The sequence below is a fragment of the Salegentibacter salinarum genome, from assembly GCF_900168115.1.
In the GTDB taxonomy this organism is placed as follows: domain Bacteria; phylum Bacteroidota; class Bacteroidia; order Flavobacteriales; family Flavobacteriaceae; genus Salegentibacter; species Salegentibacter salinarum.
On sequence record NZ_FUZC01000011.1, the window covers coordinates 1 to 115,343 of the forward strand.

Below are 115,343 nucleotides of genomic sequence, written 5' to 3' on the forward strand. Positions count from 1 at the left end.
GGCAGATATAAAAAGCCTGCTGAGAAACATAGATCGCTGGTACCGTCGACGTCTAAGGATGTGTATCTGGAAACAATGGAAACGCATCCGCACGAAAGGAAAGATGCTTATCAAGCTTGGCCTGAACAAGTGGAAAGCGTGGGAATATGCCAACACGAGGAAAAGCTACTGGCATACAGCTAACAGCTTTATCCTCAAAAGGACTATTACCATCCACAGACTGAGACAGGCTGGTTACACTTCTCTTCTGGACTATTACCTTAAAGTTAGAACGTAAATTAGGGAACCGCCCAGTACGGAACCGTATGCTGGGTGGTGTGGGAGGACAGGTAGGGAAATAATCCTTACCTTTCTACCCGATCAATTTAAACAACTACCTCTGGAAAAGTGATAGGAGGTATCAAAAATAAACTTTAGCAATTTCGATGTAGTACATCGGAAAATAAAAACCCATTTAATGGGATTTAAAAATAAAGCGATGCCAGATTTCAATAATCTTTATTCAAAACTTCCTGCCGGAAAAACCAGTATATTTTCTGTGATGAGTGGTTTAGCAAGAAAACACAATGCAATAGATCTTTCTCAGGGTTTCCCGAATTTTGAAACCGACAATCATCTAAAAAAATTGGTTTGTAAAGCTATGAAGGACGGGTATAACCAGTATCCTCCAATGAATGGTATTCCCGAATTAAGGGAACAAATAGTTGCTAAAGTTGAAAACCTCTACGGAAAAAAATATAACGAAGCTTCTGAAATTATTTTTACCGCCGGAGCCACCCAGGCTTTGTATTGCGCGATAACCGCATTTGTTCATCCCGGCGACGAAGTAATAGTTTTTAAACCGGCATACGACTCGTACGAACCCGATATTAAACTAGCCGGTGGAAAACCCGTTTTAATTGAATTAAAAGGAAAAGAGTTTAAAATCGATTGGCAGGAAGTTGAAGAGAAAATTACTTCCAAAACCAGGATGATTGTTATCAATACGCCCCACAATCCTACGGGAATAATTCTTTCAAAAAAGGATATGCAGCGGCTTGAAAAGTTATTGAAAGATACCAATATCATTTTATTGAGCGATGAGGTTTATGAGCATCTTATTTTTGATAAAGAAGAACACCAAAGCGCTTCCAAATTTACCGGTTTAGCTGAAAGAGCTATTGTTTGTGCTTCCTTCGGAAAAACTTTTCATAACACCGGTTGGAAAATGGGTTACTGTGTAGCTCCTGAAGTTTTGATGAAAGAGATTATCAAACTCCACCAGGCCACTGTTTTCTGTGTAAATCACCCGATGCAGCGTGCTTTTGCTGAATATTTGAAAAGCCCTGAACACTATTTGCAACTCGGTGATTTTTATCAGGAAAAACGCGATAAATTTCTCAAGCTGATGCAAGGCTCAAATTTTAAAGGCACACCTTCAAAAGGAACTTATTTTCAGGTCATGGATTATTCAGCAATTATCGATGAACACGATGTAGATTTTGCAAAAAGATTAATTACCGAAAAAGGAATTGCCACAATCCCGGTTTCTGTATTTCATAAGGATGGAAAAGATGAGCAACAACTGCGTTTCTGCTTCGCCAAAACCGATGAAACCCTGGAGAAAGCGGCTGAGATTTTGCATAAATTATAAAATAATATCACGTCATTCTGAACTTGTTTCAGAATCTAATATTAAATGAAAACATACTTTTCTTATAAAGAAAAGTGTTTCAAAAAACGTCATTACGAACGAAGTGAAGTAATCTCAAGCTTTAATACTATAGTTTACAGATTACTTCGTGCCTCGCAATGATAAAGCTTTTTTTTGCTCTGAATTCCTATGACTATAAACCTCCAAAATCACACTTTTGAACTCCACCCAAGCGGTGCTGCCTTCTGGAAGGAAGAAGGCATCCTCTTAATTAGTGATGTACATTTAGGGAAAATCTCCCATTTTAGAAAATTTGGAAGCGCCGTGCCCCATAAAGCGATTAATGCCAATTTTTTAAGATTAAGTGAAGTAGTGGGGAAATTTCAGCCAAAAATAATCTGTTTTCTAGGCGATCTTTTCCATAGTGATCTAAATAGTGAATGGAAATTGTTTGAAAACTGGCTCAGTTTTATTGAAGCGGAAGTCATTCTTATCGCAGGGAACCACGATATAATTTCCCCCTTAAAATATGAGGAATTGGGAGTGAAAATTCATTCAGAATGGCAATTGAATGGATTTTTACTGACTCACCATCCCGTAAACAGGGAAGGATTTTTCAATCTTTGCGGGCATATTCATCCGGGTTATCGACTTAACGGGAAGGGAAGACAAAGTCTTAAATTACCTTGTTTTTTTAGAAAAAAAGATCAATTGATTTCTCCTGCTTTTGGGGAATTTACCGGGAATTTTATGATGAAATTAAATGAAAATGAAAATGAAAAAGCATACGCAATTACCCAAAATGAAGTAATTTTAATAGAAAACAGCTAAAATGGAAAAACGTCTCGCAGTTCTGAATTTTATTTCGGTAATATTAATCATTGTCGTGAGCTATATTTCCCAAACCGGCGTAATTAACGGCAACACGATGGGAAGTATTAGCGCCGAATATTATAACCTATTTACACCGGCAGGTTATGCCTTCGCTATTTGGGGAGTTATATTTCTTTCGCTTATTGCTTTCTCCGGGTATCAGCTGTATCAGGCATTTTCGGCAAAAAAGAATTTGGAATTTTTAAGGAAATCGGGCTATTGGTTTTTAATCGCTAACCTGGCCAATGCCGTCTGGGTTTTCACCTGGTTGTATGAACTTACTGGACTTTCAGTTGTATTAATGTTTTTAATCTTATTCTCGCTCATAAAAGTAATCCTGAATACCAATATGGAACGTTGGGATGCACCTGTAAAGATTATTTTTTTAAGTTGGTGGCCTATATGTTTGTATTCCGGTTGGATTGCTGTGGCAACTATCGCCAATGTTTCTGCTTATTTGGCGAAGATTGGATGGACAGCGCCATTTTTTGGCGAAGAGCTTTGGACAGTTATTATGATTGTCGTGGCCGTGTTCCTTAACATTGCTATGATATGGCGTAGAAATATGCGAGAATTTGCAGCGGTTGGAGTTTGGGCATTAATCGCTATCTATTTCAGGCATTTCGCTGAAATTCCACTTATAGCTTATTCCGCATTAATTGGTGCTATTGCTATTTTCTCGAATATCGTTTATCACGGTTGGTTGAATAAGGAAACGAGTCCTGTGGCCAAAGTCATGAATAAATCCTGATTCCATAGAATTATTATTATCTCGATTTTTTACACCATTCCCTTAATATCGCTTGCCCAGCTTGGATAGGTAAAAATCATCTTTTTTAAAGTTTCGCAATCGAGTTCTCCACACATTGCCATCACAAACATATTTATTATTTCTGAAGCTTCCGGTCCCACCAGATGAGCGCCAAGAACGAAGCCGGTTTTTTTATCAACCAGGGTTTTATAAGCGTATATTTTTTCATTAATATGTTTTGCGTTAAACCAATTGGGAACTAATTTATGTTCCAGTGAATAGTCATACCCCTGTTCTTTAGCTTCTTTTTCTGAAAGTCCGACCGAAGCCAATTTAGGTAAGGTAAAAACCACCGTTGGTTGAGGTGGATAATGAGCTTTTTTGGGTTCTTTTTTACTTAGTAAATTTGCTGAAACTACTTTGGCTTCCTGGGAAGAAAGCGGGGTTAAGGGCAGGCCTTCACTATCTGAAACATCCCCGCAGGCATATACATTTTTATTCGTAGTATTTTGAAGAAATTCGTTTACTGTAATTCCTTTTTTAGAAAAAGCCACATTTCCTTGTTCCAGGTCTAAATCTTCAATGGAAGGGACACGACCAGCGGTATTAAAAACAATTTCAGCCTTGGCCGAAATTTCTTTTCCATCCTGATTTGCTTTTACTCTGTAATTCTTTTGAAGTTTCTCAATTTCATTTACTTCCGCATTAAAAATAAATTTTATCCCGAGATCCTCTTCAGAAACCTGCTGGATGTATTTCACCATATCTTCATCAAAGTTAAACAAGGGACGAGGAGCAAAATCCATCATCGTGACTTTTACTCCAAAGCGTGCCGCGATATGGGCAAATTCCATCCCAATATATCCGGCACCTATGAAAATCATTGTTTCTGGTAATTCTTTTAGATCAAGAAAATCTTCGCTAAATAAGGCGTGTTCTTCACCGGGAATTCTCAACGGCATAGGTATACTACCAGTAGCGATCACAATCTTATCAGCGGTCACCGTTTTTCCTTCTACAGAAAGCGTATTTTTATTTAAAAATTTGGGAGATTGATGGTACAATTTAATATTAAGAGCAGCAAGGTCTTTTTCTGTAGCCGCGGGAATAGCATCTACAAAAGTTTCTTTAAAAGCCATTAAATGGCTCCAGTTTACTTCCGGCATTTTGGTGATCCCTTTTCCCTGCATTTTAGTGGCTCGATCTAAAATTTCGGTAAAACCTACCAGTACTTTTTTAGGATCACATCCACGATTGGGACAGGTGCCACCGTACTCTCTGTTATCGGCAATCGCGACTTTTAAGCCTTCGTTGGCAAAATCTTTGGCTACACCTTTCCCGGCGGTTCCGGTTCCTATTACAAATACATCAAAATGCTCAAATGCCATAAAAATTGTTTCTGACAGCAAATTAGGCATCTGTAGTTATTTTTGCTGTTATGGAAATGGTAAATCTTAAAATGAATAAATTTGAAAATTCTAAAAATTAAACTTATAAATTTATTAGTCTAATTATAGAGATTTATGGAAGTGGTAGAACTAAAATAAACGGTGCTAAAATATGTAGATGAAGCCGATGAACGCCTATTGGAAATGATGCTTTCCTTGGCCGAGAATTACGGAGATAAATCATCGTCAGTTCTTACCGAGGAAGATTATCAACAAATGGATCAACGAAGATTAGATCATCAAAACGAAAAAAGCGAATCATATTCCTGAGATGAAGTTCGACGAAAAGCTAAAAATGCTTTGAAAGAATGACTTTTAAATTCATAATAAAAGAAGAAGCCAATTAGAAATAGTTGAAGCTTTTCTATTTTATGAAGAAAAACAAGAAGGTTTAGGCGAGTCCTTTTGGATCACCTGGATTCCTATTTTACGTGGATAAAACACTATCCTTTCCATTTTTCAGAGAAAAGAAAACCATTTAGGGAAGCCGTTATTAAACGTTTCCCATACCTTGTTATTTATGAAGTTTTAGAGAATAAGTGATTGTGTGTTCCTTATTTAACACCTGGCAAAATCAATTAAAGAAAAATAGGTAAACCAACTAACGTTAAAAAATTGTTGGGGAGTTGCGGGGCAAAATTTCTGCAATTATCTTTGCGCCAATGAGTAAAACTATTATCGCCCAAAGCTTTGCACAATCCCCGCAACAGCAGGAATTGAGGGATTCCCTTGCCTATTCTGAAAAAAATCGGACTAAAATTCAACTTAAAGGCCTTATTGGTTCTTCGTTCTCTTTTGTTACTGCTAATGCGTTTAAAGAAGCCGAAAAACCTTTTTTGCTGATTTTTAATGATAAAGAGGAAGCTGCCTATTATTTAAACGATTTGGAGCAACTGGTAGGAGAAAAAAATGTACTTTTTTATCCCGGTAGTTATCGACGTCCCTATCAAATTGAGGAAACCGATAATGCCAATGTGTTATTAAGGGCCGAGGTTTTAAACCGAATCAATTCCCGTAAAAAACCGGCTATAATCGTTACTTATCCCGATGCTTTATTTGAGAAAGTCGTTACCCGAAAAGAGCTGGACCGCAGCACGCTTAAAATTTCTGTGGAAGATGAACTTTCTATAGACTTTGTGAACGAAGTGCTGTTTGAATATAAATTCAAGCGGGTAGATTTTGTAACTGAACCAGGCGAATTTTCAGTGCGTGGGGGGATTATAGATGTCTTTTCCTTTAGTAACGACGAGCCATACCGGATTGAATTTTTTGGCGATGAAGTTGATAGCATTAGAAGTTTTGATGTAGAAACCCAGCTTTCTACAGATAAAGTGAAGAAAATTTCGGTGATGCCGAATGTGGAAAACAAGCACCTGGACGAAATAAGGGAAAGTTTTCTAAGATATATTTCAGAAAAAACGGTGGTTTTTGTGAAAAATCTCGATTTACTCACAGCCCAGGCCGATAAACTTTTCAGTAAAGCCGAAGAAGCTTTTCAGAAACTTTCGGAAGAAGTAAAGCACAGTGAACCTAATGAGCTGTTTTGTAATGGCCAGTTAATTAAAGAGCAGCTAGAGCTTTTTTCAGTGGTTGAATTGAGTAATCAGGCATATCTGGAGCCTGAGAAAAGTATTGCATTCCAAACCAAACCACAACCTTCTTTCAATAAGCAATTCGATTTATTGATTGAAAATTTAATTGAGAACCAGGAAAACGGCTATACCAATTATATTTTTTGTGTTAGCGAACAGCAGGCGAAACGGTTCCACGATATTTTCGACGATCAGGAACAAAAAGTAAAATACCAAACTATAACCTTAGCCCTTTTCCAGGGTTTTATAGATGAAACAGGTAAAAATGTCTGCTATACCGATCACCAGATTTTTGAACGTTATCATAAATTCCACCTGAAAAATGGTTATGCCAAAAAACAGGCGATTACGCTTAAGGAACTTACCAACCTTGTAGTAGGCGATTATGTAACCCATATTGACCACGGAATTGGAAAGTTTGGCGGCCTTCAGAAAATTGATGTGGAAGGTAAGAAACAGGAAGCTATTAAGCTTTTCTATGGAGAACGAGACATCTTATATCTCAGCATTCATTCGCTACATAAAATTTCAAAATACAACGGAAAGGACGGTAAGGAGCCCAAGATATTTAAACTGGGCAGTAACGCCTGGAAAAAATTAAAGCAGAAGACCAAGGCTCGCGTAAAACACATTGCCTATAATTTAATTGAACTTTACGCCAAACGCCGTCTGCAAAAAGGCTTTGCCTTTGGCCCCGATTCTTATCTGCAGCACGAGCTGGAAGCTTCATTTATTTATGAAGACACACCAGACCAAAGTACTGCCACCCAAGCAGTAAAAGAAGATATGGAAAACGAGCGCCCCATGGACCGTTTAGTTTGTGGGGATGTTGGTTTTGGGAAAACCGAAGTCGCGATTCGAGCAGCTTTTAAAGCGGTAGATAACGGAAAACAGGTCGCGGTTTTAGTGCCTACCACAATTTTGGCTTTTCAGCATCACCAAACTTTTACTGAACGTTTGAAGGATTTTCCGGTTACGGTAGATTATCTAAACAGGTTTAGAACTGCGAAAGAACGCCGCGAAACCCTGGCCGACCTAGAAAGCGGAAAAGTAGATATTATTATTGGTACGCATCAATTGGTAAATAAAGCCGTAAAATTTAAAGATTTGGGATTACTGATTGTAGACGAGGAGCAAAAATTTGGAGTTTCGGTTAAAGATAAGCTCAAGACTATAAAAGAGAATGTAGATACGCTTACGCTCACCGCAACGCCTATTCCGAGAACGCTTCAGTTTAGTTTAATGGCCGCGAGGGACCTTTCTACCATTACCACACCGCCGCCAAACCGTTATCCGATTGAAACTAACGTTATCCGTTTTTCCGAAGAAACAATTCGGGATGCGGTTTCATACGAAATCCAGCGTGGCGGGCAGGTTTTCTTTATTCATAATAGGATTGAAAATATTAAGGAAGTCGCCGGTATGATTCAGCGTGTGGTTCCCGATGCAAAAATAGGTGTGGGTCACGGCCAAATGGAAGGGAAGAAACTGGAAAGACTGATGCTAAGCTTTATTAATGGCGAATTTGATGTGCTGGTTTCTACAACAATCGTAGAAAGTGGTCTCGATGTGACCAACGCCAATACTATTTTCATCAATAACGCGAACAATTTTGGGGTTTCCGATTTGCACCAGATGCGCGGAAGGGTAGGGCGAAGTAATAAAAAGGCATTCTGCTATTTTATTACACCGCCATTTTCAGTAATGACTGAAGATGCCCGAAAACGAATTAGCGCCCTGGAACAGTTTTCAGAACTGGGAAGTGGAATAAATATCGCGATGAAAGATTTGGAAATTCGTGGCGCCGGAGATTTACTTGGGGGCGAACAAAGCGGATTTATTAATGAAATTGGTTTTGATACGTATCAGAAAATTCTGAATGAAGCTATTGAAGAGCTCAAAGAAAACGAATTCCAGGGATTGTATAACGAATCGGAGAATATTGAAGACAAGACTTTTGTAAAAGATACGCAGATTGATACCGATTTTGAGATTCTATTCCCCGATGATTATATCAATAGTATTACCGAAAGGCTGAATCTTTACACGCAACTTAATAAAATCACCACAGAAGCCGAATTACAAAAGTTTGAAGCTGAATTGGTAGATCGTTTTGGTGAATTACCAACCCAGGCAGTTGACTTATTAAATAGCGTTAGAATAAAATGGATCGCAGCGAGTATTGGCCTGGAGAAAATCATTTTAAAACAGGGAAAACTGATAGGTTATTTTATCTCCGATCAGCAATCCAGATTTTACCAAACCAATACGTTTACCAAAGTGCTACAATACGTACAATCCCACAGACATAAATGCACGCTGAAGGAAAAGAAAACCCGGAACGGTTTGCGTTTACTATTAACTTTTGAAAAGATTGCTTCAATTGAAAGTGCTTTAAAAGTTTTAGAACCGCTGGATTTTAGGGTTAAGGAAGAGGTCGAAAAAGCTTCCTAAAATCTCCCCCTCCTTTTTAAGGAGGTGTGGCTGATAGGCCGGTCCTGGTTAACCCTTCCGTCATTCCTTCGGAATGCCACCTTCGCCGGGAAAAGGAAGAATTTTATAAAATATTAGACCTCACAAGTTTTAGAAACCTGTGAGGTCTTTCTTTACATCATTCCGAGCTTGTTTCGGAATCTAAGTTGTTATTTCAAATTGCTATCTGAAACTCATACTCCAATACATCCACTAAATTCACCGAACTTATCTTCTTTCCTTTTGAAATTCCCTGGTGATCAAATTCCGGGAGGTTTAAGTTCATTTTTCTTGCGGTTTTAGTGTAATAATCTTCTTTGGTAGGATGCTGTGGAAAGGCAGCGTTAAAAATCTTATTCCAGGCTTCTTTTGGAATAATTTGATTTATAATTGCTATACAATCTTTCTGGTGAATTAGGTTTACCGGTGCTTGTGGATTCTTAATTCCGGTTTTATTGGCCAGGTATTTTACTGGATGTCTTCCCGGACCAATTAATCCGCCGAAACGAATAACTGTTGTTTGAAAATGCTCATTATTCAGCAACATTTTTTCTGAAGAAATAAGTTGTTTTGCAGCTTCTGAAGTTCCGTTGACTTCATTTTCCTCGGTGTATTCAGGGAAATCTTCTTCGTCTTTATAAACCGACGTCGAACTCACAAAGATTACTTTTTCAATCGGGGATTTTTCTATATAATCCATAATCCGACCTATTTTTCCTATGAAATCGGCTTCAGGATCACCGCGTAACCCCGGCGGGATATCGATAATTAAAATTTCAGAATGGGCTAAAAAGGAAGTTAGATCGCCCTGAACACCTTCGGTAAAAACTTTAATCAAGTAAGGCGTGATGCCTGCATCTCGCAATTGCTGCATCTTTTCCTGGCTGGTTACCGAGCCTTTTACTGTATGTTTTTCTGCCAGCTTTTTCGCCAAAGGCAAGCCCAACCATCCGGCTCCTAATATTGATATGTTCATAAAGTTCTATGCTCGTTTAAAGTTTGGTTTGTCATCAAGCTGATTTCAGCATCTAACACGAGATTATGAGCATCAAGTAAGATCCTGAAATATCCCGAATCTTTGGGACAGGATGACGTTAAAAGTACATTATATAACCTCCATTTAATAAAAATATTCGTGTTTTCGGGCTAGAAACCCCTTACTCCAAAGCTACAAAACCAAAGCCTACTCCGGCCTTATTGTTTTCTTAAATATCACAGCATCGTTAAGCACAAAAGGCCGCGGAATCATTGTTTCCGGCCTTGGCGGTACGTTTAAGGCGTCGTTTTCCAATAAGTCATAACTTGATTCGTAAATTGTGAATTCCGGTTTTTTATCGCTTTTTAGACTGAATTCCAATCTTAGTGTATCTCTACTGGAAGCGTGGTAAGTTAGTAATCTTTCGTGCCAGCGCCGAGTGTGGATGTGAAATTTATCCTGCCCTAAGTAAACGCTATCCGCAGTTTTATTATTCACTTTAAAAGATTCAAAGTCGATTTCCCTATCTGCAAAAATTTCTATTCTGTTAATATTTCTATTAGGTGCGATCTTTATAAAATAGGAATTTATAGTTTCAGAAGAATCTGTTTTTTGCCAAATAATAGCGGGTTCTTCTAAATCGATTTCGGGGGCATTGGTTTTCCAGGTGAATCGGGATCCGTATTTACTACTAAGGGTATTAATTTCTGCAGGGGCAACAAGTGGATCTTCACCAAAATAATTTTTGGTCCATTCATCTGGCATATTATCGTAAGAATACCAGTTAGTAGTATTATTATCGGCATCGGCTAAATAAACCAGGGAATTTGGTTTGGGACGTTCTTCCGTAAAATCTGCCTTAAAATGTGCGATAATAAGGAGGATATTGAATGCTAAAAAGCAGGTAACCGCAATTTTTTTATTGCTTCTAAAATAGGCGAAAACTGGTAATAATAGCTGAAACAATAAAACGGTGAGTATGGCCGAAATAAACAGAATCTTTAAACCTAATGCTACCGGAAACATTTTGATAAACGGCGCCATAATAAAAACTGCGGGTAAGCTTAAAAATGCCATTAGCAGTGTATTTGGATTTTCCTGTCTCATCATTACAAAAAACTGCAGTAGCCCAAAAAAGGCAGGAATAATGAAATAGGCTGCACCTTTTAAAAAAAACGAAAGTATGGTGCAAAGCAACAACCAGAAAAATAGGGGCACTATGAACAGGTTAGCCCTATTTTCTATATGCCGAAAACGATAATAAGTAAAAAAAGCAATAAATAAGCTCAGTGAAATAAATGCTGCGATGTAATAGTACCCATTATAAGTAAAACCCTGTTCCATTTCGGAATATTCAGCATAGCTGAAAAGAAGAAATTTCCAAAGGAGAAAAACCAGTAAGCCTGCAAAGGCTAAACTAACCGTAAATGGAATAATACTTTTTAAAATCGGCTTAAGCTGAAGCCGGTTTTGGGTAAACCCATAGACCAGAATTATAAAAAACAATATAAAAGCAATAATAAGCATGGGAAAGATCCAGGAAAACGGATAACTAATAATTTCCCCGCCCGGAATATTAAAAAATAATACTTCTTTTTCGTCCTTCACTTCGATTAAATCGGCGTCCTTAAAATAATCAAGCAACGGCATTAAATAACTTCCCTGGTGCGCTAGGCTTTGTTTATCTAGATTCTTCGGTTTATCGGTGGCAGAGTGATAATCATAATGATCGTCTATAAACGCGAAATTATAGCCGGGAATATCGCCTTGTTCGCGTAAAATCGTTAGATCGGTATCATTGGGGAGCATTTTATAAACGCTGTAGACCAGCGAATTTGTAACAGGAAATTCAGGATTTGCTTCTTTAAAGGAATTTATAAGCCCCGTGTTACCTGAATTTGTTTCTAAAAACATAAAGGAATTGCCGTCGCTACCGCGAGCTTCAAAATTAAGCGCCAGTTTCGCGTCTTTTGCCCAGGGATGGTCTTTAATAAAAAGTTCGGCGCCGTTTAAACCAAGTTCTTCGGCATCGGTAAATAATATGATTATATCGTTCTGGTGCTCTTTATTTTTAGCTAAAAAAGCACGAATTCCTTCTAAGATAGTTCCCACACCACTCCCGGCATCACTGGCGCCAGGGGAAGAATGCGGATTGCTATCATAATGCGTCATAATTACAATGGCTTCCCCCTTGCCGTTACCTTCCAAACGGGCTAAAATATTTTGAGGACGAACCAGGGATCCGTTTTGGGTAAACGTATAATCTTCGTGGGTTTGGGCCTGTAAACCCATTTTTTGCAGTTCGCTGATAATATAATTTCTTACCCTGCTATGCGCTTCAGTTCCCACGTAGTGTGGTTTTTTCGCAATCGCTTCAACGTGGTTAAACGCGCGTTGGGTAGAAAAAGTAGTTTCGGGCGCATCTTCGGCTTCAATAGTTTTTGGCTGGCTGCTGTAAAAGCTAAACCAAATCGCCACGGCTATAAAAATGAGTGAAAAAAAGCGAGGTATATTTTTCAGCATAATTCAGAAATAACAAAAAGGGTTTACAGGATTTAAAGATACTTAAGATTTTAAGGAATTGGAATACAGGAAAGCATGCTTTCAGGATAATTAAAATTTCCCTATATTTAAGTTATTAGTAATCAAAAAATTAAGTTATGGGTATTAAAAGTTTTCAGGGAAAAAGAGCGGAGCCGGAGAAGCCGAAGAGTGCACCCATGTTGGTTAGAGATTATATGACTACCTCACTGGTTACTTTTAAAGAGGACGAAAATATTTTAGATGTAGCCGAAAAACTTACCAAAAATAAAATTTCCGGTGGGTGTGTTGTAGATGAAAATAATAAATTAGTCGGGCTTATTTCTGAAGGGGATTGTATGAAACAAATTTCTGACAGTCAATATTACAATATGCCTCTAGAAGATACTACTGTTGGCAAACGAATGACCTGTAATGTAGAAACTATAGACGGAAATATGAATGTGATGGATGCTGCAAAACTTTTTATTGAAAAGCGGTACAGGCGTTTTCCAATTGTTGAACACGGCAAACTTATTGGACAAATTAGCCAAAGTGATGTGCTAAGGGCTGCAGTACGTTTAAAAAGTAATAATTGGGCAGATTAATTGCGTTTTACCAAAGCGTAAATTCCATTTTCTAAAGGAAGATAGCCCTGGTCGTATACAAAATAATAGACCTTACCGGATTTGGTAGTATAAATACTGGTAAGGTATTCAAAATTAAAACCACGTGTTAGTAATTTATTTTTACTAATCGTGGTTTTTTCGTTTGGATTGAATTCTTCTAAAATTCGGTAATTTTTTCTAAGCTGGTTATTGACGTTTCTAACCAGGTTTTTCCTGTCTTTGTTGAGGTTGTTATGATGCGCATTACGGCAATAATCACTGCAGAATTTCTTATCTACGCGACCCACAATTTTTTCTCCACATTCTAAACAGGATTTTTCCATTTTTCCTCGCTGATCGAGATTTAATCTTTCAGAACTTAGTTTGAATTTGAAATTTTATTTCTAAATAATGTCTGTGATTTTATTCGAGACTTATTAGTTTTCATAATAAATATAAAGAAAAAGCTGAATAAATGCTGAATTTCAGCTTTTTGTGAAGTTAAATTTATTTATTCTTCCGCATTTCACTTTGCCTCATCGGCATACTGTCTATGGTATTAAAAAGTTTTTCTACGGAAAGTACTTCGGTTTGATCCAGTTTTTCACCTCCGTCCAAACCGATTAAAATAATCCGAAAATCACTTTTTTCAGAATTATAAGTTTTAAAAAGTTTAGTTGAATTTTTCCAGTTGTTATTCTGAAATCCGGTGTGATATTTTTCAGGTAGGAATTGGTAAGTAATTAGTTTTCTATCTTTTAAGCCGGTTTGATTTTTTTGAAGTTCGGTAAGTTGTTTTCGAAACTTTTCATTGTTTTCATCTTCAGCAATAATCAAAACCAGGCGGTCTTTCCATTGGTGTTTAGAAAGATCTTGGGCGTTTAAATTCATAGCGCTGATAAATATTAGAAAAAGAATCGCAGAGTTAAACATGCTCTAATTTACGAATATCTCTTAAACCTTTATTCTCAAGGTCTCAGCACGAGCCATAAAAGAATCTTTTAAACGTTCAATTTTAGGATTCATCGTGGAAGCAAAAACTAAATATTGGCATTTGGTAATATGCTGCGGAATTCTAATTAAATCATTATAATCGCTGTTTTTGGTCAGAAATTCGGCGTCTTCCACAGCGAGAACTTTTAACTGACTTACATTAATGCCGGTTATTTTAAAAAGCTTAAATAATTTTTTTGGGGTAGCGATTACGATATCTACGCCATCGTAAATTTCGTTTTTCTGATTTTCAATATCAGGTGCATCAAAGGCGCTAAAGATTCTCAAATCCATATATTTAGTGAATTTGTTGAATTCCACCTCCAGTGCCAGGGCAGCTTCTTTGTCCTGCACAAAAATTAATGCACGGGGAGCATCTTCAAATGCCGCACTTTCCAGTTTTTGAATAGTAGTAATTACCAGTGCTGTAGTTTTTCCTGAACCTTCAGGAGCTACTATAAAAAGATCTCTACCGCTTTTTATTTTAGGTAAAATTTGTTCCTGAAAAGGGAGTGGCGCTTCAATTTCCAGCCTTTCCAGGGCTTCTTTTAGCGGGGTATTTAATTTTTTAAATGACATAGAATTAATTTTAGAGCTTTCTTCAATTTTTTATTAAGAAATTTAAAGCTCCTGAAGTTTACAAAGATAGCGTTCCCCGAACTTACAGTGTTATAATTTTGATTGATAAAACTTAAAAATTAAATCCAGTCCAGGTTTTCTACGCTCCGTTTATTTTTTACCTCCCCGGTATGTTTAATAGTCGCTGGCTCAAAAAGTAAAACCCAGGCTTCCTCAGGCGCTACAGGATTATGCTCTACACCTCTGGGAACGATAAACATTTCGCCTTCGTTTAAAGTGATCTTTTTGTCGCGAAATTCAATTTTTAAGCTTCCTTTAATAACCAGGAACATTTCATCTTCTTCTTTGTGATCGTGCCAAACAAATTCGCCTTTTAGCTTTGCTAATTTTACTTGTTGTCCATTGAGTTCGCCAATAATTTTTGGCGTCCAATGTTGATTAAAAAGCTGGAATTTTTCCTTTAAGTTTACTTTATCTGAGTTCATAGTGTCTAAATTAAAGATTACAATTAACTTTTGATGAGTTGAGGTATTTTATCTTCAATGGGAAAACCTTTGATACCTTCTTTGTTTTTTAGATAACTTTTAATTTCTGCATCATTCATTTTATAGGTTTCTTTTAGGCCTTCGATGATAATTTTCAGGTAAAATTCGTGCGGTGGATTTATTTCTTCCTTTAAATAATCTTCATTGGTAAAAGTGAAAATTGGACAGTTTTCATCTTCGCCCAGGTAGATAATTTTCCCGTACCACGAATTATTTTTCATATCCAGGCTACGATTTTTAATTACCGTTTCAAGATCTATATTAAAATCCCCTTCAAATTTAATTTCCTGTTGCACGAGGTCAATAAATTGTTGACGGGTAATGAGATACATCCTGCCCAGGGTTTTGATGTCTTTATGGAAATCAGATTGTATGAATCCGGCACCACCGCCACTCCAGGTTTTGGAAGATTTTGCGAAATAAAGTTTGCCGTGAATGGTAACTCCTTTAGATTTTTCAGGTAGGGTTTTGTTGCTGCAACCGGGATAAACACGCTTGGCATTTGCCGGTTGTCCACCGCCAATATAACAGCTAAAACGCTCTTTTAATAAATTGGAACCATAACAGGCATACCAGACTTTGGGCTCTTCTTGTGACATCTTTTTTCTACAAGAAAAGCTTTCTTATAGAGAATCGCAACCTCTAAAGTTATTTAGAGATTTTCAATGTATAGAGTAGGAAGTGTTATTCAGAATACTCAGTGATTAATCTTATTAGTAATTCATTTAATAGTTCTACTTTATACTCGCCTATAGAGGGTTCAATATGGTCATTTCCGATCCCGCTGTGATTAGTAATAAAAACATAAGTGCTATTGGTAGCCATGGAGAAGTAGCGCATAAGAAATTCGGTTTCTTTATCGATTCCGCTTGCGGTAACAGGTATAAATTTGATTCCTTTTTCAGCTGACTTTTTTACTGAATTTTGAATATCAGAAATCACTTGCTGGTTATGATGCGGTGGCGCATCTAATATTAGAAAAGCTAAACGGGTAGGGCGCTTGTAGACCATTGTAAATCGTTTAATGTGGTGTTTAAAGCAGTATGGACAGCTTCGGGAAAATCGCCACCACCGTTAGCAGATTGGTTATTAATGAAGCCTAAAGTGGTATTTATATCACTTGAAAAATCTGATTGTTTAACGAGGTATTCATCTTCAGTATCGCGGTAGAAAACCGCCGAGGTGAAAATATCAAGATTTGAGTTTGAATTTTCAACTTTTTGAATAATACTCTTCAAATCATCTTTTAAAAACTCCAGCTCGTCTGACATAGAGCCGGTGGCATCTACAATAAATGCTATTTCAACCTTGTTTGGAACTACCTCGGTGTTCTTTAGTTGAATCTCATTTATACCCTGGCCAATTCCTTTTAAAGTAGTATTAATCTTTTCGCCATTTATCCGGAGGGAATAATTAGCCAAGTTTGAACTAGCAGTTCTTTCAAAAGGATTTATCCATAATTCGGCCGTTCCTTTATTATCAGTTTTTGCAGTCCAGATAGTATTAGTCTGTTCGTCGTTCAATTCTATAGTTGCATCAATAACAGGTAATGCACTCATGTTTTTTAGAGAAACAGAAACTCGGTTATTAAAATAAAACTCCCAATAGTTTATTTTTTCAGCAAATTTCTGGGTGTTTTTTAATTCAAGCCAAAAATTCCAGTTTTCAAGGTCTTTCCATTCTCCTGCGGTAATCAGCCCTGATGAATCAGGATCTCCATTCCCAGGATTTTCTGCCGATGGTTCACCGGCACCGTCCCCCGAAGCTCCACCGTAAGAATTTCTCACTGCCTCTCCCGCTTCATCTGTTGATTCATTTAGAGGATCTTCATTGCATCCGGCAATGATGAAGAGGATAAAAACTAAGCATATTGTAGTAATTCTTTCCATTTTGGTTGAATTTATTAGTTCCTTCTTTATTTAGATGCAAAAAAGCTAAAAAGGTTGCGCTGCTTTTTGAATTATCGCTTTATTAATCATTTCCAAACGTTTACAAACGTCTTTAAACGTAAACAAATAATTCCCAACCGATTACTACTGAATTTCCAGTCTATGTTTGTCCTGTTGGAATGAACTAATGATTTTCAGCTTTTTAAATTAATAAGTTATGAGCACTATTAGAAACAAAGTACAGTTGATTGGGAATGTCGGAAGAGAGCCTGAAATCGTAAACCTGGAATCGGGTAAAAAACTGGCTAAATTCTCGGTAGCTACCAATGAAAATTACAAAAACGGAAACGGGGAACGTGTAACCGAAACCCAATGGCACAATATTGTAGCTTGGGGGAAAACCGCTGAGCTGGTAGAAAAATATGTAAATAAAGGCATAGAAGTTGGAGTAGAAGGAAAACTTACAAGCCGCAACTGGGACGATAAAGACGGCACCAAACGTTATATAACCGAAGTGGTTTGTAATGAGTTGCTATTAATGGGGAAATAATCCTGTTTGATTTATATTATTCAGAAATGGGGGAAATAAGGGTAGGATGGAAGTAAAGGTGGTTATTATCTTTTTAAGGAAAATAACCACTTTTATTTTGCCTCCCGTATCGCCTCTATCGCATTGGCAAGATATACAAAGGGAGTATTCCAGTTAATCGCGATTTCATTACTGGCATAACTGCAGCGGTCGTCGATGTATGAAGTTGCGGGATGCTGATGCGCAGCTGTATATTTATCTCCGCAGTCTTCTTTGTCCTGTTGCCCCGGGTTTGGACCACCGGCCAAAAGTCCGGGAACTGGATCTTCATTATCGTCAGATTCAGAAGGTCTGTGATGCGGATCCCTGGTGGATTTCTCACCATAACCGGTTAAAAAGGAAAAGCCCGTAGCATTTCTTCCCAGCAGGTAATCAAGATTATCATTTGCGGCATCAAGATATTTCTCATCGTCTGTAATTTTATATACGTTTAAAAGAAGTATTCCCTGGTTTGCTGCTGTTGAATTACTTCCCCAAACAAAATCTGATTCCTCGATTCCCATTGGAATCGCATAAGCCGAAGTTTTTGAAGACGAAACCAGGTCATCGGCCATTTTGGTAAGCTGCCCGATTATAGCATCAATATTTACAATCTGGCTACCTTGATATTTGTCCCTGTGCCTGGCAAGAGAGTAGAGAGCCAGCGTATTCACATTTGGCCAGGAGGGAATACTGAAGTCAGATTCTAAAGAGTTTTCCAGATCAGCGTCTTTGTAATAAACTTCTTTTCCAGTGGCTATAAAAAGTTCTGTTGCGGCCCATTGGAGTTCATCTTTAATATTCTGATCTCCGTATGCGCCTGTACTAATTTCCGGATCTTTTAATTCTCCCTGGTGGTAAATTACCTCCGGGTTGTCTTTGGCCCAACGATAAGCTTTTTCGCTCATCACCAACAACGAATCTGATAATCCCGGTAATTCATTTTTATAATCTTGGAAAATTCTTGCTGCCTGCGCAGTTACCGCAGAAAAATCTAAAGTAGCCGCTGTACTTTTTTGCACTACCCAGCGCTGGAATGTGGCATCTTTTGGAGCGACTGCCCCGTGAAAGGTTGCACTGGTAAGTTTGTGATAAACACCTCCGTCTTCATCCTGCATGGTCATCATCCATCTTAAGTTGTAGAGCGTTTCATCAAGAAAATCGGGAATGTTGTTGGTGCTTTCGAGGATATTTAAATTCAGGGTGTCCAGGTATTCAGGGAAATCTTCGTACAGGGAAAACAAAGTTCCCATGGTAATTCCGCTATTAACAATATACTTTCCATAGTCTCCTGCGTCATACCAGCCTCCGGTGCTTGAAATCGTAGATCCTGTCGGACGATCTTCTGAGGCTGCAGAATTGTGCACTTTGACCTGATCGTCAGGATGTCCTGCTTCCCTAGCCCATTTTCCAGCATATTCTTCCGGTAAATCTGTGGAAGCTCTTTGAAAATAAAAGGCTTTCATGCTTGCTTTTGCCGGTTCAAAATGTACATTTTCGTTTATCTCAAACGGGTGACTGGAGCCAATTCCGGGGACACGTAAAACATATTTCCCCGAATTTTCTACTAAAGAAAAATCTGCTTGTTTTACGGTTTCCTTACTATGTACCCATTCTTTAGCATCGCTGAGTTTTCCTGAAAATACTTCATTTTTTTCATCCGCTGTAAGAATATAAAAATCGGTAGCCTCCGACGTTACGACAATTGCTATTTTTTGGCCATGAGGATAGAATCCAACCTGGTTGATCCTGATTTTTTCTGAACCTGAATTTTCTTCATTTGGTTGTCCAAAAGCTGACAAATTCAGGAAAAAGCATAAAACTGGAATCAGGAATATCGTTGAAGGCCTCATAATGTAGATTTAATGTTGGAGACTATAATAAATTGAATTAACCGACTCTAAAGCTAATGCTATTAAAGCATTTCTCCATATTAGTTTTATTTTTCTATTGAAATTGCGAAAATTTCCTGGTAATCAAGAAGCGGAAAGTGAATTTTTTATGGGAAAATTTTGCTAAAAGTAAATTTCCTTAGCCAATCGGTAAGTATTAGCATGAGCTTCAATAATCACCCTAATTTCTTTAGAATATCCACCGCCCATACTGCATTGCACCGGAATATTTAAATCGTGACAGCTTTGTAAAACAAACCTGTCTCTTTCTTTGCAGCCGTTTACAGTGCAGGAAAGTCGGCCGAGTTTATCGGTTTCTAAAATATCCATGCCACTTAAATAAAAGATAAAATCTGGTTTTTGTTTTTCTATTAAATCGGGTAACATCTCTTTTAGCAGTTTTAGATATTCAATATCACCACTACCGTCTGGGACTTCAATATCCAGATCTGATTCTTCCTTTTTAAAGGGATAATTTCCTTTTCCGTGCATTGAAAAAGTAAATACCGAAGGATCGTTCTGAAAAATTTCTGCTGTACCATTTCCCTGGTGAACATCCAGGTCTACAATGAGGATCTTTTTAGCCAAATTTTTTTGCTGAAGATACCTCGCAGCAATAGCCTGGTCGTTAAGTAAACAAAATGCTTCAGCACGATTGCTATAAGCGTGATGCGTACCGCCGGCTATATTAAACGAAATACCATTTTCTAGCGAATAATGAACGGCTTTCATCGTGCCATCGGCGATAATCATTTCCCGTTTTACTAAGGCCTCGGATAATGGAAATCCACTTTTTCGGACTTCTTTTGCACTCAATTTTAAATTACTCAAACGTTCAAAATAATCGGCATCGTGAACATTGAGGATATATTTTTCGGATGGAAGTTCAGGTTCAAAAAAATTGTCTTCGCTACAGGTGCCTTCATGAAGCAATTGCCGGGGCAATAATTCATATTTTTCCATCGGAAAACGATGACCTTCCGGTAAAGGATGTTTGTAGATTGTATGGTAAGCTATTTTGAGCATTTTGAGATTTCATGAAACTATGCGAAAAGTTAAATTTTCGTTAAACTGAACTTGTTTCAGCTTCTAACATGTTCTATCCTCGAACTTTGATCCTGTAATAAATTCAGGATGACGTTTTCAATTACTTAAAAGACAATTTTAACATTTACACATCAGTAGACCAGCTAAAAACTAATTTATTGTAGTGCCCGGCTCAACACCATCTTCATCTGGATTTACAAAAACCAGTTTTCCAGCTGAATTTTCAGTCATTAAGATCATTCCTTCGCTTTCTACACCACGGAGTTTTCTTGGTGCTAAATTGGCTAAAACAGTGACTTTTTTACCAATAATTTCTTCTGCTTTGTAATGCTCGGCAATCCCTGAAACTACCGTTCTGTTGTCTAAGCCGGTGTCTACTTTTATCACCATTAATTTCTTGGTTTTTGGCATTTTATGGGCTTCGATTATAGTCCCGACACGCAAATCCATCTTGGTAAAATCTTCAAAAGTAGCGGTTTCCTTTTGCGGTTCTACTTTGTTGTTTTCAGCGGCGTTGGCAGTTTTTGTAGCTTCAAGCTTATCTAATTGTTCCTGCATTTGTGAGTCTTCTATTTTACTAAAAAGCAATTCGGCTTTTCCAATTTGATGCCCCGCAGGGAGTAAAGAATCCCGTGTTGCAATTTTGTCCCATTGCGAATATTCTTCCCCGGAAAGTTTACTTTCAGCATCGGTGAAATTCAGCATTTTTTGAAGTTTTGCCGAAGAAAATGGCAAAAATGGTTCGCTTAAAGTCGCTAAAGATGAAGCGATTTGCAAAGCCACATACATAATGGTTTTTACTCTCTCTTCATCGGTTTTAATGAGTTTCCAGGGTTCTTCATCGGCTAAATATTTGTTTCCTAATCGGGCAAGGTTCATTAATTCTCCCTGTGCTTCGCGGAAACGGTATTTTTCAATAGAACTTGCAATTACAGCAGGGTAAGCCTTTAGTTCGGCAATAGTTTGCTCGTCAACTTCAGAGTAATCATTTGGTTTTGGAACAATTCTGGAGTAATATTTATTGGTCAATACTACCACGCGGTTAATAAAGTTCCCGAAAATAGCAACCAATTCATTGTTATTTCTAGCCTGGAAATCTTTCCAGGTAAAATCGTTGTCTTTGGCTTCAGGAGCATTTGCTGTTAAAACGTACCGTAAAACATCCTGCTGATTTGGAAATTCTTCCAAATATTCGTGTAGCCAAACCGCCCAGTTTTTGGAAGTAGAAAGTTTTTTTCCTTCCAGATTAAGAAATTCGTTTGCGGGTACATTTTCCGGCAAAATGTATTCGCCGTGTGCTTTGAGCATCACCGGGAAGATAATACAGTGAAAAACAATGTTATCTTTACCTATAAAATGTATGAGTTTGGTGTCCTCATCTTTCCAGTAAGGTTCCCAGTCTTTTCCTTCGCGTTCTGCCCATTCTTTGGTAGAAGAAATGTAGCCAATTGGCGCATCAAACCAAACATATAGTACTTTGCCATCGCCGCCTTCAACAGGAACGGGAATTCCCCAGTCTAGATCGCGGGTAACGGCACGAGCTCGTAAACCATCGTTTAACCAGGATTTCACCTGTCCGTGAACATTGCTTTTCCAATCGTGCGCGTGGCCTTTTACGATCCACTCATCCAGCCATTCCTGGTATTGGTCTAAAGGTAAAAACCAGTGGCGTGTTTCTTTTAAAGTAGGAATTTCACCTGTAATTGCAGATTTAGGATTTATAAGATCTGTTGCGTTTAACGAAGTTCCGCAGCTTTCACACTGGTCGCCGTAAGCTTCTTCGTTTCCGCATTTTGGGCAGGTTCCGGTTACAAATCTATCGGCCAGGAATTGCCCGGCTTTTTCATCGTAAAGTTGCTGGGTGGTTTCTTCGATAAACTTCCCGTCTTCATACATTTTTTTGAAAAATGCCGAAGCCGTATCGTGGTGTACTTTGGCCGAAGTCCGCGAGTAATTATCAAAAGAAACCCCGAAATCTTCAAAAGATTTCCTGATAATTCCGTCATATTTGTCAACGATATCCTGCGGGGTTACTCCTTCTTTTTTAGCTTTTATGGTAATAGGTACTCCGTGCTCATCACTTCCGCAAACAAAAGCAACATCATTACCCTGCATTCGCAAATATCGGGCATAAATATCGGCTGGAACATAAACACCGGCAAGGTGACCAATGTGTATGGGGCCGTTGGTGTATGGTAATGCTGCGGTAATAGTGTATCGCTGTGGAGTATTGCTCATTTATCTTAAAATTTATTGAAGGCGCAAAGGTAATCAACTCCTTAAAAATACGCGTTAAATTCTTGTAAAACAGAAGGCATCTAAAGTAAATGTTCCTCAATTTAGCCTTTAAATTTAGTTTGAATACCAAAAGCTTTAAATCACTAAAACCTAACCAATGAAAAAATTAAGCTTAATAATTGTTGTACTTAGTCTTAGTCTTACCGCCTGCGGAAGTTCTAATAGCAAAATTTCTAAAAATAAATTCGTAGCCGAAAACCTTACAGGTTATAATGCCGAAGTTTTAAATGAAAATTATCCTGATGCTAATTTTCGAGAAGATACAGGGATGTTTGAAGAAGGAACTGTGGAGCGAGCCTATACAGTGATGTATCCCGATACGCCGGATGAATTACATATTACCTGGAAAACTGAAGAGCGCGAAGAAATTTATGATATTCGGTTTTCTGAAAACGGAAAATGGAAATCTGCTGAAGGCATTGAAATTGGAACTCCGTATAAGGCTCTAAATGAAATAAACGGAGAAAAAATTTCTTTCTATGGGTTCGGATGGGACTACGGCGGTGCGGTGATGTGGAACGACGGAAAACTGGAAAATTCTAAATTAAGAGTGTTCCTGGCACCGGAAGGCGAAGTAGCCGATAAGTTTTATGGTGACCATATAATTGAGGCCAGCGAAGAAGAAATTGAAAGTTTAGATTTAAAAGTTACCAGTATTATGCTGGTGAATTAGTTATTTTTACGGGAAATCCCTCTATATAAAAATCTGGAATAAATCCTAAATTCAATTATGGCTCAGCATAACGCTTTGGGGGAATTGGGTGAACACCTCGCTTTAAATCACCTTTTAAACAAGGTTATGAAATCCTGGCTCAAAATTATGTTTATAACAAAGCGGAAATAGACATTTTAGCCCGGAAACGTAGCACTTTGGTAGTAGTAGAAGTTAAAACAAGAAGTACACCCGATTTTGGGGACCCACAAAGTTTTGTGAAGCCTAAACAAATTCGGCAGCTCGTAAAAGCTGCCGATTTTTTTTGAATGATAACCAATTAGACCTGGAAACCCGCTTTGATATAATTGCGATAATAAAAAACAGAGCCGGAATACAGGTGGAACATCTTGAAGATGCTTTTTTTTGCATTTTGAGCGAAAATTAAATTCAATTCAAGTCAAAAAAAAGACCTCACAAGTTTTTAAAACCTGTGAGGTCTAAATTTTTTAAATATACTTTCGAAGAAATATATTACCAGATTTTCACTCGATCTTCCGGTGCTACATACATTTCATCTCCTTCTTTAATATCAAATGCGGTATAAAAAGCATCGATATTTTGAAGTGGTACATATGCTCTGTACATTCCCGGAGAGTGCGGATCGGTCTTGATTCTGTTTTTCAAGGCTTCATCGCGCATTTTGGTTCTCCAAACGGTTGCCCAGGACATAAAGAAACGTTGTTCTGGCGTGTAACCATCTATTTTACCTGGATCTCCGTGCTCTTCTAAATGAATTTGTAAACCGTCGTATGCAGCGTTAACGCCGCCAAGGTCACCAATATTTTCACCTAAAGTAAATTGACCATTGATAAAAACACTATCTAAAACTTCAATATTGCTGTATTGATCGGCAAGATCTTTCCCAAGCGTTTCAAATTGTTTAAGGTCTTCATCTGTCCACCAGTTATTCAGGTTTCCTTCAGCATCAAAACGAGATCCGCTATCGTCAAATCCGTGCGAAATTTCGTGGCCAATTACAGCACCAATTCCGCCATAATTAACAGCAGCATCAGCTTTATAGTCGTAAAATGGGGGCTGAAGAATAGCCGCTGGAAATACAATTTCGTTGTAGCTTGGGTTGTAATATGCATTCACTGTTTGCGGAGGCATAAACCATTCGGTTTTGTCTACCGGCTGTCCAAGATCGCCCATATTATCGGCAACTCTCCATTTGCTGGAGTTCATCATATTCTGGAAATAAGAACCACCGTCTTCAACATTTACTATTTCAAGATCGCTATAATCTTTCCATTCGTCTGGGTAACCAACTTTAATAGTAGTAGTGCCCAGTTTCTCTTTGGCTTTTTTCTTAGTGTCTTCACTCATCCAGCTTAAATTGTTTATTCTGTTTTCATAAGCTTTCACGAGGTTTCCAATCATTTCCTGGGCTTTTTCCTTGGCTTCAGCCGGGAAATGTTCGTCTACATATAATTTACCAAGAGCTTCTCCTAAAGTACCATTTACGGTTTGTAAAGCGCGCTCTTTTCTTGGACGTTGCTCTTGTGCACCTTGCAAAGTTTTACTGTAAAACTCCCAGTTTGCAGTTTCAATATCTGTAGAAAGTGTGCTGGCTGCATCATTAAATATGCTCCATTTTAAGTAATCTTTCCAATCTTCAACCGAATTTTCAGCAAAAACATCCTGAAGGGATTCCATATATTTTGGCTGAGAAACAATTATGGTATCAAGATCTGTAGCACCAATTTCTTCAAAATAAGAATTCCAGTCTATCGCTGAAACCATATTTTTAAGTTCGGCCACAGTTTTAGGATTGTAAGTGTTACGGGCATCGCGACGCTCTACTTTATCAAGTTGAGGCTCTGCCAGGCCGGTTTCAAAAGCAAGAATACGTTCTGCAGCTTCAGCAGCTTCTTCTTCAGAATAATCTATATACTGAAGCATTCTGGTAATATGTGCTTCGTATTTCTCCCTTTTTTCTTTGGAATCTGAATCCTCTGCAACGTAATAATCACGATCCGGTAAACCTAAACCTGCAGGATAAAGGTAGGCAGCGTTCATATTACTGTTTTTTGCATCTGCACGAACACCGAAAGAGAAAAATCCTGCGCCACCGTATTGTTGCATTTCGGTAAGAAATTCCTGTAAGTCTTCTTTATTTTCAATAGAATCTACCTTTGCCAAATATGGTTTTACCGGTTCTACGCCTTTTTCATTTCGGGCAACGGTATCCATAATGGTATTATAAAGGTATACGGCTTTTGCCTGGTCGCTGGATGGGTCTAAACTATCGTTAGCGGAAGCGCCTTCTAAAATCGCCATCGCATCCTCATCGGTACGTTCACGCAATTCCATAAAACTTCCCCAGGTAGTCTGGTCTGAAGGGATTTCGGTAGAATCTACCCATTTTCCGTTTACGTATCTAAAGAAATCTTCTTTAGCGCTTACGGTGGTGTCCATATAGGCAAGGTTAATACCGTGAACCTCTTCATTTTCTTTTCTTTCTCTATCGTCGTTTTGGCAACTTGTTATGGTTGCAGCTCCCAAAATCGATAAAAAGAGCACATTCGTTATTTTTTTCATATGTGGTTTAAATTATTATGAATTCTCGCGCTAAAGTACTAAAAAGTAGCATATTTAACTGAAGATTATTTAAAGCTGAAAATTGACCTTTTTTTACGAAAAAGGAATCTTTGGAAAGCTTGATGCTGCTGAAGGTTTAATCAATTTGTTTTATCAAATTTTGATCGTATTCTTTTTTTAACTGGGTTACTTCTTCCACATTTTCGTTGGGTACCGTGAGGGAAAGTACATAATGCTTAATCTTCCAACCATCTTTAGTTTTTTGGAGTACTCCAGAGCCTCGACAAATTCCCATTTGTGTATTTAGTAGCTCGTCAAACCAGGCGGTTTCACTATTTTCTTCGGTGTAAATATTTCGTTCTAAAGTTGTAAAATTCCAGGCTTTACCACGATCAAAATAAGGTTTAGAAAATTCGCGAAATTCAGTATTCTGCCAGTTTTCAATAGCATCGGTGCCTATAAAAACGCCATCTTTGGTGATTAAGCTGAAATATTTGTCAAAGTTCGCTTCAGCGGCAGCCTGGTGCCATTGGGTAAGAACTTTATCTATCCTGGATTTTTCCTGTGCCGATATATTTAAACTGAAAATCAGGAAAAGCAGTGCAATAATTTTTTTCATTTTGAAAATTTTTAATTGAAGATATCAATTTTTCCTGACTAAGAATTAGAAAAATTTGGCTTACAATTGTGCTTCGGGGAGTGAATCTATAGAAATGGTATCTCTTTCGGCTTTAAATTCGTCCAGTTCGTCTTCAAAATCTTCCAGCGTTTTTAAGAAAAGTTCATTCAGCTGAATTTTAAAATTATTAAATTCCAAAGGAATTTCCCGGGCAACTTCTGTAATTGCTTCAGCATCTAATTGCCGGCGGTGAGAAAGTTGTTCCAGAACCTTTGCCTTAGTGGTTAATACATTGGCTCGGGCCATTACCGCATTTGAACTTAAAGAATCTGGAATGCTGGTAGAAAGGGATTCCATAACTTGGGAAATTGGCTTGGAGCTTTCTATGGTTTGCTGTAAATTATAATTTTTTAATTGGTCAACTTCATTTTGCGCAGCGATATAAGCCAGCCAATTTATAGCGTGTTTTCTCGCTTCAGGGAGTAATATTACTTCTTCGTTGGTGGTTCCTATGGGCTGATGTAAAGCAATTGAATCTAATTTCCGGCCCTTATTATCTACGGTTTGAGGTTTCTCGTTACAAGCCCAGAGGAGTGAAATACATATTATAAAAACCGTTTTTTTCATATATAAACAAAGTTAACCTAAAAATTTTCAAATTAAATAATTCCTGCACGAAGTATTTAGTAGTATCAACGGAGCTATAAAATTTTCTTTATTTTAACCTCTATTGGATGAAGAATTATTAAAAACCTTTGCTCAATTAAAGATTTCTAATAAAAGTAAAGGTTTTGGCGGTTTCATTACGAAAACCTCTATTTAAATAAATATATTTGCGGAAAAATCAATATAATGGCCGGGAAAATTTTAATTATTGGAGCTTGCGGGCAAATTGGAACCGAGTTAACGCTGAAATTACGCGAGCTATACGGAAACGATAGGGTAGTGGCTAGCGATATCAAGGAAGGGAATAAGGAATTAATGAGTTACGGGCCCTTTGAAGTTGCCGATGCTACTGATGCTCCTTTAATTGAATCTATTATTTATAAACACGAGATTTCAGAAGTCTACCTTATGGCCGCAATGCTTAGTGCAACTGCCGAAAAAGCACCAATGAAAGCCTGGAAGCTTAATATGGATTCACTTTTTCACATCTTAAATTTCGCAAAAGATAGAAAGATTGAAAAAGTGTTTTGGCCTTCAAGTATTGCCGTTTTTGGTCCCACAACACCTAAAAACGAAACGCCGCAAACTACCATCATGGAACCTTCTACGGTTTACGGAATTAGCAAACAAACCGGAGAAAGATGGTGTGAATATTTTCACGATAAATATGGGGTGGATGTAAGGAGTTTGCGTTATCCAGGCATTATAAGTTACAAAACCCTTCCTGGTGGCGGAACTACAGATTATGCGATAGAGATCTTTCACGAAGCCTTAAAAAATAAAGCTTATACTTCATTTTTAGCTGAAAATACAGGGCTTCCCATGATGTATATGGACGATGCTATTAAAGCTACCGTAGATATTATGGAGGCACCTTCAGAAGAAATAAAGGTAAGGTCTTCCTATAACCTTTCGGCTTTAAGTTTTACGCCCAAAATTCTTGCTGAAGCTATTCAGAAGGAAATCCCTGAGTTTAAGATTGCGTATGAGCCAGATTTCAGACAAGAAATAGCCGATTCCTGGCCTTCCAGCATAGATGACTCTGAAGCCAGAAAAGATTGGCAATGGAAACACAATTTCAACCTGCAAGGCCTGGTTAAGGAAATGCTGGTAGGAGTTTCTGAACAATTAAATACCACGAAATAACTCGATATTCGAGAATTATTTCTTCTTTTTCTTCATTTTGTTCAACCAGATTAGGGTTCCGGTGATTGGTAAACTGGTAGCGATCAAGCAGGCAAGGAAGTAAATAATTTTAGAAAAAGTACCGAATATCTCACCGGTATGAATTGGCTTTATCAATGAAGCGACCTGGACGTTTGCCGGTTTATCTGAAAAAAGTTCTTTTTTGAGAATTTTCCCGTCACGATCTATAACCAGCATATCGTAAGTATTTGGCGACCAATTGCTAGATTCATATTTTCTAATTGAAAAAATACCTTTTTCGTCCTGCGGAAATGAAATTGAAGTTTCTCCCGCATAATCCAGATTTTGATTTGAAATATTAATAATTTCAGCCAGCTCCAGGGTTTTTGAGTCAGCACTAGCTTCTGAAGCAATTTTAGGTCCTCCGCGACCGCCAAAAACCTGAGTTCCCAGAACCTGGCTGCCAAAATCTTTGTACCAATCAAAAGACCAGAATAATCCGGTAAGTGTCATGACAACTAATACTAAACAGGAATAAAAACCAAGGGTGTTGTGTAGATCGTGGTTAATTCTTTTCCAATTCGCTGACCATTTGATTTTAAAACCTGGTTTTAAAGTTTTCCATTTTATTTTTTTCTTAGGAAACCAAAGTACAACTCCGCTTATAGATAAAAAGAGAAAGATGATCGTAGCAATTCCCACAATGGGTCTGCCGATAGCAGAATCGAATAACAACCAACGATGCATTCTAAACATTGTGAAGAAGAATTCATCTGCAGGGTTTTCGCCAAGCTGCTGGTAATCGCCGGTATATTGATTTACATAAAAGGTGGTGCCCCGGCGGTCTTCAGGAGATGTTTTAACTTTAAACTCATAGGCTTTGTTGCCATTTTCTGATAATGTCACACCTGTAACTGTGCCCACGCTCTGGAGGCTTTGTTGAAGACTTTCAATATCTTTTACTTCTCCCTGCCCGGGATTAACCTTTAATTCTTCAACAAAAAGTGATTTTATTTCGGTCTGGAAGGTGAGAATGGTACCACTAAGACAAACCAGAAACAGGATAATTCCGCTGCCGAGCCCTAACCATAAATGAAGATCGTTTAGTAATTTTCTAAACGTATACTTTTTCTTTTTTTGCTTCTCTTTTTTCATTTGACTTCTGGTATAGAACTTAAAATAGGACTGACCAGAAATTGTGTTTCCTATCAGTCCTATTGGCTAATTCAGTATTTAAAATAATCCTATAAAGTGGCTTCCTTCAGCATTTACAAGCTCAGCTCCCTTAGTTACTTCGCCCGTTTCTGTGTCAATAACATAGATATTTCCGTTTTCTCCTACAGGAGCTTCGGTTACATAGATTTCATCTCCGTCCACCACAAAACCCTGGTATTGGAATAAGTAGAAATCTTCGCTATATGGAATTTCGTCTATTTTTTGTGCTGTTCTGGATTCTAAGTCTACAAGTGCGAAATATCCCTGTGCTCCTGCTACTCCTTCAGCAGAACCTGCGTGGCGATAAGCTACCACAGCTTTTCCGCTTGCGGTAGGTCTCCAGGCCAGAATATAAGCGTCTTCTAAACCTAATGCCTCATCTAAGTTAAATACGTATGAATCGTCATACTGGTTATTCGCACCAATTTTTAAGATATGAGAACCGTTAGGATCTCCCTGGTTTGCCTGATACACACTTCCGTTCACTAAAAAAGCATTAATGCTTCGGTAACCATTGGTGTTTCCTTTTCCTACTTCAGAAGTAATAATAGTTGGGTTTTCTAAAGAGGGGTAGTCCAAAACAATGGTTTTAGAACCTAAAACTTCGCCGTTTCTATCTGTTTCCCCGGTTTCAGGATCAACCTTACTCATACGGGCTCCAATGTATAATTTATCTCCCGCAGCATTTAAAGTGGGCATATCAATCCTTCCAATATAATATCCCTGTGTTTCCAGTTCTTCGCTTAGCGAAAGACTTGATTCCTGGAATTCTAATATTGCTGAATTCTGCAAATCCAAGGTGACAACACCCATTGTTGCTTCAGTGCGAAGATAATTATCGTTATCATCAAACTGGTTCTCGGTATCTACATAAACTGCAGCTCCTGTTTGGTCTCCATCAAATAATTTAATCCATCTTGGAGCAGAACCTACATAGGGAGCAATGCTAATTTCACTTCCGGTTTGTTCAAAATCCTGCCCGCCATTTACGTTGTATTTCGTGTAATTACCACCGGTATCCCCGGCATAGCTAATATTAAATATAGTGCTGCCGTCTTCTGAAGATTGTAACCTTGCAGTTCTGTTAGAAGGTACTATAAATCCGTTATCGAAAGGTTCTATAGATACTGTTGGGTCTTTAGCATCTTTACTGCTTACAGAATAGATTAGGGTACCACCATTACCATCGCCGGGATTTTCTCCCATTCTGGCGGCGGCAACAGTAATCCAGCGGCCATCTTCATTTTCTCCCGGCTCCTGGCCGTTATCAATAGGAGTGTCGTCACTGCTACAGGAAGCCAGTAAGCCTGTGGCCAATGCAATTGCTGCTAAAGTTTTAATGCTAAAAAATTCGCGTTTCATATTATTATTTTTATTAATTGGTTAAAATTTATTGATTGAATAATTTAATTTTAGGTAAAAAGCCCTTCCCGGTTTTTGTACCGATAAGTTGTCGTATACAGGCTTGTCAAAAATGTTTTTTACATCAAAACTCATTACAAAATTTTGATTTGGGAAGGTATAGCTAAGGCCCAGATCTTGCGCTAATTGCTGAGGTACTTTAAAGAATTCGTCTCCAACAGTATTAGATCCCTGCGGAACCAGGTATGAAAATTCATCAGTAAAATACAGTGTGTAAAATAGATTTAACCGGGAGTTTTTCTGAATTAAATCTTTAAATGAATAACGTAAGTTTCCATTCATGGTGAAAAATGGAGTGTTGGGGACATCTATTTCTACGCCCCTGTTTTCAATTTTTAAATCGAATCGGGATACGTTGAAATTAAGTCCGAAATTATTGTTATAATTATAACCCAACTGTGCGTCTATTCCTTTTGAAGTTCCGCTTCCCTGGTTTACATAAACGATTAATTCTTCATCAACATTTAAGGAAGTCTCGATAGGTAAGCCAATCCTATCTTTAATATTCCGCGTAAAAAGATTTGTTGAAACATTAAATTGATGCTTCTTAAAATTAAAGGTGCCTAATTTAAGCCCTAAATTATAATTGTTACTTTGTTCGGGATTAATGCTTGCATTGGCTACAACATTATCGCCGTCGTTACCAAAAATTTCGGTTTCGTTTGGCAGACGTACGGCTTTTTCGGCCGAAGCTAATAAGGTGATCGTGGGACTAAGCTCGTAAGAAGCAGCAAAACCATAACCTTCATATTTTTTGTTGCTGCTTACAACGTCATCTACAATCTGCCGGCTTCCATCGGGATTTATTTCAATTTCAGGATCTACACTTTTTGATTTTTGTTGATAGTATTTCCCGAATAAGTTGGTTTTTAACCTGTCGTCAAAAGCATTTAATTCATAGGTTAGCGAAAGTATATTCTTGTGTAAATCCCGTGTTCCTAAAAAAGTATTTTCTAATACAGATTGTAGTTCGTCGCTATCTTCTCTGTCAATTCCGCTATAGACGTGGTTTGCTAAAATTTTGTGGTTATTGTTAATAGCGTAAGCCAAACCTGTTCTCATCGAGGCAACGTTTCGGTTGATTTTTGCAAGCGTAGGACCGCCTTCTTGCTGTGAGCCCCAGGTATATTTGTAATTGTTACCTCTAAAATCTATTGCCCGTTCGCCGCTCCAGCTATGAGCCCACGGAACCGTGTCATTTACTTGACGGTTGCGCTTCCCGTAGTATCCGGTGACATTTACATCTAATCCCGTTGTAAGTAAATCTTGCTTTTGGTAAGTTAAATTGGCAAGAGTTGCATCAGATTCTAGGAATCTTCCTTCGTATGGCATAATGGTCATAAATGCGCCGTGTTGCACTTCTTTATAATCGTCAGAACCTGTAAAACCTACAAAAAACTGGTCGGCCCAATTTACATCGGTATAGCCGAGCTGTACAGTACCTCCGGTAGACCTATAGGCATCGTTAAACCTTCTTGCGGTAATTGGGGTTTGTTGGCCACCTAAACCCGTTACTACCACACTTCGGCCTGAAACTTCATAATCGTTATCAGAATAATTATGAAAGGCAGAGGCTTTTACGGTAAACCCGGAATTATCAAACCTGTACAACCCATTCACATTGGCCTGGAAAGTATTGAATGATCCATAAGAGAGAGAAGCATTAATACTTTCACTCGATTGTTTATTCAGCACAATGTTAATGGCACCACCAAGGGCGTCATCGGCTAAATGGCCGGGAACAACTCCTTTATAGACTTCAATTCGCTCGATCATTGAAGGCGGAATACTGTTTAAGTTATAGGAAGAACCAAAAGTTGAAATAGGAATCCCATCTATAAAAATACGTACGGCACTTCCCGATAATCCATTCAAACTGTATTCTGCACGAGAGCCTAAACCTCCATTCTGGCGAATTTTCACCCCAACGGTAGTATTTAGTAGTTCGTTAGTTTGAATATTTCTAATACTTGCCTCCGCGGTTTCTACAACATTAAGAGCAAAACCTTTCTTCTCCATTTTATTTTTGAAAGATTCAGCTTGAAGGTGTACCTCCCCCAATTCATTTCCAGAGGTATTGATAGAGATATTATGTTCAAAATTTTTTGAATTAACAGCAATTTGATGGTGAGCGATAAAATTTCCCTTTCGAATTTCGAGAAGAAGAACTCCTGCCTCTAAGTTCCGTAATTGATAAAATCCTTCGGAATCTGATTGCGTTTTATAGTTATGCTTAAGGGTGGAGGCGGTAATAGTAGCTTCACTTATTGGATCACCATTTTGATCTTCAATTACTCCGGTGATATCGAAGCTTTTAGGTTCAGTTTGTTGAGCATATATGGTAGAAATACTTATTGAAAACAACAGTAAAACAAAGCTTATTTTAAAATTTATATCCACAATAAAAAATATTATTCTTATTTAAACTAATTTTAAATAACTTGCAGCAAATTTATATTTTGAAGTCTTAAGACTGTTTCGGTTTTGGAAATAAAAATTACGGAAAACGTATTATGTATATTGAATCTAAATTAGTAGAGGTTAATGAAACCTTATTTTCAGAGGATCTTTCAGAAGAAAAAGATCAGAATATCATTAAAGATGAAATAAATATTACTGCGTATTCCTGGTTAAAAGCGAAGAGCAAAATTCAGTTTTCAAAGGGCTTGTTTATTGTGGAAACCTTCTTTGAAAATGATAAAAATCTTACCGATATCTTTAGTATTGGCGGAGAGTACATTCAAATTTCTTATTTAGGGAAGGGAGATTCGCAGTTAGTTTCTTTAAAGGAAAGGAAACCTATTGAAATGGGCAGAATTAACTGCTGTTACAATAGCAATACTGTGACCACCATAGAAATGCCGGCGAATAAACCTACTCATTACCAGGCGATTTATTTATCAAAGAAATATTATCTGGAATTATTAAAAAACGAAGCCTGGTTAGCAGATAGTTCTTTTTATAAGAATATTATTCAAAGTGATTTCCAAAAATGGGGAGCCTGTAAATTTCCTATAGATTATAGTTTGTACCATATTTTGAATGAGATTACTAAGAGCGATTGGAATAGTGATTTTAAGAAATATTATCTCGATCTAAGGCTTAAAGAATTGTTTCTTTCGTTACATTTTTGTCAGCAGGAATTGTGCAGTGGAGTAGTGCAAGGAATTAGCGAAGAGAATCTCGAAAAAATAAGAACTGCTCACGCATATTTAATTGAAAACTTTAAAAATCCGCCTACTATAAAGGTGCTGGCCAGGAAAGTACTTTTAAATGAACTTCAGCTAAAAAAGGATTTTAAAAAGATGTATGGTAAAACCATAAGAAGCTTTATCATAGAATTGCGAATGAAAAAAGCTAAAAGTTTATTAGGGAAACATACGGTAAGTGAAATGGCCGGTATATTGGGATATAAGAGTGTTCCTCATTTTATAAACACCTTTAAAAAGTGCTACGGTTATACCCCAAAACAGGGTTTAAATCAATAAAATTAGGGCATAAAAAAAGCCGCTTTACAGCGGCTTTTCAAGTTCTTGAAATAGGATAATATATATTATTCTATAACGCGTACTTCCGCAGCGTTAACTCCTTTTCTACCTTCTACTTCAACGTACTCAACTTTATCACCTTCGTTCAAGCTCTCGCCATCTAAACCAGTAATGTGTACGAAGATGTCTCTTCCTGTTTCGTCGTTGGTAATGAATCCATATCCTTTTGATTCATTGAAAAATTTAACTGTACCTTCCATTGTAATAATAAAATAAATAATTAATAAAGCGCAAAGTTAGTACAATATTATAGAAGATAGTGCAATATTTTCGATTTTCTTTTGAAAGTATTCTAAAACAGACACTTAATCTATTCCTTTATCACGCATTTTATCCATGTTCTCTTTAGTGAGAGTGTAGTCTTGCAGCCGTTTTCCTTTCCATCTAACATAGAGGAAAATAGGCATTAAAATAAATGCACTTGCCAAAACTGCAATCCCAATTATCCGGTCTCCCAACACTACATCTTCAAAAGTGCGGTAATAAAATCCTACTCCAATGGCAATTAATATTAATATGGCTAATATTTTTAAAACAGTATTCATAGCATTAAACAGTTACTTCTATTAGTTTTTGACGATAAGCGGTTAGTAGTTTAGATTTAGAAATAAAACCAACATATTTTTCATCTTCTACCACAGGCAGGTTCCAGGCGTTTGTTTCCTGAAATTTGTTCATTATATCTTTTGGCCGATCCTTTCTAAGATCAATAATTTCAGGGGCCCGCTGCATGATGTCGCTTACTTTTACTTCTTCATACATTTTCTGGTCAAACATTATCGGCCTAATATCATCTAATAAAATAATTCCCAAGAATTTACGATTTTCGTCGATAACTGGAAAAAGATTTCGGGAAGATTTTATCACACCTTCGTGAATTACATTACCAAGATTCATATCTATATTCAGCGTTACAAAATTCTTTTCTATAATCTGCTGAATATTTAAGAGCGTTAATACGGCCTGGTCTTTATTGTGAGTAAGCAACTCTCCGCGCTGGGCAAGTTCCATAGTATACACAGAATGCGGCTGAAACCTGCTGGTAACCACAAACGAAATGGCTGCGGTGATCATTAAGGGTACAAAAAGTTCGTAGCCGCCGGTAAGTTCAGCAATAAGGAAAATTGCGGTAAGCGGTGCGTGCATTATTCCTGCCATCACACCAGCCATTCCCACCAGCGTGAAATTACTAACCGAAATAGGATTGTTTAAAATCCCGAGATTATTAATAATAAGAGCAAAACAATGTCCCATGGCACTACCCATATATAAAACCGGGGCAAAAATACCTCCAACGCCCCCGGCTCCCAGGGTTAACGAAGTAGCGATTACCTTAAACACCACTAGCCCCGCAAGTAGAAGAATTACCACCCAAATATTATCTAAATAGGAATCAAATAAATTGGTTTGCAACGCAAAAATGTAGTTTTCCTGTAGCAGGTTGTTGATTACATCGTAACCTTCTCCATACAGCGGAGGAATAAAAAATATCAAAACCCCGAGTGAAAGTCCGCCGGCAAGCAATCTAAGAAATCCCGATTTTATTTTTCGGAATATCGCCGCAAATTTGAAATAAACCTTTCCGAAATAAATAGAACAAACCGCTGCTATTACACCTAGTAAAACATAAAAAGGAACTTCAGAAACATCAAATTGGTCGCTTAACTGATAGTGTAAAATTATGTCGTTCCCAAAAAAGAAGTAGGAGGTAAGTATCGCAGAAACCGAAGCTGTAAGCAACGGAATCATAGAAACCAGGGTGAGATCAAGGCTAAATATTTCAATAGCGAAAATAATAGCCGCAATTGGGGCTTTAAACAAGGAAGACATGGCACCGGCAGCCGCACATCCTATTAAAAGTGTGCGGGTGGCCTGGTTCATTTTAAATAAACGTGATAAATTCGAACTTATTGATGCCCCGGTGGCCACTGTGGGGGCCTCTAGTCCTACAGATCCTCCAAAACCTACAGTCAAGGGCGCCGTAATTAAGGAGGCGTAAGACTGAAACCTTCGCATAATTCCCTGTCTTTTAGAAATAGCGTGTAATACCGTAGGGATACCGTTTCCTATATCTTTTTTAATAATATATTTTATAAGAAAAACGGTGATTGCAATACCTATTAGCGGGAAAATAAAATAGAAAGCATTGTGATAATTCACAATAAATTCATCTTCCAGTAAACGCTGAATATAATGTGTAAAGTTTTTAATACCAACAGCGACAAGTCCGGCCAAGAAACCAATAAGGGAACTGAGCACCATCAAAAATTGTTGATGGCTAAGGTTCCTGGTGCTCCAGTCTGAAAATCGCGTTAAAAGTTCTGTAGCTTTAGTACTCACTCAAAAATTTATTTAAGTGAAGATAAAAAAATCCCGATGTGAACCCGGGATTTTTTATCAATTATAATTTTACTCGTTAATCGAGTTTTATGCTCTGGCGCTTGCTTTGAGTTTAAAAATCTATTTTCCGGGAATTCTTTTTGAACTTTCTTCCAGGGTATTTACCTGTAAATGAAGTTCTTTGAGTTGTGCTTCGTCAAGGGTGGCTGGTGCATCTATCATCACATCCCGACCATTATTGTTTTTAGGGAAAGCAATAAAATCCCTGATGCTTTCCTGTCCGCCCAAAATGGCAACCAGTCTATCAAAACCAAAAGCGATACCGCCGTGTGGTGGTGCACCATATTGAAACGCATCCATTAAAAAGCCGAATTGTGCTTTTGCTTCTTCCGGGGTAAAACCAAGATAATCGAACATTTTAGCCTGGGTTTCCTTGTCGTGAATTCTAATAGAACCACCGCCAATTTCATTTCCATTTAATACTAAATCATAAGCATTGGCGCGAACTTCTCCCGGTTTTGTTTCAAGAAGTGCAAAGTCTTCTTTTTTCGGCGAAGTAAAAGGGTGGTGCATTGCGTGGAAACGCTTTGTTTCTTCATCCCATTCTAAAAGCGGAAAATCTACCACCCAAAGCGGTGCGAACTCATCAGCTTTTCTTAAGCCAAGTTCGTTTCCTAAATGCATTCTTAAAGCACTAAGCTGGGTTCTGGTTTTATTAGCGTCGCCGGCCATTACCAAAATTAAATCTCCGAGCTTAGCATTGGTAGCTTGTGCCCAGGTTTTTAGATCTTCTTCAGAATAAAATTTATCTACCGAAGATTTTAAAGTTCCGTCTTCATTGTATTTTGCCCAAACAAGTGCGTTGGCGCCGACCTGCGGTCTCTTAACCCAGGATATTAATTTATCAATTTCTTTTCTTGTAAACGAAGCTGCTCCAGGAACTGCAATTCCCACAACTAATTCCTGCTGATCGAATACATTAAAACCTTTGTTTTTCGCAAGCTCGTTTAGTTCGGCAAACTCCATCCCAAATCTAATATCGGGCTTGTCGTTTCCGTATTTTTTCATCGCATCAGCATAGGTCATTCTTGGAAATTCAGCTACGTCCACGCCATTGATCTCTTTCAGTAGATGCCTGGTTAAACCTTCAAAAATATTAAGGATATCTTCCTGTTCAACAAACGCCATTTCACAGTCAATTTGCGTGAATTCCGGCTGCCTGTCGGCTCTAAGGTCTTCGTCTCTAAAACATTTCACGATCTGGAAATATTTATCCATTCCGCCAACCATAAGCAATTGCTTAAAAGTTTGTGGCGATTGTGGCAGGGCGTAAAACTGACCTTCGTTCATTCGGCTTGGTACCACAAAATCGCGGGCACCTTCAGGAGTAGATTTTATTAAATAAGGAGTTTCAACTTCAATAAAATCCTGGTTGGAAAGGTAGTTTCTCACTACCATTCCAACCTTATGGCGAAATTTCAGCTTATTTTTTACAGGGTTTCGACGTATATCCAAGTAGCGGTATTTCATTCTTAAATCTTCGCCGCCATCGGTTTCATCTTCAATAGTAAAAGGAGGAGTAAGAGAAGTGTTTAAAATATTAACTTCAGAAACTAAAACCTCAATTTCACCAGTTGGAATATTTGTATTCTTAGATTCCCGCTCAATTACTTTTCCGCTCACCTGAATTACAAATTCGCGACCCAGTTTTTGAGCTTTTTGCATAAGTTCTTTTGAAGAACGCTCTTCATCAAAGATAAGCTGGGTGATGCCGTAACGATCGCGCAAATCTACCCAAACCATAAAACCTTTGTCCCTTATTTTTTGAACCCAGCCCGAAAGTTTTACTTCCTGGCCAATTGAAGCTGCATTTAATTCCCCGCAGGTGTGACTTCTATACATAATATTCCTGAAATTTTAAGTAGCGCAAAAGTAAGAAGATATAGTGAGTTTGCCGATAGAATAGGTTGAGAAAATCCAGGTCAATAATCGGCATTTAATCGGTTTTAAAACTTATTGTTTTGCTTTTATAACATTTTTATTCTACGAGAACTTTGATTCTTACCTCCATTAAACGCTATTTTTAAGCTAAAGAATACTATTTAAGTCTTTGTTTTTAAACTATTTAAGCTCTGAATGTTAATTTAACGTTATGTAATTATTGTTTTAAAGTAAACATTTTGCTATATTTGTGAAGTAAAGTTTAATAAAAAGACTATGAAAAAGATAAAAAATATATTGATGGCTGCCATTTTTACCTTTGGAGCAGCTGCTATGGCGCAAGAAAGTCCGGAACCAAAATTTGAAAAGGAAGGAGATCTTATTAAGGGAACTTTCTTTTATGAAGACGGTTCTATAAAACAAACAGGAACTTACAAAGACGGAAAACTTCACGGGAAATGGATTGCTTATGACGTAGATGGTAAAAAGCAAAGTATGGCTACGTATACCGAAGGAAATAAAACCGGAAAATGGTTCTTTTGGACTTCAGATAAATTAACTGAAGTAGATTATGACAATAACCAAATTGCAGGTGTAAATACCTGGAAAAGCGATGGTACTTTAGCCGATAACTAAGCGCTAATTTATATACTCAAAACAAAAAAGGGCTGTCTGTGAAGACGGCCTTTTTTGTTTAATTAAATCTGAATTTCAATCTTTTTCTACCGGCATTGCGTCTACTGGATCTTCAAAAGCGATAAATAGAACGCAGGGCGAATCGCCACATTTTGCTGAGTGAGGTTTATTGGCCGGGCCATAGGCATACGAACCTTCTTTTAAAATCTGCGGTTGCTCGCCTTCGTAAGTCACTTCCATTTCGCCAGAGACAAGAATCATCCTCTCGGGAGATGTATGGGTGTGATTTGTTATATATGCATTAGCAGGCACTTTAAAGAAGATATCTGCATTTTTTTCAGCCGGGTTTCCGTGTAACACGGCAATATTACATCCTTCAGGCATAAAATCTGGGCAAGGCCCCCATTCAAGATTTGAATCACTTTCTGAAAAAGCGATTGAATTTTCAGAAGTTTCCTGTGCAAAAATTCCAAAAGAAAGGAAGAACATTAGAAGGAAGTAAAAGCTCTTTAATTCTATTAACTGTTTTTTGATCTTCATAATTTCCGATTTTAATTAGTTAAAAACTTTTAAGCTACTTCAATTAAATGGAAAATGGAATAAGTGAATTCCTGTAAATATTAAATCTTTAGCAGAGATATTAAATTTTAGAGCTGCTGCGGTTAAATAAGATCAATAAAAAACCCCGAAGTTACTGCTTCGGGGTGATCAGTTTTTAAGCTCTTGCTTCCAGCTTTCTTTGTTTTCGCTCTTTGCGTTTATCGGCGGTTTTAACCTTGGCTCGATTTACCAGGTAAAACATCACCGGAACTACAACTAGCGTTAGGAAGGTGGCAAACACCAATCCAAAAATTACGGTCCACGCCAGTGGCCCCCAGAAGATCACGTTGTCTCCTCCAATAAATACTTTGGGATCGTAATCTGTAAACAAACTAAAGAAATCTATATTCAATCCTACCGCCAACGGAATTAAACCAAGTACCGTAGTAATTGCAGTAAGCAATACTGGTCTCAACCTTGATTTTCCACCTCTTACAATACAGTCATAATACTGCTCACGGGTAAGTAAATCATCATCATCTAAATTCAGGTCCCGCTTTTTCCGGTCTATAAGAATTTGGGTGTAGTCAATAAGTACAATAGCGTTATTTACCACAATTCCCGCGAGGGAGATAATTCCCATCATTGTCATAATAATAATGAAATCCATTTGGAAAACAATCAGTCCAAGGAAAACACCAACCAAACTCAATACCACTGCCATTACAATGATAATTGGTTTAGACAATGAGTTGAATTGCGCTACGAGAATAAGTAAAATACCACCCATCGCGATTAGAAGGGCTTTTAATAGAAAAGCCAAGTTCTCTTCCTGTTCTTCCTGCTCACCTGTAAATTCTAGGGTGATGTCCTTTGGAAGATCATAACTTCTAAGCGCTGTTTTTAACTGGCCCACAATCTCGTTGCCATTATAACCCTGAAGCACGTTTGAGTAGAGGGTTATTACCCTTTTCAGATCTTTTCTTTTAATAGAACTAAAGGAAGAGGCAGATTCTGTAGTAACCAAAGATGAAATTGGCACCTGAATTATTTCTCCCGTGTTCTGATCTTTAAAAGTAACCGGCTGATTGAATAACACGTTTTCATCATAGCGATATTGATCGGCAAAACGCATATTTATCTCATAATCATCATCACCATCTTTATATGTTGAAACCTCCTCCCCATAAATAGCACGTCGCAAAGTTTGGCCTACCTGGGAGGTTGAAACTCCAAGTTGTCCCGCTTTTCTACGATCTACATTTACACTTAATTCGGGTTTAGATTTGTTAACGTCTATTTTCAGTTCCTCGATACCGGCGATACTAAGATCGTTAACGTAGGAACGTAAGTTTTCTGCTTCCATGAGCATTTGCTCATAATCTTCACCTTTAAGCTCCATATTTATTGGATAACCCGTGGGTGGGCCGGCAGCATCTTTTTCTACCACAATAGAAGCGCCGGGGAATCCCTGAACGGCTTCCCGAACTTCAGATAGAACTTCGCTACTGCTCACCCCACGCCTTTCGGTAAACTCACGCATAGAAAGTGTGACCTTAGCTTTGTGAGGCATTTCATTTTGCTGACCACCATCGGTTTGGGGATTTCCTGCGCCTTCCCCAACCTGAGATATAGCGGACTCTACCATAAAGTTGTAACCGTCTTCATCTTCGTATTTCTTAATAGCGTCAAAAATGCGTTGCTCCACCTGTTTGGTAAGGGCGTTGGTTTTATGAATATCAGTTCCCTGCGGATACTCGATATAAGTTATCACCTGGTTTGGTTCATTTTCAGGAAAGAATAAAACCTTTGGTTGTACCAAGCCAATCAATACAAAAGAAACGAAAAGCAAGAGTAAGGTTCCAAAAAACGTCAGATAAGCTTTCTTTCCGCGTAGCGCATATTTCAGGGTTTTTTCATAAGCATTTTCCATCTTTTTAAGGGCGGTATATTGAAAATACTCCACACCTCGGGAAATAAAATATTTATAAACCCAAAGTAAAATAGCAGCCAGAATTAGAATATTACCAAATGCCCTAAGCGCTCCGGCATCTACAACAAAACCTACTACTAACAGTAATGCTCCAAACCCGGCGAGAATAGAACTTATTTTTATAAGTTTCTTCTTAGTGAATTCTTCTTCTTCAGTTCTCATAAATTGAGAAGTAAGCATCGAGTTGATAATTAACGCGACAAAAAGCGAAGAACCTAAAACTATAGAAAGTGTAATTGGGAAAATTACCATAAAACTTCCTATAATTCCCGGCCAGAGGCCCAGTGGGAAGAAGGCGGCTAAAGTAGTAGCAGTTGAAGCAATAATTGGCCAGGCAATTTCACCTAAACCTTGCTTGGCAGCTTGTTTTCGCGGCATACCTTCGTCCATTAAAGTATAGACGTTTTCTACCACAACAATCCCGTTATCTACCAGCATTCCAAGACCCATAACCAGTGCAAAAAGTACCATGGTATTTAGGGTATAACCCATACTGGACAGAATAATATAGGAAAGGAACATGGACAAAGGAATCGCGATCCCTACAAATAAGGCATTTCTGAAGCCCAGGAAAAACATTAGAACCAAAACCACCAGAATCACCCCAAAAATAATGTTATTTACCAGGTCGTCTACCTGGCTCCGGGTGTTGGTAGAAAGGTCGTTGGTAAGGCTAATGCGTAGACTCTCGGGAAGATATTCTTCCTGTTCAATTTTTACAATTTCCTTTATCTGGTCTACGGCCTCGATCATATTCTTCCCGGCACGTTTTTTAATATCCAGCATTACTACCGGGGCACCATATTCCCGAGCAAAAGTGGTTGCATCTTTTTCCCTGAAATTAATTTGAGCGATATCCTGAAGGAATACATTACCGCCATCGGTTTTTACAACAACATTTTTGAGCTCACTGGGGTCTTCAATTTCCCCAACAATCCTTATGTTTTTCTGTACCCCGCTGGTAATTACATTCCCACCCGAAATTGTTCGGTTTTCACCACTTACGGCATTTACAATATCTGTAAAACTAACTTTTGAAGCCGTCATTTTATAGATATCTACGGCGATTTCAACCTCCATTTCTTCAGCCCCACGAATACTCGCTTCTTTTATTTGCGGAAGTAATTCTATGCGTTCCTGAAGGTATTCGGCATATTCTTTTAACTGCTGAACGGTGTAATCTCCAGTAAGGTTAATGTTTAGAATAGGTTGTTCTTCTGAAATATTAAGATCGAACACATTGGGTTCTACCTTTGCGCCATTATCCAGGGTGGGCCAGGTAGTTTCGGCTTTCACCATATCTACCTTATCTTTTACCTTGGTTTTGGCACTTTCTACCTCAACATCTTCTTCAAATTCTACAATTACCAGGGAATAATCCTGGAAAGTAGAAGAAGAAATCTCTTTCACTCCGGCGACATCATTAAACTCTTCTTCGAGGGGTTCGGTGATGAATTTTTCAACATCTTCCGCAGAGTTTCCGGGGTTTATAGAGCTAACATAAATTTTGGTTTCTACCACTTCGGGAAAGGTTTCCCGGGGCATATTGTAGTACGACATGAGCCCACCAATCATCACAATGGCGATAATTACATATACCGTCATTTTGTTGTTAATGGCCCAGGACGAAAGCTTAAATTCTTTATCTAAATTCATTGCAGCTTAATTTCTTATTTTAACTTCCTGACCATCTCGAAGGTTTTTAGCACCTTCAACAATCAGGGTTTCTCCCGTTTCTAATCCGTTGGTTATTTCTATTTTATTATTGTAGGAATATCCTGTTTCTACAATTTTTCTTTTTGCAGTACCAATATTATCTTCTCCTTCTTTTTCCTGAAGTGTGAACACTACGCTTTCTCCCTGCGAATTTTTAAGCAGTGCATTCTCGGGAATTATTATAGCATTTTCTGCGGTATAATCGTTTAATCTAATGGTTGCGATTTGATTAGGTTTTATCATCCCGTTTTCATTGGGTACTGCAACCTGAATACTGAACGAACGGTTGTTAGGGTTAATAGTATTTCCAACCCTTCTAATTTCACCTTCAAATTCACGATCCAGGGAACTGATTTCTACAATTACCTCGGTACCTTTTCTTACGGTATTTAAGTAATTTTCTGGCACTGCAGCTTCTATATACATGTTTTTTAGACTCACTAATCGAAATAACTGACTTTGCCCAGGACTTACAACTTCTCCCTGCTCGGTAAGTACTTCGTCTATTATTCCGTTGAAAGGTGCTCTTACAATAGTTTTATCCAGTTGAGATTTCAATCTGTTTACTGAGTTTTGCATAGATTCATAGTTGGTTTTAGTTTCTAAATACTGCATTTCTGAACCAATATTTTGCTCCCATAAGCGCTCCTGGCGCTCAAAAGTGGTTTTTGCTAAAGTTGCCTGGGTTTCCAATTGCGCTAATTCGCTGGAGAGTCCGCCGTCATCAATTTTGGCTAGAACCTGCCCTTTATTAACCTGTTGGCCTTCTTCTACCCGAAGATCTTGCAGGATTCCTGAAAACTCAGAATAGATCACAATATTCTCATCGGTGGCAACATCGCCCTGTACTTCGGCGTAATGCTTAAACAAAGTGTCGTCAATTTGCTGAATTTCTACCAGGTCTAAACGCCGGGTTTTGTCTAAACGGTCTATGGCCTGATCCAGTTGATCTAACTTTTGCGTAAGATCACTTTGCTGCTGACTTAATTCAGATTTCTTAGCCCTAATTTCGGTTAGGTCTTCGTTTTCTATAATTTCTTCTACAGATTTTTCTTCCTCATTACTTCCGCAGGAAAGCAATAAAAGCGGAATACTTAATAAAACAGCTAACTTTTTCATTCTTGATATTTGATGGGTATATTTAATCTTCATTGTTATATTTTCTGGTATCCAATAGATTTTCTAATTCTACCTTAGCGGTTATTACATCTAGCATAGATTGCAAAAAGTCTTGTTGCGCCTGGTAAAGCTGGCGCTGGGCTTCGCTAAGCTCAAAACTGCTGGCAATTCCTTCAAAAAACTTAATTTGGTTTTTGTTCTCAATCCTTTCGGCTAATTCCAGGTTTTTCTTTTGGGCCTGGTAATTTTCAAGGCTAAATTCGTAATCACTTTTGGCTGAATTTATCTGGCGTTTTACTTCATTTTCGGTTTGCTCCAGTTCTACCATCGCCTGTTCGTAAGCAATTTGCTTTTGCTGGGTCCTGGAATTTCGCATACCACTACTAAATATGGGAATGTTCAAACTCACGCCTAAAATAGATTGTCCAAAATATTCCTGGTCTTCATCAAAAAAGGTGAATTCCTGGCTGAAACCCTGAACACCATAATTTAGAAACCCGCTTAAAGAAGGAAGTGCTTTAGATTTTTCCAGTTTTACTTCTATTTCTCGCGAATCTGCAGTGTTTGCAGCAATACGATAATCGATGTTTTCTTCAACCGGAATTTCTTCCTGTAAAAGTTCAAGATCAAAATATTGCATCGCCAAAGTGTCTAATTCCTCGGTTAGGTTCACAGGTATTTCTACCGGAATTCCCAGGGTAAGGTTAAACATTTCGTAAGCTATATCTCGCATACGCCGGCTTCGGCTTAAGTTGTTTTTTAGGTTAAGCAAGGTGATTTCCAGTTGTTCTACATCTTCCTGTTCGGCGAGTCCGTTTTTATAGATCTCATTGGTTTCGTCGTAATTCTTCTGGACGTTTTCTACGTTTTTCTGAAGAATAGCTACGTTTTCTTCCGCGAGTAAAACATTTCCGTAGGCATTGATAACCGCTTTCTTTATTTCGAGATCGGTTTTTGTTTTTGCATTTTCAGAAATTTGAAGCAAAGTTTTAGCCGATTGAATTCCTACGATGTAAGAACCATCAAAAATTAACTGGTTCCACGTGGCCGTAGCGTTTACATTGTGTTTTGTCCCGAAAGTAACCGGTATAAATTCGCCGCGTTCCCCACCGGCAATTTCTGCGGGAAGTAATTGAACGGGTAGCTTTAAGTTGTTTTGATAGTCGCCGGTAGCACTTACCTGGGGTAATCCCTGGGCGATAATCTCCCATTTTTGCTTCAGGGCAATTTCAACATCTTTTTGCGCATTTATTGAAGAATAATTATTCTCCAGGCCAAACTGTATAGCTTCTTCCAGTGAAAAACTGTAATCTTCCGGAGTTTCCTGAGCTATGCTGCTTAGCGAAATCAGTAAAATTAGCAGGTATCTAAATTTCATTTTTTTGCTTATTAGATTTAATTAATTCATCTAGCGTGTTTAATCCTTTCTCGGTGCAAATTGAGTTGAGGTGATATCTTAGAAAATAGTCCATTAATTTTGCATTGCTGTATTCGTCTTCGGGGAAGAGGTTTTTATCTTTTATACCCAGCATTCCAACAAAGTAAATTCGGCTCACAAAGGAAATAGGGATATCCCCTTTATAATGCCCGGTAGTAATTCCCCTTTCCAGGTTGTCTATTACAATACGCTGTACAATTTCAAATTGTTTATCGCGCAGGGGATAATAGATCTCGGGGTAATACTTTTTTAGCTGGAATTGAGGCGAGCTTTTCTCGTTTTTTAGCATTTGCATGGCATACTTTTTCATCTCGTAAGATTCTACAATAGGATTTAATTTTTTAGCACTAAGAAGGCTAATTCCCTGCTCTATTTCTTTAATTAAATACTCTACCGTAGCCTTTACTAATTTGGTTTTTGTACTAAAATGTGCATAAATGGTTTTCTTAGAGATAGCCATTTGTTGCGCAATATCATCCATTGTTACACTTTTAAAACCAAGTCTTAGAAAGAGGTCTGCTGCATTTTTTAAAATATCTTCTTTCACTTTTTGTATAAATTTTGAGCAAAACTACGATAAGGAAACTTAAAAAACAAAAAAAGTTTCCATGGTTTTTTGAAAATTAATCAAAGGAATCTTTTTTACATTTTTGCTTCCACATTTTTCTAAATTTTTCCCTTTCTTCGGGCGACATGCTTTTAAATTTCTCTCTTAGATTTTTTCTTTGAGTGTAATTTCCTTTTTTGCATCCGCCGAATCCGCCGAATAAGATTTTACTTAGTACTAGAATTCCCATGGCTTGCCAGTAAGTAATAGTTTTTACCTCCAGCACCTCCGGTAAGATGGCATTCCATAGCCACATTACAATTGCGGTGACGAGTAAAAGTATCGTCACGGGGATAAGCACCCATTTGGCTCTAAATTTTCCTTTTCTACGCATCACTTTTTATTTAATAATTTTTTAAATCACTATACAGTTGATATAGGCGTTTTCGTAAATGTTTAATTGCATAATGCTTTCTGCTAATAATAGTTTTTATATTGGTGTTTTGTTCTTCAGAAATTTGTTGAAGGGTTTTATTTTCTATTTCATTTTCTATATATACCAACCGCTGATTTTTTGGTAATTCTTCCAGTGCTTCAAAAAGCGCTCTCCAAATTTCTTCCTGGTACATTTTGAGTTCGGGATCTTTCGCTTCATCCATGAGCAAAAGATCTTTTATGGATGAAAAGTTGTCATTATCTTCAAAATTATAATCTTCCAGGTTGCCGGTTTTTTTCTTACGATAGTTGTCAGTAATTTTATTACGGGTAACCCGGTAAAGCCAGTTTCCAATATTTACGATTTGAGAAAAATTGGTAAGATTGCTAAACTGGTACCAAACTTCCTGTAAAATATCCTCAGCATCTTCATTGTTTTTTACTTTGGGCTTTATAAATGCCAGTAGTCTATCATTATAATTGCTTATTGTATCTTCAACTATATTTTCCTTCGTTTGCTGGGACATTTTATAGCTTTTGCCGACTTTTATATTATTAAAGACGAATCAGAATTGATTTTACTTTAAATTTTCTGAAAATTAATCAGAAACATCAACAATGAATTTATGTAAGGGTAATTTTTAAGTTGTTATTGTGGGTAGATTTACATTATTTTTGGGGGATGCAAGACATTTTATACTACCGCGAAGAATTTACTAAATACTTAAATAGTCAGGTGACTGTAAAAGAACCTGAAAATCTTTACGCGCCAATGAAGTATATTCTTGGTTTGGGCGGCAAACGCTTAAGACCGGTTTTGGTACTTATGGCAACCGATATTTTTGATGCAGACTATAAAAAAGCTTTAGATGCGGCGCTTGCCATAGAGGTTTTTCATAATTTCTCTTTGGTCCATGACGATATTATGGACGATGCACCCTTACGTCGCGGCAAAGAAACCGTACACGAACGCTGGGATATAAATACCGGGATTCTTTCTGGAGACGCTATGCTTATCAATGCGTACCAGCTTTTTGAAAATTATGAGGGCGAAACTTTTAAAGAATTAGCGCGTTTATTTACAAAAACGGCTATTCAAGTTTGTGAAGGCCAGCAATATGATATAGATTTTGAAACCCGGGACGATGTAGTTATTGAGGATTATATAAAAATGATAGAATACAAAACCGCGGTTCTGGTTGGGGCTTCCTTACAAATGGGAGCTATTGTAGCCGGTACTTCTACGCAATGTAAAGAAGCGGTTTATGAATTTGGCCGTTTATTGGGAATTGCATTTCAACTTCAGGACGATTATTTAGATGCTTTTGGAGATCCCGAAACTTTTGGAAAACAACCCGGAGGTGATATTATTGAAAATAAAAAGACCTTTCTTTATTTAAAAGCTTTGGAAACTTCTGGCAAAAGTGAAGCCCAGCAGCTGGAGCATTTATATACGATTAATCCGGCCGAAACTTCAGGTAAAATAGAAGCGGTAAAAAATCTTTTTGAACATAGCGGTGCTGCAGAATTAACCAGGCAGGAAATAGAAAAATATACCAATAAAGCTTTTGAAGTTTTAGATAAAATTGAAATCGCTGACGAGAAAAAATTTCCTTTAAGACAATTTGGAGAAATGCTTATGAATCGCACGGTTTAAATTTTCGGCAAAACCGCAATTAAGAGATTCTTAATTTTTAGGCGGTTACGCCTAATATATTTGCAAACAATAAACAATTTTGGGTACATCCTAAAGTTTCTACTATGTTAAACTTCTTATAATTCATAAGATAAATATATAGTTTGCTGCCCCCTGTTTTTGCTAAAAATTGTATTTTTGCTGTGTTTTACACTCAAAAGAAACATTAGTTTCAAATTATGGATAGATTTTCATTTTTAAATGCTGCACATACGGCATACTTCGCCGAACTTTACGATCAATATCTCCAGTACCCCGATAGTGTAGAGCCCAGTTGGAGGGCTTTTTTTCAAGGTTTTGACTTTGGAATGCAACAAAACGGAGTTTCTGCGGAAACTATGGAAGAAGCTCCTGTAGATTTTCAGGATGGTGAAATTCCAGAGCATGTTACTAAAGAATTTAAGGTAATTAGACTTATAGATGGCTACCGAACCCGTGGGCACTTATTTACCAAAACCAACCCGGTTAGAGAGCGCCGCAAATACCGTCCAACTTTAGATATTGATAATTTTGGATTGGAGGAAAGCGATCTGGATACAAAATTTAATGCCGGTGAAATGCTTGGCATTGGTCCCAGTATCCTTCGTGATATTATAAAACACCTTGAGAAAGTTTATTGTGAATCTATCGGGATTGAATATATGTTTATTCGGAAACCGGAAGAAATTCAATGGATTCAGGATAAACTGAATAAGAATGAAAACCATCCTAATTTTAGTGATGAGGAGAAAAAGAAAATTCTGAAGAAATTAAATCAGGCAGTTTCTTTTGAATCATTTTTACATAGAAAATATGTAGGGCAAAAACGTTTCTCGCTGGAAGGTGGAGAAAGTTTAATCCCCGCCTTAGATGCACTTATTGAAAAAGCAGCAGATTATGGCGTAAGAGACTTCGTGATGGGTATGGCCCACCGGGGTCGTTTAAATACGCTTACCAATATTTTCGGCAAAAGTGCTAAAGATATTTTTAGTGAATTTGACGGAAAGGATTACGAACAGGATATTTTTGACGGAGACGTAAAATATCACCTGGGCTGGACTTCCTGCCGACTTACAGATAACGGAAAAGGAATAAATATAAATATCGCACCAAACCCTTCGCATCTAGAAGCGGTAGGTCCTGTTGTAGAAGGTATCGCAAGAGCCAAGCAAGACAGGCATTACGGTGGTGATAATATGAAGGTGCTTCCTATACTTGTGCACGGTGATGCGGCTATTGCAGGACAGGGAGTGGTTTACGAATTAGTGCAAATGGCTAAGTTGGAAGGTTACCAAACCGGCGGAACCATTCATATTGTAGTGAATAACCAAATAGGATTTACCACAAATTATCTTGATGCTCGTTCCTCAACCTATTGTACCGATGTTGGTAAAGTAACCCTTTCTCCCGTATTGCATGTTAATGCCGATGATGCTGAAGCCGTAGTGCACGCAATTTTATTCGCGCTAGACTTTAGAATGAAGTTTAAACGCGATGTATTTATTGACTTACTAGGATATAGAAAATACGGGCATAATGAAGGTGATGAGCCTAAATTTACCCAACCAAAATTATATAAAGCAATCGCAAAACATAAAAATGCGATGGATATGTATGCCGAAAAGCTTAAGGAAGCAAATATTATAGACGACGATTACCTTAAAAAACTTGAAGAAGAGTATAAGGCAGATCTTGAAGAGAATTTAGAAGATTCCAGGAAAGAAGAAACCACCAAGATCACTCCGTTTATGTACGATGAGTGGGAAGGTTTTAATAATGTGCGCGAAGAGGAGATGATGAAGGAATTTGATACCACCTACAAGATGAAAGATCTTGATAAAGTGGCTGAAGCTATCTCTAAATTACCCGAGGATAAGAAGTTTATGCGTAAGGTGAAAAAGATTATAGACCTGCGTCATCAACTTTATTTTGAAGATAATAAGCTAGATTGGGCTATGGCCGAGCATCTTGCTTATGGTTCTTTAATGAAAGAAGGATATAATATTAGAATTAGCGGGCAGGACAGTGAAAGAGGTACGTTCTCTCACCGTCACGCAATTGTAAAAGTAGAAGAAAGTGAAGAAGAAATTATTCTTCATAATAATATAGAAGGCAGGGATGGCGATTTCTTTGTATATAATTCTCCGCTTTCAGAATACGGCGTAATGGGGTTTGATTATGGGTACGCCATGGCAAGTCCTAAAACCCTGGTCATTTGGGAAGCCCAGTTTGGGGATTTCGTGAATGGTGCGCAAATAATGATAGATCAGTATATTTCTGCGGCAGAAGACAAGTGGAAATTACAAAACGGACTCGTGCTTTTCTTACCTCACGGGTATGAAGGTCAGGGTGCAGAACACTCTTCAGCCAGAATGGAGCGTTTTCTTCAGCTTTGTGCAAAAGATAACATGTATGTGGCAGATGTTACTACACCGGCCAATATGTTCCATATTTTACGTAGGCAAATGAAAGCCGGGTTTAGAAAACCATTGGTAATTTTTACACCAAAAAGCTTGCTAAGACATGCTAAAGTAATTTCAACTAAAGAAGATTTTGCTGAAGGAAGTTTCCAACCCCTATTAGACGATCTAAAAGCGAAAGTTAAAGATGTGAAATCTTTAGTTTTCTGTACCGGTAAATTTTATTATGATTTATTGGAATATAAGGAAGAAAACGATCGTGATGATGTAGCTTTAGTACGTGTGGAACAATTATTCCCGCTGCCTAGTGAAAAAATGAAAGAAGCGATCAAGAAATATAAAAATGCAGATGATGTAGTGTGGGCCCAGGAAGAGCCACGAAATATGGGAGCTTACGGGCATATGTTATTGCATTTTGATGAAGCTAAGAACTTTAGGGTTTGCAGCAGGAAATTCTACGGTTCTCCGGCTGCCGGTAGTTCTGTGAGATTTAAAAAGCGTCACGATAAAGTGATAGCAAGTGTTTTTGACAAGAACTTAGAAGAATAAATTAATATAGAATTAAAGGTTTTCGCTTTCGCGGAAATAACAATAAAAAATAAAAACAAAGATCATGGCCTTAGAAATGAAAGTTCCTTCTCCGGGAGAATCTATAACCGAAGTTGAAATAGCCGAGTGGTTAGTTGAAGACGGCGACTACGTAGAAAAAGATCAGCCAATTGCAGAAGTAGACAGCGATAAGGCTACATTAGAACTTCCGGCTGAAGCCAGTGGTATTATCACGCTCAAAGCCGAGGAAGGTGATGCTGTGGCTGTAGGAGAAGTGGTTTGTCTAATCGATACCGAAGCTGAAAAGCCTGGTGGAGGTGATGATAAAAAAGAATCTAAAGAAAAAGAAGAGTCTAAAGATGATTCTTCCGATAAAAAAGAGAAAGAGGATAAGGATAAGGCCGAAGCTAAAACCCAGGAGCCTTCTAAATCTTCAACACCTTCTCAGAAACAGGATTCTCATGCAAAAGGTAGTCCGTCTCCTGCTGCTAAAAAGATCCTTGACGAAAAAGGCGTTGATGCTAAAGATGTAGAAGGAAGCGGAAAAGATGGCCGAATAACTAAAGAAGATGCCGTACAGTCAAAAGCTTCAATGGGAAGCCCGGGCAAGGGGAAACGCGGGGAATCTAAGAAGAAGATGTCTATGCTACGTAGAAAAGTAGCTTCTCGTTTGGTTTCAGTTAAAAATGATACCGCGATGCTTACTACTTTTAACGAAGTAGATATGCAGCCTATATTCAACTTAAGAAAGAAATACAAAGAAGAATTTAAAGATAAGCACGGCGTAAGTCTTGGCTTTATGTCTTTTTTTACACTGGCCGTGGTTCGTGCACTAGATCAATATCCAGGTGTGAATTCTATGATAGATGGTGATCACCAGGTTAGTTTTGATTATAAAGACATAAGTATTGCGGTTTCAGGACCAAAAGGTTTAATGGTTCCGGTAATAAGAAATGCTGAAAATCTTAGTTTCAGAGGAGTAGAAGATGAGGTAAAACGTTTGGCTACAAAAGCCCGTGACGGGAAAATTACCGTAGATGAAATGACCGGTGGTACTTTTACTATTACAAATGGTGGGGTATTTGGTTCTATGCTTTCTACACCAATTATTAACCCGCCGCAAAGTGCGATTTTAGGAATGCACAACATTGTAGAACGTCCCGTGGCTATAGATGGTCACGTAGAAATTCGTCCTATTATGTATGTGGCACTTTCTTACGATCACAGGATTATTGATGGAAAAGAATCTGTTGGTTTCCTTGTAGCAATTAAAGAAGCTATAGAAAATCCGGAAGAATTATTAATGGATAACGATGTGAAAAGAGCTCTTGAGCTTTAAACTTCAGAATATTTATAAATTAAAAAAGGCAGCCGGGCGGCTGCCTTTTTTAATTTTCAAATAATAAATCAAAACAAAAATAAGCTCAAGATGTTTAAAAATAAAACGACTACCACGAATATGCTTAATATTACATACAGGAGTTGATGGCGAAGTTTATTTTTAGACATTACAGACATTACTAACATTAATTTAATCAAACTTAGTTAACAAGAGTCTGCGAATCAAGGGGATATTTCCCCTTTTTAAAATGCTATTTTAAATAAAGTGCAGGGGCTTTGTAGTCTATAACAGCTTTTCCTTTTTTTAGAATATCTGCGCCAATAATCCCGTGAACCTTTTCGGCTTCGTGGTTTACAAGAGCTTCGTTCACGTGTCTTAGATCGAAAAGTACCAGGTCTACTTTTTTCTTTTTCCAGCCTTTTATTTCAATTCGGTTCTTTTGGGCAATTTGAGTGAGCATGTTAGTTGCTCCCGCACCGGCAGCTTTTATATCGCTGTCTTCGGCAAGAAGTTTAAAATGTTCTACCGCTTCAAGACCTACGCAAGTGCTGGAAGCTCCTGTATCAAGGATAAAGTTTCCTTCAATATTATTAATTTTGGCTACCAATTCCAGGTGTTGGGTCTTGGTGTATTTCAGTTTTATGCGTTTAAAGCCTTTTTCTTTCAGGAATTTTTTTAAAGATGACATTCTTTATGTTTTTCGCAAAGATAGGTCTTCAAAATAAATTATTTTTGCTTTTATGATTTTAACCGATACGCACATACATCTTTACAGCGAAGATTACGAAAAAGACAGGGAGGATCTTATAGAAAACGCCTTTCAGCAAAATATTGAACGGTTTTTTTTACCTGCCATAGATTCTGAAACTACAGAGGCTATGTACGAGCTGGAAGCCCGGTATCCCGAGAATGTCTTTTTAATGATGGGTTTGCATCCAACCCACGTGCAGGAAAATTATGAAGAAGAATTAAAACATGTGGAAGAGCAGTTTGAAAGAAGAAGATTTTATGCCGTAGGGGAGATAGGTATAGATTTGCATTGGGATAAAAGCACGCTGGAAATTCAGCAAAAAGCTTTTAGATGGCAAATAAAACTTGCGAAAAAATACAAGCTTCCCATAGTAATTCACTGCAGGAAGGCTTTTGATGAGATTTTTGATATTTTAGGGGAAGAAAAAAGCGATGATCTGTTCGGGATATTTCATTGTTTTACCGGAAACCTTGAGCAGGCCAAACGTGCCCTTTCATATAATTTAAAACTGGGAATTGGAGGCGTGGTGACCTTCAAAAATGGAAAAATCGATAAATTTCTAAATGAAATTCCGCTTGAAGAAATCGTGTTGGAAACCGATGGGCCGTATTTATCCCCAACGCCATTCCGCGGAAAGCGAAATGAGCCGGAATATCTTATAAAAGTTGCCGAAAAGCTTGCAGGAATATATGAAAAACCACTTGCTGAAATTGCTGAAATAACCACCCGGAATTCCAAAGATATATTTGGGATTTAAAGGAGGTTATAATTAAAATTTGTTCATTTGCCTAGCTAACACAATTTTGCGTGAAAGAATTCGAAGACATAAGGTTTTATAAAGATGAAGAGGTGCAACCTGCCTTGCAGGAGTTCATGAGGCACCCCATGGTTAAAACACTTTTACAGTTTACATTTCCTGAAAAAACTTCAGAAGAAATTGCAGCTGTCCTGGGAGAATGCCATTCAATCAGGGATTTTCAAACCAAGGTAATTTATAATTCGGTTTTAAAAGTTATCGAAAAAAGTACCGAAGGGCTTACCTACAATGGCTTCGAGAAATTAGATACTGACCAGGCTTATTTTTATATCTCCAACCACCGGGATATTATTCTTGATACTTCTTTGTTGAATACTTCTTTATATGAGCAAGACCTTATTATGACGGCTTCGGCTATTGGGGACAATTTGGTACAAAAACCTTTTCTCATGGCTTTGTCGCGTTTAAACCGGAACTTTCTGGTAAAACGGGGGCTTAGCCCCAGGGAAATGCTTAAAAGTTCCATGGTACTTTCAGAATATATTAAACAGCTACTGGAGGGAGGCAGGTCGGTTTGGATGGCCCAACGAGAGGGGCGAACCAAAGATGGAAGCGATTATACCCAGCAAGGGGTTTTAAAAATGCTTGCTATGGCCAAAGGCAAAAAAAGCCTAGCCGAATATTTTACTGAACTCAAGATTGTTCCGGTAGCGATTTCTTATGAATTTGATCCTACCGATATTCTAAAAATGCCTGAACTTCTTGCTAAAAGAATGAAGGAAGAATATGTAAAATCGGCTAACGAAGATTTTAATTCCATTATGCAAGGAGCCCTGGGCAATAAGGGACGCATTCATATTAATGCCGGAGAGGTGCTGGGAAAAGAAGTTTTTGAAAAAATTGAAGCGGAACATGATTCTATAAATGCACAGCTAAAAGCAGTTGCTACTAAAATAGATGAGCATATCTATAAAAATTACAAATTGTGGCCGGCAAATTATATCGCTTTCGATTTGTTGAAGAATTCAGAAACTTATGCCGATAAATATTCAGATAAAGAAAAAAGACAGTTTGAGCGCCGCCTTAGCCGAAGGGTAGATGTAAAAAACGCCCTGGAACTAAACAGTTATTTATTAATGTATGCAAATCCTGTAATAAATAAAGAAGCGCTGTATGAAGAAAAGAGCTAAAATCTTACTTATTTATACCGGCGGGACCATTGGTATGATTAAGGATTATGATTCTGGGGCCCTTAAAGCATTTAATTTTGATGAATTACTACAAAATATTCCCGAGCTTAAAATCCTGGAACACGAGATAGATACCTTGAGCTTTGACGATCCTATAGATTCCTCTAATATGAACGTGGAATGCTGGGTGAAAGTTGCCAGTACAATTAATGAGAATTTTGATACCTATGACGGTTTTGTAGTATTGCACGGCAGCGACACCATGTCTTACACGGCATCGGCGCTTAGTTTTATGTTCGAGAATTTAACCAAGCCCATAATTTTTACCGGGTCACAATTACCCATTGGAGATTTAAGAACAGACGCAAAAGAAAACCTTATTACCAGTATTCAAATTGCCGGTTTACAAAAAAACGGAAAGCCGGTAATTTCTGAAGTAGGACTTTATTTTGAATATAAATTATACCGGGCCAATAGAACTACAAAGATTAATGCCGAACATTTCCAGGCTTTTGCTTCATTAAATCATCCTCCTCTGGCTGAATCTGGCGTTTATCTTTCTGTAAATCACAATGCTTTATGGCGTCCAAATCGCCGGCAAAGAACAAAATTGCACACAGGATTTAATAATGAAGTGCTTATTTTAAAGATTTTTCCGGGGATAAATGCAAAAACTGTAGAATATATGTTGTCAAAACCAGGCCTTAAAGGAGTTGTTTTGGAAACTTATGGAAGCGGGAATGCACCCAGTGACGATTGGTTTCTGGATATTCTAAAAAGAAAAATTTCTGAAGGATTATTTGTTGTAAATGTCACTCAATGTATTGGCGGAAGCGTAGTTATGGGTCAATATGAAACCAGTGTACAGCTTAAAAAAATAGGTGTAGTATCTGGAAAAGACATTAGTACTGAGGCTGCGGTTGCGAAATTAATGTATCTTTTGGGAAAAGAATTGTCTCCTAAAGTGTTTAAAACTATCTTTGAAACGTCTCTTAGAGGGGAAATGTCATAAAATTAACGGCAGATGCTTGACGAAGTATATTTTTTTTCGTTATTTGGCGCACCGTTTGGAAAACGTTAAGAAAGAGAGGTGGCCGAGTGGTCGAAGGCGCACGCCTGGAAAGTGTGTATACGCCACAAGCGTATCGAGGGTTCGAATCCCTTCCTCTCTGCAATAATTATTATATTTTTATTAAAAATTTATTTTTATATCTTTAACCCTTTAACTAATTAAATTAAGACAAACAGTAATGAAAAGATTATTTTCTATTTTGGTAATCGCCGCGGTGATGGTGCTTGGAGCCGGAAACCTTAATGCGGCCAATAATGTTAACACATTACCTGGTACAATTGTGAATTTTGTACAAGACGAAGAGGCTGCAGCTGCCGCAGATGAGGCAGAGGAAGAAACTCTTGGTTTTCATCAGGAACTTAAAAAACGATTTATAGAAGGTGGTCCTGCATTTATGGGGATTGTTCTTTTATGTTTAATTCTTGGTTTGGCTGTTGCCATAGAGAGAATTATCTTTTTAAACCTTTCTACTACTAACACCAGAAAACTGGCTAGAGATGTAGAAGATGCTTTAAACAGTGGTGGTGTAGAATCTGCTAAGGAAGTTTGTAGAAATACAAAAGGACCTGTTGCTTCTATTTACTACCAGGGTCTTGATCGTGCAGATGAAAGTATTGACGCTGCAGAAAAAGCTGTTGTAGCTTACGGTGGTGTACAAATGGGACAGTTGGAGAAAAACGTTTCCTGGTTGTCTTTATTTATCGCTATTGCTCCTATGCTTGGTTTTATGGGTACTGTAATTGGTATGATTACCGCCTTTGATAGAATTGAAGCTGCTGGTGATATGCAACCATCTCTTGTTGCCGGAGGTATTAAAGTGGCACTTCTTACAACCGTATTTGGTTTGATCGTAGCTATTATCCTTCAAATATTTTATAACTATATTATCGCTAAAATAGATAGTATTGTAAACGATATGGAAGATGCATCTATCACTCTAATCGATATGTTGGTAGCTTACAAAAACAAAAAAAGAATCTAAGACCAGATTAAATTATGACTTTACATAAAATATTAAAATATGTATCCATTGCATTAGGCGTGATAGGTCTTATCCTTCTGGGAAGGATCCTTGCCGAAGACGCGGATGCTATAGAGGCCTCGGCCGATTTACAGAATAGTCTGCTTGCACCAATAATGTATTTGTCTTATTTCGTGTTACTGGTTGTTCTTGTATTGGTCGCAATCTTCGTGATAAAAGGTCTGTTTAAAGGAAATATTAAAAACACACTTATCGCTGTTGGAGCATTTATTGCAGTTATTGTAATTGCTTATCTTGTAACCGATGGTTCTCAAATGACGCTTAAGGATGGAGATATACTCTCTGCCAGCGCATCTCATTGGGTAAGTGCAGGTTTAGTAACTTTCTACATTCTTGCAGGTATTGCGATTTTAGCAATGGTGATTTCAGGAATTAAAAAATTAACTAAGTAATAATATGGCAAGAAGATCAGCACCAGAAGTTAATGCCGGTTCTATGGCCGATATTGCTTTCTTGCTTCTAATCTTCTTTTTGGTAACAACAACCATTGAGACAGATAGCGGGATTAGCAGGAAGTTGCCGGAGTGGCAGCCTGAAGAACAGGATCCGCCGATAATTAAGGAGCGGAACATCTTCCAGGTATTGGTTAATGCAAATAACCAGTTACTTGTAGAAGATGAGGAGATGGAGATTGAGGAATTAAGACAGGCAGCTGTTGAATTTCTTGACAATGGAGGAGGAACAGGCGATGAAGCTTGTGATTTCTGCCAGGGAGCCGGAGACCCAGATTCGTCTGTTAACCCAACGAAAGCTATTATTTCTTTGGTAAATAACAGAGGAACAGAGTACGGAACTTATATCGCAGTACAAAACGAACTTGTAGCGGCTTATAACCAACTTAGAGATAGGGAAGCCCAGCGTTTGTTTGGTACAAGCTTTACAGAAATGCAAGCAAGGTATGATGATTCCCGTACTAGTGAAGGCGCTAAAGAAACTTTGAAGGAGAGAATTGAAGTTATAAAAGATATGATCCCTCAAAAGCTTTCTGAAGCAGAACCTACGAGTTAATAACCTAATTATAAAACTTAAATTTAAGACTTAATTATGTCTAAATTCAAAAAGAAAAAGAGCGAAGGGCAACCAGCCATTAGTACAGCATCTTTACCAGATATTGTATTTATGTTACTGTTCTTCTTTATGGTTGTTACCGTGATGCGTCAGAATACGTTAATGGTTGAAAATAAACTACCATTCGCCGATCAAACTGAAAAGTTAGATAAGAAAGATTTAGTAATGTACATTTACGCCGGTAAACCCAGCCCACGCTACCAGGAAAGATTTGGTAGGGAAGCCAGGATTCAGTTAAACGATAAGTTTGCCAGTGTTGATGAAGTACAATCATTTATTTTCTCTGAAAGGGAAACTAAGCGTGAAGAGTTAGTACCATATCTTACAACTGCCCTTAAGGTAGATGAAGAAACAAATATGGGATTAGTTTCAGATATCAAACAAGAATTGAGAAAAGCTGAAGCTCTTAAAATTAACTATACCACTAAAGAAGGTGAAGCTCTGCAAAACATGCAATAATTACCAATAGGTATTTTTTCAAAACTGTATAAACATCCTGTCAAAATTTAAATATTTGGCAGGATGTTTTTTTATCTTTAAACTCAATATACCCGTGGTTTAAAATGAATAAAATATGCTTCTTTATTTTCTTTTTTATTCTTTTCAGTACGCCGGTAATGGCCCAAACTGAAGAGGGAAATAGATTAGAAAGCATCCCGGACTCCGTACCGGCTGTAATAGATAGTTTATACCGTGAAGATCAGTTTTACGTTGGTTTAACCTTTAATTTAATAAGTAATAAACCTGAAGCTATTTCCCAGTCTGGGTTTTCCGGGGGGGTTCACGCCGGGTTTACAAGAGATTTTCCTCTCAACAAACGTCGAAATATCGCTATTGCAGCAGGTTTAGGTTGGTCTCTAAATAGTTATAGTCACAATTTATTTATAGGCGAGGATGATAATGGAGAGACTATTTTTAGAAATCTAACAGGAGAGATTGATTATAGCACAAACCGTTTTTCTGCCCAATTAATTGAAGCGCCTCTTGAGTTTCGCTGGCGTACTTCTACTCCCGAAACCTATAAGTTCTGGAGAATTTACACAGGATTAAAATTCGGTTATATCTATCACTTTAAAAGCAATTTTGTACAACCAGAAAACGAGGTGGTGCAAACCGATGTGCCCGAGTTAGATCGTTTCCGGATGGGAGCAACCTTTACTTTTGGTTATAATACCTTCAATTTTCATATTTATTACAGTCTTAATTCACTTTTTCCCGAGGCTCGTTTAAACGAAGAGACTATAGATATTTCGGTATTTAGGGTCGGACTAATGTTTTATATTCTATAACCAGAAATATAAAACCAAAGTCTGCGGAGTTACACCGCAAAATAAGCCGAGTAAGAGTTCACTAAAAGTATGGGCTTTGTAGTAAATCCTTGAAGATGCAGTAATACCCAGCGCGAGAATTAAAAAGCTAATGGTATAGGTTAGGTTTAATTGAAAGTTTAAGCTTACACCTATCAGGAATATTATAAGTCCGCTAAGGGCCATGATATGCAAACTGGCTTTTAAGCGAAACATTACCAAAGTAAAGGCAAGTAAAGTTGAAAAAAGAATACCTACAAAAAAGTAATACAGAGCGGCATAGTTATAGGCATTCAAAATCTGGTTGAGTACCATTGTTATTAAAATTGCAAAGAAAAGTAAAGGCCATCTGCGCTCGCGTACATCTTCTAAAAATATAGATTCAGCCTTTCCCAGGTTTTTTAGTAAAAAGTAAAATACAATGGGAATAAATACGGTTAAAATTGCAATGGCAAGAAGTTTTGCCTGCATGACCCCAGGGGGGAAAAATCGTGGAGTAAATAAAAAATAAAGTACACTCCCTGCCAGCGGGATCCAAAGCGGATGAAAGATAAAAGAGGCGCTATTTAAAAGGAATTTCATTAAATCTCTTTTCGCAATCTTGCCACTGAAATATCTAACTGCTCCCTGTATTTTGCTACGGTACGTCTTGCAATGGGATAGCCTTTATCTTTTAAAACATTGGCGAGTTTCTCATCGGTAAGCGGTTTACGCTTATCTTCTTCTTCAATAGACATTTCCAGGATCTTTTTAATCTCCCGGGTAGATACATCTTCTCCCTGGTCGTTTTTCATAGATTCTGAGAAGAATTCCTTTATAAGTTTCGTCCCGTAAGGGGTGTCAACATATTTACTGTTTGCCACACGGGAAACCGTACTGACATCCATTTCAATTTCATCGGCGATATCTTTTAAGATCATCGGACGTAGATTACGCTCGTCGCCGGTGAGAAAATATTCTTTTTGATAGTTCATAATAGAACTCATCGTTACCATTAAGGTTTGCTGTCTTTGTTTTATAGCTTCAATAAACCATTTTGCAGCATCCAGTTTCTGTTTTATAAACATCACCGCATCTTTCTGCGCTTTTGTTTTTTCTTTAGATTCCTTGTAGCCCTTCAGCATATCGCTATAATCACGAGAAACATGCATTTGCGGTGCATTTCTTCCGTTTAAGCTAAGTTCTAAATCGCCATCTACAATTTTAATGGTAAAATCTGGAATTACGTGTTCTACCATCCTTGTATTCCCTGAATAAGAACCGCCTGGTTTTGGGTTAAGATGTTCAATAACATCTATGGCTTCCCGCAATTCATCTTCAGAAATATCGTGTCTTGAAAGAATTTTGGTGTAATGTTTTTTACTGAATTGATCAAAAGATCTTTCCAGGATGTCTTCAGCCAATTCTACGCCTTTTGTCGGCTCTTTTCGTTTTAATTGAATAAGTAGGCATTCCTGAAGCGATCTCGCACCTACGCCAGCCGGATCAAGCTCCTGGACCTTTTTTAGCACTTTCTCTACCGCAGCTTCATCAGTGTAAATATTCTGGGTAAAAGCCAGGTCGTCTACCACGTCCTGCAATTCTCTTCTTAAATAACCACTTTCATCAACGCTGCCTACTAAGAAAGCGGCAATTTGTTCTTCGGTTTCATCAAACCTAAGTGTACTTAACTGCGTGGTTAAATATTGTGTAAACGAAGTTCCAGAAGCGTAAGGCACGCTTTTTTCATCATCGTCTGCACTGTAATTATTGGCTTGCAGCCGGTAACTTGGTACTTCGTCGTCGCTTAAATATTCATCAACATCAATTTCAGCTTCTATAGATTCGGTTCCTTCATCTTCTCGCTCTCTATCACTATAATCGTCTTCATATTCCTCATATTCATCCTTGGTTTCCACCTTGCCATCTTCCAATGCCGGATTTTCTTCCAGCTCCTGTTTTATACGCTGCTCAAAAGCCTGCGTAGGAAGTTGTATAAGCTTCATCAGCTGGATTTGCTGGGGGGAAAGCTTTTGGGATAATTTGAGATTTAATTGCTGTTTAAGCATATATTTATTTTACTTTACTCACGTGCCGGTGAGATTTATTCTATTTTAACGCAAGGTCAAAACAATTGTTGTTTACTACAAAAATAAGCAAAACAACGCGACACAGCCTTTGGCATAGTAAATGATTGTGGTAAAATTTTGTTAAGTATTCGTAGAAAACCTCTTAATTTCCCTGAATTTCTTCGGAAGCGGAAGTTCTAACTTCATCATTTTTTTAGTAACAGGATGTTGAAATTCAAGTCCGGTGGCCGCGAGAAATAAGCCCCCTTTTTTTATACTTTCTGAAGTTTTACCGTAAAGTTGATCGCCAACAATAGGATTTCCATTTCCAGCTAAATGGATTCTTATCTGGTGGGTTCTCCCGGTTTTTGGAAAAGCTTTAACCAGACTGAAATTTTCATTTTTCAGCTGAAATTGCTCCAAAACCTCGCTGTGTGTTTCAGCATCTTTTTCTTCAATCTTATCGTTTAGAATAACTGAAGTTGAAAGACTTCCAAAGACAAGCGCATGATAACTTTTCTGAATCTTTTTTTCTTCAAAAAGTCTGTTTAAATCTACCTGAACCGATTTACTCTTCGCGATAAGCAATAATCCTGAAGTTGGATTGTCTAAACGGTGAACGGGCAGGGGAGCAGGTAAAGCATCTTTGACTTTAGATTCCTTTAAATTAAAAGCTAATGCATTCTCAATAGTTTTAAAGTAATTTCCGCTGGTGGGAATTCCGGCAGGTTTATGGATAACCGCTAGGTAATCATCTTCAATAATCACCTCCAGTTTTAAAGTAAAGGTTCTTTTTACCGTAGTGTCAGCTTCAAGTAATTCAAGCTTTTGTCCTTCCTTAATCCAATCTGAAGTTTTTGCGGGTTGCCCCTCTAAAAGAATGAGTTCTTTTTTTAGAGCTTTTTTTAACGAACTTTTTGTAGGCAGGGAAGTAAAAATAGAGACCGCATATTCCTGTAACCTGATTTTTTCAGCAACAGCAGGAACGATATGCGTTTCTTTGATTTTCACAGTAATTATTTTGTTAAATGAGAAGCTGTCTAAAGAGTTCTTACTTACGTCAAGCTGAACTTGTTTCAGCTTCTAACATGATTTAAATCTCATTAAAAATTAGATTCTGAGATAAATTCAGGATGACGGTGGGCTAAAAAAAACCTCACAGGTTTTCAAAACATGTGAGGTTTAAAAATCTTTAAAACTCCGCGTTTCCGGGGAATCTTGGGAAAGGAATTACATCCCTGATATTTCCCATTCCGGTTACGAATTGTACCAATCTTTCAAACCCAAGTCCGAAGCCACTGTGCACACAGGTTCCAAACTTACGGGTATCAAGGTACCACCACAATTCCTTTTCGTCAATATTTAATTCCTTCATTTTATTCTGAAGTACGTCTAAACGCTCTTCTCTTTGCGAGCCGCCTACAATTTCTCCAATTCCCGGGAAAAGTATATCCATTGCTCTCACCGTTTTTCCATCTTCATTAAGGCGCATATAAAAAGCCTTGATGTTTGCAGGATAATCAAATAAAATCACCGGACATTTAAAGTGTTTTTCAACTAAAAAACGTTCGTGTTCGCTTTGCAAATCAGCGCCCCATTCTTCAATGATATAGTTGAATTTCTTCTTTTTGTTCGGTTTTGAATTTTTAAGGATTTCTATAGCTTCAGTATAACTTACCCTTTTAAAATTGTTGTCTAATACAAAATGAAGTTTATCCAAAAGTCCCATTTCGCTACGATCTGCTTTGGGTTTAGCTTCTTCTTCAGCATTAAAGCGTTTATCTAGAAATTCAAGATCGTCCTGGCAGTGATCTAAAATATATTTTAATACATATTTTATAAAATCTTCAGCTAAATCCATATTGCCATCCAGATCACAGAAAGCGACTTCGGGCTCTATCATCCAGAATTCAGCTAAGTGGCGGGAAGTATTGGAGTTTTCAGCCCTAAAAGTTGGGCCAAAAGTATAAATTTGACCGAGACCCATCGCATAGGCTTCGCCTTCTAATTGCCCCGAAACCGTTAAGTTGGTCTCTTTTCCGAAGAAATCTTCCCGAAAATCTATGCTGCCATCTTCGTTCTTTGGCGGGTTTTCCATATCTAAAGCACTAACCCTAAACATTTCCCCGGCACCTTCGGCATCACTTCCGGTAATAATTGGCGTGTTTACATAATGAAAGTTATTTTGCTGAAAATAACTGTGTACAGCGAAAGACAGTTTAGAACGTACCCGCATAATGGCGCCAAAAGTATTAGTGCGCACCCTTAAATGGGCCTGTTCCCTAAGTTTTTCAAGACTATGGCGCTTTGGAGAAAGAATGGTAAGTTTTACTTCTTCGGGATTTGCGTCCCCAAGAATCTCGAATTTTTTAACTTCAATCTCAACTCGTTGTTGATTTCCCTGGCTTTCAACCAAAGTACCTTTTACAGAAACTGCGGCACCAACGGTGATTCTTTTTAGCTCCTCCTGGTCAAAATTTTCAAAATCTATTACACATTGCAGGTTGTTAATGGTAGAACCATCGTTTAAGGCAATAAAGCGATTGCTCCTAAAAGAACGTACCCAGCCGTTCACCTCAAATTCCTGTAGAAATTGATTGCTGTCTAATATTTCAGCAATTTTTGCTTGTATCATTTATGTAAGATTTAGAAAGAACAAATATAATTTTTCCGTCTCAGCCTGCAAAGCAAGCCGGTTTTTATTAATCTCTCCAGAGGGTTTATTTCCCCAAAGGCTTGCCTAGAATAAAAAAAAATTTCCGAAGCGTACTTCGAGGACTTACCTCGAGGTTCTTAATTATCTTTCTGAATTTTTAGATTCCTCTTTTTCAATTTCGGCCTCGTCTTCATCGGTTTCTATAATTTTCATGGCGGGCTCTTTCAGCACTTCTTTATTAGCAATGTTTTTCTCTAAGGAAAGCAATAAAGAAGGAAGCAACAGCAAATTGGCAAGCATCGCAAAAAGCAGGGTTGCAGAAACAAGTCCACCAAGAGCAACAGTTCCGCCAAAACTACTAATCATAAATACTGAAAATCCAAAAAACAGCACAATAGAAGTATAGAACATACTTACACCGGTTTCCCTTAAAGCAGCATAGACCGAACGTTTTATTTTCCAGTTGTTGGCTTTTAATTCCTGCCTGTATTTTGCTAAAAAGTGAATGGTGTCATCTACCGAAATCCCAAAAGCAATACTAAATACAAGAATTGTTGAGGGTTTAATAGGAACACCTAAAAAGCCCATCATTCCCGCTGTTACCAGTAAAGGAAGTAAGTTAGGAACCAGTGAAACCAGGATCATTCTAAACGATCTAAACATCCAGGCCATAAATAATGCGATTAATAAAATGGCCAGGGAAAGCGAAATAATAAGGTTTTTTACCAAATAATTAGTTCCTTTCTGGAAGATGAATGCTTTACCCGTCATAGAGATTTCATAGCGCTCTTCCGGAAAGATTTTATTAATCTGTGGCCAGAGATCTTCTTCCAGCTCTTCCATTTTATCCGTTCCCACATCTTTCATATAAGTGGTAATCCGGGCATATCTACCCGTACTGTCTATATAAGAGGTGAGCAGATTTTCATTTGAAGAAAAACCTTTGGCATAGGGCATGATAAAATTCTGTTCCTGCGAACTCGGTAATTGATAATATTGGGCATCGCCGTTATAAAACGCCTGTTTTGAATATTTTACCAGCCGTGTTATGGAAATTGGTTGAGAAAATTCGGGAATTTCAGCGAGATGATTTTCCAGTTCTTCCATGCGTTTCAGCGTAGCAGGTTTTAAAACACCATTTTTCCGTTTGGTATCTACAAGTATTTCTAAAGGCATCACCCCGTCAAATTCTTCTTCAAAAAATTTAATATCCTGGAAAAATTCAGCTTCTTCGGGCATATCCTCCAATAAACTTCCCGAAATTTTTATGGTGTAAATTCCAATAATACTCGCAACCAGAAGAACTATAGAGGTTATATAAATACTAATGCGGCGATGTCTCACCATTTGCTCCATCCAATTCACAAAACCACCAATCCAACGCTTGTTAAGGTGTTTAAGATGTTTGCGTCTTGGCAAATTCATATAACTGTAGATAATTGGAATTATCAGCAGACTTAGAATAAAAATCGCCACAATATTTATTGAGGCTACAATACCAAATTCTTTTAGTAGCGTGCTATCAGTAAGGATAAAAGTTGCAAAACCCGATGCGGTGGTAATATTGGTCATTAAAGTGGCATTTCCCACTTTTGTAATTACCCGTTGCAGAGATTTCGCCTGGTTCCCATGTTTTTTAATTTCCTGCTGATATTTATTTATCAGGAAAATACAGTTAGGAATTCCTATTACAATAATTAATGGCGGGATAAGCGCAGTAAGCACCGTTATTTCATAATTAAACAAACCAATTACGCCAAAAGCCCACATCACCCCAATACAAACCGTAATCATTGAAATAATTGTTGCTCTTATTGATCTAAAAAAGAAGAAAAATATAAGCGAAGTTACTCCCAGTGCTGCGAGGATGAAAAGGCCGATTTCATCAATTATATTCTGGGAATTCAGTGTTCTTATGTAAGGCATTCCCGAGACCTTTACATCTATACCGGTTTTTTCTTCAAAATTAGCGATGAGTGGCTGCAATTCATCTATTACAAAGGTTTTTCGTTCTTTTGAATTTACAATCTCTTTATTTAAATAAATGGCCGATTGTAATGTGTTGGAATGCGAGCTATAGACCAGGTTTTCATAAAATGGCAACTCGTTATAAAGCTCATCCTGATATTGCTGAAGTTCTTCTTCGGTAGGATTATCTTCGGTAATAAAGGGCACCATTTCAAAGCGGCTTGGATCTTCAAACTTTTTTAATTTGTGAAGATTACTAACCGAAATGGCATAATCTACCGCGGGGTAGGCCTCTAGAGTTTTGGTAAGCTCTTTCCAGGCTTCAAAATTTTCTGGTTTAAAGAGCGTAGAATCTTTTACGCCAAGCAGCACAAGATTTCCTTCTTCTCCAAACTTATCCAGAAACTCGTTGTAGGCAATATTGTCTTCGTGATCGTCTGGTAAAAGGTTGGCTTCAGTGTAAGAAAACCGCATGTTTTTCCATTGCGTAGAGAAAAACACCGTAGTGGCGATAATAAGTAAAAGTATAATAATCCTGTTACGCAAAATTAATCGCGCAACTGAGTTCCAGAATCCGAAACTAAAAATCTTAGCCATGGGAAGTTTTTAAGCGAGCGCAAAGGTATAAAAAGGAAGCTTATTTAATGCTGTTTAAACTCCTAAAGTAGCTCAGGCTTAAATATCTAAATGAAAAGTGAATTTAAATGCGAAATTTTCATTGAAATTCGGCATACTATAAGGTCCATAGCGATAGGCGGCTCCAAGGCCGAAACCAACCAGTATTTTTTGTAATTCTATTCCAAATTCATGATAACCGCGTTTTAAACTTTTAAAGGGCATACTATGTCTTTCGGGATTACTAATATCCCCGATGGCGTGGCGGGAAATAAAAACAAGTTCCGGTTGAATCAACCTGTGAACATTTATGGGCCTTAATTGATGTTTTATATGCAACATGGCCTGCTTATCACTAAAAAACTCGTTGTAAAACATGGTTTCAAAACTGCGCCTTCCTGCCACCGAGAAACGACTTAAAATTCCTTCCCGAGAAGGACTGTTAGGTAGGGCGTGGTATAAATGGGTGAGCGGGACGTCACCGGTTGCATAATTTCCTTCCAGGATAATTTCGGTTCGGGATTGGTTTAGCCTTTTAATTTCGTGTTCTACCAAGAGACCAAATTTTGTGTAGTCAAAATCGCTCCCTAAAACTCCTGAAATCCCTTTTGTGATTTCTCCCGTAAATTTTGGATAGCCTTTTTCTATTAAATTGGTAGAATTTGGCGTTTTTAGAAATTTGGCAAACGGCCTCCACAAGAAAGAGAATGTAGCTTCAGAAAGTGTGTATTCAGAAAATTCCTGCCCGTTTAGTAAAAAACTGTAATCGCGGGTTTGGGAAATATCACTTTTAGAAAACTGGAGCTCAGTTTTAAAATCAGACCCGAATCTCTGAGTTAACCCACTGCTTAATGTACGATGCTGATAGAAAAAATTAATATTTACAAAGCGCGGCTCGACAATAGAGAAATCGTTTTTACCCTGTAGGTAGCTGAAACTTCCGGTTTCAACAATATCGCGGGTGTAATTGAATTTAAGATCGGTTTCGGTAGCTTTGTTTAAATGAATTGCAGTCCCCAGGTTATATTTAAAAACTTCGTCTTTGGTACCATACACCAGGTAGCCGTTTAAACTATATATATCTGATAATTGTTGGTTGGTCTTACCGCCAAATCCCAGGCGAATTCCTTCATAATTATTGAATTTAAAGAATTTTCCAAGATCGAAATCCCAAAATCCCACCGGAATATAGCCGGTTGAAACCGATTTTTGAAAGCTAATTTTTTCTTCAACTTCTTTTTCTTTAATAAGTCTTTCTGCACGTTGGCGACTAAACTTATTTTGCGAGCTTATAGCTTCAGTCCTGTTTTCTTCCCAAAAGCTATCTTCGCGGGAAATCGCAGTAGAATTAACCAGAATTTCAGCTGAAGTTTCTAAAGTTTCATTAGAATTCAGCTGAATATCGAAATTAGTGCTGGTCACGTTTAAAAACAGGTTGGGATCACTTTTTCCGGGTGCAAGGATATTATTTAGAATAGATTCTTTCTTCTGAAGCGTTCCTGCAGAGATGACTCCGCCAAAAACCGAAATCGCCTGGTCGCCATTTCCGGGTCTAATTGTAATTTTTTGAGTTTTTGGAAACCATAAGTTTTCCTCGGGGAAATATTCATAATCCTGGTCTATTTCCAGTTTTATGGCTCCCAAAAGTTGTGCTTTTGCTTGCTGTATGGCGTAGGTTTCAGTATCTAAATAAAGAATGCCCTCCAAACCTGCCACAGCCCGTTGCCTTTTTGGCTTAAAATAAATTACATAAGCCGGTTGGGAAGTTGTCGTGGTGTCTAAAATTTTAAACGAATAATTTCTGAAAGCAGAATTTTGGAGAGGTGCGGCATAATCGGTATCAAAAATTCTAAAATCTTTATCGTAGAGTGAAAATGGATTTACCGAAAGTGATAAAATCTCATAGACCGGTTTTTCAAATCCGGCGGTTTTTAAAGCCTGAACTTCTTCTTTTAAACCTTCTTTTTGGGAATAATAAAACTTGGAAACTTTCTCTGAAAAATAACTTGCAGCCGAATTAATCACGGTTCCAATTTCAAGATTGGTACTATCGCTCGCCATTTCCAAGGCGGCAGATTCATTGTCTACAATAAATTTATTATAGTTTTTAAAATTGAATTTTTGTAGTTTTTCTTCAGGATCGTTTTTGGGTTTTCGCGCAATGGCCTTTGCAATAATCGCATTCGCTTTATTTTCCCCTGAAGAAATAGTTACCGCAGCAAGGCCTTCAATTTTAGGAGTTAATTTAATCCGTACAAATTCTACGTTCTTTGAAACCTTAAAGTTTTGCGTTTCAAAACCAACATAAGAAATACTAAGCTGGGTTTCCTCTTCTGTAAGTGTAATGGAAAAACTACCGTCTATTTTACTTAAGTCTTCTTTGTCGCCATATGTTATTTTGGCGTAGGCGAGGGGGTCACCGGTTTGTTTGTTCACAATTCTTCCACGTAGTGGTTGCTGAGCACAAATACTAAAGGAAAATAACAGAAAAATAAGCAATAACGGAGAACGCATAGGTTTTTCTGAATTATGAACAAAAATTAATTAAGCACTAAATTAAAAGAGGCTGTTTGAGAGGTGGTAATAACGTCATCATGTCCCGGAATTTCGGGATTGTTCCAGGATATAACCTGTTGAATTATAACAAGTTGCAATCTGAAATAAAATCAGCTTGACGAAACCAAGACTTCTCAAACAGCCTGTAATTTACTATAAGAAACTGAATTTGTGTTATATAGTCATGATTTCTTTTTCCTTGTTTTCAAGGATAGCGTCAATACGGATAATGTGGGCATCAGTCAATTCCTGAACCTCGTTTTCGGCATCTCTAAGTAAGTCTTCAGAAATATCCAGCTTTTTTAATTCGTTGTTTGCCGTTTTTCTATCGTTTCTTACGCCAATTTTAGCATCTTCTGCCTCGGCTTTTGCCTGTTTTGTAAGCTGTTTACGGCGTTCTTCGGTTAGTGGCGGAACGTTTATAATAACATTTTCCCCATTATTCATAGGGTTAAAACCAAGGTTGGCCTGCATAATTCCTTTTTCAATTTCAGGAATTAGTTTTTTCTCAAACGGCTGAACAGAAATAGTTCGTGCATCTGGGGTATTCACGTTGGCAACTTGTTGAAGCGGAGTTTGAGCTCCATAATATTCTACCATTACACTCCCAAGCATTGCAGGGTTGGCTTTGCCGGCACGAATGTTTTGCAATTGTTTTTTAAGGTGTTCAATAGCCTTGTCCATGCCTTCTTTAGCAGAGTCTATAATAAATTGAATTTCGTCTTCCATTTTTAAAAAATATTAGTTGAGCGTAAATCTTTATAAATTAACTTTTGTACCTATTCTTTCACCGGTCACTACTTTTAGAAGGTTTCCGGGGGTATTCATATCAAAAACAATTATTGGTAGTTCGTTTTCCTGGCTTAAGGTGAACGCCGTGGTATCCATTACTTTTAGGCCTTTTCTAATCACATCGTCAAAAGAAATAAAATCGAATTTTGTGGCTTTCTTATCCTTTTCAGGATCGGCATTGTAAATTCCGTCTACGCGTGTTCCTTTTAAAATAACATCGGCGTGAATTTCAATAGCTCTTAAAACTGCGGCAGAATCTGTGGTGAAATAAGGATTTCCGGTTCCGCCTCCAAAAATTACCACGCGGCCTTTTTCTAAATGGCGCATGGCTTTTCTTCTAATAAAAGGTTCAGCAACTTCATTGATTTTTATAGCCGATTGCAGCCTGGTTTGAACTCCGGCATCTTCCAGCGCACTTTGTAAAGCTAAACCGTTAATTACCGTAGCAAGCATTCCCATATGGTCTCCCTGCACCCTATCCATTCCTTTACTGGCTCCGGCCACTCCTCTAAAGATATTTCCGCCGCCAATAACAATGGCTACTTCTATTCCCTTATCGATCACTTGTTTAATCTCTTCGGCATATTCTGCCAACCGATCAGGATCTATGCCGTATTGGCGTTGTCCCATTAATGCTTCTCCCGATAATTTTAATAGTATTCTCTTGTAATGCATAGCCTTTTTGTAGTGATTGGTGCAAATATAGGTAATATCTTAAATTGTAAAATAACATATTCACAATCAATCTTCCGCTAATTACTGATTTTTTTATTGGAGTCTAAGTTTCATTTCAGTTAAAATTTTATGAGTTTATTTTAAAATGTCAAGCATGGATTAAGATTACAAATGGCTAGGTTTTTGCTATCTTTGGATTAACAAAACAGAGAAGAAAATGTTAGGATATTATGTTATAGCAGGACTCATTTTTATAGTGAGTTTATATGTAAGCAATAAATTAAAGAGTAAGTTTAAAAAATACTCTGAAGTGCATTTGCAAAACGGTATGAGCGGAAAAGAGCTCGCCGAGAAAATGTTACGGGACAATAATATTACCGATGTAAAAGTAATTTCCACCCCCGGAATGTTGACAGATCATTATAATCCGCAGAAAAAAACCATTAATCTGTCTGAAGGGGTTTACAGCCAGCGAAATGCTGCAGCCGCTGCCGTGGCAACACACGAAACAGGTCACGCCATTCAGCACGCTAATGCTTATAGCTGGTTAACCATGAGAAGCCAGTTAGTGCCGGTGGTAAGCGTGGCTTCAAGATTTTCACAATGGGTGATTTTTGGAGGATTAATCTTAATGGCCACTACTGCCCTTGGAAGTACTATATTGCTTATTGGAATTATCATGTTTGGAATGGGAACTTTATTCAGTTTTATAACTTTACCGGTAGAGTATGATGCGAGTAAACGCGCTCTAGCCTGGTTGGAAACCGAAAATATGGTTTCTGGTCCAGAACATGAAGCTGCCGAAGATTCCCTCAAATGGGCCGCAAGAACTTATGTTGTTGCCGCCGTTGGTTCTTTAGCCACTTTACTTTACTTCCTTAGTATTTATATGGGAAGAGATTAATATTGAAAATATTCTACGGAAAATTTTATAAAAGAAAACCCGCTTCAGCTGAAGCGGGTTTTTTATTGTAGTTAGATCCCGAAATAAATTCAGGATAATGCTGTTAGTTTTATTCTGTACTTTTATTTCTAATTTGCGGAATACGCTCATCCAGTAATTTAAGGCCCAGGCCTTCAGTGCCCATAAGATCAAATAACTCTAGCGCACGGCGCATTGTTTGCTCTTCTTCCATTTGTTCTGCTATAAACCACTGTAGAAAATATTCGGTGGTATAATCGTTTAGCTTTCGGCATTTTCCTACAATATTGTGAATTGATTTGGTGATAGCAATTTCCTGGTCTAAAGCAGTTTCAAAGATTTCCTCCAAAGATTTGAAATCGTGGTTTACGCCACTAACTTCAGGAGAATAAGCGGTACCGCCGTTATCGTTAATAAATCTAAAGATCTTCATCATATGCTCTCTTTCTTCTGCAGCCTGCTCGTAAAAGAAATCGGCGCTATTAGAAAGGGCATTGTGATCGCACCAGGATGCCATAGCTAAATAAGCTGATGACGAGTGTGCTTCTTTTTCAATTTGTTTATTTAAAAGATCCATTACATCTACATGGATACTCAAATTTTGTCTTACTAAATCTTTCATTTCTTTATATTTTAACTCTATAGCGGCTTGGTACAGGTCTAATTCATTGCCTTATACCTCGCCAACTTTTGCTACCGGCATCATACCGGTTTTATTAGTCATTTTCTATAAAATTAGCCAAATAGAGACTAACAACCTAATTGTGTATAGAATTTAGAAGTAGTCTAAAGTGAAATAGATTAAACTGAAGTGGTAAGCAGGGAATTTAGTTCTAGCATAGCGAAAGAACCGGTAATAAATTCTTTAAGGTCTATGCATTCTAAGGTATTAAAAACAAAAAAGTGTTGCCGATTGCAAAGCATAAGCATTTCCAACCCGTGATGGTTTTGCCCGTTAAAATGGGAATCAAGGTTTATTTCCTTAACCTGTTGTCTAAAGGCTAAAAACTGGCAAAAACCCAGCTGAATGGTTTTATGCGGAAATTCAATGAAAAAGCACCGTTGCTTATCACATTGATAAGAAGTAAAGAATTGAGATTGGTGTAATACTTTCATGCTGCCGCCAAAATTAATTCTTATTTAGAATAAATCCAAAGAATTAAATTTTGATTTGCCTTTTTATTTGCTGATTTAACGAAATAAAGGTTTCTGTTCTCGAAACCCCTTCTATAGCCTGGATATCTTTATTGAGCACATTCATTAAATGCTCGTTATCCCTGCACAATATTTTAATAAAAATAGACCAGTTTCCTGTGGTGTAGTGGCACTCAATTACTTCGGGAATTTGGCTGAGTTGTTTTACAGCCTGCGGATTACTAACCGCCTTATCCAAATATACCCCCACAAAGGCCATGGTTTTATAACCAAGCATGCGGGGGTTTATCATAAGTTTAGAGCCTTCAATTAAACCTGCTTTCTCCAGTTTACGTAACCGCTGGTGAACTGCTGCTCCGGTAATCCCAATATTCCTGGCAATTTCAAGGATAGATTTTTTGGCATCTTCCATTAAGAAATTCAGGATGGTCTTATCTATACCATCTATAACAACAGTTTCATTTACAACTTTCATCTGGGAGGTTTATTAGTTAAAGAGCTAAAGTAGCAAATTGAATTCAAAAATTTAATTTCCCACCTCTCCAAAAGGGTTGTAGCCCAAATATTCAGTCTCTTTTTCTTTAAAAATAATATCGTGTTTCTCTAATTCTTTAAGGATGGGTTCATAAACCTCTTTCTTAATAGGAAGCTGAACGCCGGGTGTGGTAATTTCGCCCTTTAAAATTTTTAAAGTAGCAATTGCCACTGGAAGCCCAACCGTTTTTGCCATCGCGGTTTCAGTTTGGTCTTTCCCGATATGCACCATGGTTGCGTCTATCTGTTTTTTCTCACCATTTAATTCGTAACCAAATTTATGGTACATCACAATCATATCTTTATCATCTGGCGCGAGGCTCCATTTGTCCATTAAAATCTTTTGCAGGGCTTGGGCAGGCGTGGCATTTTTAATTCCTATTTTTTTGTCTTTATTAAATAAATCCAGCTCCAATAGTTTTTCCCACATGACATCGTCCTGATCTATCTTCAGGTTATGCCGAAGTTTAAGTTCTACAGTATCGGTAGGTGAATAAGGGAGAAAGGAATTCACAAAATCGCGATAGCTCATATTTTCTGAATCTTTCATAGTAAAGCTATCGTCGGTCATTCCAAGCTGAACAAACATATTCCACGCCCGGCTGAAGCCAACCCTTCTGATGGTACCGCGGTACAAGGTAAGTACGTCTTCCAGACCGTAAATACTCATATAATCCAGCGAATTTCTATTGGCATAACCTTCAAATTTACCGTAACCTTCGATGTGCAGGAATTCGGTTCTTCTAAATAGACGGTGATATGGAATGTATTTGTATTTTCCTTCCTGAATAAATTCGGCTACACCGCCTTGCCCCGCAACTACAACATTCCTGGGATTCCAGGTAAATTTGTAGTTCCATAAATTGGTATCACTTTCAGGAGCAACGAGGCCGCCGGTAAAAGATTCAAATAAAAGTAAATTTCCGCCTTTATCCCGGATACGGTCTATAACCTGCATCGCACTCATATGGTCAATCCCGGGATCAACCCCAATTTCATTCATAAATATGAGTCCGTTTTCCTTTACTTCTTCATCTAAAGCTTTCATTTCTTTACTAATATAAGAAGCGGTCACCATATTCTTTTTGAACTTCACGCAGGCTTTGGCAACTTCAATATGAAATCTCGCCGGAAGCATGGAAATTACGATATCTGCACTTTTAACTGCATTTTCCCTGCTTTCAGCACTAAAAACATCTAAATGAAAAGCTTCGCAATGCTGTTTGCTTCCGCAGGCATTTTTAGCATTTTCAAGCTCAATATCTCCAATTCTTAAAAAGAGATCTTCGGTCCCGGCTTTGGACAAAAGATGATCGATTAGGACAGAAGTAGATTTTCCCGCCCCGATTATTAAAATGTTGTTCATAAAATAAATTAGTTTTGTGTAGTTGTTTACGAATGTATTAAATCTTTAACTCATAAAAAATAACCCAAATGAATAGGAAATTTTTAATAACAGGGGTAATTTTTGGACTTTTAGCGGTAATAATTGGTGCTTTTGGTGCACATGGTTTAAAACCGCTACTAGATGAAACAGCCAGGGAATCTTTTGAAACCGGAGTAAAATATCAAATGTATCATGGCTTATTGTTACTTTTTATAGGAGGTTTTAAAATGCATTCATTTCGCTTTCAAAAACCAATATTTTTTCTGCTTTTATTTGGCGTAATTTGCTTTTCTGGATCTATATATTTACTCGCTACGAATAATTTAACAACTATAGATTTTACGGGTATTGCATTAGTCACCCCTCTGGGAGGCACGCTATTAATAGCCGCATGGATTTTTTTACTGGTAGAATTTGTAAAAATAAAGACGAAATAATTTAAGAAAGTTTAGCAGTTTATCTGTATAAGATTTATAATTTTGTACTCATAACAAACCACACACTTTAAATTTATGTTTGCAAACACCCAAACTACGAAAACGATTTCGTTAGAAAGCTACGGGATCAAAAATGCAACGGTACATTACCAGTTATCTCCTGAAGAACTTCATTACGATACTTTAGAACATGGCCTTGGTACCGAAACAAATTCTGGCGCCTTAGCTATTAACACTGGAGCTTTTACCGGTAGATCTCCAAAAGATCGTTTTATTGTAAAAGATGAAATCACCTGCGACAAAGTTTGGTGGGGAGATATCAATATTCCGTTTGATGTTGCCAAGTTCGATAAACTTTACGATAAGGTTGCCGAGTACCTATCTAATAAGGAAATCTACGCTCGCGATGCCTATGCTTGTGCCGAAGAAAAATACCGCTTAAATATTAGGGTGGTAAGTGAATATCCCTGGTCTAATATGTTTGCATATAATATGTTTTTAAGGCCGGAAGAAAATGAGCTTGAAAACTTCAAGGAAGAATGGCTAATTCTGAACGCTCCCGGTTTCAAGGCAGATCCTGAAGTAGACGGCACGCGCCAGGAAAATTTTGCTATTCTTAATTTCAGTAAGAAAATTGCTTTAATTGGAGGAACCGGTTATACCGGGGAGATTAAAAAAGGAATATTTTCAGCCTTAAACTTTATACTTCCGGTATATAAAAATACGCTGCCCATGCATTGCTCGGCGAATGTTGGGGAAGATGGTGATACCGCAATATTTTTCGGACTTTCAGGTACGGGGAAAACCACTTTATCTGCAGATCCTAACAGAAAATTAATCGGAGACGATGAACACGGTTGGACCAAGGAAAACACAATTTTTAATTTTGAAGGAGGCTGTTACGCTAAAGTAATTAATCTTACTGAAGAAAACGAACCCGATATTTACCGTGCAATCAAGCCGGGGGCTATTCTGGAAAATGTAATCCTGGATGATGAGGGGAATGTTGATTTTTCTGACACCAGTATTACCCAAAATACAAGAGTTAGTTACCCTATTCATCATATAGATAACATTCAAGTGCCTTCAGTAGGTGAAAATCCTAAGAATATATTCTTTTTAACGGCTGATGCTTTTGGGGTTTTACCTCCAATAAGTAAACTTACACCCGGCCAGGCGGCTTATCATTTTATTAGTGGTTATACCGCAAAAGTGGCAGGGACCGAGGCCGGGATTGATGAACCCGTACCAAGTTTCTCAGCTTGTTTTGGTGCGCCTTTTATGCCTTTGCATCCTACCAAATATGCCGAAATGCTAAGCGCTAAAATGAAAGAAGCAGGAGTAAATGTTTGGTTAATTAATACTGGGTGGACCGGCGGACCTTATGGAACAGGAAGCCGGATGAAATTGAAATTCACCCGTGCAATGATTAGCGCTGCGCTAAATGGCGACTTAAAAGATGCTGAATTTAATACACATAATATGTTTGGCCTGCAAATGCCATTAAATTGTCCTAATGTTCCTGCGGAAGTTTTAAATCCCAGAAACACCTGGAAAGACACTGCAGCTTACGATAGAAAAGCAGGGGAGTTGGCAAATTCCTTTAAAAAGAACTTTGAAAAGTTTGAAGCATATGCTAATGATGAAATTATGGCCGGCGGGCCAACTTCCTCCTAGCATTATTTTTAATTAGTTAATTGATTCAAAAAAATCCGGTGTAAAGTGCACCGGATTTTTTATTTAAAAAATATAAATGGAAGGTAATCTTAATTCACTAAGTGAGGTTTAAAATTCTTCTATGAATTATTTTTTGTTTGCTTCCGCAATATATTTTTGCAGGGCCATCGTCATAGATGGTGTATCTGGAGTTGGCGCTTTAATATTTACGGTTAAACCGTGTTCTTTAGCGGCCTTTATTGTGGTATTGCCAAACACTGCAATTTTAGTTTCTTTCTGCTCAAAATCTGGGAAATTCTCAAATAAAGATTTGATTCCGCTTGGGCTAAAGAATACCAGGATGTCATAAGTTACGTCGCGTAGATTAGAAAGGTCACTTACTACAGTTTTATAAAAAGTAGCCTGTTTCCATTCAACACCTAATTTATCTAGTGTTTTAGGTACATCTGGCTTCAGCATATCTGAAGATGGTAATAAAAACTTCTCGTTCTTATATTTCTTAATAAGCGGAGAAAGATCGGCAAAAGTTCTTTTCCCAACATAAATTTTCCGCTTGCGGTAAACCACATATTTTTGTAAATAATAAGCTACAGCTTCACTCAAACAAAAGTATTTTAGGGTGTCTGGCACCTTAAAACGCAATTCTTCGGCAATTCTAAAAAAATGATCAACAGCATTACGGCTGGTAAGAATAATTGCAGAATATTTGGTAAGATCTACTTTTTGCTGGCGTACTTCTTTAGAAGAGACACCTTCTACGTGAATAAAAGGGATGAAATCAATTTTTACTTTTTGTTTTTCCTCAAGCTCAAAATAAGGAGAGTTCTCTACTTTAGGTTCGGGCTGGGAAACTAAAATTGTTTTCACTTTCATATATCAATACTTTTATTTGGTCCTTAGTTTAAATTGTAATTAGCTTGTACAAAATAATATAGGGGGCAATTTCGAGAGCGCAAAGGTACAAAATAAAATAAAACCAATTGCCAGTAATAAGGGTTTGATTTTCGCGGTAAATCAATAACAGGCTAAAAAAATTGCTTAGGACTAAAATACCCAATAAAGTATATAGGGCAAAAGCGGTAGGAGTAAAGGTATAAACGAATATTAAGCTGGGAATTAATAATATAAGTCCTATGAAATTGCGGTAGCTAATTTTTTGATAGAGGTAAGAATCTATTTGTGGGTCTAAATCAAAGACGTTGCCAACTATCTTTTCCAGCCCAAATTTTAGTAGTACAAAACTGCCATAAGCGGTGGCAATACGTATAAAAACAAAAGCCGGATTTAAAGTTGTATCCTTCCAAAAGAAACTGAAAAACAGGTAGAAAAGCAGCGAAAAGGAGATGAGATGAACAAAAAAAAGCAAAATGTTAAAAGGATGAAAAGCCTTGTTCTTCTTTCCTCTAAACATCATAAATTTGTTAGAGGAAAGCAGTGAAAGAAAATCCTCAAAACGTTGTGGATATGCTGTTCTTACAGTAGCCAGTAATAGAAATGCACCCATTAACGTTAGGGTGATCCAGTCTAGTGAAACAATATGTCTTTCTATGGCTTCCAGGATTAAAACTTTTTTGCAAATGTATAATTATTTTGAGGTTAAAACTTGAAGGTGATGCCGCGAAACGAAGATTTAAAATGCATACATTTGTGCAAAAATTGGTAAGATGGTAAAGGGGATAGTCATTGTACCCACCTTTAATGAAATTGAAAACATTGAGCGACTGGTTAGAAACGTGTTTTCTCAACATACACAATTTCATATTTTGGTAGTAGATGATAATTCTCCCGATGGCACTGCAACCCTGGTAAGAACACTGCAGGCCGAATTTCACGAAGGTCTTTTTCTTGAAGAAAGAATGGGGAAATTAGGTTTGGGAACAGCTTACATTCACGGTTTTAAATGGGCGCTGCAAAGGGATTACGAGTATGTTTTTGAGATGGATGCCGATTTTTCTCATAATCCTAACGATCTTATTAGGTTATACAATACCTGCAAAAGGAATAATGCTGATGTTGCCATAGGTTCCCGTTATAAAACCGGGGTTAATGTAATTAACTGGCCTATGAGCAGGGTTTTATTATCCTGGTTGGCATCTAAATATGTAAGATTTATTACCGGAATGGATATTCATGATACCACAGCCGGTTTTGTTTGTTATAAAAGAAAGGTGTTGGAAACTATAGATCTGGACAGCATACAGTTTGTGGGCTATGCCTTTCAGATAGAAATGAAGTTTAAAGCATATTTACTGAAATATAATTTAGAAGAAGTCCCCGTAATCTTCACAGATAGAACACGAGGAACTTCAAAAATGAGTGGCTCCATAATTTCCGAAGCCATTTTTGGGGTAATAATAATGAAGATTAAAAGTCTTTTTAAGCAGATTAAATTGAAATGAAGAAAGTCTTAATCAAAAACGCGAAGATTGTAAACGAGGGTAAAATTAAAGAAGCCGATGTTTTTATTGAAGGTGGAATAATTGTAGAAATTGCCGAAAGCATTAGTGCCAAATCGCCTGATGTACAAATTTTTGATGCCGAAGGAACGCATTTATTACCCGGTGTAATAGACGATCAGGTGCATTTTAGGGAACCCGGGCTTACTCATAAAGAAAATATAGAAATGGGATCTCGGGCAGCTGTGGCCGGCGGAATCACTTCTTTTATAGAAATGCCTAACACGCTCCCACAAACCACCACTATAGAAGAATTAGAAAAGAAATTTGAGTTGGCGGCAGAAAGATCTTATGCCAATTACTCTTTTATGTTTGGTGGTACAAACGATAACCTGGAAGAAATTCTAAAAGTAGATCCTAAAACTACGGCAGCTTTAAAGTTGTTTTTAGGTTCATCTACGGGGAATATGCTGGTAGACGATGAAAAAGCATTAGAACAAATTTTTTCAAAATCTCCTTTGCTTATCGCGGTGCATTGTGAAGACGAAGCAACTATTAAAAAGAATCTGGATGAATATATAGAACGCTACGGCGACGATATTCCAATTGAATTGCACCCCCAAATTAGAAGCGAAGAGGCTTGTTATAAATCATCTGCCAGGGCGGTGGCACTGGCCAAAAAAACCGGCGCGAGATTACACGTTTTTCACGTTTCTACAGCAAAAGAGCTGAGTTTATTCAGCAATAAGAAAAAACTCAAAGATAAAAAGATTACGGCTGAGGTTTGTATACACCACCTCTGGTTCAACGATTCTGATTATAAGAAGAAAGGAACCTTGATTAAATGGAATCCTGCGGTTAAAACCAAACAAGATCAGGATGCTTTAATGAAAGCTTTGAATGACGACCTTTTGGATGTTGTAGCTACAGACCACGCTCCGCACACTAAAGAAGAAAAGAAAAATGTGTACACAAAGGCCCCAAGTGGTGGCCCGATGGTGCAACATTCTCTTGCTGCAATGTTGCAGTTTCATCACCAGGAGAAGATTTCTTTAGAAAAGATTGTAGAAAAAATGTGCCACAACCCGGCTATTTTGTTTGATATTAAAGATCGCGGATTCATTCGTGAAGGTTATAAAGCCGATTTGGTGCTGGTAGATCTTAACGCACCATGGGCAGTACAACCAGATAATATTCAGTATAAATGTGGCTGGTCTCCTTTTGAGGGTGTAACCTTTAAGTCCCGGGTTACACATACTTTTGTGAATGGTAATTTGGTGTATAAAAATTTCAAACATCAGCCTTTTGCAAATGTGGCAGAGCGTTTGCAGTTTGACCGATAATATGTTGAAAAAACTTTTCTTACTGTTTTTTATATGTGCTGCATTTGCTGCCTGTCAAAATATTGAAAAATCCGAAAGGCCTGAAAATCTTATTCCCGAGGATAAAATGATAGATGTAATTGCTGAAATTTTCTTAATGCAATCGGCCAGGAATTTTAATAAACGCATGTTTGAAAATACGGGAATTAGGGGGCAGGAATATATTTTCGAGAAGTACGAAATAGATAGCGTTCAATTTAAGCGCAGCAACGATTATTATGCTGATAATTATGAAGTTTATCAACGTATCTACGATAGTGTAAAGAATCGTTTCGAAAAATTAAAAGTTGAACTGGATACCTTGCAACAGCAGGAACAACAAATTAAAGATTCTATTGCAAAAGTAAGGCGTGATTCGTTGGGAGTAGAGGAAGATTCATTAAACCCTGAGGAAGAAAGGAAAATTGAAGAAATTTCTGATTCTTTAATTAATGAAAAAGATTCGCTCGGCAGAAGAGTTTTAGATAGCCTGCCACAACCAAGGTCCCGAAACTAAGATTTATCCTGTTTGAAGAATTTAGCAGTTTGAGCAATTACCTTTTTCATAGGAGTAAATTCAAAACCTAGGCTTTCTTTAATTTTCTTATTTGAATATTTTGAATGCTGAAATAAAGTGTTTACTGTGTTTTTGGTTATTTGTCTTTTAGCTCCAAAGAATCCACCTATTTTCTGAAAAATCCAACCTACCCAAAGCATCCATTTTTTGAGCGCTTTTTTAGGTGCAGGTTTATTTAATTCGGTTGCAGTTTGTTCAAAAACAGCTTTAAAACTCATATTTTCAGAAACCAGGATATAAGCTTCATTTTTTATTTCAGCCTCCATAAGCTGTTGCATCACATTTACTACATCTTTTACCCCAACAAACCCCGCTATTTTAGGAAAATGATAGTTCATTCCCTTATCAATTTTCGAAAAAATTTGTCCTGTACCTTCTTTCCAAAATCCCGGGCCAATAATTATTCCGGGTTTTACAATTACAGTAGGCACGTCTTCCTGGGAACCTCTCCAGGTTTCAATTTCGGCACCGTATTTAGAAATAGCATAATCGCTATGGTCTTCTTCGGGATTCCACATTACACGCTCAGTAATTTCTTTCTTGTTTAAACTCCTGCCCAATGCCGCAACACTACTTACATAGCAAAGTTTTTCAATTTTAAAGGCCACACAAAGGTTTACAATATTTGCAGTGCCTTCAATATTTATTTTTCGAAGTTTTTTATCATCTCCAGGATCAAAGGAAACAAGTGCGGCGCAGTGATAAACATATTTTATATTCTCAAAAGCTTTGTTGAGTTGTGGGATATTGGTGATATCGGCTTCAAACCATTCAATTTGCCGAAATAGAGACTTTGCTTCTTCAGTAGAAGTATAATAATTGAACACGTGCTCAACTGCAACAAGATCGCTGTTTTTTCTATGAAGGGCCCTTACTTCTTTCCCGGCTTTTAATAAATTCAGCAATAAGTGTGAACCCACCAATCCGGTGCCGCCTGTAACTAAAATCATGGGGTAAATATACCAAAACCACTTAGGAAAAATAAGAGTTTATGGTATCTTTACCCGATAATCGAGATTAAAATCCTCGAGATTATCCAAGAAATTAAAAATTTTATTTCTTAAAACTACCTCGGGTACTTGCTCCGAGCTTATTTACTATTATTTTTGAGCAAAATTATTTGAATTATGAATAAGAATTTTGTAGAAGAACTTACCTGGAGAGGGATGTTGCACGATGTTATGCCGGGGACCGAAGAACACCTAAAAGAAGGAATGCGCGCTGCTTATGTTGGAATTGATCCTACGGCCGATTCCCTGCATATTGGCCACCTTGTGAGCGTGATGATGCTTAGACATTTTCAGCTTTGCGGACACAAACCTTTTGCTTTAGTTGGTGGAGCTACGGGTATGATTGGCGATCCCTCGGGGAAATCTGCAGAGCGGAATTTACTTGACGAAAAAACTTTACGCCACAATCAGCAAGCTATAAAAAACCAGCTTTCTAAGTTCCTTGAATTTGGTAAAGAAGAGGAAAATGCAGCCGAAATGGTGAATAATTACGACTGGATGAAAAATTTCAGTTTCCTTGAATTTATTCGGGATGTTGGGAAACATATCACCGTAAATTATATGATGGCCAAAGATTCGGTGAAAAAGCGTTTGTCTTCTGATGCTGCTGAAGGAATGTCTTTTACCGAATTTACTTATCAGTTAGTTCAGGGATACGATTTTCTACATTTATTCAGAGAAAAAGATTGTTCCCTGCAAATGGGAGGCAGTGATCAATGGGGAAATATCACGACGGGTACCGAGATGATTCGCCGTATTGGAAATGGAAAAGGCTACGCATTAACCTGCCCACTGATTACCAAAGCCGATGGTACTAAATTTGGAAAAACCGAAGGTGGAAATGTTTGGTTAGACCCAAACCGTACTTCGCCTTATAAATTCTACCAATACTGGTTAAATACAAGCGATGATGATGCTGAAAAGTATATCAAGATATTTACTTTACTAAGTAAAACCGAAATAGAAAGGCTTATTGAAGAGCATAAAGAAGCGCCTCATAAGCGTGTGCTTCAAAAAACTTTAGCCGAAGAAATTACGGTAATGGTTCATTCCCGCGAAGATTATGAGAATGCTGTAAAAGCATCTGAAGTTCTCTTTGGAAAAAGTACCGCAGCCGATTTAAAATCTTTGAATGAAGCTACATTTTTAGATGTTTTTGAAGGCGTACCCCAAGCTGAAATAGCTAAAACTGAAATAGAAGAAGGCTTAGATATGATCGCGGCTTTATCGGCTAAAACCAATTTCCTGCAATCCAATGGCGAAGCCAGAAGAGCGTTAAAAGAGAATTCAGTTTCTGTTAATAAGGAAAAGATAAAAGAAAATTACACCATTACTTCCCAGGATCTTATAAATGATAAATATGTAATTATCAATAAAGGGAAGAAGAATACCTATATTATTAGGGCAATTTAAATCGCCGGTTAGATTAGTAAAATACAAAGCCCCGTAAACAGGATGTCTACGGGGCTTGCAACTAACTAACCAATCTAATATGAAAAAATTTCACTTAGCCTGTAAGAATCATTTCAATCACAAATTCATTCTTACATTTAATAAGACGAGAGAAGTCCTGAAAATTTACATGCTTTAGTAAACTTTAACTATAAAGTACTGATATTTAAGTTTTTATTGGCGAATGTTGATAGGAGAAGGCTTATAGAAGTAGCAGGTTGCATCCCCGAATATCACTATTATCAAATCTTCCAAGAATTTCGGTTTGATTCTCCTGAATTTTTCTACCTAAATCCTGGGTAGCAATAAATGAACAAGAGTTAAAATTGGCCAAATCTATTACGTTGATTCCCCCCGTTTTGTGCGCTGGAAGGTAACTTAAGGCATCTTCGGCATCACGAATAAGAATCTTCATCCAGGGTGGAGTATTAAAAATTCCATCTCCTTTTGAATATGCCTGCGAAAGTAACTCCGTCATCCCGTATTCACTATGAATTTTTTCTATTCCAAAACCTTTTGAAAGTACTTGATGAAGTTCTTCCCTAATCATTTCCTTGCGCCGACCTTTCATCCCCCCAGTTTCCATTATCGTAGTATTTTTTAAGTTAAAATCGTAATTTTCAACCAAATCGAGTAAGGCAAAAGATACGCCCAGAAGGAGTGTTTTTTTTTCGCTTTTATCTAATGCTGTAAGCTTATTTTGAAGGCTTTCCAGATCATTCAGATAAAATCCGCTTTCAGGGTGTTTGCTTAGTTTTATAAGCCTATCGGCCATATAAATTAGCGAAGACCCCTGGCGCTCTAAATAGGAAGGCAGCAGTGCTAAAACAACCATTTCTTCCGGTTTTCCGTAGAAAATCTCAAAAGCTTTTAAAAAACTTTGCTCGTAAACTTTTAAATTGGTTACGTAATGTTTGCTGGTTGTGGCACCGGTAGTTCCGCTGCTGGTGAAAATGATTTCTTCTGAATTTGTACCCGAAACCACTTTTTTCTTCTTAAAGAATTCTATGGGTAAAAAAGGGATCTCCTCAAGAGTAGCAACATTTCCCGGATTTCGATTTAATAACTCGCAAAATTCCCGGTAAACCTTATTTTGCTGAAACTGGTAAGAAAATACTTCGAGAGCAATTTCATTAAAATTTTTCTGATTAGAAATATTAAAAATTCTTTCAGATAACATTCTTGTGGTTAAATTTAGAAAAGCGAAGTTAAGAAATCTTAGAAATGCCTGAAGCTTGGATTATCTCACAACCAATTTCCTGGTGGCGGTGGCTTCTTCTTCTTTGATTTTTAGAATATAAATTCCTGCACTCAGAGCCGAAACATCAAGTTCTTTTCCTCTTAATTTGGTGCGTTGTACTGGTTTCCCCAAAACATTGTAAATCTGGATCTCTTTTTCTTTATTCTGGGAAGTACTAATATAAACCTTTCCATTAGTAACCGGGTTAGGGTAAATAGATAGGCCTTCTATAGGAATTTCTGTCTTATTCCCCGAGCTGGTAGTATCCTGCGCATACGCCGCATTTGGTGCAGAGAATGTGAGGAAAATAGCTAATATGAAACTATAGAAGTAGTATTGCTTCATTCTTTATTATCGAGGTTTATACAAAACTACAATAAAATTTCAAAAACGATGCCAGATTTATTGTGTAATTAATCTTAATGTTATATTAAAAAAAGCTGCCGTGTGAGGGCAGCTTTTTTCTTTGGCTAATAAATTTAAATAAGCTATTCTTCGAATCCTCCCATCGCATCGAATCTTGTCCAACCCTCAAATTCAGATAAATCTGCTCCGGTTGCTTCTTCGTTCATTGAGATTAATTCCTCTACGATATCACTTTCATCAACATTATTTACTACCAGGTTTGTGTAGTCGTAGAAATGAGTATTGGTGAATTCCAGATCTCCATTTTCCACCTCCTGAAGTTGATCGTTGACGAATATCATAGTTTCGTAGTTATATCCAACGATGTTGTCAAAAACTCCACCGGTTCCTTGTTTAAGATCAAAAGCGGCTTTTCCTTCTCTGTTGTGACCTCTTAAAGTCACATTGCTTACCGTAGGTTTTGCACGTGGTGTTGCATTGTTCTCACCACTTCTGCTGGCTAATTCAAAAGCAAAGTCGCCTGTACCATCATACTGGTAAATTACCGCGTTGTCAATGGTACCTCTGTAACCTTCGTCCCAGTCTATAGAATCATCTTCCATGCCTACTGCAGAGATATTTGTGGCATTAACAGTACCCCCATAGAATTCAAACCCGTCATCCGCACCTTCAAATGCTTCACAGTTTTCTACTACTGTACCGCTACCTACTGCGAAAAATGAAAAGGCATTGAATTCAAATTGGCCATCAGAAGATGCCTGACCGGCATATTCTACACGGACATAGCGAAGCACTCCAGAATCGTCTTCATCGTCTTCACCCCCATAAGGTAATTGCCCAGCTTCAGATTGTGATTCACCTCCCGGTGCGTTCATTCTGGCACGACCGTGAATTCCAATTCCTCCCCAGTCTCCATCACCACCTTCTGAATTTTGGTTTTCAGAAGTAAATACAATTGGTTGTGAAGCTGTTCCTTCGGCTACGATCCTTCCGCCTTGTTCAACAAAAACAAGGTTTACTCCTGCTTCCTGGTCTTCAGCCGTAACAGTAAATGTAGAACCTTGTTGGATAGTTAATGTCGCTCCGTCTTTTACAGTAACTGCTCCTCTTAAGGAGTAATCTCCTGTTTCAACTAAAAGATCTTCGGTGATGTCGCCTTCGAGAACAGTTCCCTGTAGTACGCCATCATCACCTCCTCCGTTGTCATCATCTGTGGCAATGTCATCCACATCATCAGTTGGCTGTAATCCATCATCATCACTGCTACAAGATGTAAATCCTGCAAGTAAAGACAGTACAAAAAGGGTTTTTAAAATTGGTTTTTTCATAATTTAAAATTTAGTTGTGGTTAAAATATTTATAGTTAAAATTTATACGTTACGTTAACTCCAAAAGTGGTTCCCAGGTCAAAGCTTTCTACAACATTGCTAAACCTGTCTGGGAAACGAACTTCTTGAGTTGGATCTTGAGTGAATAAAGTTTCTTCGTTAAGTATATTTCTTACGGTTAATTTCACCCCAATATGATCGTTAAATTCTGTGTTCCAGGACAGATCCAGTTGGTTCATTGGTTTTTCGTAGATTTCATCGGCACCTTCAACACCTACTGCATAAATCCTTTTTCCGTAGGTATTAAAAATGAGATTAATTTGAGATTCGGTTTTTTCGGTGTCAATAAGCTCATAGCCTAAGTCGGCATTTAATCCCCAATTTGAAGCCCCCTGTAGCTGGCGCTCTTTATTGGTAACTACTGCGAATCTTGGGTTATTAGCGTCTGCCGTGGCAACAGAGTTCATTAGGATACCATTGAAGCCAAAGCTTAAATCATCAAGACTTTCAGCCTTTGTAATGTTTCCTAGATTAACCCTGGCTTCCATTTCTAAACCATATAAATATGCTTCCTCAAAATTGTCGAAGAAAGTTCGGTAACCTACAGATGTAGACCTTGCCAATCTTTCGATTGGATCTTCAAGATATTTTCCAAAAGCGGTTATAGCAAAAAGCTCTGAGCTAGTAGGGAATATTTCATATTTAATGTCAAGGTTGTAGTTAGTAGAGTTTAATAAATCGGGGTTACCAATTACTTGGTTACCATCTCCATTCTGATAAACAGTAGGTAAAATCTCCCTTAACCTTGGGCGTGTATTTGTTATGGAAGAAGTAAATCTTAAATTAGAATTTTCATTTAATTCATACCTTAAGTTAATAGAAGGATTAAAATCAAATGGTTCGTAAGCTAATTTTTGATATGGAGTTTGTGGTCTATCTAAAGGCTCCCTGAAAATAATTTCTCTTAATGCGTGTTCTGCTCTTAAGCCTGCTTCTAATATTATTCTATCCCATTTTCTAAAGAAGGTAAGATATCCGGCATTTATAGTTTGATCAATTTTACTTGCCGCAGTAGGATCAAAAGTACTATTGTAACTTAAAAATCCTTCGTTAAATCCCTGATTAAAGAAGTCTTGCGGGTTATTCGTGTTGAGGTTGGGTAAGTTATTTCTATTTACCTGGGCGGTAATAAATCTGTTGTAAAATTGATATTCAATATGGTCTAGATTGTGGCCAATTTTGAAGACGGTGTTATAATCTCCTTCTTCATTTTGATCAAATCCTAACTCATATTCCAGGCGGGAATTTACATTCATATTCTCTAGGCTCTGGTAGAATTTGAACGGGTTAATGCCATTGGTGGTAATATAATTTGCATCCTCTCCAACCCCTGCAGCTCTTAGTACACGCCTGTCTGGAACTTCATTATTGCCTAAACCGGCAGATGCTCCAAAATGTATTTGGTGTTTCTTTTCCTCAAATTCAAGATTTCCGGTAAGTTGGAGGGTAAGTTGATCGTTTTCGGTATACCTCATGTCTCTTATAAAGAAATCACGATTGTTTAACTGTGTGAACCCGTCATTTCTTCCGTAGGCTTCTCTTATAAAGTTTGAAGAATTTTGTAGATAAATAGTATTAAAACTTAAGTTTAATTTATTAAAACGGGTATAGTCCAGACTTAATAAAGCTGATTTTTGCGTGCTAAAATTATAATTAGTAGAAGTAAAATTCTGACCCGCTGTACCTTCAGAGTTTAATGTACGCTCAACTCCATTTTGTTTACGATGAAAATTCCTGTAGTTCATACTAAAAACAAAACCAAGGTTTTCACGATCGTTAGCAAATAAGCGTTGTCCATGAGAAATTCCAAATCGGGTATCAAGGGGAGCATTTTTACTTTCCGGTGTCCAGGAAGTATTAAATAGGCCGGCCGATTCTTCGGGACTCGCGCTTAAACTAAGGCTATTGATATCCAATTCGGCGGGTAGACTTCTTCCAGCTCCAGTGTATCCTAAAAACTCGGAATCTCCAGAATTATCAGTAAGAAAATCTTTGAAAGTAGTATTGGTATTGTAGTTAAATCCAAAGTTTATAGTTGTGGTAGGTTTTGCCGGCGCAGGAGGGGTGTTTATTTTAAAAGTAGCTCCTGCGAAATCACTATAAAGCGATGGGGAGAAAGTCTTTAAAACATCTACTGAACTTACAATATTCGTGGAAATATAACTTAAAGGAATTATCTTAAAATCCGGATCTGAGGAAGCTACTGGCAGGCCGTTAATCATAAGGTAGTTGTAGCGGTCATCAAGACCACGAACAAAAATACCTCTGTCCTGAACCATAGTAATTCCTGATACTTTAGAAACTCCTTGTTCTACATTCGTAACTGCTTTTCTTGAAAGTTCTTCCGCCCCAATTGATTGCTGGATCTGGATTGCGTTTTTCTGTTCAAGCAATAAGGCGACTTCAGAATCTTTTCTTGAAACAGTAGAAATAACAACTTCATCCAAAGCAGCTGCACTGGCTCCTAATCCCGTGTTAATTTCGGTAACTTTCCCTGAAACAACTTCAACATTTGGAATTTGCAATGTTTCGTAACCTATAAAACTAAATTCTACCGTGTACGTGCCAGGTTCAATATTTTTCAAGGAGTATAGCCCGTCAAAATCTGAAGTGGTTCCTTTATTAGTTTCTTTAATAATTACATTCGCAAAAGGAAGGGGTTGTCCCTCCACTTCATTGTCAGATAATTTTCCGGCAATACTACCGGTTGTATCACTTTGCGCTTGCATAGCTACACTTAAAATAAGTAAGCTCAGGATAGATAAATACTTCTTCATTGTTGTGTTTAGTTCTCTGGCGCAAATTAACGGCAGCATTGTAAAGCCTTTGTTAAGCTGAAATTATGTGTTTATGATTATAATGTTAGCTTAAGGTTACCAAAGGAGTAGAGCTTACGTAAGTTCAAATTTATGGTTACTTTTACCTCACATTATACCAAATCAACTAAACCAAAATGAAAAAAAAGGACATTAAAATCTTACTGGTAGACGATGAACCGGATATCCTGGAAATCGTGGGATATAATCTTACAGCAGAAGGATACCAGGTAATTACTACAGATAATGGCGCTGATGCTGTAAAACTTGCCAAAAAGAAGAAACCGCAGCTTATTATCCTGGATGTAATGATGCCTGAAATGGATGGGATTGAAGCCTGTGCACAAATTAGAAAGCTGCCAGAGCTGGAAGAAACCATTATTACTTTTCTTACCGCACGGGGAGAAGATTATTCTCAAATGGCCGGGTTTGATGCTGGAGCCGATGATTATATCACTAAACCAATTAAACCTAAAGTGCTGGTAAGTAAAGTAAAAGCTTTGCTTAGAAGATTTAAAGATGATACCGCCTCTTCTAATGTGGTGAAAATTAAAGACCTTATTATTAATCGCGATGAGTATAAAGTGATTAAAGGTGGCGAAGAAATTATTTTACCCCGAAAAGAATTCGAATTACTTTCTTTATTAGCATCAAAACCGGGGAAAGTATTTAAAAGGGAAGATATTTTAGACAAGGTATGGGGTGCTGAGGTTATTGTTGGTGGACGAACCATAGATGTTCATATTAGAAAACTTCGGGAAAAAATTGGAGACGAATGTTTTAAAACCGTAAAAGGCGTAGGCTACAAGTTTGTTGTTTAATGGCAAAAAAGTTTAAGCGCTCATATAAATTCGCAATAAAGACTTCACTTTATATCACACTTTTTTTGAGTGTGGTGCTGGCAGGTTTTGCCTATTTTACCAGCGGATTTCTAACCGGGCCGTTTTTTGCTTTTATTTTTATAACTTATTTGGTCTGTTTTTTTATTATTCAATACAGGGTAGAACATTTTATCTATAAACGAATTAAAAAGATCTACGATAATGTCTCGCTTTTAGATTCTACCACTTTACAGCCCAGCCAGGTTACTACAGATATGGCTACGCTAACGCGGGAAGTTGAAAAATTCACCAAAGACAAAAAACTCGAAATAGAAACCCTTAAGGTTAGAGAAGCCTATAGAAAGGAATTTATGGGAAATGTTTCCCATGAATTAAAAACGCCGCTTTTTACCGTGCAGGGATATATTTTAACACTTCTGGATGGAGCGATGAAAGATAAAGCTGTCCGTAAAAAATACCTGCAACGTGCCAGTAAAGGAGTGGAACGACTTATTTACATTGTGCGCGATTTAGATATGATTACTAAACTCGAAGCCGGGGATCTTCATCTTGAAGAGGAAGATTTTAATATTGTTGAATTGGTGCAGGGCTCGTTTGATCTTTTAGAGATGAAAGCGGCAAAAAAGAATATCACCTTAACTTTTGATATTGAATATGAAGAGCCTATTTGGGTAAATGCCGATAGGGACAGAATCCAGCAGGTCCTGACCAATTTAATCGTGAATTCTATTAAATATGGAAAGGAAGACGGTACCACTGAAGTTAGCATAGAAAACCTGATTAAAAATAAGGTAATTGTTCGGGTAACCGATAATGGTGAGGGAATAGAAAAAGAAAACCTACCCCGCGTTTTTGAACGTTTTTACCGTGTAGATAAAAGTGGTTCCCGGAAAGAAGGTGGTTCAGGCCTGGGCCTTTCTATTGTAAAACATATTATTGAAGCTCATAATGAGAAAATATATGTAGAAAGTGTTTTTGGTGTGGGAAGTGAATTTTCATTTACCCTGGAAAAGAGCAAAGATCTCCCTGAAATCAACACTGAAATTTAGATCCTGAAATCCTGAAAAATCTTCTAGCAGATCTAATTTTAAAATTTCAAAATCATCCTGTTTGCAAAAAGGCGCAATGCCTAATTTCATAAAACGTTCAGCTAAATATTCCTGCTCAAATTGGCCGGGAGTAGGAATAAAAAATACTTTTTTCTCCAGTTTAGCCAAATCCATGATACTGGTATAACCCGAGCGGCATATAATAATTTCACTGCTAGGAATTACCACCTCAAGTTCTTTAGAAGTTAGATAGTTTATAATTTCCAGGTTTTTATTTGGAGAAGAAATATTTTCCCCGGTCATAATTCCCCTTATAAAAACAATTTTTTTATCTGAATTTTGAAAAGCAGCCAGTAATTTTCCTTCCAGCATCGTCCGCTGCGGTTCAGGGCCCGATAAGATCACGGCATAATCATACTTTCTTTGCTGAAGTGATTTAGTAAACCGACTAAGCGGGCCGATGTATTTTACGTTTTTGGGCATTTCTTTTAAATGTCCCATAATTCCACTTAAATTTTTATTTCCGGGAGCATCGGGAATCCAGCATTTATCAAATTTCGAAATGTATTTTTGGTGTAATTTGCTGCTTAAATAAGTAGTGTTTCCGCTTAAAACACTAAACTGATGCGTGATAAAAGCACATTTTATATGCTTATGCCTGCAGCCGGGCCGGTTGTCTGAAATTATTCCGTTCAGTTCATATTTTTCAACCAGACTTCTCGTTACCTTCCTTTCCTGCTGAATTATTTTAAGCAAGCGCGGACTTTCAGCAAATATTTTCCATTTAAGTAATCTGGGAGATTTAGTGTAGGTGATATTGTACGAAGGAAGTTCCAAACATTTAATATCCGGAAATTCCTTTTTAAGCAATTCCAGTGCGGCACCATCTGAAGCGATAAAAACTTCAAAATCATATTGTTGCAATTCTTTAATAATGGGGATGCATCGTGTAGCGTGGCCAAGTCCCCAATTTAAAACCGCTACTAAAATTCTTTTCTTCTGCATTTATCAAATATAATATTAAGGGGCTGTGCGCTATTTTCTTTAATTTTACCAAAATATTAAATTAAGGCGTGGGAAGTAAGAATAAATTAAGACGATTCAGGGAGAACGAAGCATTTGAAAATGTGATACAACCCTCCCGGGAAGAGCTGGAGAAAAATCAGTTTCCTTTAAAAGGAAAATGGAATCAAGAGTTTTTTAAAAATGATAATCCTATCGTGCTGGAATTAGGCTGCGGAAAAGGAGAATATACCATTGGACTTTCAAAACAAGATTCAGAGAAGAATTTTATTGGCATAGATATTAAAGGAGCTCGTTTTTGGAGGGGTGCAAAGACTGCAATAGAAGACAAGCTTAAAAATGTTGCTTTTTTAAGAACTCAAATTGAATTAATAGATCGCGTTTTTGCGGAAAATGAAGTCGATGAAATCTGGATCACTTTTCCCGATCCTCAAATTAAATATAAGCGCACCAAGCACCGATTGACCAATGCCGAATTTCTTCAAAAATACAAGCTTATTTTAAAACCTGAAGGTCTGGTAAATCTTAAAACCGATAGCGAATTTATGCACGGTTACACGCTTGGCCTGCTTCACGGCGAAGGTCACGAAATTCTTTACGCACATCACGATATTTATAAAAATGAATATTCCCCTAAAGCAGTTAGGGAAATTCAAACTTTCTACGAAAAACAGTATCTTGATCAGGGAAAACCTATAACTTACATTCAGTTTAGGATAAAATAGGTCTCTTTGGAAGAAACAAAACTTTTTCTAATTACTTATTTCGCGGCCTTACTTGGGGTGATTCCTCCTGGTTTGGTGAACATGACAGTTGCCAAAACCTGTGTAGAAAAAGGAAAGAAAAACGGCCTTTACGTTGCGATAGGTGCTACAATTGTGGTGATTATCCAGGCCACACTTGCTGTTTTGCTTTCCAAGTATATTTTTGGAAATGAATTTGTTCAAAATATATTACTGCGTGCAGGGCTTGTAATTTTTATTTTGCTCGCGGTTTACTTTTTTATCCAGGCAAAAAAACGTGGTGGTATAGAACACCAATCTCGTAAAGCTAATTCCAATAGTATTTTTAAAGGAATGCTTATCGCGGCTTTAAATATTTTTCCTATTCCTTATTTTGTTGCAATTGCAGGAGCTCTAAACGTTGGTGTAGGAGATTCTTACGATTGGTCTCGAATTGTAACTTTTATTCTGGCTGCTTCTATGGGAAGCTTCACCACGCTTTATCTTTACGTACTGTCTTTTATTAGAATTGAAAAACAAGCCGAAGCTTTCTCCAGGTATTCAAATTACTTTATGGCCGCCCTAATGCTGGTATTGGTTATCGTAACTATTTTAAGAATCTATTATTCGTAATCGTGGAAGAAAAGAATTTTTTTGAAAGGGTTTACGAAGTAGTAAGACAAATTCCAAAAGGAAAAGTTACTTCTTACGGCGCTATTGCCAGAAGCGTAGGTGCCGCAAAAAGTGCAAGAATGGTGGGTTATGCAATGAATTCGGCTAAAAATCTGGACGATGTACCTGCACACCGGGTGGTAAATAGAAATGGTTTACTAACGGGAAAAAGTCATTTTGGAGATCACAGCGCGATGCAGCAAATGCTAGCTTCTGAAGGAATTACGGTAAAAGATAATAAAGTTCAGGATTTTAAAAAGCATTTTTGGGATCCGCAGGAAGATTTTAAATAAATTTTTCTTCTGAAGTTTTACTATAATCGTGCTTTATTATTGCATAGATCAATTATGGGTAAATACTTCGTTTTCTTAGCTTTTCCCCCTATATTTGCGTTTAGAATGAATCTATATAAGCTGGTACGTTTTTAATTAAAATCCGCTATTTCAGCTTAAAATTGTCCTGAAATTTTCGGGATTATAAAAATGTTTTAAATGAAGTTAGACAGAAAAGAAATATTAAAATCGCTTGAAACTATTTCTGTAGCCGGAGAAGGCAAAAATATGGTAGAAAGCGGTGCTGTTCAAAACGTAATGACTTTTGGTGATGAGGTGGTTGTAGACCTTGTTTTACAAACTCCTGCTTTACATATTAAAAAACGGGCAGAAGTAGATGTGATGAAAGCTATTCACGAACATGTAGAACAAAAAGCCAAGGTTAAAGTAAATATTAAAGTAGAGTCTACCGATAAAAAACCAGAAATAAAAGGGAAAGCTCTTCCCGGAATTTCCAATGTTATAGCCGTGGCTTCCGGAAAAGGAGGCGTAGGTAAATCTACAGTAACCGCTAATCTCGCGGTAACTTTATCTAAAATGGGCTTTAAAGTAGGAATTTTAGATGCAGATATTTATGGGCCTTCCATTCCAATGATGTTTGATGTGGAAGCTTCCAGACCGCTATCGGTAAATGTTGATGGAAAATCTAAGATGAAACCTGTAGAAAACTACGGAGTAAAAATTCTTTCAATCGGATTCTTTACCCAACCAAACCAGGCAGTGATATGGCGTGGACCAATGGCTTCAAAAGCATTAAATCAAATGATTTTTGATGCGGCCTGGGGCGAATTAGATTTTCTTTTAGTGGATCTACCACCGGGTACGGGAGATATTCATCTTTCAATTATGCAATCACTTCCTGTAACAGGAGCTGTGATTGTAAGTACTCCACAAAACGTGGCATTAGCCGATGCTAAGAAGGGTGTGGCGATGTTCCGCCAGGAAAGTATCAATGTTCCGGTATTAGGAATAATAGAGAATATGGCATATTTTACTCCCGAGGAACTTCCTGAAAACAAATATTATATCTTTGGAAGAGAAGGTGCTAAAAACCTTGCAAAAGATATTGAGACCCCCTTTTTAGGCGAAATTCCCCTGGTACAAAGTTTAAGAGAATCTGGAGATATTGGCCGACCTGCTGCTATGCAGGAGTCTACACCACTGGAAACAGCTTTTCAAGAAATTACCCGTGGGATGGTTCAGGAAACAGTGAATAGAAACAAAAGTCTGCCTCCAACTGAAGCGATTAAGATCACTACAATGGCAGGATGCAGTGCAGTTAATAAAAAATAAATGACGAGCGAAGAAGTTAAATTAAATGTAGAAAAGGCCCTGGCCGAAATCCGACCTTTTTTGGAAAGTGACGGGGGTAATATTTCCCTGATCGCTATTGAAAACGATCGCCTGGTTAAGGTTCGTCTGGAAGGCGCATGTGTAGATTGCACAGTAAACCAGATGACGCTAAAATCTGGGGTAGAGATGACCATTAAAAAGTATGTGCCGCAAATAGAAAGTGTGATCAATATTCAAAGGTAAGCACCTGGCTTACCACCAAATTTATCAGTAGAATGATTAAAACCGATATACTTATAATTGGCGCAGGGCCATCGGGCCTTTTTGCGGTTTTTGAAGCAGGATTATTAAAGTTAAAATGTCATTTAATAGATGCGCTCCCACAACCCGGCGGGCAGTGTTCCGAAATTTATCCTAAAAAGCCTATTTATGACATCCCTGGCTTTCCAGAAGTACTGGCTGGTGACCTCGTGACCAATCTAATGGAACAAATAAAACCTTTTGAACCGGGGTTTACCCTTGGTGAAAGAGCGCAGACTATAGATAAACAGGAAGATGGTAGCTTTATCGTGACTACTAATAAAGGAACAAAACATCACGCACCGGTGGTAGTAATTGCTGGCGGACTGGGAAGTTTTGAACCAAGAAAACCACCTATTGCTAATATAACCGATTTTGAAGATAAAGGGGTTGCTTATATTATTCGGGAACCGGAAGATTATCGCGATAAAAAAGTTGTGATTGCCGGCGGAGGGGATTCAGCATTAGATTGGGCTATTTATTTAGCCGATGTTGCTTCAGAGGTTTCCCTGGTACACCGAAGAAATGATTTCCGCGGAGCTTTAGATTCTGTGGAAAAAGTTGAAGAGCTTTCAAAAATTGGAAAAATCAATCTTATTACCAATGCTGAGGTAACCGACCTTAAAGGAGAGGAAGGACTGGAAAGTGTAGTAATTACTCATAAGGATTCAGCAAGAGAAAAGGAGATTAAAGAAACCGATTATTTTATTCCATTGTTCGGGCTTTCGCCTAAATTAGGACCTATTGCAGATTGGGGTCTGCAAATTGAAAAAAACGCGATTAAGGTTGATAATGCCTACGATTACCAAACAAATATTCCCGGGGTTTACGCCATTGGCGATGTAAATACATATCCGGGCAAATTAAAGCTCATTCTTTGTGGCTTCCACGAAGCAGCGATTATGTGCCAAAGCGCTTACCAGCGTATTTTCCCTGATAAGAAATATGTAATGAAATATACCACCGTAAGTGGTGTTAGTGGATTTGACGGCAGTAAGAAAGAAGCAAAAAAAGAAGTTGTAAAAAGTATAAATTAAAAAAATGAATTGGCTGTAAAGTAAATTATAGGCGTCATTACGAACGAAGTGAAGTAATCTCTAAATGATTACTGAAAATAACAGATTGCTTCGTGCCTCCCAATGACGAATTTTGAAACAGTCCTTTTTTAAGCAAGCTATGTCTGATATTAAAATAACCATTATAGACAGGGAAGGGGAAGCCCACGTGGTAGACGCTCCAACAGATATGAATATGAATCTTATGGAAGTGGTTCGCTCTTACGAACTTGCTGCCGAAGGCACCATTGGTATTTGCGGCGGAATGGCGATGTGTGCTTCCTGCCAGTGTTATATTCTCAATTTCGAGCATATGCTGCCCGAGCAAAGTATTGAAGAGGAAGATATGCTGGATCAGGCATTTTTTGTTGAAGATAACAGTCGCTTAAGCTGCCAGATTCCCATTACTGAAGAATTGGATGGTTTGGAAGTAAAGCTTGCTCCTGAAGCACCTTAATTTTTCGAATTATCACCGTCAAGCTGAACTGATTTCAGCTTCTAACAGGAGATGAAATTAAAGCAATTTCAAATGAATCTCACAGGTTTTCAAAACCTGTGATGTTTCGCTCATTTTATATAGTTTGTAGGTTTTGAGAATCAATATTTTCTAAGATTTCATCTTCTATGCCTTTCCATAAAATAAGTCTTGCATCGAGGGCTTCTTCGGCAATTTGCTTTACATCCTCCCATTTTGCCTCATTATCACCGCAGAGTTCTTCAACCATTTTAAAAGCCATGGGTCCGTGCTCATCAGCATCCAATTCTATGTGTCGATCAAAATAGTATTTAAAAAGGCTTAGATCTTCATTTGGGAAATTCTGCTGTACATTTTCAATAATTGAAGTGAACATTCCGGGGATTAAACCTTCGCGGCCAAAGGTGAAAGCCGATGCTATTTTATGAGATTTTCCTTCGGTAATAACTTCAAAAGTATTCTTTATAAAAATTTTAATATTGTGCGGAAGTTTGGTAGCCGCAATAAGTAAAAATATATCAGTGCCGTGTGTGACCTGGAGTAAGAAGTCTTTTATCCGGCCTGTATCGGCTCCGCTTTTTTCCATCGCGTCCAGGTACATTTCAAAATGACTTTGATGTTTTCCGAAATAATTCACATCTGTTTCTTCGGCCAAAACAATTTCGTTTATTAAATACCGGGTTTCGGGATTTCCAACCGGCACCCACGGATTTGTGGTTTTTGTTAGTTTTTCCTGTAAGGCGGTAAGCAAAGACATAAAATCCCATACGGCAAAAACGTGGTGCTCCATAAAAATTTGCAGATGCTCCGGAGTCTTGATTTTTTGATATAAGGGATGTTCTAAAAGTTGGTTTATTTTAGGCTGCAAGACCTTATTTACCTCGTTTATTTTATTTTTGTGTCCCATTTTGCAAAAATAAGATTCTGCTTAGGATTTTTAAAATTTAAACATTCATTTAAAATTGAATTAACGCTAAATTTCAGGTTTTTAAGTTATATTCAAAATATGGCGACTCAGTTTAAAAATTCATATAATATCATCGTTTTTTATTCAAATAAGTCTAAAGATTATTTGCAATTAGATGGGGTAGTGGCCCAAAAACCTAAACCGCTTAAGAAAGAATGCTGTGAAAAATATAAAAAGGGCAATCGCTGTAAACGCTGCCCTTGTTTTGACTTGTTATAGCTCAACTTTTACGTCACCCTGAATTTATTTCAGGGTCTAAGTTAATTTGAAACTAGATCAAGTTCAGGATGACAATTTAAAGCACTTTTATAAAATCATTTTTTATTGAAAAGCTGGAATCCCGGTAATATCCATTCCTGTGATTAAAAGATGAATATCGTGAGTACCTTCATAAGTAATTACACTTTCCAGGTTCATCATATGGCGCATAATGCTGTATTCCCCTGTAATTCCCATTCCGCCTAAAACCTGACGCGCTTCACGGGCTATGTTTATTGCCATTTCCACATTATTTCTTTTAGCCATAGAAATTTGGGCTGAAGTCGCTTTTCCTTCGTTTCTAAGTACGCCCAGTCTCCACGCCATTAATTGCGCCTTGGTGATTTCAGTGATCATTTCAGCAAGTTTTTTCTGCTGAAGTTGGGTTCCTGCTATGGGTTTATCGAACTGCACCCGTTCCTTTGCATATCGCAAAGCAGTGTCGTAACAGTCCATTGCTGCGCCAATCGCTCCCCAGGCAATTCCGTAGCGGGCGGAATCAAGACAGCCTAAAGGAGCGCCAAGTCCGCTTTTATTGGGCATTAAATTCTCTTTTGGGACTTTTACGTTATCAAAAATAAGTTCGCCGGTGGCGCTGGCGCGAAGTGACCATTTGTTATGTGTTTCTGGAGTAGAAAAACCTTCCATTCCGCGCTCAACGATAAGTCCGTGGATTCGTCCATTTTCATCTTTTGCCCAAACAATGGCTACATCGGCAAAAGGTGCATTAGAGATCCACATTTTAGCACCATTCAATAAATAATGATCGCCTTTATCTTTAAAATTGGTGGTCATGCCGCTGGGATTGGAACCGTGATCTGGTTCGGTAAGCCCAAAACAACCCATAAATTCACCGGAAGCCAATTTAGGTAAGTATTTTTTGCGCTGTTCTTCTGTTCCGTATTTATAAATAGGATACATTACCAGCGAACTTTGTACAGAAGCGGTAGAACGCACGCCACTGTCGCCTCGCTCAATCTCCTGCATAATGAGTCCGTAGGAGATTTGATCCAGACCGGCGCCACCATATTTTTCCGGAATATATGGTCCGAAAGCGCCAATTTCGGCTAAACCGCCAATTATAGATTTTGGAAATTCTGCCTTTTGTGCGGCGTCTTCAATTATTGGGGAAACTTCGCGTTTTACCCATTCCCGGGCGGCATCGCGAACTATTTTATGTTCATCGGTAAGCAGCTCGTCAATATTGTAATAATCTGGAGCCTGGAAGTTATCTGTTCTCATTTGTGCGGTGTTTTACACAAATGTAACCAAGCTTTTGAAAGCAAACAATTTTAAGATTATAATTTAAGATAGAAGTCTTTTACAAGGATTTTGTAGTCTTCTGTATAAAAATGCCGTGAAATTTCAATAATAAGTTCATTCTCTTCCTGCTTAATTTCTTTAAAGCTAAAACTCAATAAACTTCTTTTAATTTCTGAAGTTTCATTCCCGCGAACTCTGGTAATTTTCTTCGGAAAAAGACCAAATTCCTCTGCCAGCGCTATAAAATTTGTTTCTTCTTTATATGGAATAATGGTATTGAATTCTCCTTCTGAATGAAGTAATTTTGAAACGCCTTCTACTAATTCTGAAAAAGGTAAAGCTTCAGCGAAACGGGCTTTATTTCTACTTGCACTTTCTGAAGTATAATCTTCAGCATAAAACGGCGGATTGGAAATTATGAGTTCATATTTTTCCTCATCCTGCATTTCTTCAACAAATTCATCAAACGCAGCGTGATAACAAAACAAACGATCGCCCCAATTGCTTTGTTCAAAATTATCTACGGCCTGCTCGTAAGCATCATCATCAATTTCCAGAGCATCTATAAGAAGGGCAGAAGAGCGTTGCGCCAGCATCAAAGCAATTAAACCGGTTCCTGTGCCAATGTCTAGAATACTGTCTGGTTGGTATTCTAAGGAAGCCCATGCGCCGAGTAGGACCCCGTCGGTGCCAATTTTCATTGCGCAGCGATCCTGTTCGATTTTGAATTCTTTAAACTGAAATGCTTTTTCTGACATTTGATAAAATTAAAAAAACCGCTTCTGGTTAGAGAAGCGGTTTTGGATTTATTGGAGATTTCCGCCTTTACTGAAATAAATTCAGCACAGGCTGCGGAAATGATCTTAAACTTTAATTATTCTCCTAAAGCAACTCTTTCAAAAGCTACAACTTTAAGATCTGAATCTACAGATTTTACGTAGTCTGAAACGCTTTGCTTTCCGTCTTTAATAAAAGCCTGGTTGACCAACGTGTTATCTTTAAAGTAACGCTGAATTTTTCCCTTTGCTATTTTGTCTAACATATCTTCAGGTTTTCCTTCCTGGCGAAGTGTATCTTTAGCGATTTCAACTTCTTTATCTATGGTTTCCTGATCTACACCTTCTTCATTAAGTGCGATTGGGTTCATAGCGGCAGCCTGCATAGAAACGTTTTTAGCAGCTTCTTCAGCACCTTCAGTTTGCTTTGAAAGACCAGTGATTACAGCAATTTTGTTTCCTGCGTGAATATAAGAACCTACAAAAGGAGCTTCTAAAGTTTTAAAAGCACCAATTTCTATTTTCTCACCAATTACACCGGTTTGCTCGGTTAATTTATCTTCAACCGAAATCCCGTTATAATCTGCTTTAAGCAATTCTTCTTTTGAAGAAACGGTTAATGCGATATCTGCAAAGCTGTTGGCCATTTTTACGAAATCATCGTTTTTCGCAACAAAGTCGGTTTCGCAGTTAAGAGAGATAATTACACCCTTAGTGTTATCATCATTCACTTTAGCAATTGCAGCACCTTCGGCAGAATCTCTATCGGCTCTTTTTGCAGCAACTTTTTGACCTTTTTTACGAAGTACTTCAATAGCTTTATCAAAATCACCATCTGCTTCAACAAGGGCCTTTTTACAATCCATCATACCGGCACCGGTAGATTTTCTTAATTTGTTTACTTCTGCGGCGGTTATTTTAGCCATAGTATTGTGTTTTATTTAAAAAAGTCGCTTAGAGACCAACTGTTAGGAAAGAAACTAAACGACTTTTTTGGATGTTATAAATGTTGTTTTATTCTTCTTCGTTAGATGAAGCTTTGTCTAAGGTTTCTTTCTTAGACTCAAGTTTTACATCTTTCTTGGCTTCTTGCATTGCCTTTTTATCTTCGGCATCTTTAGAAGGAGCTTCAGCTTCTGGTTGCTTTACAGCAGCCTTTGGTGCTTTTGGCTCTTTTTCTTCATTTTCTGCTTTCTCTTTTTTAGAATCTTTAGAAGCTTTTCTTTCAGAAAGACCTTCTACTATAGAATCTGCAACATAAGAAACCACTTTGTTGATAGACTTTGAAGCATCGTCATTAGATGGGATTACGTACTCAACCTCACGAGGATCTGAGTTTGTATCTACCATAGCGAAAATTGGAATGTTTAATTTTTGAGCTTCTTTAATAGCAATGTGTTCACGAGTGATATCAACTACAAAAAGCGCTCCCGGAAGTCTGCTCATATCAGAAATAGAACCAAGGTTCTTTTCTAATTTAGCTCTTAAACGATCTACCTGAAGGCGTTCTTTTTTAGAAAGTGTATTAAAGGTACCATCTTTTTTCATTCTATCTATAGAGGCCATTTTTTTAACAGCTCTACGAATAGTTACAAAATTGGTAAGCATACCACCGGGCCAGCGCTCGGTAATGTATGGCATGTTAGCTTTTTCAGCTTGTTCGGCTACAATTTCTTTCGCCTGTTTCTTGGTAGCTACAAAAAGTATTTTTCTACCGCTGGCTGCAATTTTTGCAAGGGCATCTCCTGCCTCCTGCATTTTAGCAGCACTCTTATATAAGTTGATGATGTGAATCCCATTACGCTCCATATAAATATATGGGGCCATATTTGGATTCCATCTTCTTGTAAGGTGTCCAAAATGTACACCTGCATCAAGTAATTCTTTTACTTCTACTTTGTTTGCCATTTTTGTAATAGTTTACTTTCTGTTGAAGATAGCAACAAGTAAGTGGCTGTTTTTTATAAACACGGCCTTACCTGTTTAGATGCTAAACTAACTCCCAATAGCATTTGGGATAACAACAAAATTCTTTTTAATATTAAATGAACTTTGGAATATAGATTCCAATAAAAATTAACGCTTAGAGAACTGAAATTTCTTACGGGCTTTCTTCTGTCCAAATTTCTTACGCTCTACCATTCTTGGGTCTCTGGTCATTAAACCTTCTGGCTTTAACACCGCTCTGTTCTCTGCATCCAGTTCTACCATTGCTCTTGCAAGTGCAAGACGAATAGCTTCTGCCTGTCCTGTAATTCCACCACCGTAAACATTAGCAATAATGTCGAAGTTATCGTCATTACCGGTTAGGTTAAGGGCCTGGTTTACTTTATAAAGTAAAGGACCTGTGGTAAAGTAGTCTTTAAGGTCTTTTTTGTTCACGCTGAATTTTCCGCTTCCTTCAGAAACGTACACACGTGCAACCGCCGTTTTTCTACGGCCAATTTTGTGAATAACCTCCATTACTTAAGATCGTTTAAGTTAATAGTTTTAGGTTTTTGTGCAGTGTGATCGTGATCTGTTCCTGCATAAACCTTTAAATTTCTAAATAGGTCTGCTCCAAGTTTGTTCTTTGGTAACATTCCTTTTACTGATTTTTCGATGATTCTCTCTGGATTCTTTTCGAATAATTCAGCGGCTGTTAGACTTTTTTGTCCACCCGGGTAGCCGGTGTGACGAATGTATTCTTTCGAATCCCATTTCTTACCGGTTAAGTTGATCTTGTCTGCGTTGGTAACAATTACGTTATCACCACAATCAACGTGCGGGGTGAAGTTAGGTTTGTGCTTACCTCTTAGTAGCTTGGCTACTTTAGATGATAGGCGGCCCAACGTCTGTCCTTCAGCATCTACGTGTACCCATTCTTTGGTCACGGTAGCCTTGTTGGCTGATACTGTTTTGTAGCTTAATGTGTCCACACTAATTAAATTTACTTATTATTAAACATTCCATTCCCATTCCCAGCATGAATCATGTCGGGAAATCGGGGTGCAAATGTACAATTATAAATTCATATAGCAAATCCGAAATTAATTAATTTGTTTTGAGGGAGATAGCTGTACATCAGAATTTTATGATTGAGCTTTTTTTATTAGAATTTTCTCTTCGATTTCCCCTATTGAAGCTTTATTCCTGCTTTGGTGTTCCAAACTGAATCGGTAAAATACACATAAGTAACGTTAAACGGCAATAACTATGTTAATAAAGTCATAAACATTTTCTAATGCGTCATATCTTTGTCTCCCCAAATTGATTTAGCTATGAAAAACCTACTTATTTTTAGAAACCTTAACGCAGTGTTCGGGTTAATGCTTGTTTTAGTGTCTTGTGAGCCTAATGAAGATTACGCAGCCGAAACTGAAATTACCGCAACTAATGCAATGGCCACTATCACTCCCGAAGATCTTGAAGGAGAATGGAAACTTTCTGCAATGATTACCGATACCGTTGTAGATCTTAACAGCGATGGTGTATATAATTCTAATATTCTATTGGAAACCGATTGTTTTGTAGATATGGGTGTTGTTTTTTACGCCGGTGGTGATATGACCACTACCAACTCCAGGCTGGATTTTAGAGCAGGGGTAAATAATAATGATTTTCAATGTCTTTCCGGCAGATCCGATACCGGGTTTTGGGATGTTGAAAATGAAAACGACCAGGAAAGGTTAGTGATTACCATGACTATTAACGGAGAAACCTATACGCATAAACGTATATTAGACCGAACAACCAATACATTTGCTTTTGAAATAAACAAATTAGAATCTCAACAATATTTAAACGGTAGCCCAGATGGGACCGATGCTGAGAATGTAGACGTATTATCTTTAGAATACACTAGAGTAAATTAGCAACCTAGCCAATCTTTTTAGTGTTAGATGGAAAAACCTCGCAGCTTTGTCTGCGAGGTTTTTTTATCAATTATTTAGATAATTTACATCTTAGATCCTGAAACAAGCTCGCCTGTCCGGACGGGCAGGTTCAGGATGACGTAGTAAAAATTTTACATTTTCCTTTCTAATGCGCTTCCAGCCAGTTATTGCCTTCTCCTAGCTCGACATCTAAAGGAACTTCAAGTTTGTAGGCATTTTCCATTTCGTATTGAATCATTTTCTTCACTTCTTCCACTTCATCTTTATGGGCATCAAAAACCAATTCATCATGTACCTGTAGCAACATTTTGGTTTTGAATTTTCCTTCATTCAATTTTCTGTAAATATTGATCATTGCTAGTTTAATTATATCGGCAGCGCTGCCCTGGATAGGCGCGTTTACCGCATTTCTTTCGGCAGCGCCTCTAACTACGGCATTTTGCGAATTAATATCTTTTAAATAACGCCTTCTGCCTAAAACCGTTTGCACATAGCCATTTTCCCTGGCAAAAGCCACCTGATCTGCAATGTAACCGGTGAGTTTTGGATAGGTTTTGTAATAGGTCTCTATAAGTTCTTTTGCTTCAGAACGTGATAAATTGGTTTGGTTGCTCAAGCCAAAAGCTGAAACACCATAAATAATCCCAAAATTCACGGTTTTGGCGTTGCTTCTTTGCTCGCGGGTTACTTCATCTATATTTACATTAAAAACCTGTGCCGCAGTAGAAGCGTGAATATCCTTGCCTTCCTTAAAGGCTTTTATCATATTGTCTTCCTCGCTTAGCGCCGCGATAATTCTTAGTTCAATTTGAGAATAATCGGCAGCCAGTAGAATATGATTTTCGTCTCGCGGAATAAAAGCTTTTCTTACCTGCCGGCCACGCTCGGTTCTAATCGGAATATTCTGTAGGTTCGGGTTATTGGAACTCAATCTTCCGGTTGCGGCGATAGTTTGCACATAATCAGTATGGATTCTTCCGGTAGGCTTCTGTACCTGGTTTGGCAACGAATCTACATAAGTATTTTGCAATTTTACCAAAGCACGATACATCAAGACGTCTTCTACAATCTTGTGTTCTTTTACTAAAACCGAAAGCACATCTTCACTGGTAGAATACTGGCCGGTCTTGGTCTTTTTGGGTTTCTTCACCAGAGCCATTTTTTCAAAAAGAATAAGGCCCAGTTGTTTCGGAGAACTAATTTTAAATTCTTCGCCGGCTTCTTTATAAATTCTTTGTTCCAGTTCTTTAATATCGCTGTCCAAAGCATCAGAAAGGGATTTCAGGAAATTTTCGTCTAAATTTATGCCTTCCAGTTCCATTGCGGCTAAAACTCGAACAAGCGGAATTTCAATTTCATCAAAAAGTTTTCGGGTTTCTGCTTCTTTGAGTTCCTGCTCAAAGAATTTTTTAAGCTGAAGGGTGACATCGGCATCTTCAACGCCATATTCGGTTTGCTCTTCCAAAGGTACATCCCACATCGATTTTTGATTCTTTCCTTTTTTACCAATTAATTCTGAAATAGGCTGCGGACTGTAATTTAAATAGGTTTCGGCCAGCACATCCATATTATGACGCATATCCGGATTTATCAGGTAATGGGCGATCATCGTATCGAAAAGCCTTCCTTTTATTTCAATATTATATTTAGCTAATACTTTAATATCATATTTAAGATTTTGACCGATTTTTTCAATTTTTTCATCTTCAAAAAATGGTCTTAATTCTTCAATAAGTTCTTGTGCATTTTCACGTTCTTCTGGAAACGGCAGGTAAAAACCCTTTCCGGTTTCCCAGGAAAAAGCGATCCCAACAAGTTCAGCTTCCAGTGCGTTTAAACTCGTAGTTTCAGTATCTACACAAACGCTTGTTTGTTTCATTAAATTCTTAAGAAACAATTCCCTGCCCATTTTGGTATTCAGGCTCTGGTATACATGCGGAGTATCTTTTAATGATTTTCTCCCCCCTGTACTGGCTTCAATTTTTTCTGAATTATCACCGCCAAATAAAGAAAACTGACCTTCGCCGGCGGTTTTTGAAACTTTTTTAGCTGAAGGAGAATTGGTAACCTGGGTTTGTTGCTGGTCTTCTTCACCGCTAAATAGTTTTATAAATTGATCTCTCAACCTTCTAAATTCAAGTTCTTCAAAAATCTCCTGGACCTTTTCAGCATCTGGTTGAGAAAGTTCGTAATCTTCAGCGTGGAATCTTACATCGCAATCGGTAAGAATAGCTGCGAGTTTTTTAGAAAGAATTCCCTGTTCGGCGTGACTTTCAACTTTCTCTTTCATTTTACCCTTTAACTGGTCAGTATTAGCCAGTAATTCTTCCATACTTCCAAATTGCTTCAGGAACTTTTTAGCAGTTTTTTCACCAACCCCGGGAAGTCCGGGTATATTATCTACCGCGTCGCCCATCATACCAAGAAAATCTATCACCTGCTCGGGACGTTCAACCCCAAATTTCTTCTGAACTTCGGGAATACCCCAAATTTCTATTCCATTACCCATTCTAGCCGGGCGGTACATAAAAATATTTTCGGTTACTAGCTGGGCAAAATCTTTATCGGGAGTCACCATAAATACCTGATAATTCTCTTTTTCGGCTTGCTGGGCAAGGGTGCCAATAATATCATCGGCTTCACAACCGGGTAATACCACCACAGGGATATGCATGGCATTTAAAATATCCTGGATAATAGGGATGGCCTGCATTATGGGTTCTGGAGTGGCATCTCTATTGGCTTTGTATTCGGAGAACATTTCGGTTCTTACCTGGCTGCCTTCTTTATCAAAACAAACCGCGAGGTGATCTGGTTTTTCCCGCCTAATAACATCAAAAAGGGAGTTCATAAAACCCATTATTGCAGATGTATCAAAACCTTTAGAATTTATCCTGGGATTTTTAATAAAAGCGTAATAACCACGAAAAATAAGTGCGTAAGCGTCTAGTAAAAATAAGCGTTTTTGAGCTGCCATCTATGTTTTTTAAAGTCTATAAAACTACAAAACTTATAGCTGCATTTAAAATGCAAGTTGTAATTTTCAGAAGTTAAAAAGGGATTATAAAAACCTTATTTTTTAGCAAAAAAGATTTAAGACTTAATAAAACAGATATTGAAAAAAATAGCAATAGCCATTCACGGTGGCGCGGGGACTTTGTTGAAAGGGATAATGACGCCCGACAAAGAAATTTCCTATAAAAAAAGTTTGGAAACCGCACTTAATGCAGGTTATAAAATCCTGGAAAATAAAGGGAATGCGGTAGATGCGGTTACCGAAGCCGTGAGAATCCTGGAAGATTCTCCTTTATTCAACGCGGGAAAGGGAAGCGTTTTTACAAACGCCGGCAGCCATGAAATGGATGCATCAATTATGAACGGTGAAAATCTTGAGGCCGGCGCAGTTTCATTGATTAGCGGGATTAAAAATCCCATTTTGCTGGCAAAAAATATTATGCAAAAAAGTGAGCACGTTTTTTTAGCGGGAACAGGTGCAATGGAATATGCTAACTTATTAGGCTATAAACTGGAACCGGAAGACTATTTTTATGATGATTTCAGGTATAATCAATGGCAGGAAATTAAAGATTCTGATAATTTTCAGTTAGATCATAATGTGCAAAAAGATTCCAAATTCGGGACGGTGGGTGCCGTAGCCTGTGATTTTGAAGGTAATGTGGCTGCAGCAACTTCTACCGGGGGAATGACCAATAAAAAATTTGGAAGAATTGGGGACAGCCCAATGATTGGCGCGGGTACTTATGCCAATAACAATACCTGTGCGGTTTCCTGCACCGGCACCGGCGAATTTTTTATTCGCGGGGTGGTTGCTTACGATGTTTCCTGTCTTATGGAGTATAAAGGCTTAAGCTTAAAAGATGCTGCCGACGAAGTTGTTCAGAAGCGACTTATATCCATTGGGGGAGACGGCGGTTTAATTGCTGTTGATGCAAAAGGAAATATTACTACGCCTTTCAATACTGAAGGAATGTACCGCGCGAGTATAGATACCCACGGCACTCAAAAATTAGACATCTATAAGTAAGATTATTCTATAAAACTTTTGGAGGAAGCCATAACTTTAACTTTCCGTTCTTTTAGATAATAACTATCCCCATCTGAAAGCACGTGGGTAATTAGGTTAGTCATCGTTAGGGGTGTTCCGTCTTTTAACCGGGCGATATTGTTATGTTTCAGGTTCCCGGGATCAAAAATAATTACCATTCCAGAACCTATAATATCACATTCGTTTCCGTTTTTAATTACAATTCCGGTGTCTTCAGCAAGACCAAAACCGATAAGTTGTGGAAATCGCGCAACAGCTTCAGACAACCTTCCAAAACGACCACGCTGTATAAAGTGGGTGTCAATAATGAGTTCGGGAATAAGATTCAGGCCTTCGCGCAACTTAATAGCGCCTTTAATAAACGATTCTTTGCTGCTTCCGCCGGTTATCATTTCTTTAGACATACACATAGCACCAGCGCTGGTCCCGGCTAATACAAAATCTTCTTCGTAGTAGCGTTTTACCAATAAATCGTGAAAAAGTGTCCCTTTAATATTCCGGGTTATTTTATATTGATTTCCACCGGAAAACATCACGCAATCGGCATCCTTCAGCAAGTTTAGATTTTCTTCTGAATTTGCTTCTTCTTTTGAATCTATATAGAGATGAGATACATTATTGCAGCCTAATCTTTCAAATGCATCCATATAACTTTGTCCCACTTCATCTGGTATGCCTGAAGCGGTAGTAATTACAAGAATATTCGCACCATTTCCACCACTTTCATAAACTACCCGGGAAAGAATGCCCTGACTAATATAATCCAACCTAAAACGGTCGGCTCTATGAAAGCCTTTGTCTTCATTTCCGCCAATGGGTATTAAAGTTCCTTTAATCATATTCATTTTATAAATAGTCGTAAAAGTAACTTATATAAGTTGGGGGTCAAATATTACGTACATTTAAATGCGGCTAAATAACAGAGTTTCAGAAAAATAAATAGGTAGGTAAAATATGAAGATACGGGAAATAAATGCTATGCGCGGCCCCAATTATTGGTCGGTTAGAAGGCATAAATTAATTGTCATGGTCCTTGATCTTGAAGATATGGAACAAAAACCAACCAATAAAGTGCCGGGTTTTAGTGAGCGCATCAAGGCGATGTTTCCAACAATGTATGAACATCGTTGCTCTGAAGGTTGCGAGGGAGGTTTTTTTATGAGGGTAGATGATGGTACCTGGATGGGTCATGTTATAGAACATATTGCTTTAGAAATACAAACCCTGGCAGGAATGGATGTGGGTTTTGGGAGAACGCGTGGTTATGGCGAAGAAGGTGTTTACAATGTGGTTTTTAATTATTTAGAAGAAAAAGCCGGAAGATTTGCCGCAGAAAGTGCGGTGCGTATATGTGAAGCGCTTATTGCAGGAAGAACGTATAACCTGGAAGCCGATTTACAGGAAATGCGAGAACTTCGTGAGTCTGAAAGGCTAGGGCCAAGTACGGGATCTATTGTAGAGGAAGCCGCCAGTCGCGGTATTCCGTGGATTAGGCTAAACCAGTATTCGCTTTGCCAGTTAGGTTATGGGGCAAATCAGAAAAAAATTCATGCTACCGTAACCAGCCAAACCAGCAGTATTGGTGTAGAACTGGCTTGCGATAAAGAAGATACCAAATATTTACTGGAGCAAGCCGAGGTACTAGTACCTAAAGGCAGAATTATAGAATCTGCGAAGGAACTAAAAAAGACTATTGCTACAATTGGATTTCCGTTGGTTACTAAACCAATAGATGGGAATCACGGTCGGGGCATTAGCGTAGACATCAATTCTATGGAAGCGGCGATTAAAGGTTTTAAAGCGGCCAAAAAAATTTCTAATTCAGTAATAGTCGAGAATTTTATAACCGGAGACGATTATCGCCTTTTGGTAATAAACCATAAGCTGGTTGCCGCAGCAAAACGCACCCCGGCGCACGTGATAGGCGATGGAAAATCGAGTTTACAAGAATTGATAGATGAGGTTAACAGTGACCCACAAAGAGGCTATGGTCACGAGAAAGTACTTACCATGATTACGGTTAACGATCTTACCAAAAGTATTATTCAATCTTATGGGTATACCCTGGAGACCATCGTAAAAAAAGGGGAACAGGTTATTTTAAAGGATACGGCAAATTTAAGCACCGGTGGAACATCAGAAGATGTAACCGATATGGTGCATCCTTCCAGTATATTTATGGCTGAAAGGATTTCAAAAATCATAGACCTGGATATTTGCGGAATAGATTTAATGACCACCGATATTAGCAAACCCCTGGAAGAAACTAATGGTGCAGTGATAGAAGTAAACGCGGCTCCCGGTTTTAGAATGCACCTTGCTCCGTCTAAAGGAATTCCACGAAACGTGGCAGCAAATGTTGTGGATATGCTGTTTCCACCGGGAACCAGTGCCCTAATTCCAATAATAGCAGTAACCGGCACCAATGGGAAAACAACGACAACAAGACTTATTGCCCATATGCTTAAGATGAAAGGGCACCGGGTTGGTTACACTACCAGCGATGGAGTATATATTCAAAACCGCATGCTTATGCAGGGCGACTGCACAGGGCCATCAAGCGCGGAGTTTGTACTGCGGGATCCTACCATAGATTATGCAGTTTTAGAATGTGCTCGCGGAGGTCTTTTAAGATCCGGCCTGGGTTTTCATAAATGCAATGTGGGAATTGTTACCAATGTAACGGGAGACCATTTAGGATTGAAAGGAATACACAGTATTGAACAACTGGCCCGCGTTAAGGGAGTTTTACCGGAAACCGTAACGAAAGAAGGCTATGCGATTTTAAATGCCGATGATGATTTGGTTTTTAATATGAGTAAAAGTGTAGAAAGCAATGTCGCCCTCTTTTCTATGGACGAGAATAACGTTCATATAAAAGCTCTGGCAGCGAAAGGTGGCCTGTCGGCTATTTATGAGAGTGGTTATATTACTATTTGTAAAGGCGAATGGAAATTAAGAATTATAAAAGCTGTGAATGTACCTTTAACCTTTGGGGGAAAGGCAACTTTTATGATCCAGAATGTATTACCGGCTGTGCTTGCAGCCTACGTAAGAGGTTTTAGTGTAGAAGATATCAAGGTTTCTTTAGAAACATTTATTCCGTCTCCGGGTCAAACCCCGGGAAGGCTTAATTTATTCGAATTTCAAAACTTCCAGGTATTGATAGATTATGCGCATAATCCGGCGGGTTTAAGAGCCTTAAAAGATATGCTTGATAAAATGGAAGCTACAATAAAAGTTGGGATTATAGCCGGGGTGGGCGATCGCCGCGATGAAGATACCAAAGAAATAGGAAGTATTGCTGCAGAGATTTTTGATGAAATAATTATTAGGCAGGACAAGAATTTGCGAGGAAAATCAACCACGGATATTAGGGAAATGCTTAAAAAAGGCATTAGAGAGAACCATCCCAATAAGAAAATTACTAATATAGATTCAGAAAAAGAAGCTATTACTTCAGCTATAGAAAATGCTAAAGATGGTTCTCTTATTGTGCTATGCAGTGATATGGTTGCCGAATCCCTGGAACTCGTGATGAAATTAAAGGAAAAAGAGGTAAAGAAACTTTATAATTTATAAATAAGTAAAACCTTAAATTCCAATGCAAAACTGTATTAGAATTTAAGGTTTAAAAATGGGATGATTCCTTATTGAGAAATGTAAGATTTACTGGTGGTATTTATGTTTTTACTGTCCTGATATTTAACATACGAAAAGCCTTCGTGAATGCAATAAGAACCTATTTCTCCGTTTTTATGTAGAGCTATAAATGCAGCTTGAAAATCTTTGTAATTTGGGTTTTGTTTAATAATTCGCTGCACGGCTATTTCACAGGCTTCCTGCGGACTTTTACCCTGTCGCATTAATTCAACAATTAGAAAGCTCCCAACACTTTTCAAAATTACTTCGCCCATTCCCGTGGCAACAGCCCCGCCAATTTCGTTATCCAGGTATAAGCCGGCACCGATTATGGGGGAATCGCCTACGCGACCATTCATTTTGTAAGCAAGGCCAGAGGTAGTGCAGGCACCGGCAATATCGCCCCTGTCGTCCAGGCAAAGCATTCCTATGGTATCGTGATTTTCTATGTTAATAACGGGTTTGTATTCTTTATCTATCAGCCATTCTTTCCAGGCTTTTTCCGATTCTTCAGTAAGCAGGTTTTTTCGCTGAAATCCTTGCTGAATGGCAAATTGTAAAGCGCCTTCCCCCGCAAGCATGACGTGAGGAGTTTCTTCCATAACCTTCCTGGCTACTGAAACCGGGTGTTCAATTTCCTTTAAATAGACTACGCTGCCGCAGTCTCCGGAAGGAGCCATAATACAAGCATCTAAAGTTACATTGCCATCACGATCTGGTGCGCCGCCATTTCCAACCGTAGTATTTTTAAGATTAGCTTCTTCAATTCTAACACCTTGTTCTACGGCATCTAAAGCTGAAGTTCCTTTATAAAGAAGTTCGCCTGCAGTTTTACTGGCTTCGTGAAAATTCCAGGTGGCGATACAAATTGGTGTAGGCTTTTGCTCCTTTCTAAATGTTGCGGCGTTTAAATTTAAGTTTCCGGGGAGGAGCCCTACGCCTGCTCCCGCAATTCCGGCAGCTTTTATAAAATTTCTTCGTTTCATATAAAATAGGTTTCAATTGAAAAAGCTGTGAAAAATACTTCTTATTGCCGGTATAGTCAAATTTTATAGCTGAACGACGTTTCTGGCACTATTTAGGAATAGAATTCCAGGGTTTTTATAACTAAGACAGGCGTTAAATTAAACCTAAACGAAATTTATAAAGTAATGATTAAAAGTATATTCGCAAAAATTTAAGAGTACTCATGCGCTGGATTATATTTATAGTTTTTTTTCTTTTAATAGAGATTTATGCCTACCAGGCTTTAAAAACTCTTACCCGAAATTACTGGTTAATAATTTTATATTTTGTTATTACCGCTGCGGTTTTGGGGAATTTCCTATATCAATGGCTTACACCTGTGGTAGGTAGTGTCCTCACCGGGGCGCGGGGCTATGCCTTTGGGTTTCTACTTTCGGTATTGCTTTTTAAACTTATCCTTACCTTAATTATGTTTGGGGAAGATATTTATAGAATGGGGGTAGCGGGATATGAAAAGTTGTCTTCTTCTAGGGGAAATTTCTCGCTTCCTTCACGTAGAAAATTTTTGAGTCAGCTAGCAATGGGACTTGCTGCCATTCCTTTAGCATCGGTTTTATACGGAATGTACCAGGGGAAATATAATTTTAGAGTTTTGCGTTATACGTTATATTTTAAAGATTTGCCCGATGCTTTTGACGGTTACCGATTAAGCCAGATTAGCGATGTGCACAGTGGTAGTTTTGATAATAAAAACAAGATTAAATACGGCTTAGACTTACTCAACGAGCAGGAAAGCGATATGGTGGTTTTTACGGGCGATCTCGTAAATAATGAAGCTTCAGAAATGGAACCCTGGAAGGAAATGTTTGGTCAAATAAAAGCGAAGGACGGGGTTTATTCGATCCTGGGAAATCACGATTATGGCGATTATAAAAACTGGAATTCTTCTGAAGAGAAAAATCAAAACCTGGATACTTTAAAAGAAACCCACGCCAAGATGGGCTGGCAGCTTTTGCTGAATGAGCATAAGATTATTGAGCGAAACGGTGAAAAAATTGCTTTGGTAGGAGTGGAGAATTGGGGTGCCGGCGGATTTAAAAAAGAAGGTGATCTTGATAGGGCAGGAGAAGGTTTGAGCGAAAAAGATTTTAAAATTTTATTGAGTCATGATCCTTCTTACTGGCAGGAAAAAATAAAGAATGATCCTAAACATTATCATTTAACGCTTAGTGGTCATACCCACGGAATGCAGTTTGGTATTGAAATTCCAGGCTGGTTTAGATGGAGCCCGGTTCAGTATCGCTA

The 115,343-nt window shown here is 37.8% G+C and carries 105 protein-coding genes and 1 tRNA gene (1 of these 106 running past the window's edge); 45 read left to right on the forward strand and 61 right to left on the reverse strand.

The window, feature by feature from the left end; genetic code table 11:
• The first annotated feature begins 28 nt into the window (after positions 1–28).
• The 4 genes from B5X53_RS19660 to B5X53_RS13220 all read left to right on the forward strand — a co-directional run bounded on the left by B5X53_RS19660 (position 29) and on the right by B5X53_RS13220 (position 3,257).
• On the forward strand, positions 29–277 hold the full coding sequence (locus B5X53_RS19660; protein ID WP_394365770.1) for a hypothetical protein: 249 nt from the start codon (positions 29–31) through the stop codon (positions 275–277).
• A 180-nt stretch (positions 278–457) separates the two neighbouring features.
• Positions 458–1,633: a methionine aminotransferase gene (locus B5X53_RS13210; RefSeq protein ID WP_232764054.1), complete on the forward strand. Its 1,176-nt coding sequence runs from the start codon at positions 458–460 to the stop codon at positions 1,631–1,633.
• A gap of 189 nt (positions 1,634–1,822) precedes the next feature.
• Complete coding sequence (gene pdeM, locus B5X53_RS13215) at positions 1,823–2,464, forward strand: ligase-associated DNA damage response endonuclease PdeM (RefSeq protein WP_079713698.1); 642 nt, start codon at positions 1,823–1,825, stop codon at positions 2,462–2,464.
• Between the two features lies 1 nt (position 2,465).
• Positions 2,466–3,257, forward strand: a complete 792-nt coding sequence (locus tag B5X53_RS13220; RefSeq protein ID WP_079713699.1) for a hypothetical protein — start codon at positions 2,466–2,468, stop codon at positions 3,255–3,257.
• Between the two features lie 29 nt (positions 3,258–3,286).
• On the opposite strand, the gene B5X53_RS13225 is transcribed toward B5X53_RS13220, so the two are convergent.
• A complete protein-coding gene (locus tag B5X53_RS13225) occupies positions 3,287–4,675 on the reverse strand; it encodes a dihydrolipoyl dehydrogenase family protein (RefSeq protein WP_317042324.1) in 1,389 nt (462 codons plus the stop codon).
• A 132-nt stretch (positions 4,676–4,807) separates the two neighbouring features.
• Between B5X53_RS13225 and B5X53_RS19055 the strand changes: the two genes are divergently transcribed.
• Together B5X53_RS19055 and mfd are read left to right on the forward strand one after the other, a co-directional pair.
• Positions 4,808–4,975 carry a hypothetical protein gene (locus tag B5X53_RS19055; RefSeq protein ID WP_157822078.1) on the forward strand — a complete coding sequence of 56 codons (168 nt, stop codon included), beginning with the start codon at positions 4,808–4,810 and terminating at the stop codon, positions 4,973–4,975.
• 392 nt (positions 4,976–5,367) lie between these two features.
• On the forward strand, positions 5,368–8,751 hold the full coding sequence (gene mfd, locus B5X53_RS13235) for a transcription-repair coupling factor (RefSeq protein ID WP_079713700.1): 3,384 nt from the start codon (positions 5,368–5,370) through the stop codon (positions 8,749–8,751).
• 193 nt (positions 8,752–8,944) lie between these two features.
• Here mfd and B5X53_RS13240 read toward each other — a convergent pair whose 3' ends face one another.
• Complete coding sequence (locus B5X53_RS13240) at positions 8,945–9,745, reverse strand: NAD(P)H-binding protein (protein WP_079713701.1); 801 nt, start codon at positions 9,743–9,745, stop codon at positions 8,945–8,947.
• A gap of 207 nt (positions 9,746–9,952) precedes the next feature.
• A complete protein-coding gene (locus B5X53_RS13245; RefSeq protein ID WP_079713702.1) occupies positions 9,953–12,268 on the reverse strand; it encodes a M28 family peptidase in 2,316 nt (771 codons plus the stop codon).
• Between the two features lie 137 nt (positions 12,269–12,405).
• Here B5X53_RS13245 and B5X53_RS13250 point away from each other — a divergent pair, with 137 nt between their 5' ends.
• Complete coding sequence (locus tag B5X53_RS13250) at positions 12,406–12,873, forward strand: CBS domain-containing protein (protein WP_079713703.1); 468 nt, start codon at positions 12,406–12,408, stop codon at positions 12,871–12,873.
• On the opposite strand, the gene B5X53_RS13255 is transcribed toward B5X53_RS13250, so the two are convergent.
• The 7 genes from B5X53_RS13255 to B5X53_RS13285 all read right to left on the reverse strand — a co-directional run bounded on the left by B5X53_RS13255 (position 12,870) and on the right by B5X53_RS13285 (position 16,879).
• Positions 12,870–13,217 (reverse strand): hypothetical protein, encoded by a 348-nt coding sequence (locus B5X53_RS13255; protein ID WP_079713704.1) that lies wholly within the window; start codon positions 13,215–13,217, stop codon positions 12,870–12,872. The genes B5X53_RS13250 and B5X53_RS13255 overlap by 4 nt on opposite strands.
• Positions 13,218–13,380: 163 nt before the next feature.
• Positions 13,381–13,764 (reverse strand): DUF4174 domain-containing protein, encoded by a 384-nt coding sequence (locus B5X53_RS13260; RefSeq protein ID WP_157822077.1) that lies wholly within the window; start codon positions 13,762–13,764, stop codon positions 13,381–13,383.
• A gap of 63 nt (positions 13,765–13,827) precedes the next feature.
• Entirely contained in the window at positions 13,828–14,445 is a 618-nt protein-coding gene (locus B5X53_RS13265; RefSeq protein WP_079713706.1) for a DEAD/DEAH box helicase, read from the reverse strand.
• A 119-nt stretch (positions 14,446–14,564) separates the two neighbouring features.
• On the reverse strand, positions 14,565–14,930 hold the full coding sequence (locus B5X53_RS13270; RefSeq protein WP_079713707.1) for a cupin domain-containing protein: 366 nt from the start codon (positions 14,928–14,930) through the stop codon (positions 14,565–14,567).
• Between the two features lie 23 nt (positions 14,931–14,953).
• Positions 14,954–15,589, reverse strand: coding sequence for a hypothetical protein (locus B5X53_RS13275; protein ID WP_079713708.1), 636 nt, complete (start codon positions 15,587–15,589; stop codon positions 14,954–14,956).
• 85 nt (positions 15,590–15,674) lie between these two features.
• Positions 15,675–16,001, reverse strand: a complete 327-nt coding sequence (locus B5X53_RS13280) for a hypothetical protein (RefSeq protein WP_079713709.1) — start codon at positions 15,999–16,001, stop codon at positions 15,675–15,677.
• Positions 15,974–16,879: a vWA domain-containing protein gene (locus B5X53_RS13285; RefSeq protein ID WP_079713710.1), complete on the reverse strand. Its 906-nt coding sequence runs from the start codon at positions 16,877–16,879 to the stop codon at positions 15,974–15,976. Before B5X53_RS13285 ends, B5X53_RS13280 begins: the two co-directional genes overlap by 28 nt.
• A 217-nt stretch (positions 16,880–17,096) precedes the next feature.
• On the opposite strand from B5X53_RS13285, the gene B5X53_RS13290 reads away from it, so the two are divergent.
• Positions 17,097–17,429: a single-stranded DNA-binding protein gene (locus B5X53_RS13290; protein WP_079713711.1), complete on the forward strand. Its 333-nt coding sequence runs from the start codon at positions 17,097–17,099 to the stop codon at positions 17,427–17,429.
• Between the two features lie 92 nt (positions 17,430–17,521).
• Here B5X53_RS13290 and B5X53_RS13295 read toward each other — a convergent pair whose 3' ends face one another.
• The 3 genes from B5X53_RS13295 to metG all read right to left on the reverse strand — a co-directional run bounded on the left by B5X53_RS13295 (position 17,522) and on the right by metG (position 22,624).
• On the reverse strand, positions 17,522–19,300 hold the full coding sequence (locus B5X53_RS13295) for a glycoside hydrolase family 9 protein (RefSeq protein WP_079713712.1): 1,779 nt from the start codon (positions 19,298–19,300) through the stop codon (positions 17,522–17,524).
• Between the two features lie 162 nt (positions 19,301–19,462).
• The gene (locus tag B5X53_RS13300; RefSeq protein ID WP_079713713.1) at positions 19,463–20,365 is read right to left on the reverse strand and encodes a histone deacetylase family protein; all 903 of its coding nucleotides are present in this window, start codon (positions 20,363–20,365) and stop codon (positions 19,463–19,465) included.
• A 171-nt stretch (positions 20,366–20,536) separates the two neighbouring features.
• A complete protein-coding gene (gene metG, locus B5X53_RS13305) occupies positions 20,537–22,624 on the reverse strand; it encodes a methionine--tRNA ligase (protein WP_079713714.1) in 2,088 nt (695 codons plus the stop codon).
• 157 nt (positions 22,625–22,781) lie between these two features.
• On the opposite strand from metG, the gene B5X53_RS13310 reads away from it, so the two are divergent.
• Both B5X53_RS13310 and B5X53_RS19540 read left to right on the forward strand, forming a co-directional pair.
• Entirely contained in the window at positions 22,782–23,357 is a 576-nt protein-coding gene (locus B5X53_RS13310) for a hypothetical protein (RefSeq protein ID WP_079713715.1), read from the forward strand.
• Positions 23,358–23,530: 173 nt separating this feature from the next.
• The gene (locus tag B5X53_RS19540) at positions 23,531–23,665 is read left to right on the forward strand and encodes a YraN family protein (protein WP_317042325.1); all 135 of its coding nucleotides are present in this window, start codon (positions 23,531–23,533) and stop codon (positions 23,663–23,665) included.
• 205 nt (positions 23,666–23,870) lie between these two features.
• On the opposite strand, the gene B5X53_RS13320 is transcribed toward B5X53_RS19540, so the two are convergent.
• The 3 genes from B5X53_RS13320 to B5X53_RS13330 all read right to left on the reverse strand — a co-directional run bounded on the left by B5X53_RS13320 (position 23,871) and on the right by B5X53_RS13330 (position 27,186).
• Positions 23,871–25,940 carry a M13 family metallopeptidase gene (locus B5X53_RS13320; RefSeq protein ID WP_079713716.1) on the reverse strand — a complete coding sequence of 690 codons (2,070 nt, stop codon included), beginning with the start codon at positions 25,938–25,940 and terminating at the stop codon, positions 23,871–23,873.
• Positions 25,941–26,076: 136 nt separating this feature from the next.
• Positions 26,077–26,559: a nuclear transport factor 2 family protein gene (locus B5X53_RS13325; protein ID WP_079713717.1), complete on the reverse strand. Its 483-nt coding sequence runs from the start codon at positions 26,557–26,559 to the stop codon at positions 26,077–26,079.
• Positions 26,560–26,619: 60 nt separating this feature from the next.
• Positions 26,620–27,186 carry a hypothetical protein gene (locus tag B5X53_RS13330; protein WP_079713718.1) on the reverse strand — a complete coding sequence of 189 codons (567 nt, stop codon included), beginning with the start codon at positions 27,184–27,186 and terminating at the stop codon, positions 26,620–26,622.
• Between the two features lie 225 nt (positions 27,187–27,411).
• Between B5X53_RS13330 and B5X53_RS13335 the strand changes: the two genes are divergently transcribed.
• Positions 27,412–28,371 (forward strand): NAD-dependent epimerase/dehydratase family protein, encoded by a 960-nt coding sequence (locus tag B5X53_RS13335; RefSeq protein WP_079713719.1) that lies wholly within the window; start codon positions 27,412–27,414, stop codon positions 28,369–28,371.
• A 15-nt stretch (positions 28,372–28,386) separates the two neighbouring features.
• Here the strand turns inward: B5X53_RS13335 and B5X53_RS13340 are convergent, their stop codons facing one another.
• From B5X53_RS13340 to B5X53_RS13350, 3 genes are all read right to left on the reverse strand, one after another.
• Complete coding sequence (locus B5X53_RS13340) at positions 28,387–29,526, reverse strand: PepSY-associated TM helix domain-containing protein (RefSeq protein WP_079713720.1); 1,140 nt, start codon at positions 29,524–29,526, stop codon at positions 28,387–28,389.
• A gap of 78 nt (positions 29,527–29,604) precedes the next feature.
• The gene (locus B5X53_RS13345; protein WP_079713721.1) at positions 29,605–30,948 is read right to left on the reverse strand and encodes a hypothetical protein; all 1,344 of its coding nucleotides are present in this window, start codon (positions 30,946–30,948) and stop codon (positions 29,605–29,607) included.
• A 21-nt stretch (positions 30,949–30,969) separates the two neighbouring features.
• Positions 30,970–33,408, reverse strand: a complete 2,439-nt coding sequence (locus tag B5X53_RS13350; RefSeq protein WP_232764051.1) for a TonB-dependent receptor — start codon at positions 33,406–33,408, stop codon at positions 30,970–30,972.
• Between the two features lie 113 nt (positions 33,409–33,521).
• Between B5X53_RS13350 and B5X53_RS13355 the strand changes: the two genes are divergently transcribed.
• The gene (locus tag B5X53_RS13355) at positions 33,522–34,496 is read left to right on the forward strand and encodes a helix-turn-helix transcriptional regulator (protein ID WP_079713722.1); all 975 of its coding nucleotides are present in this window, start codon (positions 33,522–33,524) and stop codon (positions 34,494–34,496) included.
• Between the two features lie 65 nt (positions 34,497–34,561).
• On the opposite strand, the gene B5X53_RS13360 is transcribed toward B5X53_RS13355, so the two are convergent.
• From B5X53_RS13360 to aspS, 4 genes are all read right to left on the reverse strand, one after another.
• Positions 34,562–34,756 carry a cold-shock protein gene (locus tag B5X53_RS13360; protein WP_037318850.1) on the reverse strand — a complete coding sequence of 65 codons (195 nt, stop codon included), beginning with the start codon at positions 34,754–34,756 and terminating at the stop codon, positions 34,562–34,564.
• A gap of 105 nt (positions 34,757–34,861) precedes the next feature.
• Positions 34,862–35,101, reverse strand: coding sequence for a hypothetical protein (locus tag B5X53_RS13365; protein ID WP_079713723.1), 240 nt, complete (start codon positions 35,099–35,101; stop codon positions 34,862–34,864).
• 4 nt (positions 35,102–35,105) lie between these two features.
• A complete protein-coding gene (locus B5X53_RS13370; protein WP_232764050.1) occupies positions 35,106–36,896 on the reverse strand; it encodes a chloride channel protein in 1,791 nt (596 codons plus the stop codon).
• Positions 36,897–37,016: 120 nt separating this feature from the next.
• Positions 37,017–38,798, reverse strand: a complete 1,782-nt coding sequence (aspS, locus tag B5X53_RS13375; RefSeq protein WP_079713724.1) for an aspartate--tRNA ligase — start codon at positions 38,796–38,798, stop codon at positions 37,017–37,019.
• Positions 38,799–39,113: 315 nt separating this feature from the next.
• On the opposite strand from aspS, the gene B5X53_RS13380 reads away from it, so the two are divergent.
• Positions 39,114–39,473, forward strand: a complete 360-nt coding sequence (locus tag B5X53_RS13380; RefSeq protein WP_079713725.1) for a toxin-antitoxin system YwqK family antitoxin — start codon at positions 39,114–39,116, stop codon at positions 39,471–39,473.
• Positions 39,474–39,548: 75 nt separating this feature from the next.
• Here the strand turns inward: B5X53_RS13380 and B5X53_RS13385 are convergent, their stop codons facing one another.
• The 7 genes from B5X53_RS13385 to B5X53_RS13415 form a co-directional block, all read right to left on the reverse strand.
• Positions 39,549–40,013: a cupin domain-containing protein gene (locus B5X53_RS13385; RefSeq protein ID WP_079713726.1), complete on the reverse strand. Its 465-nt coding sequence runs from the start codon at positions 40,011–40,013 to the stop codon at positions 39,549–39,551.
• 175 nt (positions 40,014–40,188) lie between these two features.
• The gene (locus B5X53_RS13390; RefSeq protein WP_079713727.1) at positions 40,189–43,662 is read right to left on the reverse strand and encodes an efflux RND transporter permease subunit; all 3,474 of its coding nucleotides are present in this window, start codon (positions 43,660–43,662) and stop codon (positions 40,189–40,191) included.
• Between the two features lie 6 nt (positions 43,663–43,668).
• On the reverse strand, positions 43,669–44,841 hold the full coding sequence (locus B5X53_RS13395) for an efflux RND transporter periplasmic adaptor subunit (protein ID WP_198550718.1): 1,173 nt from the start codon (positions 44,839–44,841) through the stop codon (positions 43,669–43,671).
• A gap of 22 nt (positions 44,842–44,863) precedes the next feature.
• On the reverse strand, positions 44,864–46,219 hold the full coding sequence (locus B5X53_RS13400) for a TolC family protein (RefSeq protein WP_079713729.1): 1,356 nt from the start codon (positions 46,217–46,219) through the stop codon (positions 44,864–44,866).
• Positions 46,209–46,826, reverse strand: a complete 618-nt coding sequence (locus B5X53_RS13405) for a TetR/AcrR family transcriptional regulator (RefSeq protein ID WP_079713730.1) — start codon at positions 46,824–46,826, stop codon at positions 46,209–46,211. The genes B5X53_RS13400 and B5X53_RS13405 overlap by 11 nt, the downstream gene beginning before the upstream one ends.
• Before the next feature lie 76 nt (positions 46,827–46,902).
• The gene (locus tag B5X53_RS13410; RefSeq protein ID WP_079713731.1) at positions 46,903–47,220 is read right to left on the reverse strand and encodes a hypothetical protein; all 318 of its coding nucleotides are present in this window, start codon (positions 47,218–47,220) and stop codon (positions 46,903–46,905) included.
• Between the two features lie 10 nt (positions 47,221–47,230).
• Positions 47,231–47,788 carry an RNA polymerase sigma factor gene (locus tag B5X53_RS13415; RefSeq protein WP_079713732.1) on the reverse strand — a complete coding sequence of 186 codons (558 nt, stop codon included), beginning with the start codon at positions 47,786–47,788 and terminating at the stop codon, positions 47,231–47,233.
• A gap of 155 nt (positions 47,789–47,943) precedes the next feature.
• On the opposite strand from B5X53_RS13415, the gene B5X53_RS13420 reads away from it, so the two are divergent.
• The 3 genes from B5X53_RS13420 (at position 47,944) to odhB (ending at position 53,244) form a co-directional block, all read left to right on the forward strand.
• Entirely contained in the window at positions 47,944–48,918 is a 975-nt protein-coding gene (locus B5X53_RS13420) for a polyprenyl synthetase family protein (protein WP_079713823.1), read from the forward strand.
• A gap of 218 nt (positions 48,919–49,136) precedes the next feature.
• The gene (locus B5X53_RS13425; RefSeq protein WP_079713733.1) at positions 49,137–51,905 is read left to right on the forward strand and encodes a 2-oxoglutarate dehydrogenase E1 component; all 2,769 of its coding nucleotides are present in this window, start codon (positions 49,137–49,139) and stop codon (positions 51,903–51,905) included.
• Positions 51,906–51,969: 64 nt separating this feature from the next.
• Positions 51,970–53,244, forward strand: a complete 1,275-nt coding sequence (gene odhB / locus B5X53_RS13430; RefSeq protein WP_079713734.1) for a 2-oxoglutarate dehydrogenase complex dihydrolipoyllysine-residue succinyltransferase — start codon at positions 51,970–51,972, stop codon at positions 53,242–53,244.
• A 253-nt stretch (positions 53,245–53,497) separates the two neighbouring features.
• On the opposite strand, the gene B5X53_RS13435 is transcribed toward odhB, so the two are convergent.
• Positions 53,498–53,935 (reverse strand): retropepsin-like aspartic protease, encoded by a 438-nt coding sequence (locus tag B5X53_RS13435; RefSeq protein ID WP_079713735.1) that lies wholly within the window; start codon positions 53,933–53,935, stop codon positions 53,498–53,500.
• Between the two features lie 52 nt (positions 53,936–53,987).
• Here B5X53_RS13435 and B5X53_RS13440 point away from each other — a divergent pair, with 52 nt between their 5' ends.
• The 9 genes from B5X53_RS13440 (at position 53,988) to B5X53_RS13480 (ending at position 60,416) form a co-directional block, all read left to right on the forward strand.
• On the forward strand, positions 53,988–54,755 hold the full coding sequence (locus tag B5X53_RS13440) for a TatD family hydrolase (protein ID WP_079713736.1): 768 nt from the start codon (positions 53,988–53,990) through the stop codon (positions 54,753–54,755).
• A 50-nt stretch (positions 54,756–54,805) separates the two neighbouring features.
• The gene (locus tag B5X53_RS13445; RefSeq protein WP_079713737.1) at positions 54,806–55,945 is read left to right on the forward strand and encodes a 1-acyl-sn-glycerol-3-phosphate acyltransferase; all 1,140 of its coding nucleotides are present in this window, start codon (positions 54,806–54,808) and stop codon (positions 55,943–55,945) included.
• Positions 55,929–56,957, forward strand: coding sequence for an asparaginase (locus B5X53_RS13450; RefSeq protein WP_079713738.1), 1,029 nt, complete (start codon positions 55,929–55,931; stop codon positions 56,955–56,957). Before B5X53_RS13445 ends, B5X53_RS13450 begins: the two co-directional genes overlap by 17 nt.
• 72 nt (positions 56,958–57,029) lie before the next feature.
• Positions 57,030–57,117 (forward strand) — tRNA-Ser (locus B5X53_RS13455).
• A 78-nt stretch (positions 57,118–57,195) separates the two neighbouring features.
• Positions 57,196–57,999 carry a MotA/TolQ/ExbB proton channel family protein gene (locus B5X53_RS13460; RefSeq protein WP_079713739.1) on the forward strand — a complete coding sequence of 268 codons (804 nt, stop codon included), beginning with the start codon at positions 57,196–57,198 and terminating at the stop codon, positions 57,997–57,999.
• A gap of 14 nt (positions 58,000–58,013) precedes the next feature.
• Positions 58,014–58,451, forward strand: a complete 438-nt coding sequence (locus tag B5X53_RS13465) for a hypothetical protein (RefSeq protein ID WP_079713740.1) — start codon at positions 58,014–58,016, stop codon at positions 58,449–58,451.
• A 4-nt stretch (positions 58,452–58,455) separates the two neighbouring features.
• Positions 58,456–59,067, forward strand: coding sequence for an ExbD/TolR family protein (locus tag B5X53_RS13470; RefSeq protein ID WP_079713741.1), 612 nt, complete (start codon positions 58,456–58,458; stop codon positions 59,065–59,067).
• A gap of 36 nt (positions 59,068–59,103) precedes the next feature.
• Positions 59,104–59,586 carry an ExbD/TolR family protein gene (locus B5X53_RS13475; RefSeq protein ID WP_079713742.1) on the forward strand — a complete coding sequence of 161 codons (483 nt, stop codon included), beginning with the start codon at positions 59,104–59,106 and terminating at the stop codon, positions 59,584–59,586.
• Positions 59,587–59,690: 104 nt separating this feature from the next.
• Entirely contained in the window at positions 59,691–60,416 is a 726-nt protein-coding gene (locus B5X53_RS13480; RefSeq protein ID WP_101023025.1) for a porin family protein, read from the forward strand.
• On the opposite strand, the gene B5X53_RS13485 is transcribed toward B5X53_RS13480, so the two are convergent.
• The 8 genes from B5X53_RS13485 to pyrH form a co-directional block, all read right to left on the reverse strand.
• The gene (locus B5X53_RS13485; protein WP_079713743.1) at positions 60,411–61,016 is read right to left on the reverse strand and encodes a hypothetical protein; all 606 of its coding nucleotides are present in this window, start codon (positions 61,014–61,016) and stop codon (positions 60,411–60,413) included. The two genes, B5X53_RS13480 and B5X53_RS13485, sit on opposite strands and share 6 nt — an antisense overlap.
• Positions 61,016–62,482, reverse strand: a complete 1,467-nt coding sequence (gene rpoN / locus B5X53_RS13490) for an RNA polymerase factor sigma-54 (RefSeq protein ID WP_079713744.1) — start codon at positions 62,480–62,482, stop codon at positions 61,016–61,018. Before rpoN ends, B5X53_RS13485 begins: the two co-directional genes overlap by 1 nt.
• A gap of 141 nt (positions 62,483–62,623) precedes the next feature.
• Complete coding sequence (locus tag B5X53_RS13495) at positions 62,624–63,493, reverse strand: RluA family pseudouridine synthase (RefSeq protein ID WP_079713745.1); 870 nt, start codon at positions 63,491–63,493, stop codon at positions 62,624–62,626.
• 181 nt (positions 63,494–63,674) lie between these two features.
• Positions 63,675–65,117: an asparagine--tRNA ligase gene (asnS, locus tag B5X53_RS13500; RefSeq protein WP_079713746.1), complete on the reverse strand. Its 1,443-nt coding sequence runs from the start codon at positions 65,115–65,117 to the stop codon at positions 63,675–63,677.
• Positions 65,118–65,279: 162 nt separating this feature from the next.
• Positions 65,280–67,703 carry an efflux RND transporter permease subunit gene (locus B5X53_RS13505; RefSeq protein ID WP_079713747.1) on the reverse strand — a complete coding sequence of 808 codons (2,424 nt, stop codon included), beginning with the start codon at positions 67,701–67,703 and terminating at the stop codon, positions 65,280–65,282.
• A 78-nt stretch (positions 67,704–67,781) separates the two neighbouring features.
• On the reverse strand, positions 67,782–70,235 hold the full coding sequence (locus tag B5X53_RS13510; RefSeq protein WP_079713748.1) for a DUF5686 family protein: 2,454 nt from the start codon (positions 70,233–70,235) through the stop codon (positions 67,782–67,784).
• 216 nt (positions 70,236–70,451) lie between these two features.
• Positions 70,452–71,006, reverse strand: coding sequence for a ribosome recycling factor (gene frr, locus B5X53_RS13515; protein WP_079713749.1), 555 nt, complete (start codon positions 71,004–71,006; stop codon positions 70,452–70,454).
• Positions 71,007–71,036: 30 nt separating this feature from the next.
• Positions 71,037–71,744 carry a UMP kinase gene (gene pyrH / locus B5X53_RS13520; RefSeq protein ID WP_079713750.1) on the reverse strand — a complete coding sequence of 236 codons (708 nt, stop codon included), beginning with the start codon at positions 71,742–71,744 and terminating at the stop codon, positions 71,037–71,039.
• 217 nt (positions 71,745–71,961) lie between these two features.
• On the opposite strand from pyrH, the gene B5X53_RS13525 reads away from it, so the two are divergent.
• The gene (locus tag B5X53_RS13525) at positions 71,962–72,648 is read left to right on the forward strand and encodes a zinc metallopeptidase (protein ID WP_079713751.1); all 687 of its coding nucleotides are present in this window, start codon (positions 71,962–71,964) and stop codon (positions 72,646–72,648) included.
• A 109-nt stretch (positions 72,649–72,757) separates the two neighbouring features.
• Here the strand turns inward: B5X53_RS13525 and B5X53_RS13530 are convergent, their stop codons facing one another.
• The 4 genes from B5X53_RS13530 to B5X53_RS13545 all read right to left on the reverse strand — a co-directional run bounded on the left by B5X53_RS13530 (position 72,758) and on the right by B5X53_RS13545 (position 75,721).
• The gene (locus tag B5X53_RS13530) at positions 72,758–73,288 is read right to left on the reverse strand and encodes a ferritin (RefSeq protein WP_079713752.1); all 531 of its coding nucleotides are present in this window, start codon (positions 73,286–73,288) and stop codon (positions 72,758–72,760) included.
• Positions 73,289–73,467: 179 nt separating this feature from the next.
• Positions 73,468–73,782 carry a hypothetical protein gene (locus tag B5X53_RS13535; protein WP_079713753.1) on the reverse strand — a complete coding sequence of 105 codons (315 nt, stop codon included), beginning with the start codon at positions 73,780–73,782 and terminating at the stop codon, positions 73,468–73,470.
• Positions 73,783–73,825: 43 nt separating this feature from the next.
• Positions 73,826–74,296 carry an Lrp/AsnC ligand binding domain-containing protein gene (locus tag B5X53_RS13540; protein WP_079713754.1) on the reverse strand — a complete coding sequence of 157 codons (471 nt, stop codon included), beginning with the start codon at positions 74,294–74,296 and terminating at the stop codon, positions 73,826–73,828.
• Positions 74,297–74,347: 51 nt separating this feature from the next.
• Positions 74,348–75,721, reverse strand: a complete 1,374-nt coding sequence (locus B5X53_RS13545) for a saccharopine dehydrogenase family protein (protein WP_079713755.1) — start codon at positions 75,719–75,721, stop codon at positions 74,348–74,350.
• 68 nt (positions 75,722–75,789) lie between these two features.
• Here B5X53_RS13545 and B5X53_RS13550 point away from each other — a divergent pair, with 68 nt between their 5' ends.
• Complete coding sequence (locus tag B5X53_RS13550; RefSeq protein ID WP_079713756.1) at positions 75,790–76,179, forward strand: DUF423 domain-containing protein; 390 nt, start codon at positions 75,790–75,792, stop codon at positions 76,177–76,179.
• A gap of 75 nt (positions 76,180–76,254) precedes the next feature.
• The gene (gene pckA / locus B5X53_RS13555; RefSeq protein WP_079713757.1) at positions 76,255–77,856 is read left to right on the forward strand and encodes a phosphoenolpyruvate carboxykinase (ATP); all 1,602 of its coding nucleotides are present in this window, start codon (positions 76,255–76,257) and stop codon (positions 77,854–77,856) included.
• Positions 77,857–77,982: 126 nt separating this feature from the next.
• Here the strand turns inward: pckA and B5X53_RS13560 are convergent, their stop codons facing one another.
• The gene (locus tag B5X53_RS13560; RefSeq protein WP_079713758.1) at positions 77,983–78,729 is read right to left on the reverse strand and encodes a uroporphyrinogen-III synthase; all 747 of its coding nucleotides are present in this window, start codon (positions 78,727–78,729) and stop codon (positions 77,983–77,985) included.
• A 28-nt stretch (positions 78,730–78,757) separates the two neighbouring features.
• Complete coding sequence (locus tag B5X53_RS13565) at positions 78,758–79,435, reverse strand: DUF4271 domain-containing protein (protein ID WP_317042326.1); 678 nt, start codon at positions 79,433–79,435, stop codon at positions 78,758–78,760.
• An 85-nt stretch (positions 79,436–79,520) separates the two neighbouring features.
• Between B5X53_RS13565 and B5X53_RS13570 the strand changes: the two genes are divergently transcribed.
• From B5X53_RS13570 to B5X53_RS13580, 3 genes are read left to right on the forward strand one after another with little or no spacing between them, the layout of a single operon-like run.
• The gene (locus B5X53_RS13570) at positions 79,521–80,255 is read left to right on the forward strand and encodes a polyprenol monophosphomannose synthase (RefSeq protein ID WP_079713760.1); all 735 of its coding nucleotides are present in this window, start codon (positions 79,521–79,523) and stop codon (positions 80,253–80,255) included.
• The gene (locus tag B5X53_RS13575) at positions 80,252–81,595 is read left to right on the forward strand and encodes a dihydroorotase (protein WP_079713761.1); all 1,344 of its coding nucleotides are present in this window, start codon (positions 80,252–80,254) and stop codon (positions 81,593–81,595) included. The genes B5X53_RS13570 and B5X53_RS13575 overlap by 4 nt, the downstream gene beginning before the upstream one ends.
• Before the next feature lies 1 nt (position 81,596).
• A complete protein-coding gene (locus B5X53_RS13580) occupies positions 81,597–82,130 on the forward strand; it encodes a DUF4296 domain-containing protein (RefSeq protein WP_159447906.1) in 534 nt (177 codons plus the stop codon).
• Here B5X53_RS13580 and B5X53_RS13585 read toward each other — a convergent pair.
• On the reverse strand, positions 82,127–83,140 hold the full coding sequence (locus B5X53_RS13585; protein WP_079713763.1) for an NAD-dependent epimerase/dehydratase family protein: 1,014 nt from the start codon (positions 83,138–83,140) through the stop codon (positions 82,127–82,129). The genes B5X53_RS13580 and B5X53_RS13585 overlap by 4 nt on opposite strands.
• Positions 83,141–83,317: 177 nt before the next feature.
• Here B5X53_RS13585 and tyrS point away from each other — a divergent pair, with 177 nt between their 5' ends.
• A complete protein-coding gene (gene tyrS, locus B5X53_RS13590) occupies positions 83,318–84,613 on the forward strand; it encodes a tyrosine--tRNA ligase (protein ID WP_079713764.1) in 1,296 nt (431 codons plus the stop codon).
• Positions 84,614–84,854: 241 nt separating this feature from the next.
• On the opposite strand, the gene B5X53_RS13595 is transcribed toward tyrS, so the two are convergent.
• From B5X53_RS13595 to B5X53_RS13610, 4 genes are all read right to left on the reverse strand, one after another.
• The gene (locus B5X53_RS13595; protein WP_079713765.1) at positions 84,855–85,832 is read right to left on the reverse strand and encodes a LuxE/PaaK family acyltransferase; all 978 of its coding nucleotides are present in this window, start codon (positions 85,830–85,832) and stop codon (positions 84,855–84,857) included.
• 60 nt (positions 85,833–85,892) lie between these two features.
• Positions 85,893–86,237 carry a T9SS type A sorting domain-containing protein gene (locus B5X53_RS13600; RefSeq protein WP_079713766.1) on the reverse strand — a complete coding sequence of 115 codons (345 nt, stop codon included), beginning with the start codon at positions 86,235–86,237 and terminating at the stop codon, positions 85,893–85,895.
• A gap of 143 nt (positions 86,238–86,380) precedes the next feature.
• A complete protein-coding gene (locus tag B5X53_RS13605) occupies positions 86,381–87,586 on the reverse strand; it encodes a hypothetical protein (RefSeq protein WP_079713767.1) in 1,206 nt (401 codons plus the stop codon).
• Positions 87,587–87,621: 35 nt separating this feature from the next.
• Positions 87,622–90,423 (reverse strand): TonB-dependent receptor, encoded by a 2,802-nt coding sequence (locus B5X53_RS13610; protein WP_159447907.1) that lies wholly within the window; start codon positions 90,421–90,423, stop codon positions 87,622–87,624.
• A 176-nt stretch (positions 90,424–90,599) separates the two neighbouring features.
• Here B5X53_RS13610 and B5X53_RS13615 point away from each other — a divergent pair, with 176 nt between their 5' ends.
• Positions 90,600–91,283, forward strand: coding sequence for a response regulator transcription factor (locus B5X53_RS13615; RefSeq protein ID WP_079713769.1), 684 nt, complete (start codon positions 90,600–90,602; stop codon positions 91,281–91,283).
• Positions 91,283–92,353, forward strand: a complete 1,071-nt coding sequence (locus B5X53_RS13620; protein WP_079713770.1) for a sensor histidine kinase — start codon at positions 91,283–91,285, stop codon at positions 92,351–92,353. The genes B5X53_RS13615 and B5X53_RS13620 overlap by 1 nt, the downstream gene beginning before the upstream one ends.
• On the opposite strand, the gene B5X53_RS13625 is transcribed toward B5X53_RS13620, so the two are convergent.
• Positions 92,300–93,358: a glycosyltransferase gene (locus B5X53_RS13625; RefSeq protein WP_079713771.1), complete on the reverse strand. Its 1,059-nt coding sequence runs from the start codon at positions 93,356–93,358 to the stop codon at positions 92,300–92,302. The two genes, B5X53_RS13620 and B5X53_RS13625, sit on opposite strands and share 54 nt — an antisense overlap.
• 68 nt (positions 93,359–93,426) lie before the next feature.
• Between B5X53_RS13625 and trmB the strand changes: the two genes are divergently transcribed.
• The 7 genes from trmB to B5X53_RS13660 all read left to right on the forward strand — a co-directional run bounded on the left by trmB (position 93,427) and on the right by B5X53_RS13660 (position 98,207).
• Entirely contained in the window at positions 93,427–94,101 is a 675-nt protein-coding gene (trmB, locus tag B5X53_RS13630) for a tRNA (guanosine(46)-N7)-methyltransferase TrmB (protein WP_079713772.1), read from the forward strand.
• Between the two features lie 6 nt (positions 94,102–94,107).
• Entirely contained in the window at positions 94,108–94,731 is a 624-nt protein-coding gene (locus B5X53_RS13635; RefSeq protein WP_079713773.1) for a LysE family translocator, read from the forward strand.
• 2 nt (positions 94,732–94,733) lie between these two features.
• A complete protein-coding gene (locus tag B5X53_RS13640; RefSeq protein WP_079713774.1) occupies positions 94,734–95,063 on the forward strand; it encodes an MGMT family protein in 330 nt (109 codons plus the stop codon).
• Positions 95,064–95,261: 198 nt separating this feature from the next.
• The gene (locus B5X53_RS13645) at positions 95,262–96,395 is read left to right on the forward strand and encodes an Mrp/NBP35 family ATP-binding protein (protein ID WP_079713775.1); all 1,134 of its coding nucleotides are present in this window, start codon (positions 95,262–95,264) and stop codon (positions 96,393–96,395) included.
• On the forward strand, positions 96,396–96,638 hold the full coding sequence (locus B5X53_RS13650; RefSeq protein ID WP_075325090.1) for a NifU family protein: 243 nt from the start codon (positions 96,396–96,398) through the stop codon (positions 96,636–96,638).
• Positions 96,639–96,670: 32 nt separating this feature from the next.
• Entirely contained in the window at positions 96,671–97,732 is a 1,062-nt protein-coding gene (locus tag B5X53_RS13655) for an NAD(P)/FAD-dependent oxidoreductase (RefSeq protein ID WP_079713776.1), read from the forward strand.
• Between the two features lie 139 nt (positions 97,733–97,871).
• Complete coding sequence (locus B5X53_RS13660; protein ID WP_075325088.1) at positions 97,872–98,207, forward strand: 2Fe-2S iron-sulfur cluster-binding protein; 336 nt, start codon at positions 97,872–97,874, stop codon at positions 98,205–98,207.
• A gap of 115 nt (positions 98,208–98,322) precedes the next feature.
• On the opposite strand, the gene B5X53_RS13665 is transcribed toward B5X53_RS13660, so the two are convergent.
• The 7 genes from B5X53_RS13665 to rplM all read right to left on the reverse strand — a co-directional run bounded on the left by B5X53_RS13665 (position 98,323) and on the right by rplM (position 104,407).
• Complete coding sequence (locus B5X53_RS13665) at positions 98,323–99,132, reverse strand: DUF3050 domain-containing protein (protein ID WP_079713777.1); 810 nt, start codon at positions 99,130–99,132, stop codon at positions 98,323–98,325.
• Between the two features lie 381 nt (positions 99,133–99,513).
• Positions 99,514–100,692, reverse strand: a complete 1,179-nt coding sequence (locus B5X53_RS13675) for an acyl-CoA dehydrogenase family protein (RefSeq protein ID WP_079713778.1) — start codon at positions 100,690–100,692, stop codon at positions 99,514–99,516.
• Positions 100,693–100,748: 56 nt separating this feature from the next.
• Positions 100,749–101,471: a tRNA1(Val) (adenine(37)-N6)-methyltransferase gene (locus B5X53_RS13680; RefSeq protein WP_079713779.1), complete on the reverse strand. Its 723-nt coding sequence runs from the start codon at positions 101,469–101,471 to the stop codon at positions 100,749–100,751.
• A 116-nt stretch (positions 101,472–101,587) separates the two neighbouring features.
• Positions 101,588–102,415: a translation elongation factor Ts gene (gene tsf, locus B5X53_RS13685; RefSeq protein ID WP_079713780.1), complete on the reverse strand. Its 828-nt coding sequence runs from the start codon at positions 102,413–102,415 to the stop codon at positions 101,588–101,590.
• A gap of 88 nt (positions 102,416–102,503) precedes the next feature.
• On the reverse strand, positions 102,504–103,397 hold the full coding sequence (gene rpsB, locus B5X53_RS13690; protein ID WP_075325082.1) for a 30S ribosomal protein S2: 894 nt from the start codon (positions 103,395–103,397) through the stop codon (positions 102,504–102,506).
• A 168-nt stretch (positions 103,398–103,565) separates the two neighbouring features.
• Positions 103,566–103,952 (reverse strand): 30S ribosomal protein S9, encoded by a 387-nt coding sequence (gene rpsI / locus B5X53_RS13695; protein WP_075325081.1) that lies wholly within the window; start codon positions 103,950–103,952, stop codon positions 103,566–103,568.
• Positions 103,952–104,407 (reverse strand): 50S ribosomal protein L13, encoded by a 456-nt coding sequence (gene rplM / locus B5X53_RS13700; protein WP_079713781.1) that lies wholly within the window; start codon positions 104,405–104,407, stop codon positions 103,952–103,954. The genes rpsI and rplM overlap by 1 nt, the downstream gene beginning before the upstream one ends.
• 342 nt (positions 104,408–104,749) lie before the next feature.
• Between rplM and B5X53_RS13705 the strand changes: the two genes are divergently transcribed.
• Positions 104,750–105,343 carry a hypothetical protein gene (locus B5X53_RS13705; RefSeq protein WP_101023023.1) on the forward strand — a complete coding sequence of 198 codons (594 nt, stop codon included), beginning with the start codon at positions 104,750–104,752 and terminating at the stop codon, positions 105,341–105,343.
• 166 nt (positions 105,344–105,509) lie between these two features.
• Here the strand turns inward: B5X53_RS13705 and polA are convergent, their stop codons facing one another.
• Complete coding sequence (polA, locus tag B5X53_RS13710; protein ID WP_079713783.1) at positions 105,510–108,341, reverse strand: DNA polymerase I; 2,832 nt, start codon at positions 108,339–108,341, stop codon at positions 105,510–105,512.
• Between the two features lie 138 nt (positions 108,342–108,479).
• On the opposite strand from polA, the gene B5X53_RS13715 reads away from it, so the two are divergent.
• Positions 108,480–109,409: an isoaspartyl peptidase/L-asparaginase family protein gene (locus tag B5X53_RS13715; RefSeq protein WP_079713784.1), complete on the forward strand. Its 930-nt coding sequence runs from the start codon at positions 108,480–108,482 to the stop codon at positions 109,407–109,409.
• A gap of 2 nt (positions 109,410–109,411) precedes the next feature.
• On the opposite strand, the gene B5X53_RS13720 is transcribed toward B5X53_RS13715, so the two are convergent.
• Positions 109,412–110,269 carry a cyanophycinase gene (locus B5X53_RS13720; protein ID WP_079713826.1) on the reverse strand — a complete coding sequence of 286 codons (858 nt, stop codon included), beginning with the start codon at positions 110,267–110,269 and terminating at the stop codon, positions 109,412–109,414.
• 115 nt (positions 110,270–110,384) lie between these two features.
• Between B5X53_RS13720 and cphA the strand changes: the two genes are divergently transcribed.
• Complete coding sequence (gene cphA / locus B5X53_RS13725) at positions 110,385–113,012, forward strand: cyanophycin synthetase (protein ID WP_079713785.1); 2,628 nt, start codon at positions 110,385–110,387, stop codon at positions 113,010–113,012.
• Between the two features lie 68 nt (positions 113,013–113,080).
• Here cphA and B5X53_RS13730 read toward each other — a convergent pair whose 3' ends face one another.
• Complete coding sequence (locus tag B5X53_RS13730; RefSeq protein ID WP_079713786.1) at positions 113,081–114,058, reverse strand: glycosylasparaginase; 978 nt, start codon at positions 114,056–114,058, stop codon at positions 113,081–113,083.
• 203 nt (positions 114,059–114,261) lie between these two features.
• On the opposite strand from B5X53_RS13730, the gene B5X53_RS13735 reads away from it, so the two are divergent.
• A protein-coding gene (locus tag B5X53_RS13735; RefSeq protein WP_079713787.1) for a metallophosphoesterase crosses the window boundary here: on the forward strand, positions 114,262–115,343 show its 5' portion. It continues 145 nt past the right edge of the window; the window shows 1,082 of its 1,227 coding nt (coding positions 1–1,082); the start codon lies at positions 114,262–114,264; its stop codon lies beyond the right edge, outside the window.

What these genes read in the sequence shown, in the direction of transcription:
- B5X53_RS13535 (WP_079713753.1), bottom strand. Translation starts at nt 73,782, where the DNA reads ATGAAAGTATTACACCAATCTCAATTCTTTACTTCTTATCAATGTGAT.
- B5X53_RS13425 (WP_079713733.1), top strand. Translation starts at nt 49,137, where the DNA reads ATGGATAGATTTTCATTTTTAAATGCTGCACATACGGCATACTTCGCC.
- B5X53_RS13510 (WP_079713748.1), bottom strand. Translation starts at nt 70,235, where the DNA reads ATGCGTTCTCCGTTATTGCTTATTTTTCTGTTATTTTCCTTTAGTATT.
- B5X53_RS13265 (WP_079713706.1), bottom strand. Translation starts at nt 14,445, where the DNA reads ATGTCATTTAAAAAATTAAATACCCCGCTAAAAGAAGCCCTGGAAAGG.
- B5X53_RS13280 (WP_079713709.1), bottom strand. Translation starts at nt 16,001, where the DNA reads ATGGTCTACAAGCGCCCTACCCGTTTAGCTTTTCTAATATTAGATGCG.
- B5X53_RS13505 (WP_079713747.1), bottom strand. Translation starts at nt 67,703, where the DNA reads ATGGCTAAGATTTTTAGTTTCGGATTCTGGAACTCAGTTGCGCGATTA.
- B5X53_RS13295 (WP_079713712.1), bottom strand. Translation starts at nt 19,300, where the DNA reads ATGAGGCCTTCAACGATATTCCTGATTCCAGTTTTATGCTTTTTCCTG.
- B5X53_RS13355 (WP_079713722.1), top strand. Translation starts at nt 33,522, where the DNA reads ATGTATATTGAATCTAAATTAGTAGAGGTTAATGAAACCTTATTTTCA.
- B5X53_RS13485 (WP_079713743.1), bottom strand. Translation starts at nt 61,016, where the DNA reads ATGAAATTCCTTTTAAATAGCGCCTCTTTTATCTTTCATCCGCTTTGG.
- B5X53_RS13400 (WP_079713729.1), bottom strand. Translation starts at nt 46,219, where the DNA reads ATGAAATTTAGATACCTGCTAATTTTACTGATTTCGCTAAGCAGCATA.
- pdeM (WP_079713698.1), top strand. Translation starts at nt 1,823, where the DNA reads ATGACTATAAACCTCCAAAATCACACTTTTGAACTCCACCCAAGCGGT.
- B5X53_RS13220 (WP_079713699.1), top strand. Translation starts at nt 2,466, where the DNA reads ATGGAAAAACGTCTCGCAGTTCTGAATTTTATTTCGGTAATATTAATC.
- B5X53_RS13480 (WP_101023025.1), top strand. Translation starts at nt 59,691, where the DNA reads ATGAATAAAATATGCTTCTTTATTTTCTTTTTTATTCTTTTCAGTACG.
- B5X53_RS13245 (WP_079713702.1), bottom strand. Translation starts at nt 12,268, where the DNA reads ATGCTGAAAAATATACCTCGCTTTTTTTCACTCATTTTTATAGCCGTG.
- B5X53_RS13450 (WP_079713738.1), top strand. Translation starts at nt 55,929, where the DNA reads ATGAAGAAAAGAGCTAAAATCTTACTTATTTATACCGGCGGGACCATT.
- B5X53_RS13385 (WP_079713726.1), bottom strand. Translation starts at nt 40,013, where the DNA reads ATGAAGATCAAAAAACAGTTAATAGAATTAAAGAGCTTTTACTTCCTT.
- B5X53_RS13340 (WP_079713720.1), bottom strand. Translation starts at nt 29,526, where the DNA reads ATGAAAAAAGAGAAGCAAAAAAAGAAAAAGTATACGTTTAGAAAATTA.
- B5X53_RS13680 (WP_079713779.1), bottom strand. Translation starts at nt 101,471, where the DNA reads ATGTCAGAAAAAGCATTTCAGTTTAAAGAATTCAAAATCGAACAGGAT.
- B5X53_RS13310 (WP_079713715.1), top strand. Translation starts at nt 22,782, where the DNA reads ATGAAAAAATTAAGCTTAATAATTGTTGTACTTAGTCTTAGTCTTACC.
- B5X53_RS13620 (WP_079713770.1), top strand. Translation starts at nt 91,283, where the DNA reads ATGGCAAAAAAGTTTAAGCGCTCATATAAATTCGCAATAAAGACTTCA.
- B5X53_RS13465 (WP_079713740.1), top strand. Translation starts at nt 58,014, where the DNA reads ATGACTTTACATAAAATATTAAAATATGTATCCATTGCATTAGGCGTG.
- odhB (WP_079713734.1), top strand. Translation starts at nt 51,970, where the DNA reads ATGGCCTTAGAAATGAAAGTTCCTTCTCCGGGAGAATCTATAACCGAA.
- B5X53_RS13560 (WP_079713758.1), bottom strand. Translation starts at nt 78,729, where the DNA reads ATGAAAGTGAAAACAATTTTAGTTTCCCAGCCCGAACCTAAAGTAGAG.
- B5X53_RS13330 (WP_079713718.1), bottom strand. Translation starts at nt 27,186, where the DNA reads ATGAAAAAAACGGTTTTTATAATATGTATTTCACTCCTCTGGGCTTGT.
- cphA (WP_079713785.1), top strand. Translation starts at nt 110,385, where the DNA reads ATGAAGATACGGGAAATAAATGCTATGCGCGGCCCCAATTATTGGTCG.
- B5X53_RS13675 (WP_079713778.1), bottom strand. Translation starts at nt 100,692, where the DNA reads ATGAGAACAGATAACTTCCAGGCTCCAGATTATTACAATATTGACGAG.
- B5X53_RS13290 (WP_079713711.1), top strand. Translation starts at nt 17,097, where the DNA reads ATGAGCACTATTAGAAACAAAGTACAGTTGATTGGGAATGTCGGAAGA.
- B5X53_RS13460 (WP_079713739.1), top strand. Translation starts at nt 57,196, where the DNA reads ATGAAAAGATTATTTTCTATTTTGGTAATCGCCGCGGTGATGGTGCTT.
- B5X53_RS13325 (WP_079713717.1), bottom strand. Translation starts at nt 26,559, where the DNA reads ATGAAAAAAATTATTGCACTGCTTTTCCTGATTTTCAGTTTAAATATA.
- B5X53_RS13600 (WP_079713766.1), bottom strand. Translation starts at nt 86,237, where the DNA reads ATGAAGCAATACTACTTCTATAGTTTCATATTAGCTATTTTCCTCACA.
- B5X53_RS13435 (WP_079713735.1), bottom strand. Translation starts at nt 53,935, where the DNA reads ATGTCATCTTTAAAAAAATTCCTGAAAGAAAAAGGCTTTAAACGCATA.
- B5X53_RS13395 (WP_198550718.1), bottom strand. Translation starts at nt 44,841, where the DNA reads ATGAAAAAGTTAGCTGTTTTATTAAGTATTCCGCTTTTATTGCTTTCC.
- B5X53_RS13595 (WP_079713765.1), bottom strand. Translation starts at nt 85,832, where the DNA reads ATGTTATCTGAAAGAATTTTTAATATTTCTAATCAGAAAAATTTTAAT.
- B5X53_RS13210 (WP_232764054.1), top strand. Translation starts at nt 458, where the DNA reads ATGGGATTTAAAAATAAAGCGATGCCAGATTTCAATAATCTTTATTCA.
- B5X53_RS13300 (WP_079713713.1), bottom strand. Translation starts at nt 20,365, where the DNA reads ATGCTCAAAATAGCTTACCATACAATCTACAAACATCCTTTACCGGAA.
- rpoN (WP_079713744.1), bottom strand. Translation starts at nt 62,482, where the DNA reads ATGCTTAAACAGCAATTAAATCTCAAATTATCCCAAAAGCTTTCCCCC.
- metG (WP_079713714.1), bottom strand. Translation starts at nt 22,624, where the DNA reads ATGAGCAATACTCCACAGCGATACACTATTACCGCAGCATTACCATAC.
- B5X53_RS13440 (WP_079713736.1), top strand. Translation starts at nt 53,988, where the DNA reads ATGATTTTAACCGATACGCACATACATCTTTACAGCGAAGATTACGAA.
- B5X53_RS13665 (WP_079713777.1), bottom strand. Translation starts at nt 99,132, where the DNA reads ATGGGACACAAAAATAAAATAAACGAGGTAAATAAGGTCTTGCAGCCT.
- rpsB (WP_075325082.1), bottom strand. Translation starts at nt 103,397, where the DNA reads ATGGCAAACAAAGTAGAAGTAAAAGAATTACTTGATGCAGGTGTACAT.
- B5X53_RS13575 (WP_079713761.1), top strand. Translation starts at nt 80,252, where the DNA reads ATGAAGAAAGTCTTAATCAAAAACGCGAAGATTGTAAACGAGGGTAAA.
- rpsI (WP_075325081.1), bottom strand. Translation starts at nt 103,952, where the DNA reads ATGGAGGTTATTCACAAAATTGGCCGTAGAAAAACGGCGGTTGCACGT.
- tsf (WP_079713780.1), bottom strand. Translation starts at nt 102,415, where the DNA reads ATGGCTAAAATAACCGCCGCAGAAGTAAACAAATTAAGAAAATCTACC.
- B5X53_RS13390 (WP_079713727.1), bottom strand. Translation starts at nt 43,662, where the DNA reads ATGAATTTAGATAAAGAATTTAAGCTTTCGTCCTGGGCCATTAACAAC.
- B5X53_RS13615 (WP_079713769.1), top strand. Translation starts at nt 90,600, where the DNA reads ATGAAAAAAAAGGACATTAAAATCTTACTGGTAGACGATGAACCGGAT.
- B5X53_RS13645 (WP_079713775.1), top strand. Translation starts at nt 95,262, where the DNA reads ATGAAGTTAGACAGAAAAGAAATATTAAAATCGCTTGAAACTATTTCT.
- B5X53_RS13605 (WP_079713767.1), bottom strand. Translation starts at nt 87,586, where the DNA reads ATGAAAAAACCAATTTTAAAAACCCTTTTTGTACTGTCTTTACTTGCA.
- B5X53_RS13730 (WP_079713786.1), bottom strand. Translation starts at nt 114,058, where the DNA reads ATGAAACGAAGAAATTTTATAAAAGCTGCCGGAATTGCGGGAGCAGGC.
- mfd (WP_079713700.1), top strand. Translation starts at nt 5,368, where the DNA reads ATGAGTAAAACTATTATCGCCCAAAGCTTTGCACAATCCCCGCAACAG.
- B5X53_RS13585 (WP_079713763.1), bottom strand. Translation starts at nt 83,140, where the DNA reads ATGATTTTAGTTACAGGCGGCACCGGATTGGTGGGTTCACACTTATTG.
- polA (WP_079713783.1), bottom strand. Translation starts at nt 108,341, where the DNA reads ATGGCAGCTCAAAAACGCTTATTTTTACTAGACGCTTACGCACTTATT.
- B5X53_RS13470 (WP_079713741.1), top strand. Translation starts at nt 58,456, where the DNA reads ATGGCAAGAAGATCAGCACCAGAAGTTAATGCCGGTTCTATGGCCGAT.
- B5X53_RS13250 (WP_079713703.1), top strand. Translation starts at nt 12,406, where the DNA reads ATGGGTATTAAAAGTTTTCAGGGAAAAAGAGCGGAGCCGGAGAAGCCG.
- B5X53_RS13625 (WP_079713771.1), bottom strand. Translation starts at nt 93,358, where the DNA reads ATGCAGAAGAAAAGAATTTTAGTAGCGGTTTTAAATTGGGGACTTGGC.
- B5X53_RS13380 (WP_079713725.1), top strand. Translation starts at nt 39,114, where the DNA reads ATGAAAAAGATAAAAAATATATTGATGGCTGCCATTTTTACCTTTGGA.
- B5X53_RS13545 (WP_079713755.1), bottom strand. Translation starts at nt 75,721, where the DNA reads ATGAACAACATTTTAATAATCGGGGCGGGAAAATCTACTTCTGTCCTA.
- B5X53_RS13525 (WP_079713751.1), top strand. Translation starts at nt 71,962, where the DNA reads ATGTTAGGATATTATGTTATAGCAGGACTCATTTTTATAGTGAGTTTA.
- B5X53_RS13540 (WP_079713754.1), bottom strand. Translation starts at nt 74,296, where the DNA reads ATGAAAGTTGTAAATGAAACTGTTGTTATAGATGGTATAGATAAGACC.
- B5X53_RS13275 (WP_079713708.1), bottom strand. Translation starts at nt 15,589, where the DNA reads ATGTCACAAGAAGAGCCCAAAGTCTGGTATGCCTGTTATGGTTCCAAT.
- B5X53_RS13255 (WP_079713704.1), bottom strand. Translation starts at nt 13,217, where the DNA reads ATGGAAAAATCCTGTTTAGAATGTGGAGAAAAAATTGTGGGTCGCGTA.
- B5X53_RS13285 (WP_079713710.1), bottom strand. Translation starts at nt 16,879, where the DNA reads ATGGAAAGAATTACTACAATATGCTTAGTTTTTATCCTCTTCATCATT.
- B5X53_RS13260 (WP_157822077.1), bottom strand. Translation starts at nt 13,764, where the DNA reads ATGAATTTAAACGCCCAAGATCTTTCTAAACACCAATGGAAAGACCGC.
- B5X53_RS13660 (WP_075325088.1), top strand. Translation starts at nt 97,872, where the DNA reads ATGTCTGATATTAAAATAACCATTATAGACAGGGAAGGGGAAGCCCAC.
- B5X53_RS13345 (WP_079713721.1), bottom strand. Translation starts at nt 30,948, where the DNA reads ATGAAACGCGAATTTTTTAGCATTAAAACTTTAGCAGCAATTGCATTG.
- B5X53_RS13705 (WP_101023023.1), top strand. Translation starts at nt 104,750, where the DNA reads ATGAAAAACCTACTTATTTTTAGAAACCTTAACGCAGTGTTCGGGTTA.
- pckA (WP_079713757.1), top strand. Translation starts at nt 76,255, where the DNA reads ATGTTTGCAAACACCCAAACTACGAAAACGATTTCGTTAGAAAGCTAC.
- B5X53_RS13475 (WP_079713742.1), top strand. Translation starts at nt 59,104, where the DNA reads ATGTCTAAATTCAAAAAGAAAAAGAGCGAAGGGCAACCAGCCATTAGT.
- B5X53_RS13530 (WP_079713752.1), bottom strand. Translation starts at nt 73,288, where the DNA reads ATGAAAGATTTAGTAAGACAAAATTTGAGTATCCATGTAGATGTAATG.
- B5X53_RS13320 (WP_079713716.1), bottom strand. Translation starts at nt 25,940, where the DNA reads ATGAAAAAAATAACGAATGTGCTCTTTTTATCGATTTTGGGAGCTGCA.
- tyrS (WP_079713764.1), top strand. Translation starts at nt 83,318, where the DNA reads ATGAATAAGAATTTTGTAGAAGAACTTACCTGGAGAGGGATGTTGCAC.
- B5X53_RS13270 (WP_079713707.1), bottom strand. Translation starts at nt 14,930, where the DNA reads ATGAACTCAGATAAAGTAAACTTAAAGGAAAAATTCCAGCTTTTTAAT.
- B5X53_RS13365 (WP_079713723.1), bottom strand. Translation starts at nt 35,101, where the DNA reads ATGAATACTGTTTTAAAAATATTAGCCATATTAATATTAATTGCCATT.
- B5X53_RS13720 (WP_079713826.1), bottom strand. Translation starts at nt 110,269, where the DNA reads ATGATTAAAGGAACTTTAATACCCATTGGCGGAAATGAAGACAAAGGC.
- B5X53_RS13415 (WP_079713732.1), bottom strand. Translation starts at nt 47,788, where the DNA reads ATGTCCCAGCAAACGAAGGAAAATATAGTTGAAGATACAATAAGCAAT.
- B5X53_RS13650 (WP_075325090.1), top strand. Translation starts at nt 96,396, where the DNA reads ATGACGAGCGAAGAAGTTAAATTAAATGTAGAAAAGGCCCTGGCCGAA.
- aspS (WP_079713724.1), bottom strand. Translation starts at nt 38,798, where the DNA reads ATGTATAGAAGTCACACCTGCGGGGAATTAAATGCAGCTTCAATTGGC.
- B5X53_RS13240 (WP_079713701.1), bottom strand. Translation starts at nt 9,745, where the DNA reads ATGAACATATCAATATTAGGAGCCGGATGGTTGGGCTTGCCTTTGGCG.
- B5X53_RS13550 (WP_079713756.1), top strand. Translation starts at nt 75,790, where the DNA reads ATGAATAGGAAATTTTTAATAACAGGGGTAATTTTTGGACTTTTAGCG.
- pyrH (WP_079713750.1), bottom strand. Translation starts at nt 71,744, where the DNA reads ATGCATTACAAGAGAATACTATTAAAATTATCGGGAGAAGCATTAATG.
- B5X53_RS13610 (WP_159447907.1), bottom strand. Translation starts at nt 90,423, where the DNA reads ATGAAGAAGTATTTATCTATCCTGAGCTTACTTATTTTAAGTGTAGCT.
- asnS (WP_079713746.1), bottom strand. Translation starts at nt 65,117, where the DNA reads ATGATACAAGCAAAAATTGCTGAAATATTAGACAGCAATCAATTTCTA.
- B5X53_RS13570 (WP_079713760.1), top strand. Translation starts at nt 79,521, where the DNA reads ATGGTAAAGGGGATAGTCATTGTACCCACCTTTAATGAAATTGAAAAC.
- B5X53_RS13335 (WP_079713719.1), top strand. Translation starts at nt 27,412, where the DNA reads ATGGCCGGGAAAATTTTAATTATTGGAGCTTGCGGGCAAATTGGAACC.
- B5X53_RS13360 (WP_037318850.1), bottom strand. Translation starts at nt 34,756, where the DNA reads ATGGAAGGTACAGTTAAATTTTTCAATGAATCAAAAGGATATGGATTC.
- B5X53_RS13580 (WP_159447906.1), top strand. Translation starts at nt 81,597, where the DNA reads ATGTTGAAAAAACTTTTCTTACTGTTTTTTATATGTGCTGCATTTGCT.
- frr (WP_079713749.1), bottom strand. Translation starts at nt 71,006, where the DNA reads ATGGAAGACGAAATTCAATTTATTATAGACTCTGCTAAAGAAGGCATG.
- B5X53_RS13655 (WP_079713776.1), top strand. Translation starts at nt 96,671, where the DNA reads ATGATTAAAACCGATATACTTATAATTGGCGCAGGGCCATCGGGCCTT.
- B5X53_RS13410 (WP_079713731.1), bottom strand. Translation starts at nt 47,220, where the DNA reads ATGCGTAGAAAAGGAAAATTTAGAGCCAAATGGGTGCTTATCCCCGTG.
- B5X53_RS13420 (WP_079713823.1), top strand. Translation starts at nt 47,944, where the DNA reads ATGCAAGACATTTTATACTACCGCGAAGAATTTACTAAATACTTAAAT.
- B5X53_RS13225 (WP_317042324.1), bottom strand. Translation starts at nt 4,675, where the DNA reads ATGCCTAATTTGCTGTCAGAAACAATTTTTATGGCATTTGAGCATTTT.